General features: G+C 45.9%; 96 protein-coding genes (1 of these 96 only partly in view). 77 read left to right on the top strand and 19 right to left on the bottom strand.

Translation table 11 applies throughout. The features are described from left to right. Positions 1-692, bottom strand: partial view of an AfsR/SARP family transcriptional regulator gene (locus tag BN1938_RS02890; RefSeq protein WP_050639152.1) — the 5' portion only. Its footprint begins 496 nt before the window's first position; only the first 692 of its 1188 coding nucleotides appear in the window; it begins with the start codon at positions 690-692; its stop codon lies off the left edge, out of view. A 434-nt stretch (positions 693-1126) separates the two neighbouring features. Here BN1938_RS02890 and BN1938_RS02885 point away from each other — a divergent pair, with 434 nt between their 5' ends. From BN1938_RS02885 to BN1938_RS02845, 9 genes are all read left to right on the top strand, one after another. Next, positions 1127-2038 carry an Rpn family recombination-promoting nuclease/putative transposase gene (locus BN1938_RS02885; RefSeq protein ID WP_050639151.1) on the top strand — a complete coding sequence of 304 codons (912 nt, stop codon included), beginning with the start codon at positions 1127-1129 and terminating at the stop codon, positions 2036-2038. A 705-nt stretch (positions 2039-2743) separates the two neighbouring features. Further along, entirely contained in the window at positions 2744-5899 is a 3156-nt protein-coding gene (gene ileS / locus BN1938_RS02880) for an isoleucine--tRNA ligase (protein WP_050639150.1), read from the top strand. Between the two features lie 5 nt (positions 5900-5904). Further along, on the top strand, positions 5905-8379 hold the full coding sequence (locus tag BN1938_RS02875; protein ID WP_050639149.1) for a glycogen/starch/alpha-glucan phosphorylase: 2475 nt from the start codon (positions 5905-5907) through the stop codon (positions 8377-8379). A gap of 9 nt (positions 8380-8388) precedes the next feature. After that, positions 8389-9456, top strand: coding sequence for an RNA-binding protein (locus tag BN1938_RS02870; protein WP_187376283.1), 1068 nt, complete (start codon positions 8389-8391; stop codon positions 9454-9456). Positions 9457-9513: 57 nt separating this feature from the next. Continuing rightward, the gene (locus tag BN1938_RS02865; RefSeq protein WP_050639148.1) at positions 9514-10602 is read left to right on the top strand and encodes a SpoIID/LytB domain-containing protein; all 1089 of its coding nucleotides are present in this window, start codon (positions 9514-9516) and stop codon (positions 10600-10602) included. A 42-nt stretch (positions 10603-10644) separates the two neighbouring features. Further along, complete coding sequence (locus BN1938_RS02860; protein WP_050639147.1) at positions 10645-11385, top strand: M23 family metallopeptidase; 741 nt, start codon at positions 10645-10647, stop codon at positions 11383-11385. 544 nt (positions 11386-11929) lie between these two features. Next, positions 11930-12220 (top strand): GIY-YIG nuclease family protein, encoded by a 291-nt coding sequence (locus BN1938_RS02855; protein ID WP_050639240.1) that lies wholly within the window; start codon positions 11930-11932, stop codon positions 12218-12220. Between the two features lie 108 nt (positions 12221-12328). After that, positions 12329-13654: a GntP family permease gene (locus BN1938_RS02850; RefSeq protein ID WP_050639146.1), complete on the top strand. Its 1326-nt coding sequence runs from the start codon at positions 12329-12331 to the stop codon at positions 13652-13654. Positions 13655-13882: 228 nt separating this feature from the next. Continuing rightward, a complete protein-coding gene (locus BN1938_RS02845) occupies positions 13883-15022 on the top strand; it encodes a CdaR family transcriptional regulator (protein ID WP_050639145.1) in 1140 nt (379 codons plus the stop codon). Positions 15023-15133: 111 nt separating this feature from the next. On the opposite strand, the gene BN1938_RS02840 is transcribed toward BN1938_RS02845, so the two are convergent. From BN1938_RS02840 to BN1938_RS02825, 4 genes are all read right to left on the bottom strand, one after another. Continuing rightward, positions 15134-16336, bottom strand: coding sequence for a uroporphyrinogen decarboxylase family protein (locus tag BN1938_RS02840; protein ID WP_050639144.1), 1203 nt, complete (start codon positions 16334-16336; stop codon positions 15134-15136). A gap of 257 nt (positions 16337-16593) precedes the next feature. Next, entirely contained in the window at positions 16594-17130 is a 537-nt protein-coding gene (rbr, locus tag BN1938_RS02835; protein ID WP_050639143.1) for a rubrerythrin, read from the bottom strand. Positions 17131-17369: 239 nt separating this feature from the next. Next, entirely contained in the window at positions 17370-17912 is a 543-nt protein-coding gene (locus BN1938_RS02830; protein ID WP_025653785.1) for an NADH peroxidase, read from the bottom strand. Positions 17913-18064: 152 nt separating this feature from the next. Beyond that, entirely contained in the window at positions 18065-18460 is a 396-nt protein-coding gene (locus BN1938_RS02825) for a Fur family transcriptional regulator (RefSeq protein WP_050639142.1), read from the bottom strand. 402 nt (positions 18461-18862) lie between these two features. On the opposite strand from BN1938_RS02825, the gene BN1938_RS02820 reads away from it, so the two are divergent. Together BN1938_RS02820 and BN1938_RS02815 are read left to right on the top strand one after the other, a co-directional pair. After that, positions 18863-19948: a C40 family peptidase gene (locus BN1938_RS02820; RefSeq protein ID WP_050639141.1), complete on the top strand. Its 1086-nt coding sequence runs from the start codon at positions 18863-18865 to the stop codon at positions 19946-19948. A gap of 538 nt (positions 19949-20486) precedes the next feature. Further along, a complete protein-coding gene (locus BN1938_RS02815) occupies positions 20487-20693 on the top strand; it encodes a DUF1858 domain-containing protein (RefSeq protein ID WP_025653782.1) in 207 nt (68 codons plus the stop codon). 155 nt (positions 20694-20848) lie between these two features. On the opposite strand, the gene BN1938_RS02810 is transcribed toward BN1938_RS02815, so the two are convergent. Continuing rightward, a complete protein-coding gene (locus tag BN1938_RS02810) occupies positions 20849-21571 on the bottom strand; it encodes an adaptor protein MecA (RefSeq protein WP_050639140.1) in 723 nt (240 codons plus the stop codon). 585 nt (positions 21572-22156) lie between these two features. Between BN1938_RS02810 and BN1938_RS02800 the strand changes: the two genes are divergently transcribed. The 18 genes from BN1938_RS02800 (at position 22157) to BN1938_RS02715 (ending at position 37599) form a co-directional block, all read left to right on the top strand. Then, a complete protein-coding gene (locus tag BN1938_RS02800) occupies positions 22157-22384 on the top strand; it encodes a hypothetical protein (protein WP_025653779.1) in 228 nt (75 codons plus the stop codon). A gap of 139 nt (positions 22385-22523) precedes the next feature. Beyond that, the gene (locus BN1938_RS02795) at positions 22524-24464 is read left to right on the top strand and encodes a glycosyl hydrolase family 18 protein (protein WP_050639138.1); all 1941 of its coding nucleotides are present in this window, start codon (positions 22524-22526) and stop codon (positions 24462-24464) included. Between the two features lie 116 nt (positions 24465-24580). Continuing rightward, positions 24581-25279 (top strand): N-acetylmuramoyl-L-alanine amidase family protein, encoded by a 699-nt coding sequence (locus BN1938_RS02790; protein ID WP_050639239.1) that lies wholly within the window; start codon positions 24581-24583, stop codon positions 25277-25279. Between the two features lie 63 nt (positions 25280-25342). Beyond that, positions 25343-26869: an L-threonylcarbamoyladenylate synthase gene (locus BN1938_RS02785; protein WP_050639238.1), complete on the top strand. Its 1527-nt coding sequence runs from the start codon at positions 25343-25345 to the stop codon at positions 26867-26869. Beyond that, on the top strand, positions 26869-27498 hold the full coding sequence (gene upp, locus BN1938_RS02780; RefSeq protein WP_050639137.1) for a uracil phosphoribosyltransferase: 630 nt from the start codon (positions 26869-26871) through the stop codon (positions 27496-27498). Before BN1938_RS02785 ends, upp begins: the two co-directional genes overlap by 1 nt. A 30-nt stretch (positions 27499-27528) precedes the next feature. Beyond that, the gene (locus BN1938_RS02775) at positions 27529-28017 is read left to right on the top strand and encodes a deoxycytidylate deaminase (RefSeq protein WP_050639136.1); all 489 of its coding nucleotides are present in this window, start codon (positions 27529-27531) and stop codon (positions 28015-28017) included. 140 nt (positions 28018-28157) lie between these two features. Further along, positions 28158-28370 (top strand): pro-sigmaK processing inhibitor BofA family protein, encoded by a 213-nt coding sequence (locus BN1938_RS02770; RefSeq protein ID WP_009004566.1) that lies wholly within the window; start codon positions 28158-28160, stop codon positions 28368-28370. A 238-nt stretch (positions 28371-28608) separates the two neighbouring features. Further along, entirely contained in the window at positions 28609-29538 is a 930-nt protein-coding gene (locus BN1938_RS02765) for a P-loop NTPase family protein (protein ID WP_050639135.1), read from the top strand. Positions 29539-29582: 44 nt separating this feature from the next. After that, the gene (locus BN1938_RS02760; protein ID WP_330581535.1) at positions 29583-30746 is read left to right on the top strand and encodes a TadA family conjugal transfer-associated ATPase; all 1164 of its coding nucleotides are present in this window, start codon (positions 29583-29585) and stop codon (positions 30744-30746) included. A 43-nt stretch (positions 30747-30789) separates the two neighbouring features. After that, entirely contained in the window at positions 30790-31452 is a 663-nt protein-coding gene (locus BN1938_RS02755) for a type II secretion system F family protein (protein ID WP_242843792.1), read from the top strand. A 3-nt stretch (positions 31453-31455) separates the two neighbouring features. Continuing rightward, a complete protein-coding gene (locus tag BN1938_RS02750) occupies positions 31456-32688 on the top strand; it encodes an immunoglobulin-like domain-containing protein (protein WP_050639134.1) in 1233 nt (410 codons plus the stop codon). 13 nt (positions 32689-32701) lie between these two features. Continuing rightward, positions 32702-32902, top strand: a complete 201-nt coding sequence (locus tag BN1938_RS02745; protein ID WP_050639133.1) for a Flp1 family type IVb pilin — start codon at positions 32702-32704, stop codon at positions 32900-32902. Next, a complete protein-coding gene (locus BN1938_RS02740) occupies positions 32902-34272 on the top strand; it encodes a DUF5702 domain-containing protein (RefSeq protein ID WP_050639132.1) in 1371 nt (456 codons plus the stop codon). The genes BN1938_RS02745 and BN1938_RS02740 overlap by 1 nt, the downstream gene beginning before the upstream one ends. Before the next feature lie 108 nt (positions 34273-34380). Beyond that, complete coding sequence (locus BN1938_RS02735) at positions 34381-35178, top strand: hypothetical protein (RefSeq protein WP_050639131.1); 798 nt, start codon at positions 34381-34383, stop codon at positions 35176-35178. Continuing rightward, a complete protein-coding gene (locus BN1938_RS02730; RefSeq protein ID WP_050639130.1) occupies positions 35166-35594 on the top strand; it encodes a prepilin peptidase in 429 nt (142 codons plus the stop codon). Before BN1938_RS02735 ends, BN1938_RS02730 begins: the two co-directional genes overlap by 13 nt. A gap of 8 nt (positions 35595-35602) precedes the next feature. Next, positions 35603-36031, top strand: coding sequence for a TadE/TadG family type IV pilus assembly protein (locus tag BN1938_RS02725; protein ID WP_050639129.1), 429 nt, complete (start codon positions 35603-35605; stop codon positions 36029-36031). 6 nt (positions 36032-36037) lie between these two features. After that, positions 36038-36820 (top strand): DUF6382 domain-containing protein, encoded by a 783-nt coding sequence (locus BN1938_RS02720; protein ID WP_050639128.1) that lies wholly within the window; start codon positions 36038-36040, stop codon positions 36818-36820. Positions 36821-36987: 167 nt separating this feature from the next. Further along, positions 36988-37599 (top strand): rhomboid family intramembrane serine protease, encoded by a 612-nt coding sequence (locus tag BN1938_RS02715; protein WP_050639127.1) that lies wholly within the window; start codon positions 36988-36990, stop codon positions 37597-37599. A 15-nt stretch (positions 37600-37614) separates the two neighbouring features. On the opposite strand, the gene BN1938_RS02710 is transcribed toward BN1938_RS02715, so the two are convergent. Beyond that, complete coding sequence (locus BN1938_RS02710) at positions 37615-38346, bottom strand: sensor histidine kinase (RefSeq protein WP_050639126.1); 732 nt, start codon at positions 38344-38346, stop codon at positions 37615-37617. A gap of 178 nt (positions 38347-38524) precedes the next feature. On the opposite strand from BN1938_RS02710, the gene BN1938_RS02705 reads away from it, so the two are divergent. Next, positions 38525-38932: an HIT family protein gene (locus tag BN1938_RS02705; RefSeq protein WP_050639125.1), complete on the top strand. Its 408-nt coding sequence runs from the start codon at positions 38525-38527 to the stop codon at positions 38930-38932. A 15-nt stretch (positions 38933-38947) separates the two neighbouring features. Then, positions 38948-39493, top strand: coding sequence for an RNA polymerase sigma factor (locus tag BN1938_RS02700; RefSeq protein WP_050639124.1), 546 nt, complete (start codon positions 38948-38950; stop codon positions 39491-39493). A 54-nt stretch (positions 39494-39547) separates the two neighbouring features. Here BN1938_RS02700 and BN1938_RS02695 read toward each other — a convergent pair whose 3' ends face one another. Next, a complete protein-coding gene (locus tag BN1938_RS02695) occupies positions 39548-40615 on the bottom strand; it encodes an undecaprenyldiphospho-muramoylpentapeptide beta-N-acetylglucosaminyltransferase (RefSeq protein ID WP_050639123.1) in 1068 nt (355 codons plus the stop codon). A 152-nt stretch (positions 40616-40767) separates the two neighbouring features. Between BN1938_RS02695 and BN1938_RS02690 the strand changes: the two genes are divergently transcribed. Both BN1938_RS02690 and BN1938_RS02685 read left to right on the top strand, forming a co-directional pair. Next, positions 40768-41772: a DUF4367 domain-containing protein gene (locus tag BN1938_RS02690; protein ID WP_050639122.1), complete on the top strand. Its 1005-nt coding sequence runs from the start codon at positions 40768-40770 to the stop codon at positions 41770-41772. Between the two features lie 61 nt (positions 41773-41833). After that, a complete protein-coding gene (locus BN1938_RS02685; protein WP_050639121.1) occupies positions 41834-42337 on the top strand; it encodes a hypothetical protein in 504 nt (167 codons plus the stop codon). A 228-nt stretch (positions 42338-42565) separates the two neighbouring features. Here BN1938_RS02685 and BN1938_RS02680 read toward each other — a convergent pair whose 3' ends face one another. After that, the gene (locus BN1938_RS02680; RefSeq protein ID WP_025653757.1) at positions 42566-42808 is read right to left on the bottom strand and encodes a TIGR03905 family TSCPD domain-containing protein; all 243 of its coding nucleotides are present in this window, start codon (positions 42806-42808) and stop codon (positions 42566-42568) included. Positions 42809-43225: 417 nt separating this feature from the next. Between BN1938_RS02680 and BN1938_RS02675 the strand changes: the two genes are divergently transcribed. The 4 genes from BN1938_RS02675 (at position 43226) to BN1938_RS02660 (ending at position 47253) form a co-directional block, all read left to right on the top strand. After that, on the top strand, positions 43226-43996 hold the full coding sequence (locus BN1938_RS02675; protein ID WP_050639120.1) for a hypothetical protein: 771 nt from the start codon (positions 43226-43228) through the stop codon (positions 43994-43996). A 64-nt stretch (positions 43997-44060) separates the two neighbouring features. Beyond that, positions 44061-45410, top strand: coding sequence for a glucose-6-phosphate isomerase (locus BN1938_RS02670; protein ID WP_050639119.1), 1350 nt, complete (start codon positions 44061-44063; stop codon positions 45408-45410). A gap of 306 nt (positions 45411-45716) precedes the next feature. Continuing rightward, complete coding sequence (locus BN1938_RS02665; RefSeq protein ID WP_050639118.1) at positions 45717-46526, top strand: C-type lectin domain-containing protein; 810 nt, start codon at positions 45717-45719, stop codon at positions 46524-46526. 160 nt (positions 46527-46686) lie between these two features. Then, a complete protein-coding gene (locus BN1938_RS02660) occupies positions 46687-47253 on the top strand; it encodes an FHA domain-containing protein (RefSeq protein WP_050639117.1) in 567 nt (188 codons plus the stop codon). A 98-nt stretch (positions 47254-47351) separates the two neighbouring features. Here the strand turns inward: BN1938_RS02660 and BN1938_RS02655 are convergent, their stop codons facing one another. From BN1938_RS02655 to BN1938_RS02645, 3 genes are all read right to left on the bottom strand, one after another. Continuing rightward, positions 47352-47678 (bottom strand): type II toxin-antitoxin system RelE/ParE family toxin, encoded by a 327-nt coding sequence (locus BN1938_RS02655; RefSeq protein WP_050639116.1) that lies wholly within the window; start codon positions 47676-47678, stop codon positions 47352-47354. After that, positions 47675-47980 carry a type II toxin-antitoxin system RelB/DinJ family antitoxin gene (locus BN1938_RS02650; RefSeq protein WP_050639115.1) on the bottom strand — a complete coding sequence of 102 codons (306 nt, stop codon included), beginning with the start codon at positions 47978-47980 and terminating at the stop codon, positions 47675-47677. Before BN1938_RS02650 ends, BN1938_RS02655 begins: the two co-directional genes overlap by 4 nt. A 230-nt stretch (positions 47981-48210) precedes the next feature. Next, a complete protein-coding gene (locus BN1938_RS02645) occupies positions 48211-48822 on the bottom strand; it encodes an RpiB/LacA/LacB family sugar-phosphate isomerase (RefSeq protein WP_242843791.1) in 612 nt (203 codons plus the stop codon). A 315-nt stretch (positions 48823-49137) separates the two neighbouring features. Between BN1938_RS02645 and BN1938_RS02640 the strand changes: the two genes are divergently transcribed. The 23 genes from BN1938_RS02640 to BN1938_RS23820 all read left to right on the top strand — a co-directional run bounded on the left by BN1938_RS02640 (position 49138) and on the right by BN1938_RS23820 (position 75574). Then, complete coding sequence (locus BN1938_RS02640) at positions 49138-50205, top strand: hypothetical protein (protein ID WP_050639114.1); 1068 nt, start codon at positions 49138-49140, stop codon at positions 50203-50205. A gap of 25 nt (positions 50206-50230) precedes the next feature. Continuing rightward, entirely contained in the window at positions 50231-51637 is a 1407-nt protein-coding gene (rhaB, locus tag BN1938_RS02635; RefSeq protein WP_050639113.1) for a rhamnulokinase, read from the top strand. A 14-nt stretch (positions 51638-51651) separates the two neighbouring features. Further along, on the top strand, positions 51652-53034 hold the full coding sequence (locus tag BN1938_RS02630; protein WP_050639112.1) for an MFS transporter: 1383 nt from the start codon (positions 51652-51654) through the stop codon (positions 53032-53034). Positions 53035-53067: 33 nt separating this feature from the next. Continuing rightward, the gene (locus BN1938_RS02625) at positions 53068-54744 is read left to right on the top strand and encodes a DUF5060 domain-containing protein (RefSeq protein ID WP_050639111.1); all 1677 of its coding nucleotides are present in this window, start codon (positions 53068-53070) and stop codon (positions 54742-54744) included. 19 nt (positions 54745-54763) lie between these two features. Beyond that, positions 54764-55489: a class II aldolase/adducin family protein gene (locus BN1938_RS02620; protein ID WP_050639110.1), complete on the top strand. Its 726-nt coding sequence runs from the start codon at positions 54764-54766 to the stop codon at positions 55487-55489. A gap of 139 nt (positions 55490-55628) precedes the next feature. After that, positions 55629-55835, top strand: coding sequence for a hypothetical protein (locus tag BN1938_RS02615; RefSeq protein ID WP_050639109.1), 207 nt, complete (start codon positions 55629-55631; stop codon positions 55833-55835). 24 nt (positions 55836-55859) lie between these two features. Further along, complete coding sequence (locus BN1938_RS02610) at positions 55860-56930, top strand: substrate-binding domain-containing protein (protein WP_050639108.1); 1071 nt, start codon at positions 55860-55862, stop codon at positions 56928-56930. 155 nt (positions 56931-57085) lie between these two features. Then, positions 57086-57751 (top strand): response regulator transcription factor, encoded by a 666-nt coding sequence (locus BN1938_RS02605; protein WP_050639107.1) that lies wholly within the window; start codon positions 57086-57088, stop codon positions 57749-57751. Next, positions 57748-58779, top strand: a complete 1032-nt coding sequence (locus BN1938_RS02600; RefSeq protein WP_050639106.1) for a sensor histidine kinase — start codon at positions 57748-57750, stop codon at positions 58777-58779. Before BN1938_RS02605 ends, BN1938_RS02600 begins: the two co-directional genes overlap by 4 nt. Positions 58780-58859: 80 nt before the next feature. Continuing rightward, positions 58860-59627, top strand: a complete 768-nt coding sequence (locus tag BN1938_RS02595; RefSeq protein WP_050639105.1) for an ABC transporter ATP-binding protein — start codon at positions 58860-58862, stop codon at positions 59625-59627. After that, positions 59617-61653: an ABC transporter permease gene (locus BN1938_RS02590; protein WP_050639104.1), complete on the top strand. Its 2037-nt coding sequence runs from the start codon at positions 59617-59619 to the stop codon at positions 61651-61653. The genes BN1938_RS02595 and BN1938_RS02590 overlap by 11 nt, the downstream gene beginning before the upstream one ends. A 147-nt stretch (positions 61654-61800) precedes the next feature. Then, positions 61801-64068, top strand: a complete 2268-nt coding sequence (locus BN1938_RS02585; RefSeq protein ID WP_050639103.1) for a hydratase — start codon at positions 61801-61803, stop codon at positions 64066-64068. Positions 64069-64803: 735 nt separating this feature from the next. Then, on the top strand, positions 64804-65316 hold the full coding sequence (locus tag BN1938_RS02575) for an RNA polymerase sigma factor (protein ID WP_050639101.1): 513 nt from the start codon (positions 64804-64806) through the stop codon (positions 65314-65316). A gap of 14 nt (positions 65317-65330) precedes the next feature. Beyond that, positions 65331-67454: a beta-propeller domain-containing protein gene (locus BN1938_RS02570; RefSeq protein ID WP_082202715.1), complete on the top strand. Its 2124-nt coding sequence runs from the start codon at positions 65331-65333 to the stop codon at positions 67452-67454. Between the two features lie 78 nt (positions 67455-67532). Further along, positions 67533-68297, top strand: a complete 765-nt coding sequence (locus BN1938_RS02565; protein ID WP_050639100.1) for a TatD family hydrolase — start codon at positions 67533-67535, stop codon at positions 68295-68297. Positions 68298-68469: 172 nt separating this feature from the next. Next, on the top strand, positions 68470-69279 hold the full coding sequence (locus BN1938_RS02560) for an alpha/beta fold hydrolase (RefSeq protein ID WP_050639099.1): 810 nt from the start codon (positions 68470-68472) through the stop codon (positions 69277-69279). 150 nt (positions 69280-69429) lie between these two features. Further along, entirely contained in the window at positions 69430-70299 is an 870-nt protein-coding gene (rsmA, locus tag BN1938_RS02555) for a 16S rRNA (adenine(1518)-N(6)/adenine(1519)-N(6))-dimethyltransferase RsmA (protein WP_050639098.1), read from the top strand. Between the two features lie 228 nt (positions 70300-70527). Further along, complete coding sequence (locus BN1938_RS02550) at positions 70528-71907, top strand: citrate/2-methylcitrate synthase (protein ID WP_330581533.1); 1380 nt, start codon at positions 70528-70530, stop codon at positions 71905-71907. An 8-nt stretch (positions 71908-71915) separates the two neighbouring features. Beyond that, a complete protein-coding gene (locus BN1938_RS02545; RefSeq protein ID WP_050639097.1) occupies positions 71916-72842 on the top strand; it encodes an alpha/beta fold hydrolase in 927 nt (308 codons plus the stop codon). Between the two features lie 135 nt (positions 72843-72977). Then, a complete protein-coding gene (locus tag BN1938_RS23610) occupies positions 72978-73124 on the top strand; it encodes a hypothetical protein (protein WP_187376282.1) in 147 nt (48 codons plus the stop codon). A 751-nt stretch (positions 73125-73875) separates the two neighbouring features. After that, the gene (locus tag BN1938_RS02540) at positions 73876-74424 is read left to right on the top strand and encodes a hypothetical protein (protein WP_050639096.1); all 549 of its coding nucleotides are present in this window, start codon (positions 73876-73878) and stop codon (positions 74422-74424) included. Positions 74425-74581: 157 nt separating this feature from the next. Continuing rightward, positions 74582-74674 carry a putative holin-like toxin gene (locus tag BN1938_RS23825; protein WP_242843790.1) on the top strand — a complete coding sequence of 31 codons (93 nt, stop codon included), beginning with the start codon at positions 74582-74584 and terminating at the stop codon, positions 74672-74674. Between the two features lie 714 nt (positions 74675-75388). Next, entirely contained in the window at positions 75389-75574 is a 186-nt protein-coding gene (locus BN1938_RS23820; protein ID WP_050639095.1) for a helix-turn-helix transcriptional regulator, read from the top strand. A 353-nt stretch (positions 75575-75927) separates the two neighbouring features. Here the strand turns inward: BN1938_RS23820 and BN1938_RS02530 are convergent, their stop codons facing one another. Continuing rightward, on the bottom strand, positions 75928-77460 hold the full coding sequence (locus tag BN1938_RS02530; RefSeq protein ID WP_050639094.1) for a response regulator: 1533 nt from the start codon (positions 77458-77460) through the stop codon (positions 75928-75930). Beyond that, positions 77447-79261 carry a sensor histidine kinase gene (locus BN1938_RS02525; RefSeq protein ID WP_050639093.1) on the bottom strand — a complete coding sequence of 605 codons (1815 nt, stop codon included), beginning with the start codon at positions 79259-79261 and terminating at the stop codon, positions 77447-77449. Before BN1938_RS02525 ends, BN1938_RS02530 begins: the two co-directional genes overlap by 14 nt. Before the next feature lie 212 nt (positions 79262-79473). On the opposite strand from BN1938_RS02525, the gene BN1938_RS02520 reads away from it, so the two are divergent. The 7 genes from BN1938_RS02520 to BN1938_RS23815 all read left to right on the top strand — a co-directional run bounded on the left by BN1938_RS02520 (position 79474) and on the right by BN1938_RS23815 (position 94666). Further along, a complete protein-coding gene (locus tag BN1938_RS02520) occupies positions 79474-80787 on the top strand; it encodes an ABC transporter substrate-binding protein (protein WP_187376281.1) in 1314 nt (437 codons plus the stop codon). A 114-nt stretch (positions 80788-80901) separates the two neighbouring features. Continuing rightward, positions 80902-81768 (top strand): carbohydrate ABC transporter permease, encoded by an 867-nt coding sequence (locus BN1938_RS02515; protein WP_050639091.1) that lies wholly within the window; start codon positions 80902-80904, stop codon positions 81766-81768. A gap of 1 nt (position 81769) precedes the next feature. Next, the gene (locus tag BN1938_RS02510; protein WP_050639090.1) at positions 81770-82594 is read left to right on the top strand and encodes a carbohydrate ABC transporter permease; all 825 of its coding nucleotides are present in this window, start codon (positions 81770-81772) and stop codon (positions 82592-82594) included. Between the two features lie 69 nt (positions 82595-82663). Further along, on the top strand, positions 82664-83902 hold the full coding sequence (locus tag BN1938_RS02505; RefSeq protein ID WP_050639089.1) for a Gfo/Idh/MocA family protein: 1239 nt from the start codon (positions 82664-82666) through the stop codon (positions 83900-83902). Between the two features lie 51 nt (positions 83903-83953). After that, positions 83954-87991 carry a LamG-like jellyroll fold domain-containing protein gene (locus BN1938_RS02500; RefSeq protein WP_050639088.1) on the top strand — a complete coding sequence of 1346 codons (4038 nt, stop codon included), beginning with the start codon at positions 83954-83956 and terminating at the stop codon, positions 87989-87991. Between the two features lie 125 nt (positions 87992-88116). After that, complete coding sequence (locus BN1938_RS02495; RefSeq protein WP_050639087.1) at positions 88117-93675, top strand: alpha-L-fucosidase; 5559 nt, start codon at positions 88117-88119, stop codon at positions 93673-93675. A 403-nt stretch (positions 93676-94078) separates the two neighbouring features. Further along, positions 94079-94666 carry an ATP-binding protein gene (locus BN1938_RS23815; RefSeq protein WP_050639085.1) on the top strand — a complete coding sequence of 196 codons (588 nt, stop codon included), beginning with the start codon at positions 94079-94081 and terminating at the stop codon, positions 94664-94666. A gap of 61 nt (positions 94667-94727) precedes the next feature. Here the strand turns inward: BN1938_RS23815 and BN1938_RS02480 are convergent, their stop codons facing one another. Both BN1938_RS02480 and BN1938_RS02475 read right to left on the bottom strand, forming a co-directional pair. Next, on the bottom strand, positions 94728-96251 hold the full coding sequence (locus BN1938_RS02480) for a response regulator transcription factor (protein ID WP_050639084.1): 1524 nt from the start codon (positions 96249-96251) through the stop codon (positions 94728-94730). Further along, entirely contained in the window at positions 96241-98004 is a 1764-nt protein-coding gene (locus tag BN1938_RS02475; RefSeq protein ID WP_050639083.1) for a cache domain-containing sensor histidine kinase, read from the bottom strand. The genes BN1938_RS02480 and BN1938_RS02475 overlap by 11 nt, the downstream gene beginning before the upstream one ends. 307 nt (positions 98005-98311) lie before the next feature. On the opposite strand from BN1938_RS02475, the gene BN1938_RS02470 reads away from it, so the two are divergent. The 5 genes from BN1938_RS02470 to BN1938_RS02450 all read left to right on the top strand — a co-directional run bounded on the left by BN1938_RS02470 (position 98312) and on the right by BN1938_RS02450 (position 104332). Continuing rightward, entirely contained in the window at positions 98312-99658 is a 1347-nt protein-coding gene (locus tag BN1938_RS02470) for an ABC transporter substrate-binding protein (protein ID WP_050639082.1), read from the top strand. A 126-nt stretch (positions 99659-99784) separates the two neighbouring features. Further along, positions 99785-100675: a carbohydrate ABC transporter permease gene (locus BN1938_RS23605; protein ID WP_050639232.1), complete on the top strand. Its 891-nt coding sequence runs from the start codon at positions 99785-99787 to the stop codon at positions 100673-100675. A gap of 15 nt (positions 100676-100690) precedes the next feature. Beyond that, positions 100691-101509: a carbohydrate ABC transporter permease gene (locus BN1938_RS23600; protein WP_025653733.1), complete on the top strand. Its 819-nt coding sequence runs from the start codon at positions 100691-100693 to the stop codon at positions 101507-101509. Between the two features lie 39 nt (positions 101510-101548). Continuing rightward, entirely contained in the window at positions 101549-103618 is a 2070-nt protein-coding gene (locus BN1938_RS02455; RefSeq protein ID WP_050639081.1) for an alpha-amylase family protein, read from the top strand. A 75-nt stretch (positions 103619-103693) separates the two neighbouring features. Next, entirely contained in the window at positions 103694-104332 is a 639-nt protein-coding gene (locus BN1938_RS02450; protein ID WP_050639080.1) for an SGNH/GDSL hydrolase family protein, read from the top strand. Between the two features lie 274 nt (positions 104333-104606). Here BN1938_RS02450 and BN1938_RS02445 read toward each other — a convergent pair whose 3' ends face one another. Both BN1938_RS02445 and BN1938_RS02440 read right to left on the bottom strand, forming a co-directional pair. Beyond that, positions 104607-105575 (bottom strand): LysM peptidoglycan-binding domain-containing protein, encoded by a 969-nt coding sequence (locus tag BN1938_RS02445; protein ID WP_050639079.1) that lies wholly within the window; start codon positions 105573-105575, stop codon positions 104607-104609. Between the two features lie 153 nt (positions 105576-105728). Further along, complete coding sequence (locus BN1938_RS02440) at positions 105729-106148, bottom strand: helix-turn-helix domain-containing protein (protein WP_050639078.1); 420 nt, start codon at positions 106146-106148, stop codon at positions 105729-105731. Between the two features lie 292 nt (positions 106149-106440). Here BN1938_RS02440 and BN1938_RS02435 point away from each other — a divergent pair, with 292 nt between their 5' ends. The 5 genes from BN1938_RS02435 to BN1938_RS02415 all read left to right on the top strand — a co-directional run bounded on the left by BN1938_RS02435 (position 106441) and on the right by BN1938_RS02415 (position 114723). Continuing rightward, a complete protein-coding gene (locus tag BN1938_RS02435) occupies positions 106441-107307 on the top strand; it encodes a sigma-70 family RNA polymerase sigma factor (RefSeq protein WP_050639077.1) in 867 nt (288 codons plus the stop codon). Between the two features lie 228 nt (positions 107308-107535). Continuing rightward, positions 107536-108231, top strand: coding sequence for a response regulator transcription factor (locus BN1938_RS02430; protein ID WP_025653712.1), 696 nt, complete (start codon positions 107536-107538; stop codon positions 108229-108231). A gap of 11 nt (positions 108232-108242) precedes the next feature. Next, on the top strand, positions 108243-110831 hold the full coding sequence (locus BN1938_RS02425) for a sensor histidine kinase (RefSeq protein ID WP_050639076.1): 2589 nt from the start codon (positions 108243-108245) through the stop codon (positions 110829-110831). 217 nt (positions 110832-111048) lie between these two features. Beyond that, positions 111049-112200, top strand: a complete 1152-nt coding sequence (locus BN1938_RS02420; protein ID WP_050639075.1) for a class I SAM-dependent methyltransferase — start codon at positions 111049-111051, stop codon at positions 112198-112200. A gap of 87 nt (positions 112201-112287) precedes the next feature. After that, positions 112288-114723, top strand: a complete 2436-nt coding sequence (locus tag BN1938_RS02415; protein ID WP_050639074.1) for a C39 family peptidase — start codon at positions 112288-112290, stop codon at positions 114721-114723. A 97-nt stretch (positions 114724-114820) separates the two neighbouring features. Here BN1938_RS02415 and BN1938_RS02410 read toward each other — a convergent pair whose 3' ends face one another. Further along, a complete protein-coding gene (locus BN1938_RS02410; protein ID WP_050639073.1) occupies positions 114821-115318 on the bottom strand; it encodes a QueT transporter family protein in 498 nt (165 codons plus the stop codon). Between the last annotated feature and the right edge of the window lie 25 nt (positions 115319-115343).

Raw genomic sequence — 115343 nt, 5'->3', positions numbered from 1 at the left:
TCCAGGGTAGTGTGGTAGTATTCCAGCGCTGTCTTAATGGTATTCATACCCAGATAAGCAAGCAGTTTATAACGGTAAAAACGGTCTTCGTCGGGATAGAAAATAATAGATTGGTCACATAGAGCAATCAATTCGTCATAACGGTGCCTGGTATAGAGATATTCACACATATTCATGGTACAGTTAATATACATATTTTTATAATAGGTTATGCGGTACTGAACCCATTCGATGGAGGTGTGGTTGGAAAGGAATTCACCTGTATACAGGCGGTGCATCCGGTAGTAATAACGGAACTGCCTTTCCGGATCAGGTTCCTGCCGGGCCAGGTTGTTGTAATTCTCAAAGTCATGGATGTCGATCTTACAGTAAAGATCGGGATTCCAGTAGTAGGCATCCTGGGTAAACTTGATGTAATCCACATCCTTATCGGGATAAAGATGTTCAAGTTCTTTTCGTGCTCTGTATACCAGATTGCGCAGGGCGCCGACCGGACACTTATCCTTTTCATCGGGCCACAGCATGGCCATCAGTACATCTTTTGGCACTTTGGTATCCTGATTGGCTACCAGGTAGGATATCAGCAATGTCAGCTGTGTACTGTTGTGTGAGCTCGGAGCGTACTCATAATAGGGGCTGGATACTGCAAAATCGTTAAAAAATCGAATGTGAAGGTCAGGCTTTCTTCTCATATAACCAATCTCCTTTGTAGTTTTGAATAGGGTATTTAAATAAGTAAAATGCCGGTCAGCAGGAGCAGTGTCGTTATGCTCCTCGGATAAATGCCTGATCCTATTATACATGATTCGTAACAGGAAGTTCAACAAATATCTTGGCAGGATAAACTTATATACGGTTATCCTGTTATAGATGCACAGATACATTGACAATCCTTGGTTTTATATGTTAATGTGAATGAGTCCAATCCATGAATCTGGATTCATTTCAAACATTCTTTATACTCATTATTTTTGAAATATCTAATTTCAATCCTAAGGGCAGTTTCGTCCGGTGATTCAATGTTTGAAGAATTTAATAATTGCAAGGAGGAATGCCTATGATTGTTTTTTCGTGTGCCATTCACTATTAACAGAAGAAAATATGTGGTAAAATAGAGGAGAACTATATGGACACAAAGCGAAAAATTATACCGTTAAAAGAGTTAAACCTTACAAACCGCTTTTTGTTTGATGAAGTAATGGAAGACCCAAGGGCGCATCAGGACGTATTAAGTATTATCTTTGGGCGGAATGTACCGCTGCTGGATAAAAATGAGACGGAAAAGGAACTTCGGGTATCGCCGCTTTTGCGCGCAATTCGGATGGACGTATTTTCTATGGATGAAGACGCTATCATTTACAATACGGAAATGCAGCAGAAAAAGAGAGGAGACCTGGCAAAAAGAAGCAGGTACTACCAGGCTATAATAGACACCTCTCTTTTGGAACCGGGGGTTCCCGATTATAACCATCTGAATATGGCATACATCATCATGATTATGACATTTGATTTATTTGGCTATGATAAATATATGTATACGTTCAGATCCAGATGCGAGGAAGTACCGGAGTGCTGCCTGGAAGACGGAGCAGTAAGGGTTTTTTTAAATACACACGGCACGAACAAAGAGGAAGTTTCCGAGGAATTGGCACAATTTCTTTATTATCTGGAACATACAAACGATGAGACGGCGGCAAATATGGACAGCGAGCGGATTCAGCGCATACATCAGCGGGTACGTAAGGTGAAAACGAGTGAGGAAGCGGGGGTGAGATATGTGCAGGCTTGGGAAGAAAGATATTATGAACGGGAAGAAGCCAGAAACGAGGGAATAGCGCAGGGCTTAGAACAAGGGCTAGAACAAGGGCTAGAACAAGGATTATCACAAGGGGTAGAGAAAGGCATTAGAGCGATGGTACTGGATTATATAGAGGAAGGCTTTGATGAGAATAAGATTTTAATAAAATTGCAAAAAAGATTTACTTTGTCTGAGCAGAAGGCGAAAGAATATTATAAAAAGTTTGGGAAAAGTGAATAAGGGGATAGTGAAATAGATGCAATTCTGCAGTAATAGTTCAAACGTTTCTTTAAATTTCTACAATGTGATGAATTTTGGTGAAATATATGTGCAATCCCTTGACTATTCCCCGGTTTCTTTTTATAATATCCCTGTGCAGACAAAAAAGACTATGACGAAGACAGTAAGTTTTCACTGAAATTTGCAGCGAGCCGGAGGTGGTGCGAGCCCGGTATGAGTAAGTGGTTTCTGAACATCACTTCTGAGTCGCAGTTCTCGAAACGGAAGCAGTAGAGACTGACGGAGTTCCCCCGTTACGGGAACGCATATACAAGGCAGGATTAAAAAGGCCGGAGTATGTTGTAACAGGTGGTAAACGACAGTGAAAGCTTTCGTCCTATTACAGGGCGGAAGCTTTTTTATGATATTGGAAATTCCATAGGAATTACCAATATCATAAAAACCCTCCGGGGGATGCGCACTGCGGCGTAAGAGGTAGATGCCGCGCAGCGGCCGCCGCAGGCGCGAGTTTCGCGAGCGAAACTCTATTGCATGATATTGGAAATTCCACTGGAATTACTAATATCATAAAAACCCTCCGGGGGATGCGCACTGCGGCGTAAGAGGTAGATGCCGCGCAGCGGCCGCCGCAGGCGCAAAGGAAGCAGGGAGCGGGGGTGTCCGTTTCGTGTTAAATGAAATAATTATAGGAAGGTGAGATGAGTTATGTATAAGAAAGTTTCTACGGATATGAATTTTGTTGAGCGTGAAAAAGAAGTTGAAAAGTTCTGGGCTGATCATAATATTTTTCGGAAAAGTATGGAGGAGCGGGAAGGCTGCCCTGAGTATACATTCTATGACGGGCCTCCGACCGCGAATGGGAAGCCTCATATCGGACATGTGCTGACGCGCGTTATCAAGGATATGATTCCGAGATACCGCACGATGAAGGGGTATATGGTTCCGCGTAAAGCCGGATGGGATACTCACGGGCTTCCGGTCGAGCTGGAGGTGGAAAAGCTTCTGGGACTCGACGGGAAAGATCAGATTGAGGAATATGGCCTGGAGCCTTTTATCGATAAGTGTAAAGAAAGTGTATGGAAATATAAGGGGATGTGGGAAGATTTCTCCAGTACGGTTGGATTTTGGGCTGATATGGAACATCCCTATGTGACCTATGATAATAATTTTATCGAATCCGAGTGGTGGGGGCTGAAACAGATCTGGGATAAGGGCTTTCTTTATAAGGGATTTAAGATTGTACCTTACTGCCCGCGGTGCGGGACTCCTCTGTCTGCGCAGGAAGTGGCCCAGGGATATAAGGATGTCAAGGAACGTTCTGCGATTGTCAGATTTAAGGTGAAGGATGAGGATGCTTATATTCTGGCATGGACAACCACGCCCTGGACACTGCCTTCTAACCTGGCGCTCTGCGTGAATCCGGCGGAGGATTATGTGAAGGTAAAGGCAGCAGACGGCTATGTGTATTATATGGCGCAGGCGCTGCTGGATACGGTGCTTGGCAAGCTGGCAGAGGAAGATAAGCCGGCATATGAGATTCTGGAGACATATAAAGGAAAGGATCTGGAATACATGGAATATGAGCCTCTGTTTGCCTGTGCGGCGGAGGGGGCTGCGAAGCAGAATAAGAAGGCGTTCTATGTGACCTGTGATTCCTACGTTACACTGACGGATGGTACCGGTATTGTACACATTGCCCCTGCTTTTGGTGAAGACGATGCGAATGTTGGGAGAAGCTATGGACTGCCGTTCGTACAGCTTGTAGATGAAAAGGGAAATATGGCGGAATCCACGCCATTTGCCGGAGTCTTCGTAAAGAAGGCGGATCCGATGGTCCTGAAAGATCTGGAGGAGAGAGGGCTTCTCTTTGATGCTCCGAAGTTCGAGCACAGCTATCCGCACTGCTGGAGATGCGATACGCCGCTGATCTACTACGCGCGCGAATCCTGGTTCATCAACATGACCGCCGTGAAGGACGATCTGATTGCCAATAACAATACGATCAACTGGATCCCTGAGAGTATCGGGAAGGGACGTTTCGGCGACTGGCTGGAAAATGTGCAGGATTGGGGCATCAGCCGCAACCGTTACTGGGGTACGCCTTTGAATATCTGGGAGTGTGAGTGCGGACATCAGCATTCTATCGGAAGCATTGAGGAACTGAAATCCATGTCCGATAACTGTCCGGATGATATCGAGCTTCACCGCCCATATATTGATGATGTTACGATAAAATGCCCGGTCTGCGGTAAAGAGATGCACCGCGTGCCAGAGGTGATTGACTGCTGGTTTGACAGCGGCTCTATGCCGTTTGCACAGCATCACTATCCGTTTGAGAATAAAGACCTGTTTGAACAGCAGTTCCCGGCAGACTTTATATCAGAGGCTGTGGATCAGACGAGAGGATGGTTCTATTCTCTGCTGGCGATCTCTACTCTGCTCTTTAATAAGTCGCCTTACAAGAATGTCATCGTGCTTGGCCATGTGCAGGATGAGAATGGCCAGAAGATGAGCAAGTCCAAGGGAAATGCAGTGGATCCGTTTGATGCGCTGAATCAGTATGGCGCGGATGCAATCCGCTGGTACTTCTATGTGAACAGCGCGCCGTGGCTGCCGAACCGTTTCCATGGAAAAGCAGTGACAGAGGGACAGCGTAAGTTTATGGGAACGCTGTGGAATACCTATGCATTTTTTGTACTGTATGCAAATATAGATGAATTTGATGCAACCAAATACAGCTTGGATTACGAAAAACTGAGTGTTATGGATAAATGGCTGCTGTCCAAACTGAATACACTGATAAAGACCGTGGATGAGAACCTTGAAAATTACAGGATTCCGGAGAGCGCAAGGGCGCTGCAGGACTTTGTGGATGACATGAGCAACTGGTATGTCAGAAGAAGCCGGGAGCGTTTCTGGGCAAAGGGCATGGAGCAGGATAAGATCAATGCGTATATGACGCTGTACACTGCGCTTGTGACCGTTGCGAAGGTAGCGGCGCCGATGATTCCGTTTATGACAGAGGAGATCTATCAGAATCTGGTATGCAGCATTGACAGTGGGGCACCGGAGAGTATCCATCTCTGTGATTTTCCGGTTGTCAACGAGACTTATATCGATGGAGAGCTGGAGTCCAATATGGCGAATGTCCTGAAGCTGGTTGTTATGGGACGCGCGTGCCGCAATACGGCTAACATCAAGAACCGCCAGCCAATCGGCCAGATGTTTGTGAAGGCGGGTTTTGATCTGCCGGAATTTTATCAGGAAATCGTTGAAGATGAGCTGAACGTCAAGAATATGAAGTTCACAGAGGATGTAAGAGACTTTACTTCATATAGTTTTAAACCACAGTTAAAGACAGTCGGGCCAAAGTATGGTAAGATGTTAGGTGGAATCAAGTCTGCCCTGGACAGTCTCGACGGCAATGCTGCTATGGACGAGATTAATGAAACTGGAGCATTGAAGCTGGACATCAGCGGACAGGAGATTACTCTGTTTAAGGAAGATCTGCTGATTGACACGGCGCAGATGGAGGGATATGTATCTGAAAATGATAACGGTATAACCGTTGTTCTGGATACGAATCTGTCAGAAGAACTGTTAGAGGAAGGTTTTGTAAGAGAGATTATCAGCAAGATCCAGACGATGCGTAAGGAAGCAGGTTTTGAGGTCATGGATAAGATCAAAGTGACTTACGCTGGAAGCGCAAAAGCAGAAGATGTTTTTTCAAAGCACGGGAAAGAGATCGGAAGCGAAGTACTCGCAAACGAAGTTGTGAAGGCAGAACCGGCAGGCTATGTGAAGGAATGGAAGATAAACGGCGAGGCTGTTACAATGGGCGTAATGAAAGAAGGGATGTAAGATATATGTATAGTAAGCGATTTGAAAAAGAAGTTTTCAAAGAAATCGTCCGGGACAATGTGAAAACACTGTACCGGAAGAAGATAGAGGAGGCGACGCCCCAGCAGATATTCCAGGCGGTTTCCTATGCCGTGAAGGACATCATCATTGATGACTGGCTGGCAACGCAGGCGGAGTACAGGAAGCAGGATGCCAAGACGGTCTATTACATGTCCATGGAATTTCTGATGGGCCGTGCCTTGGGCAATAACCTGATTAATATGACTGCCTACGGGGACGTGAGGGAAGCGCTGGAGGAGATGAATATCGATCTGAACGTGATCGAGGACCAGGAGCCGGATGCGGCGCTTGGAAACGGAGGTCTGGGGCGTCTGGCCGCATGTTTCCTGGATTCACTGGCAACACTGAATTACCCTGCATATGGATGCGGTATTCGCTACCGCTATGGGATGTTTAAGCAGAAGATTGAGAATGGCTACCAGATCGAGACACCGGATGACTGGCTCAAGGAAGGCAATCCCTTCGAGCTGCGCAGACAGGAATACGCAAAAGAGGTGCGCTTCGGCGGTACGATTCGTTTTGAAAAAGATCCGGAGACCGGCAGAGATAAGTTTATTCAGGAAAATTATGAATCCGTGCGCGCGATTCCGTATGATATGCCGATCGTGGGCTATGGGAACCATGTGGTGAATACACTGCGGATCTGGGATGCGGAGCCGATCACGAACTTTTCCCTGGAATCATTTGACAGAGGGGACTACCACAAGGCGGTTGAGCAGGAGAACCTTGCCAAGATGATCGTGGATGTGCTCTATCCCAACGATAATCACTATGCCGGCAAGGAGCTGAGGCTGAAACAGCAGTATTTCTTTATCTCAGCCAGCCTGCAGGCCCTGATTGCGAAGTATAAAAAGGACCACGACGACATCAAAAAGCTTTATGAGAAGGTGGCAATCCAGATGAACGATACGCATCCGACGGTTGCCGTACCGGAGCTGATGAGGCTGCTCATTGATGTGGAAGGCCTGACCTGGGAGGAGGCATGGGAAGTGACCACAAAGACCTGTGCCTATACCAACCATACGATTATGGCAGAGGCACTGGAAAAATGGCCGATCGATCTGTTCTCTAAGCTGCTTCCGCGTATTTACCAGATCGTCCAGGAGATCGACCGCCGTTTCCTGCAGGAGGTCCGCGCCAAATATCCGGGCAATGAAGAGAAGGTCAGAAAAGTGGCAATCCTCAGGGACAATCAGGTGCGCATGGCGCATATGGCGATTATAGCCGGTTTCTCCGTCAACGGTGTGGCAAGGCTGCACACGGAGATCCTGAAAAATCAGGAACTGAAAGATTTCTATGACATGATGCCGGAGAAGTTTAATAATAAAACAAACGGGATCACACAGAGACGTTTTCTTCTCCATGGCAACCCGCTTCTTGCGGATTGGATCACGGAAAGGATTGGGGACGGCTGGATCACGGATTTATCCTTGATCGGCAACCTGAAGCCGCTGGTGAATGATGAGCGCGCAAGAAAAGAATTTATGCAGATCAAGTATCAGAACAAGGTACGCCTTGCAAAATATATCAAAGAAAATAATGGAATTGATGTGGATCCTACTTCCATCTTTGATGTGCAGGTCAAGAGACTTCACGAATATAAGCGTCAGCTGCTGAATATTCTGCACATTATGTATCTGTACAATCAGATTAAGGAGCATCCGGAGATGTCATTTTATCCAAGGACATTTATCTTTGGAGCAAAGGCCGCGGCAGGCTATCTCAGAGCCAAAGAGACGATCAAGCTGATCAACTCCGTAGCGGATGTGGTGAACAATGACAGAAGCATCAACGGCAAGCTGAAGGTTGTATTTATCGAAGATTACCGCGTATCTAATGCGGAGCTTCTGTTTGCGGCAGCGGATGTGAGCGAGCAGATCTCGACCGCGTCCAAGGAGGCATCCGGCACCGGAAATATGAAGTTCATGCTCAACGGCGCACCGACTCTGGGAACAATGGACGGCGCCAATGTGGAGATCGTGGAGGAAGTCGGAGCGGAGAATGCATTTATCTTCGGGTTAACTTCCGAGGAGGTTATTAACTACGAGAATAACGGCGGCTATAATCCGATTGACATTTACTTTAATGACTGGGAGCTCAAACGCGTGGTAGACCAGCTGATGGACGGCACCTATGCGGGCGGCAACCACGAGATGTACAAGAACCTGTATAACTCCCTTTTAAATACACATTGCACAAACAGGCCCGATACCTACTTTATTCTGAAGGATTTCCGCGCGTACGCAGAGGCGCAGAAAAAAGTGGAGGCTGCCTACCGCGACGTACAGAGATGGTCGAAAATGGCGATGATGAACACTGCATGCAGCGGGAAGTTCACCTCAGACCGGACAATCGAGGAGTATGTAAAGGATATCTGGAAACTCGAAAAAGTGGATGTCCCGTCAGGACAGCCGGAATAGGAGGCATTTATGAATTTTTATGACAGCTATACTTATACTTATAACTCACCGGTGGATTCAATGCTTACGGGGATTCTGGCCATTTATCTGATCGTGCTCGCAGTGTGGTTCATTTTCTACGTAATCAGTTATGTATTCAAAGGAATCGGTATGTATACGATTGCAAAGAGACAGGGCATGGATTACCCTTGGCTCGCGTTCATTCCGTTTGCAAGGACATATCTCCACGGAGAGCTGGGCGGAAGCATAACCCTCAAATCCAAAACCATCAAAAATCCGGGGATCTGGCTCCTTGCAATGCCGTTTATCTTTGGTGTGGTAAACTTTATTTTTTATATGATCGTCTGGGTAGTTGGACTGGGGGCGTTTTCCAGCCTCTATTCCAGTGCTTTATACAGCCACGGGGGCGGTACATCCTCCCATTTCAGCAGTGGTATGATCATGGGAATCATCATTATAGCAATTATCTGGGTGATTGCGGCTATCGTGTACAGTGCCTTCTATAAAGTACTGAGTGTTCTCGTAAATCACCAGATTCTTGAGAAATTTACTTCCAAAAACATGTCCATTGCGCACGCAGTACTGTGCATGGTAGTTCCTCTTTACGAGTCCATCTGCCTCTTCGCAATGCGCAACAGGAACTTTAATCCGGGAATGGAGCCGGATCTGGGAAGACCGTTTATCCAGCCGGGTTACCCAACTATGCCGCCGGCCGGATCCATGCCGGGGCCATATACCGCAGTACCTGCGCCCCAGGCGCCAGCACCGGAAACCCCAGCAGCACCGGAGACCCCAGTGCCTCCCACAACACCGGATATGAGTACGCCGCCTGTACCTCCCGTTCCTCCAGTACCTCCAGTGACGCCTGAAGCACCGGTATCAGCACCAAAGGCTCCTGGTTCAGAGGAGGAGCCGGAACGCGCGCCGGAGCCGTCAGTGATTATTCTGCCGGATACGGAAGCCAAAACAGAAGAGAAGGTATCCGGGCCAGAGACTGATGTAGAAACGCAGGAGCAGCCACAGGGTACCCAGACCTATGAGGAGTACACAGAAAAGAAAGAAAACAGTGACTTATAAAAAAGGGGTCTGACCCCTTTGAGCCCTTCATATAATATATATATGGAGGGCTTTTTTATGGGACAACGTTATATGCGGCAAAAAGTCAAAACCGTCTGTTCATTTTTACTTATTTTAATTCTGCTTCCCTATGTGGTCGCGGTTTTTGTAAACGGCGCGGATATGGAAGTAAACGGGAAAAATGGCGGTGCTTATGTGCAGGTAAAGAAAACATCGGAGGATGGAAGTGATCAGGTGATCAAGGTGCCCTGGGATGAATATTTTCTGGGCATGCTTGCAAAAGAAATGCCCGGAAATTATGAAGAAGAAGCGCTGAAAGCACAGGCAGTTCTGATCCGTACCAACCTCTACCAAACGTTGGACAGCAGTGAGGATAAGCTGCTGGAGGACAATTACCTGGATACAAAATCTCTGGAAAAAAAGTGGAGTGCCAAGGAATTTGAAACTTATTACAAAAAATTAAAAAAGGCAATGGATGAGACCGAAAATCAGGTGTTATACTATAATGACACGTATGCATTGGTGCCGTTCCACCAGGCCAGCAATGGTAAAACGAGAAGCGGCCAGGAAGTTCTGGGAAATGAAGACTGCCCCTATCTGGCGGTAAAAGAATGTCCAAAGGATAAAGAAGCCGAGGACGAGATGCATGTTTACAACATGGAATACAAGGAAATACAGGCCAAGTGCCAGCCGTTTCTAGTGGCCGTGGATAAAGAAAATGCAGAAAAAACCTACAGTTTCTCTGACTTTGAGATACAAGCCTATGATTCTGCGGGATATGTATCACAGATGAGGATTGGTGATACGGTCTGCAGCGGCGAACAGTTCCGGGAGGCCCTGTCACTGGCGTCCAGTGCGTTTTCTCTGCAGGAAGCGGACGGGGGCCTTCGGATTACGACTATGGGAAAAGGGCACGGCCTGGGGATGAGCCAGTGGATGTCACTGGCGTCCAGTGCGTTTTCTCTGCAGGAAGAGGACGGGGGCCTTCGGATTACGACTATGGGAAAAGGGCACGGCTTGTTGATCAAGCAGTGGACGGCAAACGAGATGGCAAAAGAGGGAAAAAGCTGCGAAGAAATTCTGCAAAATTTTTTTGAAGGAACAAATCTGACAGATGGCGGAGAAATATTTACAAAAATAGAATAAGGCGTCATTTTTCTGGCAAAAATATAGCCAGAGGTGATGAATATGAATAAGAATGAAAAGCCATCTTTATTAAAAGGAAAGGGCGCAGCAGTCGGAATCGTGATCTGCTTTGTTGCTGTCATTGTAATGGTTGGAGCATATACATTCAACAATTATAATAAAAAATTAAACCAGCAGCTGGCTAAAGCCGAGGAACAGACTGAACAGCTAACAAAAGAAAAGAGCGAGGCAACGACAACTAATGATATTGTCCTGCCGGAAGCAGAAGGTAATACATCAACAGAAAATGACACCGAAGAGAATGAAAGCGCACAGGACAATTCCGCAGGAAATGCGGAGACAGCAGGAAATACCGCGCAAGTATATTTCAGCGAGGAGAGCCTGCTCACATGGCCGGCAAGCGGCGCAGTACTGATTAACTACAGTATGGACAAAACGGTATACTTTTCAACATTGGAACAGTATAAGTACAATCCGGCACTGATTATTGGCGGCCAGGTTGGAGAAATGATCGGTGCATCCGCACCGGGCGTTGTTACTAATGTAGAACAGTCCGCCCAGACAGGTACTACAGTTACCCTGGATATGGGAAATGGATACAGCGCAGTATACGGGCAGCTCAAAGAAGTGCCGGTAGAGGTCGGAGATTATGTAGATGCTGGCCAGACAGTCGGATATCTGAGCGAACCAACAAAATATTATAGCGTGGAAGGGCCGAACCTTTATTTCGAGGTGCTCAAAGATGGGGCTCCTGTGAATCCTATGGACTTTATGGAGTCTTAAAGGGACGCCTGCCCGGCGCATGGAGCAGCATATTGCGGCAATGAATTTTTAGACACGCTCTAGCGCTGGCGCTTTGTGAAAGAAACACTAACAACAAAACAGGAGAATCTTATGGCTACAGGCGGATTCACTGAGAAAGCTTGATGCTTTCTCAGTTCAGCCGCCTCAAATTTTGATTTTGAAAATCAAGATTTGGCCATAAGATTCTCCTGTTTTGCTGTAAGTGTTTCTAATCACACGCTGGATGCGCAGGAAAACACCAGATGTCTTCCCGGCGGGTGGCTGTTCCATGCGCCGGGCAGGCTGGGTGCATCCGGACGGAAGGCGGAAGAGGCGGATGGGAGACGCGGACAATAAAGATTAAAGATTTTATAGGGGGGCTGTGGGAATTTGGTTATCTGGTTATAAATAAACTTTTTTAGTTATCCACAAAATTTCTTGTTGGGGTGGAAAATTGCTGGAGTTATCCACAGTGGGGGAGTTTTTTTTGATCAGAATGTGGATATGTGGTATAGTGATAGGTATGGAAAGGTGTGTTTGCTGGATGAATTATACATATATTTTGAGGTGCAGGGACGGGAGTTTGTATACGGGGTGGACGAATGACCTGGAGAAACGGGTGAGTGACCATAATGCGGGGAAGGGAGCTAAGTATACACGGGCACGCAGGCCTGTGGAGCTGGCTTATTTTGAGGCTTTTGAAACGAAGGAGGAGGCTATGCGGCGGGAGTATGCTATTAAGCTGCTGCCGCGCAGGAAGAAGCTGGAGCTGCTTGGCGGCAGAGGACTGGCCTGTGGAAATGGGGCGGCTAGATCCTTAAAGGCTTATAAGTGATTTTTAGTATTTGAATCTAAAAAAGAAACAATTGTTTGTATTCCGGGTACAAGAACGTCTGCTGCTCTCCTTGATATAATAGGTGTAACAAATATCAGGAGGAAAATCATGGAGATAGCAATTATTTTTTTAGGGTTGATTCTACTTATTTTTTTGGTGTTCAAGGGGGTTTCCATTTATATTGCAACGCCCATATGTGCCATACTCGTTGCAATTTTGAGTGGAGTTGATTTTTTTCAGGCGTACATGACAACCTATATGGAAGGTATGGTTGGGTTTGCAAAAACGTATCTGCCGATGTTTATGCTGGGGGCAATCTTCGGCAAAGTAATGGAGGATTCAGGGGCATCAAAGTCTATTGCACTTTTCATTGTCGGGAAGCTTGGAAAAGGGAAAGCATTGCTTTCTATCGTGCTTGCCGGGGCAGTTCTGACTTATGGCGGAGTTTCTATGTTTGTTGCTTCTTTTGCCTTGTATCCGCTGGCACTGGCTATTTTTCGGGAGGCAAATATCTCCAGGCGTCTAATACCGGCAACAATACAGGCCGGGACGTTTACATTTACGATGGTGGCGCTTCCCGGATCACCCGCAATCCAGAATATTATTCCGACCAACTATTTTGGCACAACTGCGATGGCGGCGCCTGTACTGGGAATTATTGCAGCAGTCATGATGTTCGCATTATCTATGCTGTGGCTGGGACATGCCAAAAAACGATATGAGAAGAAGGGATTATTCTTTGATGAACAGCCGGGGAAAGAGCTGCCTTCTGAAAATGCAGAGGATTTACCCCATCCTCTTATTTCTCTGATACCGCTTATAACAGTACTTGTCAGTTATAATGTATTACCTGCAATTTTACCGGTGGGTGACTTTGTAAAGGCAAATATGATTATTCCGGCGTTGCTGCTCGGTAATATTGTTGGAATTTTATTAAATCTAAAGTATCTCCATCCGCTGAAAACACTGAACGATGGTGCAACAAACTCGATTATACCTACATTGAATACAAGTGCAATCGTTGGTTTTGGTGCGGTAATCAAAGCTGTCCCAGCCTTTGCAGCGCTTACAGATGCTATCTTTTCTGTGAATATAAGCAATCCACTGATTGCGGAGGCAATTGCTATCTATGTGATAACAGCGGCCACAGGGTCATCCTCCGGTGGATTAACCATAGCAATGGATGCCATGAGCAGTAAGTTTATCGATTTGTCCCAGTCAACGGGAATATCGCTTCAGACTTTCCATCGTGTTGCGGCAGTATCATCGGCTGCATTTGACAGCCTTCCCCATAATGGCGGTGTGCTGGTACTGTTGGATCTGTCCGGATATGGATACAAACAGATTTATTTTGATATGTTTATGGTTACCGTTATCATACCGCTGCTTACCTCTTTTGCCATGGTATTTCTTGGCGGACTTGGTGTTGTGTAACGGCAGTTTTGTTAGCAATAAAAAGTATGTAACTGTCCAGAACCATGAACAGATACAAAAGTATACATAATAAGTGCGTTTCTGCAGGGGATAATGATAAAGTCCTGCAGGAGCGTGCTTTTGTTCATAACAGAGAGTATAAGAAACTGTCTGTTCATGGTTCGGATATCTGTTAAATAAGTAAATACACCTAAAAGATAATTGTTTTTTAAGTAAGGGAGAGAGGATATGTTAGATAAGATACTTGCTGAGCGGTTCATCGACAAGATTTCCGAATTTACGGAATATAATGTAAACATTATGAACGAAAAGGGGATTATTATTGCCAGCAAGGACAAAGAAAGGATTGGAGGATTCCACGAAATTGCTTATAAGATCATAAATGGTGAGGATGATGAGATTATAACAGAGCATGAAGAGCATAATTATCTGGGGGTAAAATATGGTATCAATATGGCCATTTTTTATCATCATAAGAAGATTGGCGTAATTGGAATGACAGGAAATCCTGATGAGGTTGCTCCCATACTGAAGATTATGAGAATGTCTGTGGAAACCATGCTGGAATATGAGTTATATAAAGAAGATATACAGCACCGGAAGAATCTGAAGGAGCAGTTTCTGAATTTAATTCTCTATGGTGAAGATACAGATCTGTATTCTTTAAAATATTATGCCTCCCAGCTTGGGTACTCGGAAACAGCCGTCAGAATCCCCATACTGATTACAACAGAAGGAAATGTGGATACCTCGGAACTCCTTCGGAAAATCAAAGAGGGCAGTCTGCATACTTATGAAGATATTTCTGCGGTGACAAGGGAAAAGCAAATTATTATATTTAAATGTTTTGACAAAGGCAAGATTCTTCAGGGGACATATAAGTATGTAATAGGGGAATATTTGGGTAACTTTCTTGGCTTCTTGCTGGACCGTGATATTGAGTGCCATTTTTATATCGGAACATTCCAGAATGAGCTGGAAGAGTATAGAAAAGCATATCAACAATGCTGTTGGCTCCGGGATCATGTAAAGGCAAAAAGCAGAGGCGTATATTTCTATGATTATGCCGGCGAATACATACATTCCCTTGTCCCGTTTATGGAACTGCATCAGATATATCATGTGTTTGAGGAGCTGCTTGATGAGAAAAATCAGGATGATATAGTAGAGCTTGTTGACGCCCTTGAGCGTAATAATTATAATCTGGTAGACAGCAGCAAGGAATTATTTATTCACAAGAATACCCTTGTATTCCGGTTAAATAAGCTAAAAGTAATCTTCTCCATAAATCCTTTACAAAAATCGAATGAAAAAGAATTTTTAAAGTATATGTGTGCGTATTTTAAGAGAAAAAGAAACGGTTTCTAGGAAAAAACAGCGAAAGTCCCATAAAGGACCTACGCTGTTTTTTAATAATAGGAAAGTGCTTTCTCCTGATGTACTAGTACCTCGAAAAATAGTTAACTTGCTGCCGACGTACTAGGGGGTGACGGGACCGAATTCTTCAAATTTCTTTTTAAGATATAGAAGACGCCCAAAGTCTGCTGCAGGGGGAAGTGTATCCGCTACGGACATAATCATATGATCGCCCTTTCCAATTGCACGCAGTGTTTCATCCACAATAGCATAGAATTCCTGGTCAGTTGTGTTGGCTGTTAAAAGGGCAGTGGAAGGAACGCCGCCCCAAATTGTAATCTTGTCCTGAAATACATCGCGGGTTTCCTGTAAGGAGATATTGGTCAAAGGTTTCGGGCAGATTGAATCGGCTATATCGAACCCGGCACGGACATACTTGTCGAGAAGCATTGTATTTTCCCCATCAGTATGTGTTGCAACAAACTTGTCCAGGATGTGTGCTTTGTCGCTCTGCTTTTTTAAGGATGGAACCACGTAGTCTTCTATGAGATCCGGTGTTGTAAAATTAAAATCATAGTTAGCCCCGGACAGAACAACCTCGGCAGGGCTGTTGACTGCCGCATCAAATAATTTGTCACAGAATGGAGTCATGCGGGATACAAGATGGTCCATTGCCTCTTTATCATCGAATCTGGCCAGATAGAAATCTTCAAATCCCATAAGCTCTTTGATTAAATAATGTCCGGCAGAAGCCCACATTGCAGCGAGTGCCACTGCTACACCGCGTTCGCCCACATATTCTCTCTGATATTGTGAAAAAGCTTCATAATTGGGGATTACTTCTGCATTTTCAAAAATATAAGCCAGTGCGTCATAATCTTCGATTTCTTTCAATGCGTGTTCTTTATGAGCATATAGAGTAATTCCTTCCCGGAGCATCTCCTTGGTATAAACAACTTTAGTCCGGATAATGCCCTTGGGGGTATCGTAAGTAACAGTTAATTCACCGTTATCTTTCCGTTCATGGGTAATTCCTACGTTGTGGAATCTGACAATCCAGGGAGAAAGCTCCAGATCATAAATCCCCAGGCCTACGTGGAGGTCTTTAACCCCGCCTTTGCGCCAGCCTTTGAAGTTGGGGACAATAGAATGAAATCCAACGCCCAGGTCATCGGCAAATTCCCGGAGATTGGCATGCTTATACTTATCAGGTAATGTGTTTGTTTCTTCGTGAGCGTAGAACCAGTTATCCAGACGCGGGACAAAGGGCAGGGCATCTGTAGGCTCACCGCGCAGAGTGGCTAGAATTCTTTCTTTTACAGTCATTTTGTTTTCCTCCTAAAATAGATCTTTATGAACAAATTAAGTATAGCAGGGGGAAGGTAAAATCACATTGTGGCAGAAAGACAAAAAAGAGGGGGAAAATAGTGCTGCAAAACTGAATTTATCGCGGCCGTCACCTTCTCCGGGGGGCACAGGCTCTCATCACATATAGCCGCAAAGCGGCATAATACAAAGTGTGCAGATCCCTCAGTAATGAGGGGCCTGCACACTTGATTTAAAACTAAATAATACCTTATATTTTAGTAATTCTCAGCTTTTCTTTCGAAGTATGCACGTGGATGTGCACATACCGGGCATACTTCCGGAGCCTCGTCGCCCTGGTAGATATAACCGCAGTTTCCGCATTTCCAGCCAAGTGGTGCTTCGTCTTTAAAGGTCTGCCCTGCACGGAAATGGTCGAGAAGTCTCTGATAACGTTTCTCATGTGCAGCCTCTACTTCGGCAACGCCTCTGAATTTGGCTGCCAGTTCTGTGAATCCTTCTTCCTCAGCTTCCTTTGCCATGCGGGCATACATATCTGTCCATTCGAAGTTCTCGCCTGCTGCAGCATCTTCCAGATTGGCTTCTACATCCCCGATTCCGTGGAATTCTTTAAACCACATTTTTGCGTGCTCTTTTTCCTGGTCTGCTGTCTCTAAGAAAATATTGGACATCTGTACATAGCCGGCTTTTCTTGCTGCAGATGCATAGTATGTATATTTGTTGCGTGCCTGTGACTCACCTGAAAATGCTTCCATAAGATTCTTCTCTGTTTTTGTTCCTGCGTACTTTGACATAGTAAATCCTCCTTGTTTTTTCTAATATTTATATTATAACATGCTGTGTTTCTGATTCAATGAAATAAAAATAAAAAATGGATAAATATCCCATTCCGGTAAGAGTAAATTACCTGCATAAGGAGAGGTAGTTCCTATGCAGGCATTTACGTTTTACCGCGGGGCTTGCGGCCCCCGTGTGTATAAATTGGGTGCTTATATGAATGTTGGAGTAAAATGTATATCTAACGGGTATGTGATTAACCGAAGTATCTCTTTAACAGGCCTTCGAAAGCTTTTCCGTGACGAGCCTCGTCTCTTGCCATCTCATGAACTGTGTCGTGGATTGCATCCAGGTTCGCAGCTTTTGCACGTTTAGCAAGGTCAAACTTACCAGCTGTAGCGCCGTTCTCTGCGTCAACTCTCATCTCCAGGTTCTTCTTTGTGCTGTCGGTAACAACTTCGCCTAATAACTCAGCAAACTTAGAAGCGTGCTCTGCTTCTTCGTAAGCAGCTTTTTCCCAGTACAGTCCGATCTCTGGATAACCTTCTCTGTGGGCAACTCTTGCCATTGCAAGGTACATACCTACTTCTGAGCATTCTCCCTCGAAGTTTGCTCTTAAATCAGCGATGATGTCTTCGCTGACACCCTGCGCTACGCCTACAACGTGCTCTGCAGCCCATTCTCTTTCACCTGTCTGCTCTTTGAATTTATCAGCCGGTGCTTTACAGATCGGACATTCTGCCGGTGCTGCGTCTCCCTCGTGAACATAACCACATACTGTACATACAAATTTTTTCATAATAAAAATCTCCTTTTCTTTTTAATATTTTATAAGTATAGTTGCTTCCGGAGGTTTTATGCCTGCCGGTAATTTATTTTTAATATAGGAAGCAGATTACACTTCCTATATTAATCACTTGTGTATATTCAGTGAACTTTCTGTGTTCCTGATTACGGCTTGTGTATGCAGTCTCCACATTTACCGTAGAAAATTGTGGTGCTGGATTCTATCATGCCGTCAAAGTTCTCGGCAGCTGCCTTGTTGACCTCTTCGATATTCTTCATATCCAGGTCGAGATCCAGAACCCTTCTGCAGCTTGTGCAGAAAAAATGATTGTGCGGCATGACATTACCATCAAATCTGTCACCGCCGTCTGGTGTGGGAATCTTGATCGCTTCGCCAATATCAGTCAGCAAATTCAGATTCCGGTATACGGTACCCAGGCTGATGTTGGGGAATTCTTCCTTTACATGCAGGTAGACCGTATCGGCAGTGGGGTGATCCTTCGTCATCATCAGATACCGCTTGATGGATTCACGTTGCCGACTATACTTCAGAGCTGCCAATATAGACCTCCTTTCAATCTGTATATTAATAATAGTAATTGTTACTGTGATTAAAATATAATACATTTTCCTAAAAATGTCAACAGTATTTTGTAAATTAATAAAAAAAGTTTTTCAGCAGCGTATAGAAATGATTTCCTGTATCCTAAAAATTCTGTTAAACATTATAATAGAAGGAATAGAGCCGATAAAATGTTACAAAATAGTTAACGGATATAAAAAAATAATATTGCAAAATAACAGAATTTTAGGACTTATGTCGAAGTGTGTAAATTGAAAATAGGGTAAAAACGGTTGACACAATGCTAAGGGGTTGCTATAATAGCATCGTAACAAATTTAACAATTGTGTAACATTTAGAACTTCCTACAAAAGATAAAGACACTTACAAGGAGGTTTTATATGAAAGCAATACGTATGAAGCAGAAATTGATTCTTTCTGCTTTAGCAGGAGCGATTTTGGTTCCGGGGAGTGCAATCACGGTCCGAGCGGCAGACAATTCTACTGAGAATACGCCGGTCATACCAGTTGCAGGAATCGAATCGGCAGTAAAAGAATGTTACCAGTCAGAGGTCAAAGAAAACATCGACCTGTATCTGGTACCTAATAACGAGGGTGAGTATTTGAATATGGCATTTTCTAATGTGAGTGATTATGCTTACATTAGAAATGCCCCAGATGAAGCAAGTGACTGGGTCGGCAAGCTGTACAGCGATTCGTCGGCAGAAGTACTTGAATATAATGGAGACTGGACAAGGATACGGTCCGGTTCCGTAGAAGGTTATGTACCCGCAGAGTGCCTGTATACAGGCAAAGCAGCCCAGGAAAATGCAGGAAATTACGAACAGCAGCATGCAACGGTAACAGCAGACGTGCTGAACGTAAGAGACGGACAGAGTACGGAGGCCAATATTCTGACGAGGATTCTGGCCGGCCAGCAGTACGAGGTGACCGGCGAAGCAGTAAACGGCTGGTATCCGGTCTATGTCAACGGTACGTCAGGCTGGGTATGCGGTGACTATGTAAGCGTAGAGAAGCAGTACAGCTATGCGGAGTCAAAAGATGAAGAAAACGAACGCATAGCCGCTGAAGAGGCGGCAAAGCAGCAGGAAGTCCAGGAGGCGGCTGCAATGCAGGTTCAGGCGTCAAGTGGACAGGCCGTTATTGATTATGCCTGCCAGTTCATCGGCAACCCCTATGTATGGGGCGGCACGAGCCTGACAGAAGGCGCTGACTGTTCCGGGTTTGTACAATCCGTATATGCACATTTTGGAGTCAGCCTTCCGCGTACGACGTGGGATATGGAGTCCGTCGGAACACCGGTCAGCTTAGAAGAAGCGATCCCGGGAGATATCGTATTATATGACGGGCACGTGGGATTATATATGGGTGACGGCAATATCGTCAATGCAATGAATGAAGCCGACGGCATTGGAATCTGCAGTGCTACCTACACACCGATCATTACAATACGAAGGGTAATATAAAAAGTATTAAATTTAAAGATTTGACAAAAAAAACTACACTTCAAAAAAAACTGCATTTGAAGTGTAGTTTTTTGTTAGACATCTTGACACAGGATATCTAAAAAACGCGAATAATGTGATAAATGTGAAAAGGATGGCATATACAAAATGCACAAAAATGTAAAAACATGTCGAAACTTTGGGAAAGGTAGTTTTCAACTTATCCACACTCAAAACTCAAAAAAACGTGGAAAAATCTAGTTTTTATAAAAGTTATACACATTATCCACATAAAAACATGTGTTTTTGGTGGATTACTTTTATAAAAAAAAGAACGAACGTTTTGTTAAGTTATGATGAATTTAATTTTTTGTCGAAAAAAATCAGCAAAATGATTGACTTTTGAGTAGTCAAAAATTGAAAATAATTGTTCGAACAATTCAGAAAATAGACCGGAAGTGTGTCGGTGTTTTATAAGGATTTTACATTTTAGGCGGTTGATTATTATAAAAATTGGGATTATAATAAAAAGCACTGAATAATAAAGGAGGAAATAGAAATGGGACAGATTTCTAAAAGTACCACAATAGGTGAATTATTAAATATTTACCCGGATGCAGCCCCTATTTTAATGGAGATAGGAATGCACTGCCTTGGATGCCCGTCAGCACAGATGGAATCTCTGGAAGAGGCTGCAATGGTACATGGCATTGATTCTGATCTGCTTGTGGAAAAGATTAACGCTTCCATGAAAGCAAACGGTTAATAAAAAAGGGCCATGTGCGGAAGATTCTGCATAAAAAACCCCTGCAGGGATCAATAGAAACCTGCAGGGGCTTTTTTATATAATAGCAAAGTGACAGGCACTTCCTATTATATAAAACCCTCTGGGGGATGTACACGTTGCCCCAGGGCATATAATCAGATTACGGCCAGATTCTGTACTGCATCTGCAGATACCATAATATCGCAGTGCTCTTCCAGAAATGCAAGCGCAGCGCCGGATGCCTTTTCGATCGTACCATATTCGGAAAGCATATTGCATATCTTGTTGAATTCATTATTTGAATGGTCTGATTGAGTCAGCGCAAGTATATAAGATGAATTCTCCGTGTCATGGTACAGCGTATTAGAACCATGGTATACAGGTTCAAGAAGATGGGCAACCTGGATTACCCGGTCCATACTGTCGAAAGAAAACAGGCGAACATTGAAAAGTGCTGGCGCGTCCGGTACGGTCGCCGCATTGCCTGTTTCGGACGCGGCTTCTTTTACCTTATTCAGCAGATTTAGAAATTCTTCCGCCCCTTCCAATTTTTCCAAGGCTTCAGCGGTGCTGGTCATACCAGCCTCGCCAAACGGAGTGAACTTGGAAAATCTTGTGTCTAATTCCTCCGGGTCCTCTACTTTTGTAATGATCAATACGATAGAGTCCGCAGAAGCAGGTATAGCTTCTATCATCAAAGGGATGTCTTCTGCCTCAAAGCCAAAGTCGAAAGACGCCTGCTGCATCATGTCTCTGAATAAAGACTTTGCTTTTTCCGTGCCGTAGGCCAGCTCGCTCAGCTTGAGATGCCTGGCTGCCAGGTCGGCGTGTGTCAGGGTACAGCGAATCTGATTGTCATTCAGTTTTTCGATCTTCATATTATCACATCCTTACGATTGGGATTTTAAAAAAAATATATCTTCTCACTATTAGTATAAACAAAATTAAAAAATATGTAAAGAAAAACTGTAAAGAGTTTATAGAGAGTTTATACTACTTTGGTACCATGCCCGCCGCAGGAACATTCGGACGGCATATTTTCCAGTTATCAACAAATGTGGAAGGCTTATAAACAATAAACACATTGAAATAGCCGGACACGCTCTCTATAATGGCAGTTACAGAAGATAGTATTCCAGGATAAATATATGTCTATACGAAAGGAGGTACAGAATTTCATTCGGATTTTTGAATTCATAAAGGAAATCCTATCTAAATATATTTCCGGACATCTTTACTCATGCATCTTTTCATGATCACAGGAAGGCCGTGGAATATATTTCAGGAAAATCACATGTCCCATTCAGGGACGCAATCATCAGATATTCTTAAAGAGGAGGGAACTGCGGGTTCATACTATCTTCCATGCTGCACCAGTCCGGCGGTACGTCACGAGGCCTTCGGTATGAAAGAAGCAGGCAGCGGCTGTTATTTATCCGAATCCGCAGGGAAAGGAGTGAGCCATGGAAATTGGTGACACAGCTCATTTATACAGAGATTTATACACAGAGCTGGAGAATTATGAAAAGCACGGTGTGAATATGCTCATGGACGGCTGTCAGGCCAGCCCGCTGCAGATTGTGACAGCGCATATGATCCGTGAGGAAGGGTGCTATATGCGGGATTACGTTCTGGATCCCAAAGGATACATAGAATCACTCGCTTTTGTAAATATTAATGGAAGCAATTAGGCAGAGAATCCCCTCATTCTGCCGGACAGCCGGCAATACAGGCTGCCGCGGGCATACGTCTAAAAACTTTGTAAAAAGACAAAATACTAATGACGTATGAAAAAAATATGGTATAATAAGGTCTGATAGGAGGTGCGGCATGGACGAAAGAGAAAGAAGAGCTGAGTATGCCCGAAGGCGCAGCCAGCAGAATGCACAGAGAAGACGCCCAGCCAGCAGTGACCAGAGACCGGGGAGTTCAAGACCAGTGAGTACGGGGCCGAATGGCCAGGGACCAAGGAGAAAGAGCAGCCGGGCAAGGAGAAGAAGACGCAATCTCATCATAAGGATGATTCTTTTAGTTGTTCTGGTTATTATAGCATTAGGCGGATTCGTATTCTGGAAAAAATACGGCTCATCAAAAGAGAAGGCTGATTTGAAACAATATTATGGGATACAGAATAACGATGATCTTGCGGTGGTAGTGGATGACCAGATCATGGGCGCCCGGGATGCAGGAACGCAGGAGAGCAGTTCTGCAGGCGGAAAGTTTTACGATGGCATACCCTATGTGGAGTATTCCGTGGTCCGTAATTATATCAATGAAAGATTTTACTGGGATTCTAATGAGAATATCCTGCTCTATACCCTTCCGAACGGCAGCGTATCTGTAAGCGTCGGCAGCAAAGAGTACACCGATATTAAGGAAAAGAAAAGTGAAGACTATGTAATTCTGAAGACAGAAGGTAAGACTGCATATATTGCACTTGCATTTATACAGCAGTATACCAATATGGAATATAAAGTATATGAGAACCCTGACAGGGCGGTTATCGACTGCAATTGGGGAGAACAAAGCGTATCCGAGCTGAAAAGGGACACTCAGGTCAGATACCAGGGCGGTGTAAAGAGCCCGATTCTGACAGAGGTGAAAAAGTCAGAACAGCTCAGGATACTGGAAGATGAGAATGACTGGATGAAGGTCCGTACCAGCGATGGGTTCATTGGTTATGTCAAGACAAGTTCGCTGAAGAAGATCACAAAAGAGACCCGGTCCAGGGAGTTCCAGGAGCCGGATTATACGAATATTTCTACCGGTTATACAATTAATATGGCCTGGCACAATGTGGAGAATGACACGGCGAACAGCTATGTGCTGGAGACAATTGCCAATACCAAGGGTTTGACAACGATTGCACCGACCTGGTTCAACATAAGCGACACGGACGGGAATATCTCGTCTCTGGCTAATTCTGAGTACGTGAACTATGCGCATCAGTCAAATCTCGATGTGTGGGCTGTGCTGAGAGATTTTCATGGAGGTATAAGCTCTTACGATGAGACCTATGCAGTCTTAAGCTATACCTCAAAGAGAGAGAACCTGATCAACCAGGTAATCGGAGCTGCGCTGCAGTCAGGCATTGACGGCATCAATCTGGACTTTGAGCTTATATCCGCTGAATGCGGAGAGCATTACATTCAGTTTGTACGCGAGATGTCCGTTAAATGCAGGCAGAACGGCCTTGTATTTTCCGTGGATAATTATGTCCCCATGCCGTATAACGAGCACTATAACCTGAAGGAACAGGCGGTTATGGCGGATTATATTATTATTATGGGTTATGACGAGCACACGGAGGGATCCTATGAAGCAGGCCCTGTGGCATCTTACAATTATGTGAAGGACGGAATAGAAAACGCACTCAAAGTTGTTCCGAATACAAAACTAGTCAATGCAATTCCATTTTACACAAGGCTGTGGCTGGAGACTCCTAAGACAACGGCAGAACTGGAGGAGGAAGCAGGCACAGAGGCGGCGCAGTATCCGAACAAAGTGACGAGTACGGCCATGGGCATGGACGAGGCAAATCAGACATTACAGTCGGCAGGCGTTCAGGCCGAATGGGATGATAAGACGAAGCAGAATTATGCACAGTGGGATACCGATGGCGGAACTTATAAGATTTGGCTTGAGGACAACCAGTCCATTGAGGAGAAGCTGAAGCTGATCAAGAGCAATAATCTGGCCGGAGTGGCTGAGTGGCGGCTCGGCTGGGAGAATTCAGGTATTTGGGATCTGATCCTGCAATATGTAAACTAGTACATCTTACGACGTACCGGAGTGTGCGTGATGATACGACGCACTCCAGAAATATGAAAGAAACATCCTTTTTCTGCATATACTTAGGAATAGTATATGAGAAAGGGGATGTTTTTTTGCGCCGTAAAATAGGAATACTGGGACTGATCGTGCTGCTTTTGTGTGCAGTAATAGGGAGTCAGAAGGCAGGAGAATTCCTGTACAAGAATTATATGGGAAGCGAGGGCAAAGCGACTGCGGCAGCGGCTAAAAAGGGTGATAAGCCGTTGATTGTCATAGATGCCGGACACGGCGGTTCTGACCCGGGCAAAGTAGGCGTCAATAAAGCACTGGAAAAGGATATTAACCTGGCGATTGCAGGCAAGGTAAAGACACTTTTGGAGAAACAGGGAGTGAAGGTGATCATGACACGTGAGGACGAAAACGGAATTGCTGATTCAAAAGCAGAAGACATGAAGGAACGGGTGGCGATTATCAACCGGGAAAAGCCGGCTCTTGCGGTCAGTATACATCAAAACAGCTATGAAGGAGAAAGTATACATGGCGCCCAGGTATTCTACTACACGCATTCTAAGGGCGGAGAGAAGGCGGCCGGCATCATGCAGGAGGCCCTCCTAGCTGTTGATCCGGACAATAAAAGACAGGCAAAGGCAAATGATACATATTATATGCTGAAAAAGACGGAGGTGCCTGTCATTATTGTAGAATGCGGCTTTCTGAGTAATTATGAGGAGGCGGAAAAACTGGTGGACGGAGCATACCAGGATGCTCTGGCAGAGGCCGTCTGCGCGGGGATTTTTCAATGCCTGAAATAGGACTGCATCTTATTTTGTGAAAGAGAGTTTTTTTTTAGGTTGATTAATGGTATAATGAAGCCTATGAAAACTATAATAAAAAAAGTGGATAAGAATCAGATAGACGAAGACGTGATACAGGAAGCTGGAGAAATACTGAAAAGAGGCGGACTTGTTGCATTTCCCACGGAGACAGTCTATGGACTGGGAGCAAATGCACTGGATGAGGAGGCAGCAAAAAAAACTTATGCAGCAAAAGGGCGTCCGTCAGACAATCCGCTGATCGTGCATATTGCAGATGTGCAGGCACTTGATGAGATCGCGGTGAACATTCCCCCTGTAACAGAGGAACTGGCATTCCATTTCTGGCCGGGGCCTCTGACTATGATTTTTGAAAAAAGCAATATTGTACCAATGGGAACGACCGGCGGCCTTGAGACGGTTGCTGTGCGTATGCCGAGCGACCTGATCGCAAGAGAGCTGATACTTGCAGCAGGAGGGTACGTGTCTGCGCCCAGCGCAAATACGTCCGGCCGTCCGAGTCCCACAACGGCACAGCATGTGGCAGAGGATCTGGACGGTAAGATCGATATGATTTTGGACGGCGGAAGCGTGGATATCGGGCTGGAATCCACCATTCTGGATATGACAGTGACGCCGCCAATGATTCTGCGCCCCGGCGCCATTACGGCAGATATGCTGGAGGAAGTCATCGGTGCGGTCAGCGTAGATGAGACCATACTTGGAAGCGAGAGCACACAGGCGCCCAAAGCTCCGGGAATGAAGTACCGCCATTATGCGCCCAGAGCCAGGCTGATGATCATGGAGGGCACTCTGAGAGAGGAAGTGCTTGCGATCCGGCAGTTGGCCTATGAGGCACACCGCAAAGGGCAAAAGGCCGGGATTATTGCGACCAACGAGACGATGCCCTTTTATACCTATGGACTGGTAAAGAATCTGGGATCACGGGAAAATGAGAAGGCCATTGCAAGGAATCTCTATGCGATTCTCCGGGAATTTGATGAGGAGGATGTCAGCGTAATCTTCAGTGAGTCCTTTGCCGCGCAGGGGATCGGCAAGGCGATCATGAACCGGCTGGAAAAAGCGGCCGGGCATGTGATGCTGCCTGCCGCCGCGATCGTGAAGCAGCAGAAATACAGACGCATCGTATTCTTAAGCAATACCGATACAAGCAGAGGCCCCATGGCAGCGGAACTTCTGCGCTGCCAGGATCTGGAACAGGAGTACGCCATAGATTCCAGGGGGCTCATCGTACTGTTTCCTGAGCCAGCCAATCAGAAAGCCGAGGCAATTATGAAGAGCGGCCAGATGAGTCTGGAAGGCCATTCATCCATTGCTTTCTCTGAGGAGGACCTGCAGGAGGATACGCTGGTTCTGACGATGGAAGAGAACCAGAAGTGGAAGGTTGTTTCCGAGTATGAGAACATAAAAAATGTGTATACTCTAAATGAGTTTGCGGAGGATGACACAGAAATACCAAATCCGTATGGACAACCATTGACGGCGTACGGAGAATGTTATGAAATAATATCGATGTTAATAAAAAAATTAACAAATAAACTTAATGCACTTACTAAAGGAGGAGAATGATGTCAGAAGTACACATTATGGATCATCCATTGATTCAGCACAAAATCAGCTATATCCGCAGGGAAGAGGTGGGAACCAAGGAGTTTCGGGAGGTAGTCGGGGAGATTGCCGGCCTGATGTGCTATGAGGCTACACGGGACCTGAAGCTCCGGGACGTGAAGATTAAGACACCTATCTGTGAGACGATCGGTAAGGAACTGACCGGTAAGAAACTTGCCGTGGTGCCGATTCTGCGCGCAGGCCTTGGGATGGTGGACGGGATGCTCTCTCTGATACCCGCTGCAAAAGTAGGTCATATCGGGCTTTACCGCGATCCGGAGACTTTTGATCCGGTGGAGTATTACTGTAAGCTTCCGGCGGATTGCGATGAAAGGCAGGTCTTTGTCGTTGATCCGATGCTGGCAACGGGCGGCTCCAGTACAGCAGCGATTCAGATGCTGAAGGACAAAGGAGTGAAAAGAATCCGTTTCATGTGTATTATAGCAGCGCCTGAAGGTGTGGAGAGGATGCAGAAGGAACATCCGGATGTGGATCTGTATATCGGCGCGCTGGATGACCATCTGAATGAGCATAAATATATTGTCCCCGGACTGGGGGACGCGGGAGACCGTATTTTCGGAACGAAGTAATAAATGCAAAAACGAAAGGAGAGGACAGATATGTCTGACAAAAGAAAGGATTATCTTTCCTGGGATGAATACTTTATGGGGGTGGCAATGCTTTCGGGCATGCGTTCCAAAGATCCGAATACGCAGGTAGGATGCTGTATTGTCAGTCAGGATAATAAGATATTGTCCATGGGATACAATGGGTTTCCGATCGGATGTTCAGACGACGAATTTCCTTGGGCAAGAGAAGGGGATGATCCCCTGGAGACAAAGTACGTATATTCTACGCACAGCGAGTTAAATGCCATCCTGAATTACAATGGCGGCAGCCTGGCGGGGGCCAAGCTGTATGTCTCCCTTTTTCCGTGCAATGAATGTGCAAAAGCGATCATTCAGTCCGGGATAAAGGAAGTCATCTATGACTGCGACAAATACGCCGATACTCCCGGTGTGCTGGCTTCCAAGCGGATGATGGACGCGGCGGGGGTGCGGTACCACCAATACCATAGGACCAGCCGCGAGGTGAAGATTAAGCTGTAGACAGGCTCCGGAGAATTGTCCCCATGTTACCCCCCGGGTCGTGCAGAACGTATTATTTTACGGACTGCGCGGCGCGGGGGAATATTTTGTCACGGATTTGAATAGGATATCATATATGCTGATCCGGAGGATGTGTGAGTATGGAAGGAAATAAATGGGGGAATATGGTTGTGAACTTTGTGATCCGTGCTATTTTGGGCATGGGGCTGATTTATTTTATTAATCAATATCTGCTCCCTGGGGATAATGCTTTGAATGTGGGGCTGAATGCAGTGTCCTTTTTGACAACCGGAAGCCTTGGTATTCCTGGCGTGTGTCTGCTTTATGGAATTTTGTTCTATCAAAATTTGTGAGGTTTTCACAAAAAGTAATTTATTTGAAAAGAAGTATGGACATTTTAAAAATCTGTGTTTATAATACGATTCACACAGCAGTTGTTCGAGCTGCTGTCATCATTCAGGCGCCGGATCGTGGTGCCGGATGTATCTAGGGTTGGGACGATGAACTAACCATCATGTAAGAATCATGCTGCATATTCGCAGCGGTATTTTCAAACGTTGTTGTATTAAAAATGAAAAAAGGAGGGACAAGTTGCATCCAAAGAATTTTGTAATCTGGGATGCGGAGCAGGAGTACGCAAAGAATCTTATGCAGGCCGTAAGCTCTCACAGGGAGCTGGGGTTTCAGATGCATCTTTTTCAAGACACAGAGCATCTGGAGGCATTTTCACAGCAGAAACAAGTCCACATCCTGCTGCTGGGGGAAGACTGCCCGCCCGAACAGAGGCAGCAGATGAACGCTGACAGGCGTTATGTATTGATTAAGGGGGAAGACAGCGGGCTTCTTCCGGATGAAAGAGGGATCTTTAAGTATCAATCTGCAGATAGGATCCTCAGCCTTATCCTGGAGGAGGCTTTGGACGGTGAGGTAATGCAGGGGAGATACAAAGGCAGAGGAGAGGGTCAGCTGATTGGTGTTTATTCTCCGGTGCACCGGATTGGAAAGACTAAGTATGCGCTGGAGCTTGGCAGGGAACTCTCCAAAGAAGGGCCGGTTCTGTACCTGAATCTGGAGGAGTATTCCGGGACAAGCTATTACTTTCCGGAGGAAACGGAACATAACCTGACGGATCTTTTGTATTATCTGAGGCAGGATAAGGCGAATATAGGACTGAGAATAAGCGCCATGGCCGGCAGGTCGGGAGCGCTGGATTATATTTCCCCAATGCCGGTTATACAGGATCTGAGGGCGGTTGAAGAGGCAGAGTGGCTCAGACTGTTTGAAGCCCTTTTTGATCAGTCCATTTATAAATCCGTGATCCTGGATCTGGGGGACGGTGTAAATGGTCTGTACCGCATACTGAGGGAATGCCGCACAGTTTATACGTTGTATACGGATGAGCCGGTCTCTTTGGCAAAGCTGAAGCAGTATTTTGAGAACCTGAGGCGGACGGGCTATGAGGATGTGCTGGAACATACCATACAGAAACGGGTCGGGAGAAAGGCTGGTGAGGAGGCATAGAGCAGTTAGAACAGTTATACGACAGAGTGCTGCAAGAGATGGATATGGGCAGGGAGATGGAGGACGATGAACTGCTGGATCTCATACACTCCGTACTTAACCAGGCGGGAGGAGAAACTTACATACCACTGCAGGAAAAAATTAAGCTGAGCAGAGAACTGTTTCATGCATTCAGAAAGCTGGATATTCTTCAGGATTTGATCGAGGACGATGATATTACGGAGATTATGATCAACGGCACAGATCATATTTTTCTGGAGAAAGGAGGACAGATATTCGAATCGGACAGGCACTTCCTTTCTCCGGAAAAGCTGGAGGATGTCATACAGCAGATTGTATCCGGAACGAACCGGTATGTGAATGAAGCTTCTCCCATCGTTGACGCAAGGCTGGCGGACGGGTCCCGTGTAAATGTGGTATTAAAACCCGTAGCGCTGAACGGTCCCATCATGACGATCCGGAAGTTTCCGAAGGAAAAGGTGACGATGGAGCAGCTCATTGCGTGGGGCAGCATAAGCAGTGAGGCGGTGGAGTTTTTAAAGCTCCTGGTGCGTTCCAAATACAACATATTCGTCAGCGGGGGTACCGGGGCTGGAAAGACCACATTTCTGAACGCCCTGTCCGATTATATACCAAAAGATGAGCGTCTGATCACCATTGAGGACAATGCGGAGCTGCAGATTAAAGGCGTGCCCAATCTGGTCAGGCTGGAAGCAAGGAATGCCAATCTGGAGGGATCCGGGGCGGTGACCATCCGGGATCTGATCAAGTCGGCACTGCGGATGCGTCCGGACAGAATCCTGGTCGGAGAGGTCCGGGGGGAGGAAACCGTGGATATGATTTCCTCGGCCATGCTGAATGGGCACAGCGGTTCTATGTCCACCGGCCACGCGAATAATTGTGTGGATATGCTGCACCGGCTGGAGACGATGATGATGATGGGGATTGATATGCCTTTTACCGCAATTCAGCGCCAGGTGGCTTCGGCCCTTGATATTATTATTCACCTGGGACGGCTGAGGGATCGAAGCAGAAAAGTATTGGAGATAGCAGAAGTATTGGGCTATGAAGATGGTGAGGTAAAGATACAGACACTTTTTGCGTATCAGGAGGAGGGATCAGAAGATGGCAAAGTTAAAGGACGGCTTGTGAAAGTGGAAGAGCTTGTCAATCGGGAAAAGCTGCTGGCAGCAGGATATACGCTGTAAGGAATATATACAGGCATTGATAAAGGGGATTTTACTCCTGTGCATGACTGCATATCTTTTCTACGATACGTGGATTGCGGCGCTGGCGCTTCTGCCCGCCTTATATGTCTATCTTCTCTGCTGGAAGTCCAGACAATGCCGGAAAAAAGAGCAGGAATTCAGGGAACAGTTCCGGGTTAGTATCCAAACCATGGCCTCGGCCCTTAACGTAGGGTATTCCGTGGAGAATGCGGTGCGCGAGACTGCCCGGGATCTGAAGCCGTTGTTTCGGAAGGATAGCAGAATACGGAAAGAATTTGAGCGGATGATCCATCAGCTGGATATGAACCAGCCGGTTGAACAGGTCATGAATGATCTGGCGGCCAGGGTCAGCCAGGAGGATGTAGAGAACTTCGTAACGGTATTTGCTGCGGCGAAGCGGACCGGAGGGGACAGCATAGCGATACTCAAAAGCGCGGTCAGAGATATCAGTGATAAGATCGAAGCGGAAAAGGAGATACAGACGCTTCTGGCTTCTAAAAAGCTGGAATTTCAGGTGATGTGTATCATACCATTTGGGATTCTGTTTTATATGAGATTGGCTTTTCCGGATTTTATGAAGGTGCTTTACGGAAATCTGGCGGGAGCCGCCCTAATGACGGGTTGTCTGCTAATATATGCGGCCGCTTACCGGATGGGGGAAAAGCTGGTGGATATAGAGGTGTAGATTATGAAGAAGCGAAATACAGTGTATGGAAGAATGGGAATTATCTTTTTGGCTGCAAGCGCAATATCACTCCTGATGCTGGCTGCAGACAGCCGCAGGAGGCCGGAGAAAAATGCAGAAGGAAAAAGCGTACTTGCCCGTGGCGGCCACGGTGAGGGACGTAAAAAGGTGGAACTGGAGGCCCGGGTAGACGGAGATAAGGCGCCGTTGATTGTACAGGTCGAAGAGCAGCAGTATCAGAAAGAGGAACTTCCGGAGATATTCGAGAAGGCCGGAGAACGTCTGGAAAAGGCTGTGCTGGGGGAAAATGAGAACCTGGATGAAGTCAGGCATGATCTGACACTGGTGGATCAGGTGCCGGATATGGGAATCAATGTGTCGTGGGAATCCGGAAATTATGAAATCGTTAATCTGCTGGGGGAGCTGCAGCAGGAACATCTGCAGGAAGAAGGTACGTTGGTTGAGCTGCGTGCGGTTCTTACGTATGGCGGGGAGGAGGCTGTACATACCTTTTACGTAAATGTCTTTCCCCCCAGGTTAAACGAAAAAGAACAAAAGATGCAAAAAGTGCAGAAGGCACTGCGGGAGGCAGAGTTGGCCGCCCCGGAAGAAAAATATCTGATTCTGCCGGGCAGCGTGGATGGGAGTAAAATAACATGGAAATATCCGGGAGAGTCCCGGGCAGCCGGACTATTCGTTCTGGGAATCGTAGCGGCAGCGGCAGTCTTTTTTCTGGACAGGCAGAAACAGAAACAGATAGTGGAGGAGCGGAAGAAACAGTTGTCCACAGACTACCCACAGCTGATCAGCCAGTTTACCCTTTTCCTGGGAGCGGGCATGAGCGCTCGCAAAGCATGGTTCAAGATGGTAGAAGAGTATGAAAAAAGAAGGGAGAGAAAAGGTTCCCGGATTGCCTATGAGGAAATGTCCTATACAATGCACGAGATTCAGGGCGGCGTCACAGAAGGTGAATGCTATGAAAGGTTTGGCAGCAGGTGCGGTCTGCCGGCGTATCGAAGGTTCGGCGCACTCCTGTCACAAAACCTGCGGAAAGGGGGCAGGGGGATGAATGAACTGCTCAAAAGGGAAGCGGCGGATGCGCTGGAAGACAGAAAAAAACAGGCCAGGAGGCTGGGGGAAGAAGCAGGAACAAAGATGCTGGGGCCGATGTTCCTGATGCTGGCGGTCGTACTGATTATCATTGTGGTTCCGGCATTTTTTACTATACAGATCTGAGAGGAGGAAGCAGATGAAGGGATTTGTACGGAGATTAAAACAGAGGCTGAGCAGGGGAAAGGCAGTTTTATGTGATTCTACGGGGCTTTCTGTAGTAGAGCTGATTTTAATATTGGTGGTAATTATAGCTTTAGTTTTGATATTTAAAACACAGCTGATCAGCCTGGTGAACTCAATTTTTGAGAAAATAACAAGTGAAAGCTCGGGTATTTAATGGGGAAGCGGGGTGAGATAACGGCATTTTTGAGCCTTATTTTTGTTCTTCTTATCTCATTTATCACAGCGATTCTGGAGAGTACGTCTATTCAGGTGGCCAAAAATCTGAAACGTCTGGATACCGACCGCGCTGTGTTCTCTGTATTTGGCGAGTATAGCAGAGAACTTCTGGAAGAATATGAGATTCTGGCAATTGATGGAAGCTATGGCACGGATTCTTATGAAGAGAAATATCTGACAGACCGTATGCACTACTATGGCACAAGCGGTATGGAACATGATATCCAGGGGATTCAGTACCTGACTGACAGAAACGGAAGCGCATTCAAAGAGCAGGCGCTTGCCTACATGGAAGAGACATACGGAATAGCCGCCATACGTGAATTGGCTGGGCGGACTGGCATATGGGAGGAACAAAAAATGCAGGGAGAAGAAGCAGACAGGCAGGATTCGGAGATCAATACGGAACTGGAAGAGATCTTGGCAGACAGCGGCAATGCGCTGTCCGGTGAGGAGAATCCCCTGCCGCATGTAGCCGAATTGAAAAAATCAGGAATTCTCCGGCTTGTACTGCCGCAGGATTACCAAATCTCAGACAGGCAGATTGCTCCGGAGGAACAGCCAAGTGGAAGGAATCTGATATATGGCAGGGGCAGCTTCTATACAAGGCAGGGGATGGAAGGCGCAGAAGAGCGGCTGCTGTTTCATGAATATTTGATCAAAAAGTTTGGCAACGCGGTAAATGAAGTGAGTGCAAAACGCAGTCTGGGATATGAATTGGAATACATACTTTCAGGCTGTGCCTCGGACAGGGAGAACCTGGAAGCAGTCGTGAAGAAACTTCTTGGAATCCGGTTTGGGATTAATTATCTTTATCTGCAGACAGATACTGCAAAGCAGGCAGAGGCAGAGGCGCTGGCGCTGAGTCTTTCGACGCTTGCAGCGCTTCCGGCTGTATCAGGAATTGTGAAACAGGCGCTCCTTGCAGCCTGGGCATTTGGAGAGAGCCTGATGGATCTGCGTTCTTTAATGGCGGGGAAAAAAGCTGCCCTGGTGAAAAACAACACGAACTGGCAGCTGTCGCTCTCTTCGCTTATGACGCTGGGAACGGGGGAGGATATGCAGGAGGGCGCGGATGCCGAGGGAGGGATCTCCTATACCGATTACCTCAGAATCCTTCTTTTTTTAAAAGAGGAGGACGTTTTGGTTATGAAGGCGCTGGACCGTGTTGAACAAAACATGAGAACTGAAAAGGGAGATTTGTCTTTCTGTGCAGACGCCTGTATCGTCCGGCTGAGAGTCCAGAATAAAGCAGTCATTCGTGAGGGGCTGACCTACCAGTTTCCGCTATATTTTGGATACAGATAAAATTTTGAACCCAATGCAGATGCCCTTTCTTCAAACCCTGCCGGCGCATCCCTTCCGGCAGGTAAATATATCCCAATTGAAAAAAATATAAAGAAAGGAAAAACTGCGATGACACAATCAAATGAAAACCCACCCAACTCGAACAAAGAAAGGGCATCTGCATTGGGTTCAAAAGCAAGCGTAACTATAGAAGCGGCACTGGCGGTTCCCGTATTTTTATTCGCGGTATTGAGCCTGGTCTATTTGCTGGAAATACAATCTGTAAGGACATGTATCCGAAGCGCTGTGCAGAGCGCAGCTAAGACAGCCGCAGAGGATACGGTTATGCTGCCTGTGGTGAATCTGGTCAAATTCCGGCAGGATATCGTAGAAGCCGCAGGAGCTGACCGCCTGGACCGGAGCATTCTGGCAGGAGGCAGTTCCGGGCTGAACTTAAGCAGGACATATATGTCTGTACTTACGGGGGAGATTCATGTCTCTGTGGAATATGCCGTAAGGCTTCCCCTCCCGCAATTTACGAATTTGAAAGCAAAGTTCAGAGAAGAAATGAGGGTAAAGGCCTGGACCGGTTATTCTAAAAGGGATGGAAATTCCGACGGAGAGGAGATTGTATATATCACGGATACGGCTTTGGTTTTTCACGAGGACTATCAATGTACATATCTGCAGCTGTCTGTCCGGTTTGTGCCGTACTCAGGACTTTCCGGAATCCGCAACGAGGACGGCGGCAGGTATTACAGATGTGAAAAATGCGTACATGGTGATGCTTTTGCCGGAGTTTATATTACGAATACAGGAGGAAAGTATCACAATTCATTAAGCTGCAGTGGACTCAAAAGAACCATACATGCAGTAAAAAAGTCAGAAGTTGGCCTGAAAGGAGGATGCAGCAGATGCTCGAAGTAAGCAGAATAGGATGCGGTGTATACTTATGCATCTTGTCAATTATAGATATTTGGACCAGAAGGATTCCTCTGTGGTTTCTTGCGGCGGGAGGGGCTGCGGCTGCCGCTGCCCGTATCTGCCAGACGGGGCCTCTTGATTTTTCCGCACTGGCAGGCGCTGTTACAGGGGCAGTATTTATAGTGGTGAGCAGGGTAACAAGGGAAGGTTTTGGATATGGGGACAGCCTGCTGATACTTATTCTGGGGGTATATTTAGGCTTCTGGAATCTGCTGGGTGTCTTGTCCGGTGCTTTCCTCTTCTCGGCGCTGTTTGCAGCCGCCCTTTTGTTATATAAAGGATTTGACAGAAAGGCGGGATATCCGTTTATTCCGTTTTTGCTGGTGTCCTATTTTCTATGGATGTGTGGCGTACAATGAGACTTAAAATGGAAGACGTAATAAAGAAGAAAAGAGAGATGAATGGAAGTGTGACAGTGGAAATGGCATATATTCTTCCGATTGTAATTTTTGTGATTATTTTTACAATATATATCGTATTCTACTGGCATGACAAAAACATATTGCTGGGGGCGGCAGCGGAAACGGCGGTGCTGGCGGCCCAGTCGGACAGGCAGCAGGGAGGCAAAGAACCAGATCTGCAGAGTTTTTACCAGGAGCGCACTGCGGGAAAGCTGATCTGGCTGAGGCTGACAGACGTTGAAGTTGAGCTGGATAAAACCCGGGCCAGAGTTACGGCCCGTGCAGGTAGGGGCAGGATGCGTGTACAGGCAGTGCAGATCACCAGGATACCGGAACCGGAGAAAAAGATAAGAAAGAAAAGACACTTAGAGTCTTTGGCAGACCAGGAGGAATAGACAATTATGAAGACAGGTTATGAAAAAGAACTGAACAGGGTAAGCCTGCACATAGATATCCCACGTTTGTATGAGGAGGATTATCAGATACATATGCTTCGGGAAAATAAAATACCCGGCCTGCTCGAAATAACAGGGTGTGGAATGGATGGGAAGAGCAGATACAGTTACACGGTGACGGGGTTATTGTCGATGAAATCGTTATTTGAAGCATCTGTAATTAAAAAGGAAGATATGCTGGGATTTGTGAACCGGCTGATGGAAGTGGTTAAGGCCCTCCGGCGTTTTATGCTGAATCCGGACGGACTCTTACTCTACCCGGAATTTATATTTTATGGTGAAAATACATGGTATTTCTGTTATCTGCCGGGCCGAAAAAAGTCCCTCTGTGAGGCTTTCCATGTAATAACCGAATATTTTGTCCGGAAGCTTGATTATGAGGATACGGAAGGCATTATGCTGGCTTATGAGCTTCATAAAGCAACGCTGCAGGAGAATTATGATCTTGAGAAAATAATGGATGAATACAGGATTCACGAAGAAAAAAGGCGCGGGCCAGAACCTGAAAATGCGGATACCCAAAAGGACGGGGAGCAGCTGTCCCCGGAAAACCTGTTTTCTCTTGAGGAAGAAGAATATGAACCGGTTGCCGATGTGGAGACAATCCGGGAGATGGGAGGGCATTGGAGCCCATGGAAGAAAACTGCAGACCGTTTAAAAAAGACAAAATGGGGCAGCTGGAAGGACCTGATTCTGGAAACAGACGGGAAGGAAGAAGAGGATATGTGAGGTTATAAAATCTAAAACAATAAATAAAGGATACATGGTAATATACAAAAGCATCTCATTCGGAGTAAAAAATTGACAATTTCGTATCAGGTGCTTGATTCTTTCATAGACAGAAGCGCAGAGAGCTATTATAATATAGAAGAGCAGTTAAGAAAAGGAGAACCATCTTGGAGAGAAATCAAAAAGCAGTGTGCACCACCGCATTGATCGTAATTAATATTGGAGTATTTCTGGTGCTTTCTGTTCTGGGAGCTACGGAAGATACGCTGTTTATGCTGGAGCATGGGGCTATGTACGGGCCTTATGTTGTGGAAGGGCATCAGTATTACCGGATCTTTACCTGTTTGTTCCTGCATTTTGGTATCGAACATCTGCTGAACAATATGGTACTGCTGGGAGCACTCGGCTGGAACCTGGAGCTGGAGACCGGCCGGATCAAGTTTCTGATTATTTATTTTATATCAGGGCTTGGGGGGAATCTGCTTTCATTGTGGATGAATATGAGTACAGATAAGGTGGTGGTATCGGCAGGGGCCTCAGGAGCCATATTCGGTCTCATGGGAGCGCTGCTGTGCGTAGTCTTGAAAAATCATGGAAGAGTGGGAAGGCTGACAAACCGTGGACTTTTGGTTATGGTAGTCCTGAGCCTGTATTTTGGCTTTACAAGCTCAGGAGTAGATAATGCGGCCCATGTTGGCGGTCTTGTCTGCGGGTTTGTGATGGCGGCGGTTCTGTACCGCAGGCAGCGTGGCGCGGCTGGTACAGTATTCTATGATTAATTCAGCAATACTGTACTATATGGGAAGAATGATTGTAAACGTGGTACCTTCGTCCACTTTGGAGTCTACCGATATGGAACCACCATGGGATTCGATGATTCGTTTGGACAGTGACAGCCCAAGGCCTGTCCCACCCTCTTTGTAGGTTTTAAACGGTTCAAAGATGTAGTCTATGATTTCTTCCGCAATACCGCATCCGGTATCCTTGCATTGAATTGTCAGAGCGTCATTATGACGGCTGGCCGAAAAATGAATACGGCCTTCACCTGTTATGGATTCTTTTGCATTTCGAAGAAGGTTTAAGAAAACCTCTTCCAGCTTGACCTTGTCACCAGTGTAATCGCCCAGACCGGTAGGAATAGAGGATGTGAATTCGATATCGGAATCTTCGCTGTCAATAGAAATCGCAAATGAGACGGCAATGTTCTTTAGGAGACGTTCGATAGAAAAGACAGAATAGTGCAGAGTATCGCCATTATTAAAAGTAGAAAGCTCGTTTAACAACTGACACATAAATTCTACATCATCGATCGTCTGACGCCAGTGTGGAAAATCACGTACTTCAGGATGCTGGATTTCCATAACCTGTAAGGACGAGGAAACAAGTGTCAGAGGATTTCGTATTTCATGAGCAATTGCGGACACCGTTTCATGATGATTTTCTAACAGCTGACTAATGATCTGTTTTGCATCATGGTTTTCCTCCATGAGAGTGTTCATTTTATTGATGTCAACATTATGTAACATATTTTATGCCCTCCTTATAGTACGTTATATTTGTAGTCTAGCACGATGGTGGGCAGTGTTCAACAAAATCAGATTGACAAGTTTCGACAGAATAATGCTGATAAAAGAGCTTCTCATTTAGCTGAAAATGGGATATACTAAAGTTAAAACATTCTAAAAGAAGAAATGAGGAAAAGCTATGAAAGACGAAAATTGCATTTTTTGTAAGCTGGCATCGGGTGAAATTCCATCAGCAACGCTGTATGAAGACGATGACTTTCGTGTGATTTTAGACCTGAATCCTGCGTCCAGGGGACATGCTCTGATTATACCGAAGGAACATTATCGGAATCTGTATGACCTGGATGATAAGCTTGCAGCTAAGGTATTGGTTCTGGCTAAAAAGATGGTACTTAAGCTCAAAGACGTGTTAGGGTGTGACGGCTATAACATTGTTCAGAACAATGAGGAGCCCGCAGGCCAGACAGTATTTCATTTTCATATGCATATGATTCCTAGATATGAAGGCGATAAAGTAGGATTGGGCTGGAAGATGGGCGAACTTTCAGATGAGGACAAAGAAGAAATACTAAGTAAAGTGATTTAATAACCGGGGATAAAAATGTTGACTGATAATCGTGAGTTTGATGAGATCTATGAAGATTATAAGAATCTCGTTTTAAAAGCAGCATATACATATTCGGGCAATTACGATGTGGCAGAAGATATTACTCTGAATACGTTTCTCCAACTATATATTTATTACAACCACATGAATCACAGTAATATTAAATCGTGGTTGTATACGACTGCTAAGAACTACGCACTAAATTATAACAAGAAGGCCAGTCGGGAGATACTTGGAGAAGATTTTACAGAGGAAGACTTTGTTCGGGAAACTGTAGAGAGTGCTGAAGAAACGTTTATGGAAGAGTTGAAAGATTTAGATCGTTCCGAACTTCACGAGCGTATCTTTGAAGCACTGCTTGAGAAAAATCCCAGATGGTACGAGGCGATTACGCTGGTATATTATCTGGAAATACCACAGGCAAAAGTTGCTGAACAAATGGGAGTCCGTGTTGAAGTGCTGCATAGTGTATTGCACAGAGCCAAAAGCTGGATAAAGAAAGAGTTTGGTGTAGAATATGACGAATTGAACCGAGTATAAGAAAACAGGTGTCTTTACGCCACCTGTTTTCCTGGTTGTGTTGCAATCCGACAATTACTTTAAACTTATCTCTTCTACAAGTCCTATAATTGTATCAATGGAATCCTGTTGTCTGGAATCCCGCATAGCGTCCATATAAGAATTGCGGTTATCGTAAAGCCTCCGGACAGCTTCGAGGAGAGACTCTTTTGTAAGCTCCTCTTCTTCAAGGACCATACTAAAGCCCTGCCGTTCAAATGAGCGGGCATTTAGAATCTGGTCGCCGCGGCTGGCATTGGCCGAGAGCGGGATCAAAAGATTCGGCTTTCTAAGTGCTAACAGCTCGCAGATTGCATTTGCACCGGCCCTTGAAATAACGATATCTGCCAGGGCGAATATATCCCGAAGTTCATTTTTGATATATTCAAACTGTGCGTAGCCTCTCAGGCCATTAAGGGAATGATCTACTTTGCCTTTGCCGCAGAGGTGAACGATCTGGAAATGTTCCAGAAGCTCAGGGAGAGCAAGACGTACTGCATTGTTGACGGCTACTGAGCCAAGGCTTCCTCCGATTACAAGGATGACGGGTTTATCCGCCGCGAAGCCGCATAGATCCAGTGCAGCAATTTTGTTGCCTGACAGCAGCTCCTGCCGGATCGGGGAACCGGTAAGGATAGACTTTTCCGACGGAAGAGACTCCAGAGTCTCTGGAAAATTACAGCAGACTTTGGTTGCCGACGGGATGGCTAGCTTGTTGGCAAGTCCCGGTGTCATATCGGACTCGTGGATAATGGTCGGTACCTTGCATCGCTTGCCGGCCAGTACAACGGGAACAGATACGAACCCACCTTTGGAAAAGATTACATCAGGTTCCAATTCCTTTATAATGGAATGAGCCTCCCCAAAGCCTTTTATTACTCGAAAAGGATCTGTGAAGTTTTGAACGCTGAAATAGCGCCGCAGCTTTCCGGAAGAAATACCATGATAAGGGATACCAAAAGGCTCTATGAGTTCCTTTTCAATCCCTTTGTAAGATCCTATGTATTGAATATCGTAACCCAGTTCCCTCAGTCGGGGAATCAGTGCAATATTGGGGGTGACATGCCCGGCAGTTCCACCACCGGTGAGTATGATTCTTTTCATAATGAAAAACCTCCAGATTTGAAATGTTCATATTATGCTTAAAAATGTAAAAGTTATACTTGCATATAACCGATAAAACACATATAATTTCATATTAAACTTATTTAGTAAAAAGTCAAGAAAAAGTATTAGCCAAAATAAGGGGAATAAGCATGAAACAAAACAAAAAATTATCACTGCAAGAAGAAGTGGAGAATGCAGCTGGGAGGGTGGAAAGGGAAATAGCGGAAAATCCTGATCTTAAAGATATCCAGGTATCTGACAGGATGGAAGCAGCACTTCTGGCTGAAATTCAGGCATACGAGAAGAGACGTGGACAAGAGCACAGCACTGGAGAAGATACAGCAGAATTTGGGGAGGAACTTGCACCAAATTTTACCGAACGTACAAAAGATAATCCGGAAATTTTTCTTTCAGAAGAAGACAGAGAAGCATTACGCCTTGGCAGAGAACTTCTGAAAAAGAAAGAGGACGAGCCAAAGCTGTTTGAAGTCAATACAGAATACCACAAACACCTTAACAGTGATGAGAAGGAGGCGAAGAAAAACAAAGGCAGGAAAACCAGCGTATTTCGTATGCCGCGTGGAAGGCGGTTTATTATTGCTTTTGCGGCGGTACTTGTTTTGGTGGTTGGAACGAGTGTGACTAGCGTGGGGAGTAAGTCATATTTGAAAATATTTTGGGAGAAGATTCATGGTGGACAGGCAATGGAAGTTATGAATGTTGAAGACATGGATACACAGGATTCTGAAGATGGTGAGGAAGTTACCGCATATAGAGAAATTAGGGAGAGACTGGGAGTTGTGGCAGTAAGACTGGGCAGTAAGCCTAAAGATATGTACTTATCAGAATATACTATAGATGAAGAGCAGAAAAGAGCACAACTATTTTATTCCTATAATGATGAGATTATACGTTATTCTATATATTTAAATAACCAAGATTCATCACTGAGTCAAAAAGAGGAAGATACGCTAATAGATAACTTTGTAATTGAAAACCATCAACAAAACATTGATATAAAAAAATATAAAAAATCAAATAAGTATAGATTTGTAGCTAAATTTGATTATCAAGGGGTTTACTATCAAGTTAAAGGAGTTATGGAAGAAGACGAATTTCTAGGATTAATAGAAAATTTAATATTTTTTGATTAAAAGCGTAAGTTTTAATACATTCAATTGTTTATTTAATAGAACACATAAGAGGATGATAAGGATGAGAAAAAGAATATATGCTACATTATCTACATTGTTATTAGTTATAAGTATTTGTATAATATCTGCAACGAATGTTAGAGCTTCAGAAGATAAGGTTATAAAAGTTGACGGTTCATATCTAACTACGCTAGATACTTCAACAGGCACTACTAATGGAAGTATTGTGACAAGAGGCGAACATTTGATGGATGGGGAGTGTTCCATAACAAAGTCTGGCGTTGGTAGAATATACGTCTATGCGGCTACAACAGCAGATCATGTAGTTGATTATATTTCAACAGTTATTTATGTTGATCAGTATAATCAAGAAACGGGTAAGTGGGATCAAATAGACTGCTGGCAGGTAGAGGACCGAAATACATATTATGTAAGTACTAACAAAATGATGATGGTGGATCGCGGATACTATTATAGAGTCCATGCAGATCATGTGGCAGGAATGACAGCGGAAAAGCCATATGACGAAGCAACCTCACTTACTGACGGTATTTACGTAAATTAATACTAACTTTACCGCACCTCACCCCCTCTCTTTGAGCAATTGAAGCAGCTGTCAAGTGTACCGCATACAGGAGAAACTATTAACCATTAATTGATTATAGAAAAGACCTGTACCGAGAAAACACCACAAATTTTTTTATGCGCGCCGCATGACAGCTGCTTCAATTGCTCAAGGAGGGGGATCTTTTATTATATGGTCCATGTACTAAACATAGAAAAAGCAATCGGATTATCTTCCGGTTGCTTTTTTTAATGCAAGTGCGAGTTGATCGGGACAGGATGTACTTTTGAAACCACAGCGGATACCTTCTATTCTGGAGATAGCCTCATCCACATCCATGCCTTCTATCAGGCGGGCTATGCCCTGCAGATTGCCGGCGCACCCCCCAACAAAGGCTACGTTCCTTACCTTATTGTCTTCGATATCGAAGTTAATCATTTGCGAACAGACTCCGCTTGTTTTATACTGCATGTTTTTATCCTCCTGCAAATAATGATTTTTACCTGGTATCGGGGGTGCTCTGGCGGCACTATAACCCGTATTTTACCAGTGTTGAACAGCTATGATGATTATAACAAAATGATTGGGAAATTGCCAGTACATTTTCGTGTGCCAATTTTCGAGTTTTTCCCCGATTAAATGACAGGAGTTTTCTTAAGGCAGAGAATGCACTGTGAAGATAAATGATGTGTTAAATTGAAGGATTGAGGCCGTTCTTAAATTCTATGTTTCTTAACCCTGAGATATTCCTGTTTTTCCTTAAAACTACTCTGAAATGGCGAATTATGTAGAACGGTTTTTGCGGCAAGTACGGGAAAGTTGGGCTATAATAGGCTCACACCAAAAAATGGTAGTTGTGGCACAACCATAAAAACAGGAGGTCTTATTATGTTTAAAAATGTAGCAGCCGACACGAACGTAATCTTCTATCTGATGATTGCGGTGGGTGTCATCGGGGTACTGGCCAAGCTCGTGAACCAGGTTACCCTCCGCCGTCTGGTAAAGGCGTCAGGCAATATGTCAAAGAGCACACACAAACTGATGAAGCTCGTGCGGGCAAAATATGAGCACGCGTGTATGATACACGATAAGGTAGACAATGTGGGAGCCTTTGTGGAGAAGTACATATATGAATACCGGGGATTTCTTTTTAAAGTACATACGTGGAGACAATTGGAAATACAGAGTATTTGGTTTTCCGGAATCCTGGCGGCGCTGGGAGCGGCAGGGCACTATCTGGCACATGGGCTGTGTGAGGCGATGTACCAGTACATTGCATTAGGGGCGGCGGAAATGGTTGCGTTGTTCGTAATCAGTCAGCTGTCCGATGAATCTTATAAAGTAAAAGCAGCAAAGAATTATATGGTTGAATACCTTGAAAATGTCTGCGCTCACCGTTATAAGAAGGTGAAACAGACTGAGAAGGAGAATATAGATGTTATCAGCCCCGAAACTGCGGGGGCATCCAGGGCGGCGGCACAGAGGGAGGAACCTGCACTGTCGATCAATATTGAAGGAGAACCGCGCAGGGTAGAAAAAGGGGAAGCGGCGAGACAGGTGATCCGCCGAACAGTAAAAGAAAAAATGGAGGAAGATGATGAGCAGCCTGCACTAAAAGAAGAGGCAATTCGCCAAATTTTAGAGGAGTTTTTAGCTTGATTAAGGTGGGCATATTTGGTAGAATTAGCTTGTAAAAGACGATATTAGAGAGGAAGGGTAAACAATGGCTAACAAAGTTACATTTGATTATTCAAAAGCAAGTAGTTTTATTCAGGAACATGAGATGGAATATATGAGCGAACTGGCAGCCCAGGCAAAGGACAAGCTTGTTGCAAAGACAGGCGCGGGAAATGATTTCCTTGGATGGATTGACCTTCCGGTTGATTACGATAAAGAAGAATTTGCACGGATCAAGAAAGCGGCAGAGCAGATCCGCAGTGATTCTGAGGTGTTGTTGGTAATCGGAATCGGCGGTTCTTATTTGGGAGCAAGAGCTGCAATTGACTTCCTTGGACATTCATTTGCCAATGTGGTATCCAAAGAACTCAGAAAGTCTCCGGAGATCTACTATGTAGGAAACAGTATCAGCAGTACTTATCTCAAGGATCTGCTTGACGTAGTCGGCGACAGGGATTTCTCCATCAACATGATCTCAAAATCAGGAACTACTACAGAGCCAGCCATTGCCTTCCGTGTATTTAAAGAGATTTTGGAAAATAAATATGGAAAAGAGGGCGCAGCAAAGAGAATATATGCTACGACCGACAAAGCCAGAGGAGCTTTGAAGAATCTTGCTACAGAAGAGGGATATGAGAGCTTTGTAGTGCCGGACGATGTCGGGGGACGTTTCTCCGTACTGACGGCTGTAGGCCTTCTGCCGATCGCAGTGAGCGGCGCAGACATCGATAAACTGATGGAAGGCGCACAGGCAGGAAGAAAAGAAGCTTTGGAAAATGATTTTAAAGATAATGGAGCCCTGCAGTATGCGGCAGTCCGCAATATCCTGCTGAGAAAGGGCAAAGCAATAGAGGTTCTGGCTAATTATGAGCCAAGCCTGCATTATGTATCCGAATGGTGGAAACAGTTATATGGAGAGAGCGAAGGTAAAGACCAGCGGGGCATCTTCCCGGCATCAGTAGATTTGACGACCGATCTGCACTCCATGGGGCAGTTTATCCAGGACGGAAACAGAATATTATTTGAGACAGTTCTGAATGTGGAGACGTCCAGAGAAGAGCTGATCATTAATGAAGAACCGGTTGACCTGGACGGACTGAATTATCTGGCAGGCAAGACCGTAGACTTTATCAATAAAAGTGCTATGAACGGAACGATTCTTGCACACACGGACGGCAACGTGCCGAACCTGATGGTGACAGTTCCGCAGCAGAACGAGTTCTATCTCGGACAGCTGTTCTATTTCTTTGAGTTTGCATGCGGCGTTAGTGGATATTTACTCGGCGTGAATCCATTTAACCAGCCAGGCGTGGAAAGCTATAAAAAGAATATGTTCGCACTTCTGGGCAAACCGGGTTATGAAGAAGAAAGAGAAGAATTATTGAAGAGATTATAAAATAGTATCGCTGCGGGAGCTGCTGAGGCAAAGGACGCGCATACGCAGGATACGGATAGATTGTAGGAAGTTCTAGCAGGACAGAAGCCTTAGAATCAGAGGCTTCTGTCTTTTCTATACATTATTTTGCAGCTTGCTGCAAATTCGCCCCGCAGGGGCATGAAATACGGGGTGCCCTTTGGGTATACATTATTTTGCAGCTTGCTGCAAATCCGCCCTGCAGGGGCATGAAATACGGGATGCCCCTTGGGTATAAGTAACTATTGGGAAAATATTTCAGCATGAAGAAAAAGGAGGAGACATAAGATGAAAAAGCCAAGACACAACGGAAAGATACTGGCGATTGTCATTATCGGGGTTATTGTGGTATTTGCAGCGGGAATAGGGCTGGGGATTGTGACCGGAAAAAAGGTGCAGGACAGCCAGAAGGTAACTTCAAATGATGCCGCAGGGAAGGCGGAACAGGATAAGAATTCAGCGGCACAAAAGGGGGACGCTGTCAACACCGATAAGGATAATGGCACAAAGGATCCCGAAAATAATAATACGGGGGATAATGCAGGGGATCATGCCGGCGAAGGAACTGACAGCTCCAAGGAAAATTCTCAGGATGGAAATGCTGCAGATCAAAATGGAAGCACCTATGATGCTTCTGCTCCTGCCGATGATACGGCAATCCACAGATACGAGTATATAAAAAGCGACTGCACCTGGACAGAGGCGTTCCAGGACTGCTTAAACCGCGGCGGTTATCTAGCCAGAATTAACAGTTCAGAAGAATATGAGTACATACGTAAAGAAATCAGCAAGGCAGGGATGACCAATATCTTTTTCCGGATTGGGGGTAGAAGAGACGGCAATTCCAAAGATTATTATTGGGTGAATGAGAATAATAAGCTGTTTGGGGAGAAGCTGAATTCTGCGGACAGCTGGTGTTCTGACGAATGGAAAAACGGGGAGCCGAGCTTTCAGGACGGCAGCCTGGAAGAACAGTATATGGATTTATTTTTCTATGACGGCGAAAAGCGGTTTGTATGGAATGATGTGCCGGACGATATGCTGGCGGCAGAATCAGCATATTCCGGTTTCCTGGGGTATATCTGCGAATATGAATAGAAACCGGGACGGTAAGAACGGGGAAGTCATTACGTTTCTGTGAATATCCAAAGATAATTTGTTAAACTAATTTCAGGCTCAGGTGATAAAAAATGGCGGATTGGGTTGCCTGGAAGGGAAAAATATAGTACTATAAACTCTTGAAGGAGTGGATATACATATGATGTACTGGATTATTCTGATAGTTTTAGCTGCTTTGATAGCTGTCACTATAATTGTTACCATAGTGACCATAGTAAAAGAGAGAAAAGAATATAGGCATTATGAGCTTGATGAGGCTTATGGCGGTGAAAGTGATGATTATGACGATGATGATTACGATGACAGGCCTCCGGTGAGAAAGAAAAAACAGGCTGCCGGCCAGACGCCTAAGATGCCTCCAGCGGGTGCGGGCAAAAAAAGGCGCTGGAAGATTATTCTGGAGGATCCGGATACGGGAGAGCGTTACAGTTTCGTTTTCTATGACAGTATCGGGATTGGAAGAACGACGAAGGATGTTGCTTTTGAGGAATTTCTTTCCCTGCCCGGTGACAGGAAGATTTCCAAGGTCCACTGTGCGATTGTGAGGAGCAAAGATAAGCTGTTTCTCAGGGATGAAGGTTCTAAGAACCATACGTTCCTGAATGGCAAGAAGGTTCAGAAACCGATCGTGATTCAGAAAGAAGATATTATATCAATGGGAGAAACTGATCTTGAAGTCGTGAAGATTCTCCGGGAAACGAATTAGGTTCAGACATGCTGTGTCCTTAGCATGAGTTTCAGGATTTTTAAACTAAAAACCTTGGGAGCCCTTATATTTAAAGGTCTTCCAAGGTTTTTCTTGTCTTATGTAATTGTTTCGCTTAACTGTCTGCTGACAGCTCTGCCACCATACATAATTCGGACAATGTTTACCGTATTTTGAGGTCCTTCAGGCAAATAGAATACCAGATATTTGTCCACAGGAAAAAATCGGATTCCCTGACAATGCCACGGTTCTTCTTCGTAAAGCTGATGCCGCATGGGCATTTCCTCAAGTGAACGAACCGCCTGCATGATCCGCTGTATCTGTCCGGTTGCTGTTTCCGGCACCAGTAGTTCATAGGCTATATATTCAAAGATGTTACGCAGGTCTTTACGTGCCTGCGCTGTATATACGATATTCCAGCTCATACGTCGAAGTCTCTTTTCATCTCTGCTTCGATGGCATCTGCTGAACAAACTCTGCCCTCTTTTATATCAGCCATGCCTTTTTCCAATTCAGCATCAAACTGCTCTTTGGTGAGAGAACCGTAACTTAGCGGCGCTGTCTGCGGCAGCTTCATTTCAAATGGAATTCCTCTCTGCAAAACCACCTGTCTTAAAAACATACCAACAGCATTGGACATCGGAATCCCTAAACGATCAAGCACCTGTTCCGCCTGCTCTTTGATTTCAGGTTCCACTCGTGCAAATACATTTGCTGTTCTTGCCATATCAATCGCCTCCTTTGCTATAAGTATACCTAATTTGCTTGCGAATCGCAAGCGTTTTGCAAAATATTTACAAGCCGTTTTCAAACACATTATCAAATGAGAAGAAAGCCACGGTCATCATATACAGAACCGCCAGTATTTCCACCGCTTCGAATGGCCCCGTCAATGGCACGTATGTTTCACAGGCAGGGCAGAAGCATCTTCCGGTCCGTTTAAAAAATACAGTATACTTACGCTTTAAAAGCCGGATTTTCAGTGTTCATTACGTCCGGCAGCTCCACCTCATATAAATGTTCCAGCCTGAATTTATTTGCTTTATATTTTTCATAGTCGAATGCTTCCAGTTCTTCTACGGCAAGTTTATGAAATTCATAGAAGTTTGGCCACCATTCATATCCAGTGCCAAGATCATTGGACAGGAAAGCCTCGGCAATCTCTACTCCCAGTTGAGGAGCAATGTAAAAGCCTCCCATTGCCAGCACATTGCAGTTATTTCCAGTAATACAGCGAATAGCGGCAGGGAGGGATTCCACGACAGCTGCATGTACATGAGGACATTTGGATGCAGCAATATGGATACCCATACCAGTTCCGCAGAAGATCAGCGCCCGCTCGTATTCGCCTTCCGAAATCTTTGAACCAACACGAAACCCGATACGCTGGAACATATTGTCAGGCGTGTTGTCATTCTCATTTTTAACACCCAGATCTTCTATCTCCCATCCTTTTGCACGTAAATGTTTACAAATCGTATCCTTAAGAGGATAACCGGCAAAATCTGCACCTACAACCAGCTTTTTATCTTTTATTGTTTTCATATTTGGGTTTTTAACAATTTTCATTGTGAATGTCTCCTTCTATTATGTGTAATGAAATTCTAAATACAAATAGCGTTAACGACAACACATCTTTTTTTAAGTATTGCATTTGTATCAGGAAAAGTCAACTAAAAATGCATGGAAATTAAAAGTTATTTATTTTTTGTGCAAAAATGCCAAAAATACCTGGGCTTTAATAGCATAAAAAGTAGTTGATATAGATAATTATATCCAAAGATTATATAGGATATTGACTTTTTTTGTATGTGATTATAGAATTAAGTCAACAAAAGCGTTAACGACAACGCACATACACTACAGTAAATGAAAGGAGGAAAAATGAACAATCACATTACATATAAACAGGCAGCGGCAATGCTTAACTCTCAGAAACAGGACTATCATGTATTGAATCTGGGGGGCGGCTGGCGGTCGATTATCACCCGTTATGGCGGGCGGCTGTTAGGCCCTTTTAAAGAAGAGGACGGGGAAAGTATCCTGTGGATCACCCCGGCAATGAAGGACGAATTATCTTTCAAAAAATTTATTGAAAGCCGGCAGGCACAACTGGGAGGAGAAAGATTCTGGGTCAATCCGGAACTGCATTTTTACTGCGAGTCGCCGGAAACATTCGACGATACCTACACTGTACAACCCGAAATAGACCCCGGACATTACATTCTTGAAAAGCAGGGAGATAATGTTATCCTCAGTCAGCAGACATGTTTACGGGATTTGAATGACGGGACGGAAAAACATTTTTTTATTAAAAGAAGATATTCCAGTGCCCGGAATCCTCTGGAATATATCAAAGCGATAAAATCGCTTGAAGTGGATTTCTGCGGTTTCGTGCAGGATATTGAGCTAAGGAATGAAACTCCTGACGGGAAAACATATCTGGAACCTTGGGTGCTCACTCAGGTCAACCCGGAAGGCAGGTTTGTGACACCATTTTTTGGTGATTTCGAATTTGTTGACTACTATACTCCGGTGGAGGAAATGCAGAGAGTCTGCAAAGGATATGCAGAGCTGGATGTCACAGGAAACAGAAAGTATAAAGTTGCCTATCGGTCAGCACAGACGTTCGGCAGAATGGCTTTTGTAAAACGATGGGGAAACGGCTGGCATCTGATGGTACGCAATTATTATAATGATCCGTCAACCCCATACTGTTCCGAACCTTGGGGAGACCTGGGGAACCGGGGATGTTCTGTCTATTATTACAACGACGATCTTTCCAATGGAGGATTTGCTGAGTTTGAAAGCGGGGGGCTGACATTGGGTGGTGACGCAAACCGGCAGATTTCCCACAATACAACTTCCCTTTGGTTTTTCTTTGGAGGAAAAGAAGAGATAGAAAAGATTATGAGATATCTGCTTGGCATCAACTATAATTTTACCGGTTAAATACACGGAAAGGAGGAAAGAAGTATTGACGTCATATTATCTGGCGATTGACATAGGCGCCTCAAGCGGACGCCATATATTAGGTCACATAGACCAAAACCAGAAAATGGTATTGGAAGAAATCTATCGTTTCCCAAATAGAATGGTTCAGAAAAACGGCCGGAAAATCTGGGAAACAGACCGGCTGTTCAGGGAAATAAAAGACGGCATGAAGAAATGCAGGCAGCTGCAGAAGGTTCCGGTATCTGTAGGAATTGATACGTGGGGTGTGGACTGTGTTTTTCTGGGAACAGACGGTAACAGGCTGGGAGAAGCCGTAGGATACCGGGATTCCCGAACAAAAGGGATGGACATCGCTGTCAGGAAGGTGGTTTCAGACGAATTCCTTTTTCAGAAAACAGGAATTCAGAAGCAGATATTTAATACGCTCTATCAACTTATGGCAGTAAGGGAAAAAGAACCTGATACTTTTAAAAAGATGGAAAATATTCTGATGATACCTGATTTTTTTCATTATCTTCTCACTGGTGAAAAGGCAGCGGAATATACAAATGCCACGACAACACAACTGATTGAACCCTATAAGAGGAAATGGAACCATGAACTGATGGAAGCCCTCGGGCTTTCAACTTCCGTATTCCCTGAGCTGATCTATCCGGGTACGCTTCTGGGGAGACTGAAAAAGGACGTGCAGGAAGAAGTGGGGTTCGACTGTTATGTAACTGTACCTGCAACACACGATACTGCTTCCGCGGTGGCGGCGGTGCCGTCATGTCCGGGAGAAGATGCAATCTATATCAGTTCCGGGACATGGTCACTGATAGGGACAGAGGAAAAACGTCCAATCTGTACGGAAGAAGCGAGACTTAACAATTTTACAAATGAAGGAGGGTGTGACGCCAGATACCGATTTTTGAAAAACATAATGGGTATGTGGATGATTCAATGCATTCAAAAGGAACTGGCGCCGGAACAAAGTTTTGAGAAAATCTGCAGTGATGCGTCAAAAGAGAGTATCCGTTCCATTGTGGACTGCAGCGATGAACGATTTCTGGCTCCTGCCAGTATGGCGGAAGAGATCTGGAAAGCGTGCAAAGAATCCGGTCAAGAGATCCCGGCCGGGATCAGTGGGACAGCCTGCGTTATATATAACAGTCTGGCTCAATGTTATGCAGAAACAGTAAAAAGACTGGAAAATATTACCCATAAAATTTATAAGAAGATCTATATCGTGGGTGGCGGGTCAAAAGCCGATTATTTGAATCAACTGACCGCAACGATGACCGGAAAAACAGTTTGTGCCGGCCCCGCAGAAGCCACAGCGATTGGGAATCTGGCTGTACAGATGGTCTCGCACGGAGAATTTGCTGATCTTCAGGAAGCAAAGAACTGCATCAGAAATTCTTATGAAGTCGTAACATATCATAGCTGAACGGAGGAAAAGAAATGGATATAATAAAAAGAAATACCTGTTCTTCAACCATGGAAAAGATTATCTATGGTCTTGGGGATGTAGGCGCAAACTTATGCTGGTCATTTATGGCATCATTCGTAACACTTTACTATACTGACAGTGCGGGAATTGCTGCCGCGGCGGCAGGATCATTTATGCTGATTGCCCGTGTTCTGGATGGACTCACAGATGTGGTATGTGCTTTCCTGATGCAGAAGGTTAATACGAAATACGGAAAGATACGCCCCTGGTTTTGGATCGCTGCTCCTCTGCTTGGCATCGGAGTATACATCAGCTTTAATATTCCGTCGGGACTGGCAGATTCTCAAAAGCTGATCTACGCGTTCCTGACATATACATTTACAGGTGCGATATCTTTTACGATCTATAATCTTGCATTTACGGCAATCCTACCCCTTATGTCTCTGGATCCGGATGACAGAAATAAAACGAGTTCCGTACAGCGTATCATATGCGGCGCAGGAATACTAACGATTATGAATGTTACTCCGATTCTGCTTGGCTTATTTGGAGGAGAAAAGTCATCAGATGCCTGGCATACCCTTTCTCTGATTTACGCAATACTTTGTACAATTCTGGTATTCCTGATGGGCGTGATCATCAAAGAGAAGCAGGTGACTGACAATGAAAATGTTACAGAAGGAATAGCAAAAAAAGAGGAAAAAACACAGCAGATCCCTCAGGAAAAAATCAGTGTTTTTGTAACTTTGAAGAAAGCCGTTTTTAACAAATATATGCCTCTTTTGCTCTTATTTTTCATTGCGTATTACATATCTACCACACTGTATTCGGGAGCCCTGAGCTATTACTGCCGGGATATTCTTGGAAATATGAATTATGTAGGTCCGCTTTCCATGGCAAAAACAATACCGACAATGCTTGCAATTCCTTTCTGTCCCGTTCTGTTTAAAAAGTTCGGAAAAAGAAAAGTGGTAATTATAACACTAGCGATCGCATCCGTAAGCGCACTGTTAAAAATGTTAAATCCATCCAGTTTTATCTGGGTATTTGCAATGAACGTTGTGGGAGGTTTGGGCAGCGGACCTGTCTCAGCTTCCATGTTTACTTTTGTCGCGGACCTTGCGGATTACGTAAGAACCACCAAAGGTGTGCACGCAGAGTCATTTATCGCTATGACATCCAGCGTCGGAACAAAGCTTGGATCCGGACTTGGTTCCGCCATCATAGGCTGGGGACTGGCGATCGGAGGATATGACGCAGCTCTTTCACAGCAGAGAGCCGGTGCACTGCTCTCTATGAATATCATGGAAAATGCCGCACCGGCAATCTGCGGGGGTATCGTAATTATCTGCCTGCTGCTCTGGGATATGGATAAAAAGAAAGCAAAACAGTAACTATTGAAAACAAAATGTTAAAGGAGAATGGATATGTTAAAAGGATATGTTTGGAAGCCCTTTGAAATCTGTTTTAAAGCCGGAAAAGAGTATCAGGATGCATTCAATGAAGTGGATATGGATGTGGTTATCTCTGATGAAAAAGGAAAACTCTGGAACATTCCTGCGTTCTGGGCAGGCGGGGACTTATGGAAAGCGAGATTTTCTGCACCCCAACCCGGTCTTTACACCTATACAACAAGGTGTTCCTGCACGGAAGACCAGGGATTAAACGGTCAGGAAGGAGAATTTACGATCAAAAAGTATACAGGAGGAAATCCTCTGTATGTGCATGGTCCCATTCAGGTAATGGATAACGGCCGATATTTTGAACATCAGGATAAAACCCCTTTTGCATGGCTGGGTGACACCTGGTGGAATATGGAGAGTTCTCGGATGAGCGAAAATGGAGAGATTGAATATCTTGCCGAAGACCGGGTCAGGAAAGGCTTTACGGTTATAGCCGTTGTCAACGGATTCTGGTGCGACTTAAACGTATATGACGAGAGAATGAAAAATGCAGCCGGATTTGCCTGGAACGGACGGTTTGACACCATTAATCCGGATTATTACAATATCGTAGACAAGAAGATTGAGCAGATTACAGATGCAGGCCTGGTGATTTCCATGGCTGCAACATGGGGGTTCTATCTTGCCTATATGGGGGTAGAGAAAATGAAGAAGCATGTCCGTTATATGATTGCCCGTTATGCAGCTTATCCCATAGTCTGGCTGACGGCAGGGGAATCGCTGATGCCGTTTTACGACGAAATGCTTACAGAAGACGGAGTCTATAACTATTATTTTGAAAACAAAGGGCGTTTGAAAATGCTCGTCGATAACGCAAAAACGGAATGGACAGAAATCATAGAATATATGAAAGAGACTGACCCATATAACCGGCTTCTTACGATCCACACCCGGGTCAACGAGATTTCTACAGATGTCGTCACAAAGCCGGAACTACTGGATTTCATCGTATTCCAGGCAGGGAGGCATTCGGATGACCTGGCAGCTCTCGTGCCTCAGACGGCAGACTGTACGAGCCGCGCTCTGAAACAAGAACCAAACCGACCAGTGGTAAATTCGGAGTGTTGTTATGAAGGAATGATGTATCAGTGCGGTTCTCCTATCCAGAGATGGATATTCTGGCATTCCGTCCTTACTGGATGTGCGGGATGGACATATGGAGCAAACGGAATGTTTACTGCCAACCATGAGCATGAAGAATTCGGGCTTCCTCATTACAAACGCTGCTGGGGCGAGCAGACCTGGCAGGAAGCGGTGCATTTTGAAGGAGCCCGGCATGTAGGGAACTGCCGCAAATATCTCAACAGATATGAGTGGTGGAGATTAAAACCTCTGGATGATATAGTCGAGGAACCGGAAGGGATCTCGGATTATGAGAAAACAGTTTCTGCTGAGATTGAAGGGGAACTGATTATGGCCTATATGCAGCGGGATGTTGTGAAAGCCTCTTACTCGAAATGGCCCTGGATAATCCGCTTTAAGAATCTCAAACCGGGGACCCGCTACAGGATAAAAGCATATAATCCGATCAGAAATTATGAGGTGATACTGGGAGAGAATACGGTTGATGGAGCAGGGAAAATCGATACCGGGGTATTCCCGATGCAACAGGACTGGCTGGTTATTCTGGAGCAGGACTAGTTTTGAGAGAGGCAGAAAAATGAATGAATTTCAAAAAAAATATCAAAATGAAATACTGGAGTTGACGGAAGCATGCCACCGCTGCGCAGAGCTGAACTACGTAACCTCTTCCGGAGGCAATCTGTCGCTGCGCGCTGCTGAAAATGTGGTTCTCATCACACCGACGAAAACGCTAAAGCGGAAAATGCGGTTTGAAGACATTTGTGCGGTGGACTTAGAGGGGAAGATCATTTATGCCCCGGAGAATAAAAAGCCGACAGGGGAATGGAAGTTTCATACCAGAATCATGAGAAAGAGACCGGATATCAAAGCCATCGTCCATGCACATCCGCCGATTCTGACGGGTTTTGCCATCGCCAATGAGGGAACAATGGAAAAACCATTTCTTCCCGAACCAATCATAGAAGTGGGGCCGGTTCTGATGGTCCCCTACGAGACGCCTCTGTCCGAGGCACTTTCGGAGCGTTTCGATCATGTGATTGAGAAATCCAACGGATTCCTAATGGAAAATCACGGCGCGGTATTCTGTTCTCCTGTCGGAATCGAGGATGCAGTAGAACTTCTGAATATGACGGAATGCATGGCGCTGTCGATCCTGACCGCCAGAATCCTTGGCAACCCGAAAACGATGGAGGCAGTCTATGTAAAGGACATGGATCAGGTATCCATAGCACGTGGTCTGAAGATTCCGGGAGAACCTGGAAGATATCAGTCCGTAAGCGAAATTTATCATGTGGCAGAGTAAATCCGTACATAAAAATACCGCCTACTGTGCACACCCGGCGGGTGCGCACAGCAACTAAATGCGGGTTACTGTTCACACCCTGCGGGTGTGCACAGTAACGGCATCAGCCCATTTAAAGTCACCTATGGCGAGGGGTGCTATGCGCCAGTGGCGCATGTTTAGCACGGACCGAAGCGGAGCAAAGACCAGATGCCCCGAGACCATCACTTCATCGGCTCCGATGCCGTGCAGCGAGGTGCACGGCACGGTCTGGACAGTAACAAATGCGGTACAGAAGCAGAAAAAACGCCGTGCCTGCTTTACAAACAGGGAGAAAAACGATACTATAAGTAAAGGAAAAAATTAGTATATCATGTATAGCGGAGGCACTATGCAGCAAAAAATTACATTGAAAGAAATTGCGCAGATGGCAGGTACTTCCATTGGAACGGTAGACAGAGCCCTGCATGACAGGGGCAGGATTAACCCGGAGACAAAAGAAAAAATCCTTAAGATCGTGGACCAGCTTGGATATAAACCGAACGTAATGGCCAGTTCTCTGAGCAAAAAGACGAAATTACATATTGGAATTATCATGTCGGGAAAACCGGAAGAATTCTGCAACCATCTGATTCACGGACTGAAAGATGCTATTGATGAAATTAGTGTGTACGGCGTTACAACAGAATTTATCTTAACTGATACACTCTCTCCCCAGGATCAAATGGCAGCTATTCATAAACTGGACGAAGATAAATTTGATGCATTTCTGGTGAACGCAGGATCCAGAGTAGTTGGAGAGTGGATTGATACAGTAATGGGAAGGGGTAAAATTGTTGTTACTTTTAACTCGGACGTGGAAACCTGCAGCAGACTCTGTTATGTGGGAGAGGATCCTTACAGAGCAGGTCTGCTTATGGGTAACCAGATCACCGAGGTTGTGCCGGAGTTGAAAAGAATCGCACTGTTCCTGGGGTTTCGGGACAATTATTCCCACGTAGAAAGATGCCGCGGCGTGAAAGAAGCTGTGCGTTCGGTGTATCCGAAAATAGAATTCGTTGAATTTGAGTATCAGGATGAGGCTGGGACTGCGAGAGAAAAAGCCGGACAGCTTCTGGAAAGTAAACAGGATGTGCAGGCATTTTTTGCGGCAAGCGGCACAGGCGTTTGGGGGATTGGACAGGCAGTCAGCGAACTTCGGAAAGACATGCGTCCAAAAGTATTTGGCTACGATGTTAGCAGCCAGCTTGCAGAATTAATGGATTTGAATCTTTGCCAGGCAACAGCTTTTCAGGACCCTTATTGGCAGGGCTTCTACAGTATGAAGCTCCTGAGCGAGCATCTGCTTTTAAAGCAAAAAATTACCAGGGATAAATACATTATCCGAACAAAACTCGTCCTAAAAAACAATGTCAGAGATTATCTGATGGACCGGCACCAATATGACGGTTTCCTTCTGTAAGAATCTCATTAAAATAATAAAAAGTACAATAGTAAGAAGCCCTGTCAGCAAATGTCTGATAGGGTTTCTTTTATACACATGGTTTATTTAATAAAAACATTGTATAATATTACGTAGATCATATGATATTTGCTAAACAGCCGGAGGGTGCTAATATGGAAAGAATTTATATAGTTGAAGACGAACCGCGTCTGCGGAAGGAGCTATGCGGAGTATTGGAAAGAAACGGATACGAATGTATTACAGATGAGGATTTTGAACATGTGACGGAGAACATTCTGAAGATGGCGCCGGATCTTGTGCTGCTGGATTTAAGTCTGCCGGTCCATGACGGATTTTACATCTGCAGGAGTCTCAGGGCGGTTTCGGATGTCCCCATCATCATTGTGACCAGCTCTGACAGTGATATGGACGAGTTGATGAGCCTGAATCTGGGGGCGGATGACTTTATAACAAAGCCATATAACATCCATATTCTTCTGGCACATATTTCCGCAGTGCTCGTCCGGACCAATGGACGCAGGGGCAGTCTGACGCTGAGCCACAAGGGGCTGGCGCTGGATATTGGGAAAAGCAGGGCATCTTTTCAGGGAAGGGATGTTGAACTTACAAAGAATGAGCTTGGAATTTTGAAAACTCTGATGGAACATAAAGGCACAATTGTATCAAGGGAAGAGCTGATCCGGGAATTGTGGGAGATGGAAGAATTTGTGGAGGACAGTACACTGAATGTAAACATTAATCGTCTTAGGAAAAAGCTTTCGGATATAGGGGTTTCTGAGTATCTGATGACAAAAAGGGGACAGGGGTATATGATATGAAATTTTTGGGCTACTGTAAAGACAAATGGATATCCTTCTTCATATTTGCAGTGGTGTTTGCCGCCGGTTTCGGGCTTCTTTTGCTTATAGGCACGCCGTTGGCTGCAGCCTGTGTTGTGGAGGGGGCCTATACGGCCGGCTTTTTTTTAATATTGCTGCAGGATTTTCTGGCAAGAAAAGGATTTTATGAGCAGGTGATGGAGGGGGCAGAGAATCTGGAAGAGATTTGTTACCTTTCGGAATTTCTGACAGAGCCATATTTTCAGGAAGGGCGGATATTGTATGAAATCCTCCGGCGTGATGAAAAGTATATGAACGACAGGATTGCCGGCCAGCAGCAGGAGCTGCAGGAGTATAAGGCTTATGTGGAAACCTGGGTGCATGAGATTAAGACACCGGTCGCGGTTTCCAGAATGATTATGGAAAATAACCGGAGCGATGTAACCAGAAGCCTGTCACAGGAGATGGACAAGGTAGAGGGATATATTGATCAGATGCTTTATTACAGTAAGAGCAGCAGCCTGCAGGAAGATTATATAATACGGGAAGTTTCGCTGAAGGAGATGGTGATGTCCGCCGTCAAAGCGCATTCAAAAGCAATGATTACGGCGAAGGTGACGCCAGGCTTTGAGAACCTGGATCATATGGTATTGACAGACCCCAAATGGATGGGATTTATTCTGGGTCAAATTATAACAAACGGGGTAAAATATCATTCTAAAGGGCAGAAGCCTGAATTGAGATTTACTGCCGTCCGGGAGGGAAGCTTTATTCTGCTGTCTGTTTCGGATAATGGGATCGGTATGCCTGCGGAAGATGTGGTAAAAGTTTTTCGGAAAGGATTTACGGGCAGCAACGGCAGAAAGTTTGCAAGGTCTACCGGTATGGGACTTTATCTGTGCGATACTTTGTGCCGAAAGCTGGGAACGGAGATCTCCCTGACATCGAAGCAGGGGGAAGGCACGAAAGTCACTCTGCGCCTGGCAGCGGCAGAAAAAGTGAAGGAGCCGAATATTACAGAACTGTAATTTTACTGTTAGCTAATGACATAGCAGCAGTTTTTTCCGCATGATATACTGAGTCCATCATATGAAGGAGGAATAAAGGAATGAATCCGGTTTTAAAAGTGGAAAATCTGCAAAAATTTTATAAAACAAAAGGCTCTGTTACCAAAGCGGTAGATCATATAAGCTTTGAGGTAGAACGTGGTGAATATATCGGAATAATGGGGGCTTCCGGAAGCGGTAAGACTACGCTGCTGAACTGTATTTCTACGATTGACCATCCCACTGCGGGAAAGATCTATATAAACAATAAAAATATAACCGGCTTAAAAGAAGCGCAGCTTGCACGCTTCAGGAGAGAAGCGCTGGGGTTTATATTTCAAAATTTTAACCTTCTGGATACCTTGAGCGGGAGGGACAATATTGCGCTGGCGCTGGCAATTAACGGTGTGAAACCTTCCAGGATTCCACGTATTACAGAACAGGTGGCTGCGGATCTGGATATTGGAGCGATACTTGACAAGTACCCTTATGAAATGTCAGGCGGCCAGCAGCAGCGTATTGCGTGTGCAAGGGCGATTGTTACGGAACCATCTCTTATTCTCGCGGATGAACCCACCGGGGCCCTGGACTCCAAGTCAGCGGGCATGCTTCTGGAGAGCCTGAATATCATGAACGAAAAGAAAGCGGCAACGATTCTGATGGTGACCCATGACGCATTTACCGCAAGCCACTGCAAGCGGATTCTATTTATCAAAGACGGCCGTATTTTTAATGAGTTGATGCGGGGGACAAAGAGCCGTAAGGCGTTTTTTGATGAAATCATGCAGGTAGTATCGTTCCTGGGAGGTGACAAGAGCCATGCTTTTTAAAAATAGAAAAAGCGCGGTTTCGGCTAGCCTCTTCAACGAACTGGCGAAGAAAAATGTGAAGAAGAGCGCAAAAGACTATTTTATTTATTTCTTTACACTGATGTTATCTGTCTGTCTGTTTTACAGCTTCAATTCTGTCAGCACGCAGTTTGCCTCCCTGGGACTGGAGGACACCTTGAACTATCTGGCGTTTTCTTCCGCTGTGCTGAACGCATTTTCAGTGCTTGTCTGCCTTATTATGGGGATGCTGGTAGTCTATGCGAACCGGTTTTTACTGCGAAGAAGAAAGGTGGAGATGGGTATTTATGCGACTCTGGGAATGGACCGCAGGGATCTGAACCGGCTTCTGATGAAGGAGACGATCAGAATAGGATTCTTTTCCTTGATTGCTGGAATTATCCTGGGGCTGTTTGCCGCGCAGATCCTGTCACTGCTTACGGCGAAGCTGGCAGGGCTCAGTGCAGCGTCGTATCACTTTATGGTTTCTTTCAAAGCGATTGTACTGACAGTTCTGTTTTTTGGGATTTTATTTTTCTTCACGCACCTGTTTAATATCAGAGAGCTGAAAAAAATGAGTCTCCTGGAGATGCTTTATTCTGACAGAAAAAATGAAACTGTTTCAGAAGACAAAAAGGGCCTGACATGGCTGCTGGCCATCCTTTCAGCAGTACTCATTCTGGGAGGATACGCGGTGCTTGCACTGACTGTAAACGGAGGGGTATTCAAGGCGCTGGCAATTGGCGGTATGATGTTGATTGCGGGAACGTTATTTTTCTTTATGGCAGTACTGCGGATTGCCGCATTTGCGATGAAAAAGAATAAGCGGTTTTATTTTAAAAGACTGAATATGTATACGGTAAGCCAGTTTTCATCCAGAATAAGATCAGAGGGGCTTTCGCTTGCAATGATTTCAATCCTGCTGTTTTTATCACTGTCGCTGACCATACTGGGACCGGGAATTGGTAAAAATGTCATTAACGGCGTGGAATATGCGACTCCTTATGACTGTACGATATATTATGGCTTGTCTGGTGCCGATACAGTGAATGACCCCTTGGAAGCGTTGGAAAATGGCGGCTTTCATATCAGTAATTTCTCCGATGCTTATGCAGCGTTCCGGGTGTATGAATCACCTTCTGTTACAACCGCGTTTTTTAAGGAGAGCCAGGAGGAGGAGTCAGCTCCAGAGATGGAAGGAAATACGAAAAGCAGCGGTGGACTTGTAAATATCATTGGAATCGAAGATTATAACCGTCTTCTGGAACTCCAGGGCGGGCAGCCTATTGTGCTGAGCGGGGGCGAGTATGCGGTAACCTATGCATTTCCTGCCATGGAAAAGACATTAAAAGCATTTGCGCAAAACCCGGGTACGCTTAAGATCGGGGATGAGGAACTCTCCCTGACAGATCAGGGAATCCGCCGTAATGCATGGAAGAACCAAAACGCCTTAATTGAGTCAGGAACCGTGGTTATTCCGCAGCACCTGGCAGAGTCGCTGAAACCTAATACATGGTATGTGAATTTTAACTTCCGGAAAGGCCCGGAAGATATGAATAAGGCACTTTATGAGAACTGGTATATGGCAGACAATACAGGATTTCAGATGTGGGCAAAACAGGATGCACTGCTCTCGGTTACAGCAGACAATCTGACAATGACATATCTGGGGCTTTACCTTGGGATTACATTCCTGATTACAGCCGGCGCGGTGCTGGCTATCCAGCAGCTGTCACATTCTACGGATCATGCCAAACGCTATAAGCTTTTAAGGAAACTGGGGGCCTCGGAAAGAGACATTAGAAGTTCCCTCATGAAGCAGCTTAGAGTTTGTTTTGGAATTCCGATGCTGGCGGCCCTTATGAATGCTGCTGCCGTAATTATATCTGTATTCCGTTATTTTGAAGGGCTGGATTATACTGACATGCTGCCGGTCATTGGTTCAGGAATCCTGTTGGTTCTTCTCGTATATGCAGTCTATTTTATTACGACCTATGTGGGAAGCAGGAGGATCCTGCAGATCCGATAAATCTGTTTCACACAGCGAGTACAGCAGCCTCCCCGGGGAGGCTGTTCTTGCCGTATTTTGCCGCTTCCGTTATTTACATCCATTCTTTAACATGCTAAAATGATTAACAGTAACGATTAAAATCAAGTATGTTTAGGAGGAGCGAACATGATAAAGCTATACGATAATGGTGTCTATCTGATGGACGGCACTGAAATAGTTGAAGATACAGGCAGTGTTTCTGTCCCGGTTTCAAAAGACGAAGCAGCTCAGAATACGATGGCTTACGGCATTTTGAAAGAGCATAACACATCTTCTGACATGGAACATCTTCAGATTAAGTTTGATAAACTGACTTCCCATGATATCACATTTGTGGGTATTATCCAGACTGCGAGGGCTTCAGGACTTGAGAAGTTCCCGATCCCTTACGTGCTGACAAACTGCCACAACAGCCTGTGTGCTGTTGGCGGAACGATCAACGAGGATGACCACATGTTTGGACTGACCTGTGCAAAGAAATACGGCGGAGTCTATGTACCGCCTCATCAGGCAGTCATTCATCAGTATGCACGGGAGATGCTGGCCGGCGGCGGAAAGATGATCCTTGGATCAGACAGCCATACCCGCTACGGCGCCCTGGGAACGATGGCTATGGGAGAGGGCGGTCCGGAGCTTGTAAAACAGCTTCTGAACAAGACCTATGATATAAAGATGCCGGGAGTCATTGCGATTTACCTGGATGGTGAGCCGATGAAGGGTGTTGGCCCTCAGGATGTGGCTCTGGCAATTATAGGCGCAACATTTGGAAATGGCTATGTTAACAATAAAGTGATGGAATTCGTCGGACCGGGAGTCAGCAAGCTGAGCGCAGACTTCAGAATCGGTATTGACGTTATGACAACGGAGACAACCTGTCTGTCCTCCATCTGGAAAACAGACGATAAGATCCGTGAATTCTATGAGATCCACGGCAGAGCCGGGGATTACAAAGAGCTGAACCCTGGCGCAGCGGCATATTATGACGGCATGGTTTACGTGAACCTGAGCGAGATCAAGCCGATGATCGCCATGCCGTTCCATCCAAGCAATGTGTACACAATTGATGAACTGAACGCTAACCTGAAGGATATTCTGCACGATGTTGAGCAGAAGGCGCTTGTTAGTCTGGACGGTGCAGTAGACTATACGCTTCAGGATAAGGTGGTTGACGGCAAATTATATGTAGAGCAGGGAATTATCGCAGGATGTGCGGGCGGCGGCTTCGAAAATATCTGTGCGGCTGCAGACATTATCAAAGGCAGAAATATCGGACATGATGAATTTACATTCAGCGTCTATCCCGCAAGCACTCCGATCTACATGGAACTTGTTAAAAACGGGGCGGTTGCAGACTTAATGGCAGCAGGAACCATTGTAAAGACAGCCTTCTGCGGCCCATGCTTCGGGGCGGGAGATACGCCGGCCAATAATGCATTCTCCATCCGCCACTCTACCAGAAACTTCCCGAACCGGGAGGGCTCCAAGCTCCAGAGCGGTCAGATTGCCTCCGTGGCGCTTATGGACGCGCGTTCCATAGCTGCAACAGCCGCCAATAAGGGATTCCTGACGCCGGCCACAGCGCTGGATGTAGAATATACAGGACAGAAATATCATTTTGACAAGAGCATATATGAGAACCGGGTATTTGACAGCAAAGGTGAGGCAGACCCGGATGTGGAGATCAAGTTCGGCCCGAACATCAAAGACTGGCCGGCCATGTCAGCCTTACCGCAGAACCTGGTCGTAAAGATCGTTTCCGAGATCCATGACCCGGTAACCACGACAGACGAGCTGATCCCATCGGGCGAGACATCTTCCTACCGCTCCAATCCGCTGGGCCTTGCTGAGTTTACACTGTCCAGAAAAGACCCTGCATACGTAGCCCGCGCCAAAGAAGTACAGGCAGCCCAGAAGGCAATCGAGGCAGGCACATGCCCGCTGGACGTTCTCGAGGAGCTGAAACCGGTGATGGCAAAGATCCAGGAATCCTACCCCTCAGCAGGCGAAGGAAACCTGGGTGTAGGAAGCGCCATATTTGCAGTAAAACCAGGAGACGGCTCTGCCCGCGAGCAGGCAGCATCCTGCCAGAAAGTATTGGGAGGCTGGGCTAATATTGCGAATGAATATGCCACAAAGCGTTACCGTTCCAACCTGATCAACTGGGGAATGCTCCCGCTTCTGACCAAAGAAAATCACGAGTCCCTGCCATTTGGGAACGGAGATTACATCTTCATCCCTGATGTCAGAAAAGCCGTAGAAGAAAAACAAGACACCATAAAAGCATACGTAGTAGGCGACAGCCTCAAAGAAACAGAATTCCGCCTGGGAGAACTCACAGACGCAGAACGCGAAATCATCCTAAAAGGCTGCCTCATCAACTACTATAAAGGATAAAGAGAGGTGCTGCTGGCGGAAGGGGGACGCTGTCTGGAATCGTGGCAGGGGTCTTTTGGATACGGGTTTCGAGGATAACTGCCGCTAATCAAAATGGAAGCCAACATGATGAACACCGACGACAAACACGAGAATGCAGGATGCATTCTCGCTGAGTCGTCTTTCCAACAGGACTGGAAGTCCTGTTGGAAGTTCATATGTTGGCTTCCATTTTGATGAAGCGGCAGTAATCCCCGAAAGACGCATCCAAAAGACCCCTGCCACGATTCCAGACAGCTGTTGCATCCGGCCGGCTGTAAAAACTCCGCTCCTCCTGGAGGCGGTCCTTAAACGGGAGCTGCGGATTTGTAACGGCGGCACGTAAAAATCCTGTCTGTTGATGGCTTAAATACTTGCTTCTTCCAGGCTATTACGCATAGTCAACTCAATCCGCCGCCACCGTTATAACCCCCTCAATGGAAATACAATCCCTGCCGTCCGGATGAACCCAGCCTGTGGCAAGCGGACCGCTTTGAAAAAGTGCACAGCAGTTTCCCCCACGCCCCCGGAACTCCCGCTCTCCACAGGCGTCCCCCTAGTTCATCCCCGCCCGCAGCAAAAAAAAACATTTCCAATGCAACAAACCATGGTTTATGATACTCTTATATGTATGAACGAAATATAATATCATTTCGTTCTCATTCATGAATGTATATAACTGCTCCTGCGATGCGGAGCAGGAGAGGAGGGGTGCAGATGTATGATTATGAGAGCTGTTCGGAACTGATCTTGATCAGGAAGGCCCGCAGAGGTGATGTGAAAGCTTTCTCTGAACTGTACGCGAGAATTTATGTGGATCTGTATAAATTTTCACTTTATATGCTGAAACATCCGCAGGATGCGGAGGATGCGGTCAGCGAGGCTGTGATATCTGCCTATGAGAATATTGGGAGCCTGAGGAAAGAGGAGTCTTTCCGGAGCTGGATTTTTAAGATTTTGAGTAACCGGTGCAGGAAAAAGTTAAGGGATACGGGGCGCACAGAAGAGCTGGAGGCAGAGTTGCCGGCGGCAGAGAGGGATTATGCAGGCGCTCATGATGTGCGTGAAGCATTCCGGATCTTGAATGAAGATGAGAGGATGATTGTGGCATTTTCCGTGTTTGGCGGGTATCAGAGCGACGAGATCGGCGGCATGATGGAGATGAACCCGGCCACAGTCCGCTCGAAGAAGACGCGGGCGCTGGATAAGATGCGCCGTGTGCTGCAGTAGAAAGGGGTGTAGATATGAGTTTGGATGGGAAAGATTTAAACGGGAAGAATGGGAGAGAGAATCCGGAGGGAAACAAAACAGAAGAACAAAAGACCGATGAGCACAAAATAGAAGAACAGGTGGAAAAACAGGCTGTGGAGGAGCAGATCCGGGAGATGGCAGATGATGTGGAGATCCCCGAATCTCTGAAACCGGAGAATATAGAAAAAATGCTGACTGAAAAAGGCGGGAAGAAACCTTTCCGGTGGAAAGCAGCGTATAGTGCGGTGGCTGCAGCTGCCTGTTGTGTGATTGTAGTGGGGATTGCCGCTTTCGGCGGCGGCCTTGGGGGACATAAAGATATGTCTAACACCGAGAGTACTTCTGCCGCTGATGCGGGAGGAACGAATGAAGCGAAGGCGGATGCGGAGTCCTCGGGCACATCCGATACGGTTATAGCTTCCGCCGGGGACTATGATGAAATTTATAAATATATTGAGGCGGAGAAGAAGAGTCAAGAGGAGCTCCAGAAGCAGTATAGCGTGGACAGTGCCGCCGACGGCAGTGCATCGAATTTCGCACGCACGGAATCTGCCGAGAGCAAAGCCGATACATCTGCGGCGGGGGCTGCCGACAGTGGTGCGTCCTATTCGGATACAAATATCAGGGAAGAGGGCGTTGAGGAAGGGGATATCGTTAAGACGGACGGTAAGAACCTTTATATTCTGAATGGGCAGAAGGTACAGATTGTCAATATTGAGAATAAAGAGATGAAGGAGATGGCTTCCATCAGGCTGGAGGACGACCAGTACATCTCTGAGATCTATATAAAAGGCGATAACCTGCTTATTGTGTACACGAAGACCGAGTACAATGACGGCAACGAGGGATATGACGGTACTTACAAGCAGTACACTGTAGCGGAGACTTATGATGTGAGCAACCCGGAGAAGCCCAAATCTGTGGGAAAGATTACACAGAGCGGCAGCTTTTATACGGTACGTGTGACGGGAGACTATGTATACCTGTTCAGCAATTTTAACGCCGAGTTGTCGGCTGCAAGGAATGATATTGATTTATACATTCCCCAGGTGCAGGGAAAGGCCATTGACAGCGGAAGCATTCTGCTGCCACAGTATGTGCGGGGAAACCAGTATACCGTGATCTCTGCTTTCTCTCTGAAAGATCCCGGCAGGAAGCTGGACAGCAAAGCAGTATTCGGAAGTTCCGGGCTTGTGTATGTTAGCGGAAGCAGCATCTATGTTTGTGAGTCCTATTACAATTCCGAGGAGTCCGATGTAACACAAACCTGTATCCGTAAGGTGGCTTATAAGGACGGTACTCTGGAGGCAGTGGGACAGACGCGGATCGACGGTACATTAAACGATTCGTTCAGTATTGATGAGTATGAGGGAAATCTGCGGCTGGTAACTACGGTCAGCCCTACAGGCGGTGCAAGTCCGTTTCCGATCGTAACGTTTGGAGAGTCCCCGTTTTCTTCCAAATCCACAAAGAAGGACAGCAATTCACTCTATGTCCTGGATGAAAAATTGAATGAACTGGGAAAAATTGAAGGGCTCGCAGAAGATGAGCAGGTATATTCGGCAAGGTTTATGGGCAGCACGGGATACTTTGTGACATTTAAGCAGGTTGATCCGCTGTTTTCTGTAGATTTGTCCAATCCGGAGAAGCCGGAGGTGATCGGGGCCCTTAAGATACCGGGATTCTCGGATTATCTCCATCCATATGGTGACGGCCTGCTGCTTGGGATCGGGATGGATGTGGATGAGACAGGAACCACTACGGAGGGCGTGAAGCTGTCCATGTTTGATATCTCAGATCCCTCTGATGTGAAGGAGATCGAGAAGTATGTGATGGAGGATTGTTACTCAACAAACGTTTCTTACAACTACAAAGCGGCTCTGATCAATACGGACAGGAATCTGATCGGATTTGCTGCATACGGACAGAGTCAGAAGTATTACTTGTTCTCCTACGACAAGGAAAAAGGGTTCCAGTGTATTTTTGAACGGGAACTGAGTGGATATTCGGAAGGACGGGGATTGTTCAGCGAAGATACTTTCTATCTTGTGGCTGGCAATACAGTAGAATCTTTCCGGATGGATACATTTGAAAAGGTGGATGATATTGTGCTATAATCGTGGAAGCGATTGGGGCCGGACCCTCTTATGCAGGGTCCGGTTTTTATATGCTACAATGTACCAGGGAGGTCACTTATGATTTTTGATACACATGCACATTATGATGATGAACAGTTTGATGAGGACAGGGATGCGCTTTTATGCTCCATGCGGGAGGGCGGCGTTGGGACGATTGTTAATGCAGGTTCCGATGTGGCGTCCTGGGAGGAGATCAGGGCACTGACTGCAAGATATCCTTTCATATACGGGGCGGCAGGAGTGCACCCCGATGATGTGGGGGAACTGAATGAAGAAAATTTTATGCGGCTCCGGGCGATTCTACGGGAAGAAAAGATGGTTGCGGTAGGAGAGATCGGGCTGGACTATTACTGGGATAATGAGAGCCATGAGGTTCAGAAGACATGGTTCATCCGCCAGCTGGAGCTGGCCCGGGAGCTGGAAATGCCGGTTATTATCCATAGCCGGGAAGCGGCTGCGGATACGCTTCAGATTATGAAGGAACATGCTAGGGGACTTAAGGGTGTGATCCACTGTTTTTCTTATTCGGCTGAGATGGCAAGGGAATACGTAAAGATGGGGTTCTTCATTGGCGTGGGGGGCGTTGTCACATTTAAGAATTCCAGAAAACTAAAGGAAGTGGTGGAGGAGACTCCGCTGGAATACCTGCTGCTTGAGACGGATTGCCCGTATCTTGCGCCGGTTCCGAACAGGGGCAAACGAAATTCTTCTTTAAACCTGGTCTATGTAGCGGAGCAGATCGCAGAACTGAAGCAGTTATCTTATGATGAGGTGGTAGAACAGACAGAAAAAAATGCCAGAAGGCTTTACAACTTACTGTAGATGGTATGGTCATACAGGGGACTCCGGAAGATGCCTGAGAAGACATAGAATTATATTTGCCGCCGGCTTGGCAGCCGTTAGAACCGTCAGATTTTATCGGGTGTGAGGCCGGTAGCAGTTTTTTGTTTTTATGCATATAGTGTATAGAAATAAACTGGAGATGTGTGATTTTATGTTTTATGTTAATTCTACGGATGGAGTAAAGATCGCGGTATATGACTATAACTGTGGTGGGACAGAGACTGTGCTTTTGATTCATGGCTGGCCTCTGTCCCATAAAATTTATGAGTATCAGATTCCGATTCTGGTCCGCATGGGATACCGAGTTGTGGCTTTGGATCTGAGAGGGTTTGGGATGTCTGATGTTCCGGGGTGCGGCTATAGTTATGACCAGATGGCAACAGATATTTACCAGGTAGTGAAAAGGCTGCGGCTGTGGTCATTTACCTTAGTGGGATTTTCCATGGGAGGGGCGATCAGCCTGAGATACATGCGTCTGTTCCGCGGATATGGGGTAAAGAAGCTGATTCTGCTGGCCGCCGCGGCTCCGTGTTGGACACAGCGTCCGGGATTTCCTTATGGGCTGACAAGAGAAGCGGTTGATGAGATTATCTGTCAGATCGAGACGGACCGGGCACAGTATGCGGAGGAGTTCAGCCAACAGTTGTTTGCCAGCCCGCACAGCGCATGTATTATCGACTGGTTCCGGCAGATCGCGATGTCGGCTTCAGCTATCGGCACAATTGAATGTGCGCTGTCTCTGCGGGATGAGGACGGCAGGGATGATCTCTGTTACGTGCATGTGCCTACGGTGATCATTCATGGAGAAAAAGATGTGGTAGTGTCCAATGACCTTGCAGAAATTCAGCATGAGTGCATCAACGGCAGCAGACTGTATACACTGCAAGAAAGCGGCCACGGTATCATGTACGATGAACTGGAGAAGTTCAATGATATTTTCCTGCATGCAGTTGAATGCTGAGAGGATGAACAGTAACGGTTCAGGCAGGCCGGGACGATTACGCCGCTTACCCCGCAGGAAAAGAAAGTTTTTGATAATCGTTGCCGGGCATGGGAAAGTATATTATACTGTTTAGAGGAAAAGTTCAACAACATGAACGAGGAGGAGCTTATGAAGGAGCCGACACTAGGCAGCCCGCAGAATACAATTGCTGTTTTACAAAAATACAACTTTGCTTTTCAGAAAAAGTTCGGACAGAATTTTTTGATAGATACTCATGTGCTGGATAAGATTATCCGCTCTGCGGAGATCACGCCGGAGGATATGGTGCTGGAGATCGGGCCGGGCATCGGAACCATGACGCAGTATCTTGCGTGTGCCGCAGGAAAGGTGACTGCGGTGGAGATTGATAGGGCCCTGATCCCTATCCTGGAGGACACCCTCGATGGCTTTGACAATGTCACCGTGCTCAATGAGGATATACTGAAGGTGGATATTGCAGAGCTGGCAGAGCGTGAGAACGGGGGACGCCCGATTAAGGTGGTTGCAAATCTGCCGTACTACATTACAACACCAATTATTATGGGGTTATTTGAGAAGCATGTGCCCGTAAAGAGCATTACAGTTATGGTGCAGAAGGAAGTGGCTGAGCGTATGCAGGTTGGGCCGGGAACGAAGGACTACGGCGCCCTGTCGCTGGCAGTGCAGTATTATGCAAAGCCTTATATAGTGGCAAATGTACCGCCGAACTGTTTTATGCCAAGACCAAAAGTAGGCTCCGCCGTGATCCGGCTGGATCGGTACGGGGAGCCGCCGGTACAGGTGGATGATGAAAAGCTGATGTTTCGGATTATCCGTGCATCGTTTAACCAGAGGAGAAAAACGCTTGCAAACGGCATGAAAAATTCTCCTGAGCTGGATTATGCAAAGGAACAGATTGAAGCGGCGATAATAAGCCTCGGCAAAGGAGCCGGAGTGCGGGGGGAAGCATTGAGCCTGGAAGAATTCGCGGCGCTTACGAATTATCTGATAAGGGTTTGAATGCTGCGGAACAGGGATACAAATGACGGTGAGACCGGCATCTGGCAGGGAAGTGCCTGCTGATGCCGGTCTCACCTTTTCATTGGATGTTTTATCTGATTGATACGAAAGACACTCTTTTTAGGCAGTTCATAAATATTTAATAGACATTTCATTGTATAAAACCCACTTTTTTAGTATAATAGAGGGATCAGACAAGTGAATATATAAGAGGAAGGGAGAGGTTTTATGGCAAGAATACCTAAAGACATTGATAACATCTTTTTTGAAAACACCCCGAAGATTGAAGAGTTAGCCCGGATTTGCGAGGACAACAATGCAATTGAGAAAGAACTTTACACACAGTACGAGGTGAAAAGAGGCCTCCGTGATGTAAATGGTAAAGGGGTACTGGCAGGCTTAACGAATATCTCCGATGTTTGCGCTACTAAGATCGTGGACGGAAAGGAAGTCCCTTGTGCAGGCAACCTCTATTACCGTGGTTACAACATCAAAGATCTTGTTAGAGGCTTTTTGGAAGCAAAGCATTCTGGATTTGAAGAGACTGCCTATCTGCTGTTATTTGGAAGTCTGCCCACTGAGGCACAGCTGGATGATTTTCAGGCAATGATCGCAGAGAGAAGAATGCTTCCTCCGAATTTTGTAAGGGACGTTATTATGAAGGCGCCGAGCAAGGATATGATGAACATGATATCCCGGTGCATACTGAATTTGTATACGTATGATAAGAAAGCGGATGATACATCCATACCGAATGTACTCCGCCAGTGCCTGAATCTGATCAGCCAGTTCCCGATGTTAATGGTTTACGGTTACCATGCATATAATTACAGAAGAGGCGAAGACCTTTATATCTATGCACCGTATCCGGAACTTTCAACAGCGGAGAACATTCTGATGATGCTGCGTGAGGACAGAAAGTACACCGAACTGGAGGCAAAGATTCTCGATATGGCCCTCGTGCTTCATATGGATCACGGCGGTGGTAATAACTCGACATTTACAACACATGTTGTTACATCTTCCGGAACGGATACTTACTCCACGATTGCTGCGGCGATGGCTTCTCTCAAAGGTCCGAAGCACGGGGGTGCGAATGTTAAGGTTACGCAGATGTTTGATGATATGAAACAGAATCTGACAGACTGGAATGACGATGACCAGATCCGCCAGTACCTGACTGACCTTCTGGACAAGAAAGCATTTGATAAAAAGGGTCTGATTTATGGGATGGGTCATGCGATTTACTCTGTTTCCGACCCAAGAGCAGATATTTTCAAGAAGTTTGTTAAGCAGCTGGCTACTGAAAAGGGTTATGATGCAGAGTACGCTCTTTATGAGAAGGTAGAACATATGGCGCCTGAGATTATAAGTGAGAAGCGTAAGATGTATAAGGGCGTTAACGCTAATGTTGACTTTTACAGCGGACTTGTTTACAGTATGCTGGATCTCCCGGCTGCACTGTATACTCCGATCTTTGCGGCAGCGCGTATCGTCGGCTGGAGTGCGCACAGACTGGAAGAGCTTAAGAACGTGGATAAGATTATCCGACCGGCGTATAAACCACTCGCGCCTCACCGTGATTACATAAAATTAGAGGACAGGTAGAGGATAAGATGAAAGATGAATTTTACTTCCCATCAAAAGATGGTAATACAGAGATCCATACAATTGAATGGAAGCCGGAAGGCGAAGTAAAAGCAGTTCTGCAGCTCAGCCATGGGATGGTTGAGTATATTAACCGTTATGATGAGTTTGCGGACTTCCTGTGCAGTAAGGGATATTACGTGGTAGGCAATGATCATCTTGGCCACGGAAAGTCCATACAGGGAAAAACAGAATATGGCTATTTTAACGAGAAGTACGGCAATGCTTGTGTGCTGGGGGACATGCATACGCTGCGTCAGAAGACTGCAGCGAAGTACCCCGGGGTTCCGTATTTCCTGCTGGGGCACAGTATGGGATCAGCCCTTGTGCGCCAGTACATTCAGATGTATGGCAACGGTCTGAAGGGTGTGATTATCATTGGTGTGGTCGCGGATAAGAAACGGGTCACTTTGAAGACGGCCAAAAGGCTCTGCCGTATTATAGCTGCTTTCAAGGGATGGCATTACCGCAGTAAACTGATTGACAATCTGGCGATCGGAGGATACAATAAGGGCTATAAGCCGCCGAGAACCAGGGCAGACTGGGTAACAAGCGATACGAAGATGGCGGATGCATATGTGGAGGATCCTCTCTGCTCCTTTGTATTTACCGTAAATGCTTATTATCATATGTTCTGTGGTATGTTGAAGATGCAGAAGAAAGAGAGCATCTACATGATTCCTAAGACGCTTCCTATGATGATAGCCGCAGGATCAGAGGATCCGGTCGGAGATTTCGGCAAGGGCGTCAGAAAGATTTATGAGAAGTACAAGGCAGCAGGAATAAAAGATGTCACGCTGCGCTTATATGCCGGAGACAGGCATGAACTGCTTAATGAGACTGACAGGGATCAGGTGTATGAAGATCTGTATGAGTGGCTGGAAAGTAAAATATAATTTTCATTTTTAAATATAATTAAAGTATATTTCAGAAGAGTCGGAAATCTTACCGGCTCTTTTTTCTTTTACGGCAAATGCAATAAGTGTGTATACGACTGTGCCTAGTGAACATACTAACTGTGAGGTGACGATATGGATAAGAAAAAACAGGAAGAAATCAATGGGCAGAAGAACAGAAATGAGTTTAACAGCATTACTGAAAAGAAGAAGCCAGAGAATCAAAACCAGGATCACAATGCCCGTAAAGAGGCCTTCGACGTGAAGATGAGACAGGTATAGGCAGGGCCGGAGAAAAAGGAAAAGCAGAAGGCCCGGACAGTATCGGCTGTCCGGGCCTCTGGTTGTTTTTATAGTTATCTAAAGGAATGAGAGTAAAGTGCGACATCCTGGGTTGCCCCAAGATGTCTTTACTTTATGAGGGGGGAGATAGTTGTTTATCAACTATCTGACTCTAGTATAAAAGAAAAATGTGTCCAAAGTATGTTATAAATATTAAAGAAATCGAAAAAATATTATGAAATTCTTAAATGAATCGGGATATAGTGACGAGTTTTAGGCTTGGTGCGGATGGGGGGAAGACGCCAATCGGCAGGAAAGAACTCGTTGCTAAGTTGGGAGCCCGTAACGGGGGCGGCGGATAGGATTGACTATGCGCATTGCGTACCTTGCTTAAAGGGATAGGAGTATAAAACTAATAAATTAAGAACAGCGAAAACCCCTGCAGTATCGGCTGCAGGGATTTCGTTGTTTGTATAGTTATCTAAAGGAATGAGGTAGTGTCTGAATAGTTTATATGTTGTCACACCTTGTTAAAAAGCCCGTGTTTTCGGGATTCTTTTAATTTGTGAAGATTACAGAGTGCTATTAATTGTTATGCAAAACTGTCCACAGATAAAAAATAGCAATATCGTTAATAGGGAAGAGAAATTGTTTAATAGTAAAGTGAATGATATAATGTAAGACATAAAAAGGAAGAAACAGATTTAATTGTTTTATAAAAAAGAAAATGTACGGGGGAGATAAGTAAAGCATGATAAAAACACTAGAAACAATAGCAAATAGTTTAGAGAAAGGATTTATTGATTATTTAGGTATCTTTACACCGATAATTCTTTCTTGCATTGCAATTATAATTTCCATGTGGAATAGCTTTTGGAGTCAAAAAATCAAACGTCTTGAGGCGAATATGGTTTGGGACGATTTAATTTGTTCCTTTTTTCTACTTGTTCAGAATACAGGCAAGCAGACATTAGTGATTAAAAAGGTTATATTATATGTTGAAGATACAAAAAATGGAGAAGTATTTGAATTAGGTGCAAGAGACAATGTATGGGCAGGGAAACAACAAAAAGAGTTTATTAAGGAAAATGAAGTTATAATAATCAAACCAGTATATGGCTCTATTTATGATGTTTTTGGATACCGAGGACATTTTTTTGGGGTTGATGACAATAATAAAGATTATATCGTGAAAATGAAAGTGCTTGATATTGATGATAAACAATGGGAGTTTACAACGCCTTTTACATTAGGGGAAGTAGATGAAAAACTGAGGTACGCGGTTACGGTAAGTGAATAATCGTTAAGTAAAATTAAGGGATTTATTTAGTTTTTAATGGTATTGAGTGGTAAGTTCTTCCATGATATAATTTATCCGTGGGAAACCAAAGCGAGGCGGCTTGCTCTTCTTTTCGGGGGGATGATTCCTTCCAGACGAAAGAAAGGAGGGTGCCTATGTGGTTACATATTCTGATCTGATTCAGTTTAGTATACTCATAGTTGCCCTTGTAGGTCTGTGTTATCAGATATTCAGGGACAAAAAGAAATAGCCGCCACTACTACCAATAGTGACGGCTGCTTTAAATAGTAACTTCACATAATAAAGGGGTAAGCCGCTTTCGGTTTCCCTTTTGTATTTTCACTATACTATATTTACATAGTAATTTCAAGTACTATGCCTTCATTTTGGGATAATATAAACCAATTACAAAAGTAAACTGTAACAGTTCAGGCAAGCATGAACTGTTACAGTAAAAGTACTCTGCATTTTGTTTCCTGATTGTCACTGTATTCATAGACTGTCTATTACAGGCCTGGAATAAAGTTCGTTCTAAAAGTATCTAACAACACAAAATGGTACATTAAGAACAGCGAAAACCCCTGCAGTATCGGCTGCAGGGGTTTCGTTGTTTTTATAGTTATCTAAAGGAATGAGAGTAAAGTGTGACGTCTTGGGTTTCCCCGGACATCAATACTTTATGAGGGGGGAGATAGTTGTTTATCAACTATCTAAGTACAAGTATAAGGGGTAAATGTGCATAAAGTATGTCATTTTCATAAAAGAAGTGGAAAAAGTATTATAGAATTCTAAAAACTATATTACATAAAAAACAAGAGGTCTGATCTTTCATATGCTACAGAAAGAGGGCATAGGACAAATGGATGGAGTCCTTGTTGTTACCAGAATGGAAACACGGAGAATCCAAAATGTTACTTTTCACATTGATTGTGATGTACTATAGTTAAGAAAAGGAGGTTACGCTATGGCATTGAATGATAATATAAGAAAGCTGCGGGAGGAAAACAATCTTACCCAGCAACAATTAGCTGACAGGCTATATGTTTCCAGACAAACTGTCTGCCGGTGGTGCACTATTGCAGGACTTTGTATCGCTGGTGCCGCATTTGTAATAAATTATATCATATCTAAGAAATTGGATCATCTGTAAATTCAGATCCAAAGCGGGATGTCTTAGTTTTAGAGCAGCGAAAACCCCTGCAGTGTCGGCAGCAGGGGTTTCGTTGTTTTTATAGTTATCTAAAGGAATGAGAGTAAAGTGTGACGTCTTGGGTTTCCCCGGACGTCTATACTTTATGAGGGGGGAGATAGTTGTTTATCAACTATCTAAGTACAAGTATAAGAGATAAATGTGCATAAAGTATGTCAATTCTATAAAAGAAGTGGAAAAAATATTATAGAATTCTAAAAACTATATTACCAAAAAATTCCAGAGTCTCCCGGCGTCAATACTTCGGCGTCTGGCACATCTCAAAGTAAAGAATTACACTCCCCCTTCATCATTTATTCAGCCTGACTTTCCAGCCATGCGGAAGGTGTCATTCCTGTTTCGTTTTTGAAGATCCGGCTGAAATAACGCGAGTCTTCGTATCCTACGGATTGGGCAACGGATTTGATATTGATATCCGGGTTTTTCAGCAGGATTTCTTTTGCGCGGGATATTCTTAAAACGGTCTGATACTGAATTGGAGAAGTCCCAAACTCCTTTTTAAAAAGCCTGTTAATATAGGATGCTGTATATCCGAAGCGCCCAGACAGGTCGGTCATGGATATCTGCTGGTTGTAGTTCTTTTCCATATACTCGGCAATCCGTGCGCAAAGTGTACTTCCAGTGTAATGAGAGGAGGCATTTTTCCAAAGTGATTTGAGAGATTCTGTGAGGCTGAAAATACATTCCTCTGGTGTCTTCATAGAGGGTATTCGGCTGCAAAATTCTGCTTCTGCGATGATACATTCCTGCGTACTGATTTGAAAACTATCGTGCATTGCCTGATAGACCAGATGGATACTTGGATGAAATACAGCGGAAGGGGACTGTAGGATGTCCGGAAGCATACGGCTGATACACTGCAGAAAGGCGGCTTCGTTGTTGAGTGTAAACAATATCTGCATATCCCTTAGAACGGCTTCGGACTGCCCGCTTTGCATATCTTCTGTACTGCCCGCTATTGTGGCCTGCTGAACAAAAGGCCGTGCCAGCCGCTGGGTAAGCGAGCGCAGATGGCGGGAGGTTTTCCAGAGATCCTGGTAGCGGATCAAATCCGGACTGGAGAGAACAAAAAACGGTAAATCATGAAAACAGGCGGTGAGATATTTCTTCAACAGTATACAAAAGTATTCTGCGGAAAAATGGACTGTGTCCATATGCAGGATGAGGAATTTCTGTATCGGCAGATGTTCATCGATTAACCAGAGATGCTCGATTTCCCTGGAGTTCTCAAAACACTTGGCAAAATCGGTTTCCTGCCAGAGTAAACCTGCATCTTCCGCACAGAACATAGGTGCTCCGTCTATGGACGGGGGCAGATTTCCCAGTGTTATGTGAAAAAGAAGAAATCCGCCTTCACTGAACATATAGGGGATGTCGGAATCTATGGAATTGTTCAGGGCAAGGGAAAGAATTTCCCGCCCGTCCATTTTCCGCTCATCTTCAATCCGTGAACAGAGCCCGCGCAGAAGGTTGCAAAGCGTCTCCTGCTCTACCGGCTTCAGAAGGTAATCTTCAACGCCGTAGCGAAGTGCCGTGCGCGCATATTCAAAATTGCTGTAGCCGCTTAAGATGATGATATGGACGCCGGGAAAGGAGTCTTTTACCTGACGGATTAGTTCGAGCCCGCTAAGTCCGGGCATTTCGATATCTGTTATCAGTATATCCACGTGGGTATGGCCCAGAATCTCCAGGGCCTCCATTCCGGAGGACGCCTTTCCTGCAATCCGGATGTCTGGGGAGGCGCCCTGTACTTTTTTGGCGATGTTATTTAAAATAATTGGCTCATCTTCTGCGACCAGTACAGAGAATGTATTATTTTGTTTCATCTAGAATTCCTCCTATGGTAATAGATACGCCTCCGTATATGGAATCGGAAGGCATCTTATTTTCCAGCTGAAAGGTGAACTTACTGCTGTAATAAAGTTTTAGGCGGAGATAAATGTTAACCAGCCCCATTCCATTGATGCTGAGGGCCGGATGCTGCTGCTCCGGATTCATATCAGCAATTCTGCCCCTGATAATCTTCAGAGCCTCCTCTGAAAATCCATTCCCATTATCCCGGATATTCGCATACCAGCAGCCATCTTCGCTCCAGATACGTATTGAAATCTTCAGAACCCGGTCCGGGCTGCGGGAATATTTTACACAGTTTTCTACAATAGGCTGCAGAATCAGCCGGGGTACCCGCACCATGTCAAGTGCGGTATCAATCTGATAATCGAATTCAACTCCCTTTCCGAATCTGGTAGTGATCAGGTCTGTATAATTTTGTGTATGCGTAACCTCCTGTGCCAGTGTGGTTCCGTGGGAAATATCCTCCGTTATGTAGCGCAGCATTTTTGTTAGTTTAATACACATGGCTGCCGCCTGTTCGTCATCGTTATCCTCGGCAATAATAGAAATGATGGTCAAAGTATTATAAAGAAAATGGGAATCCATCTGTGCCTGCAGCGCCAGCATCTGAGACTGGATGGTGAGGGTTCTGGAGCTGATGACATCGTCCAGTGACCTTTTCAGCCTGCGCTGCATGCGGGAATATGACTTATTAAGTATTTCCAGTTCATTAAAGGTATCGCCGGACATATTGTCATAGTCTTCCTCGGCGATCTGCTCCAGTTCCAGGCTGGAGATCCGGTTTTTAAGTTCCGTAATCGGCGCGGTGATCCGAAGTGCCAGCCTTCTGGTAATAAACACTAGCAGGACGAAGGTAAAAAGGAAGAATCCGAAGCATATCTTAAGGTAAAACAGTCGGTTCTGCAGAATATAGGATGCCGGAGTAATAAGCATGACTGTACACATTGTTTCGGAAGAGTAACGTGAGGTTATGATTTCTGTTTCAGAAAACAAGGAAGAACGGAACATGGTCTTATTTTCCGTATCCAGGGAGGTATAATAATCCAGTCTCTCCTGCGGTATGTCGGAGGGATAGATGGGATTATTATTATTGTCAAATATTAAGACCTGCTCACCGCCGTTTTCTAAGGCATACAGGTTGTCATTGATCAATTTTTCCAGGGATGCTTCTGTTACCTGGATCTCAATTATCCCCGTTTTTTTAGATAAGGGATATCGGCTGAATGCCCGGCAGACGCTGATGATAGGAACATCCTTGACAGGAGCGTACAGGCATCCTTTGTTGGGCGGGATGATAATTTTTGCACCGTCCAGTTCCAGAGTTGGCTCTATAATATTCTCCTGCACGTTCCTGGTGATCGTATAAGGTTTGTAGTAATATTCCTTGCCGAAAGTATGGATCGTTGATTCATTCAGGTTCACAATGTTCATTTGGTAGAACTCATAATTATAGCCTGTGATGGCATATAAGTTCTTACGGAATTCCCAGTCACTGACAACATTGTGCTGCTTTGCCTCTTCGAATATATATTTCATGATATCTTCGGATTCCAGGATCCGGATCTCCAGATTATTAAAATTGCTGCCCTGAGCATCGATCTGGCTGGAGATGGTCTTGGCGAGCTGCCTCGAAATCCTGGTGTGGTTCTGTAGGAAGTTATGGTAGGCCGTAAAATAATAGATGATAGAAAGTAAAATGATCAGGAAAAAGAAAACAATACTATAGGAGAATGTGATTTTTCCCATGAGTGAGTTTTGATGTAATTTCTTCATGCGGCGTCCTCCTTATGTTTCGACGGCTTCCTGTATATCTAATATAATCACAGAAAAACAGAAGTGTAAAGTAAAAAATTGAAAATAAAAACTGTTCACAGATGTCCACACAGAAGTTCAGAATTGTGCATTTTTGGAAAATGAATTAAAAGCTATAATGAGCCCAGAAAACAAAAAACGGTTTGAGAACCAGAGGAGAAATGGAGGAAGAAATGAAGAAAAGAAGAGTGGCAATTATTGCCTGCATGTTATGCGCAACGATGGCGGCCGGGCTTATGGCAGGCTGCGGAGGAAAGGAAAAAGAAGCGGAGGGCGGCTCAGGGGATGAAAAAGAAAAAGTAACCCTGACACTGGCGGCATCTCAGAACTGGATTGTAGACGTAGACAGGGAGCTGGCGGAAAAGTTTGAGGAAGAGACAGGGATCGCGATTGACTTTCAGCTAAGCCCGGACGACCAGTACCAGACCATTGTAAAATCAAAACTGAACACAGGTGAAGGCCCCGATATCTTCATGTCCTATTCGGGTACTAAGTTAAGAGATTATAATCCGGAAAAGAACATGGTTGACCTCTCCGAAGAGGAGTGGGCGGCAAACCTGGAACAGTGGGCCATCGACGGAAATTCAATCAACGGCAAACTGTACGCGCAGAACACAGCCGGCGTAGATGCAACGAATGCAATCCTTTACAAGCCGGCAGTATTTGAAAAACTGGGCATTAAAGTTCCTACAAATTATGCAGAATTCCAGGAGGCATGCAAGAAGCTTGAGGAAGGCGGTATTACCCCAATCTATGAATTCGTTAAGGATTTATGGCATACACACTACTGGATGGAAGGCGCCAGTGCACTGGCGGTTCAAAACGATCCGGATCTCTATGAGAAGCTTAACACGAATGAAATCGGATTTGCAGACGTGCCGGAATTTAAGGAGGCTATGAAACAGCTCCAGGAAATTGAGGCAGCAGGATATTTCGGTGAAAACCATATGTCTAATATTTATGACAATTCTTATGCGGCAATGAATAACGAAGAGTATGGCATGATTATCAACAGCGGCGCTTATCCGAATGAAATGAAGAACAATCTGGATGACGCTGAGCCGGATGAGTGGAGCGCATTCCCGAGCCCGCTGGTGGACAACCAGTTTGTAACCCTGACGGCAGGCGGAACCACCAAATGTATCAATGCAAACAGCAAACATGTGGAAGAAGCAAAAGAATACTTCAGCTTCCTTGCAGAGGAAGAGAATTTGCAGAAACTTTATGATGAAAAGATTCAGTATGTGTCTTCTTCCGTGCAGGGGATTGAAGCAAGCCCGACGAAAGCATTTGAAGACTTAAAGGCTGCTGAGGCCGGAGAAGCACAGGGAGCAGAGGCGAGTGTACTGTTCTATGACGGAAGTAAGATCAGTGAGCTCTGCCAGGAGATGTTTGTCGGGAACCTGACGCCTGAGCAGGTGCTGGAAGAGTTTGACACACACAGAAGAGCGCTTGCAAAAGATGCGGGCCAGGAAGGCTTTAAATAATAGGCAGAATGTAAAAAATAGTAACATTTCAGATAAGCCTGAACTGTTACAAAAAATGAGCATAGTTCCGGGTTTTTGGTACTATGCTCAAAAAATGAAAGGAAGGAGGCAGTCATGAATCATAAAAAGATTTATCCATCATATTTTCTTGTGATTCCGTTAGTTTTATATGTGGGATTATTCATTATCCCGAGTGCCATGGGGCTGGTACTTTCCTTTACGGACTGGAATGCAATGAATGACGAAATTCACTTTATCGGACTGTCACATTTTAAAGATATTTTTACGGACCAGAGATACATCAAAGTTATTATTAATACTTTGATTTTTGCGGCAGTAACGACAGTATTTAAAAATCTGATTGGATTTACCATGGCACTCGCATTAAACAAAGGGTTTAAGACACGCAACTTTTTGCGGACAATCTTCTTTTTCCCGGTCATGCTCTGTCCATTAATTATCGGGCTGGTATTCAAGTCTATTTATAATTCCCAGTATGGGGTCATTAATGAAGCGCTACGCGCAATTGGGCTGGACGCGCTTGCGAAAGACTGGCTGGGGAACACGGCGACGGCATTAATTGCGGTAATGGCTGTGGAAGTATGGCGCCTGGTGGGGCAGAATATGGTGATCTATATAGCAGGTCTGCAGGCGATTTCAGAGGATTATCTGGAGGCGGCAGACATCGACGGGGCCAGCAGATGGCAGAAACTGCGTTATGTGATTATTCCGGAAATGATTCCGTCAATTACCATCAATCTGGTGCTGAACCTGATCGCGGGCCTGAAGGTGTTTGATCTTGTGTTTGTGCTTACAAACGGAGGCCCGGCGAGGGCAACAGAAGTGCTGAATACACTGGTATATAAAGAATACAGTTCGGGCCGGTATGGATTCTCGACCGCACTGGGGCTGATTATGTTTGTATTTACCTGTATTGTGGCGTTCTCAGTATTAAAGGCTATGACAAGGGAGGAGGAATAAGATGGTCAGAAAAAAGAAAATACTGTCTTTTATCAAAGCATTGATATTATGGCTGCTCTCAATCCTGGTATTTATTCCTCTTCTTATTATCCTGTTGAACTCCCTGAAAACGCAGGGAGAATCCGTTGCAATGGAATTTTCCCTGCCGACCCAGTGGGTGCTGGGGAATTATCAGGAGGTTATGGAAACGGTAGATATCTTTCAGGCATTTTCCAACAGCATGCTGATATCGGTGTTCACGGTATTGATTGCGACGACAGGGGCTGCGCTGGCCTCCTATGTAATGGCAAGAAGAAAAACGAAGTTACATAACAAAATATACTTGTTTTTTCTGGTAGGCCTTGTGGCGCCGCTGAACATGGTTCCGGCCGTGTTGGTGCTGCAGAAAATCCACCTGACTAATTCCCTGGTGGGTCTGGTGCTGTTGTATTCAGCGCTGGTAACGCCGTTTACTGTGTTTTTATATTACGGATTTATCGGATCGATTCCAAGAGAAATTGACGAAGCTGCGATCATTGACGGGTGCGGGCCGCTGACCTTGTTTGGAAAGGTTATATTTCCGCTGTTGAAGCCGGTAACGGTAACGGTGATTATCTTAAATTTTATGAGTTCATGGAATGATTTTGTGACCCCGTTTTATGTGATCAATGAATCCAGGAAAATGCCGCTGACCACGATGGTATACAGTTTCTTTGGGCTATATCAGAGAAGCTGGAACCTGGTATGCGTAATCATGGTGATGATAATAGTTCCAAGCATTGTCGTGTATGCATTGGGGCAGAAATATATTATTGCCGGAATGACGGCCGGGGCTGTAAAAGGATAACGCACAAACAAAGGGGTCAGACCCCTATGCAAAAGGGTCAGACCCCTTTGTGAAGAAGGGAGAAACAAAATGAAACAGCTGAAATTAGGACTGATAGGAGCTGGGGAAAGGGGGGCAAACTGCTATGCTCCCTACGCCCTGAAATATCCGGCGGAAGTAAAATTTGTCTGTGTTGCGGAACCATTAAAGGCGCGCAGGGATGTGTTTGCGGATGCGCATGGAATTGGGGAAGCAGGAAGATTTTCCGACTGGCATGAGATGCTGGAACAAAGCGGGGAACTGGACGGAGTGATTGTTGCAACACAGGACAGGCAGCACTATGAACCTGCCATGGCGGCGATTGAAAAGGGATTAAATCTGCTGCTGGAGAAACCGATGGCAGAAACAGCGGAAAAGACAAAAGAGATTGTGGATGCAGCCGGGGAGAAAGGCGTTTTACTGATGGTGTGCCATGTTTTGCGGCATACGCCGTTCTTTCGGGCTGTAAAAAAGGTGATCGATGAGGGTAAGATTGGGAAAATCCAGTCCATCCATCATATCGAAAACATTGGATTCTGGCATTATGCCCACAGCTATGTGCGCGGAAATTGGCGCAGCAGCGATGAAACGACTCCTATGATCGTTGCAAAATGCAGCCATGATACGGACATTTTGAACTATCTCCTGGATGGGATAAGGTGTACGAAGATCTCTTCCTTTGGATCTTTGTCCTGGTTCAGACCGGAGAATGCCCCAGAAGGTGCGACAAAGCGCTGTGAGGACTGCATCCATAATAAGAGCTGCATGTATTCCGCATACAAATATCTGGAAGATCGGAAGCTCCGCCAAAATTTCCGGGATATTATCAAACGTACGGATGACAATGACGAGTTTTTGAAATATATGCTGACCACACCGTATGCACGTTGTGTTTACCATTGTGATAATAACGTGGCAGACCATCAGGTTGTGATGATGGAATACGAGGGCGGGGTTACGGCTTCATGGCAGGCCAGTGCATTTACTATGGATACGGCGCGCCAGACTAAGATTATGGGCACAGCAGGAGAGATAGAAGGAAGCATCGACGAGGACAGGTTTATTATCCGGGATTTTGCTTCAGGAAATGAAACGACAGTAGAAGTACATATACCAAAAACACTACATTCGGGCGGGGATGAGTGTATTATGGAAACATTCACAAATGCACTGCGAAATCCGGGAGAAAAAAATCTGATGTACAGTGCAAAACTTTCCCTCCAGGGACATGTGATGGCATATGCTGCGGAGGAATCCAGGATGAAAGGAGGGAAGGTAATAGAACTTTGAAAATCACGAAAATGATAGGATAAAAGAAGATGAGAAAGAGAGGAAGAGGAAGTGAAAAAGAGTTTAAAACAGTTTTCTAAAAAGGCAACGGGTTTATTGCTGGCTGTTGCCGTAACGGGAACTTCGTTCGGCCTGCCGGGGCTGACCCGGGAAGTACGGGCCGAAGACCTGGTGCAGCCGGTACTGCAGCTGGGGTTTGACGAGGAATCAGGAAATGCTGCGTTCGACAGTGCCAGCCAGACGTCTTTTGATATTGAAGGAACAGCGCAATTTATAAAGGGGGAGATCGGAAATGCCCTGCAGTTTGACGGCAGTACGCAGATCTATGTCCCCGAGTCCTCAGCGGCGTTTGATTTTAATGTACAGCCCAATTATACATTTTCGGGATGGATTCATCCGGATTCTGTGGGGACAGGCACGTCCATGACAATTCTGAGCCGCCAGACAGAGAATTCATATCGGAATTCCTGGATTCTGGGAGAACATAACGGTAAGCTGTATTTCCAGCATGGAACCAATGACGGCGCGGGCCGTGAGAATATGTACGGAGCCCTGCAGGGCGGAGAATGGCAGCACATTGCGGTGACGGCAGACGGAGATGCCTTAAAATTCTATATTAATGGTGAAGAAGTAGGGCAGGATACTGTGAATGGCCGTACCGGAAATCTCCAGACAGAGGGCAAGCCTCTGCTGATCGGAGATAAGGTGGCTTCACAGAGAAGACCCTTCAAGGGAGCCATGGATGAATTGAAAATATATAACGCAACTCTGAGCGCGGAGGAGATTAAGGCACAGTACGAGTACAATATGAATCCATTTACTCTGACTGCAGAGAACGGAAAACTGGTTCTTGACTTTGAGAAGGACTTCACAGAGACACCGGTCATAGAAGATTTTGCTGTAACCATGCACAACTCGGTGGTAGACCCTACTCAGACGAAGCCGGTGGAATTAATCAACTGCACGGTGGACGGGCTTTCGGTTACGCTGGAATTTGATCCGGTCACAGCCGTGGGCTCTGATCAAGTGATTGATATGGCTGTGACCTACAATCGAGTAACCAGAGACGGGCAGTATGTGGTATCCAAATATGATGACCCCAACCCGCCGTCAGTCTCAAATGTTACAGTTGAGGGAACTCCGGATGTGAAGGCAGGCCTGACAGTGAATTATGATTATGAGGATGCCGACGGAGAGGCGGAAAGCCGTTCAAAAATCGAATGGTGGATTTCCCCTGCAGGCGACAGGGATGGGGAATATACAAAGCTGGAAGGAATCCGGACAAAGGAGATCTACTTAATCAGCTATTATACGGACAGATATCTGAAGGCATCGGTTACACCGGTCAACGAAAAGTATGCGGAAGGTGAGCCTGTCATGTCAGAGCCTGTAGGGCCTGTTGAGAATAAAGGCAATCAGGAAGTAAAGTGGTTCAGAGACGGAGAGTACGGAATCATGCATCATTTCCTGCACGATTATATTACTCTGGCGGCAGCGAATGATGATGAAAAATTAAAACCAGAAGAGAACTGGGACGCTTATCTCGACAGCTTTGATGTAGATGCTTATGTAGAGGACATTCTGGAAACCGGCGCTTCATTTGTGATCTTTACAATCGGACAGCATGACGGATTTTTCAATGCGCATAATCCGGTTTATGACAAATATGCGCAGGTGGAAGAGGGGGAAAGAACGCCGTCCAGTACGGCCAGAGACCTCCCTATGGAGATTGCAAAGGCACTGGAGCCTCATGGGATTAAGATGATGTTTTATGCGGTAGGCTGCCCGCCGTTTCGAGCACACAGAAACTTTGGACCGAACTTTGATGCTGCAACCAATCCACACGACGGGGACTATGGAATCACGGATGCATTTGGACAGACAAGAAATACAGACACACCCCCTACTCAGGAAACACTCAAAAAATGGCAGGAAGTTCTTGGATACTGGTCAGAACACTACGGGGAATACCTGGCAGGATGGTGGATCGACGGAATGTGGACCTCAGAAAACTCTATGCGCGGTAACACCTATGAGGTGACACCGGATCTGACTCCGAATCCGAATGCAAACCCGAATGCGGCTTACGCACCAACAAAGGAGTACAACTGGCATACATGGGTTGACGCACTGAAAAAGGGGAATTCGAACCGTATTCTTTCCCTGAGCCTTGGCGGCAGCGATGAGATTAACGTACCTTATGAAGATTATGTAGGCGGTGAAGCGCATTCAGCTACGAACTTTAACTCTGTCTGCCCGAGGAATCCGGCGCGGTCACAGGTAGACGGATGGGCGAGCCAGGAGCTTGGCATTCAGTGGTTCTTCATGTCCAGCATGGGCGTTCCTGTTCCTTTCTATAGTTATTGGGGACAAAAGGGGGCGGCTGTAGACACAGAACAGGTGACAGGATGGTTTAAAAATAATGTAGAGAAAAAGGCAGTTCTTGTATCAGACTCAAAGGTAAACCGATTCGGACGAATCGACCCTGATCAGATGGAACAGTGGAAGCGAATTAAAGCGGTAGTAAAGGGCAGCGACCACCTGAAGCCAATGGAAACATACAATGACCACTGGTATTTTACAAAATTCTATGACCAGAACGACAACGATGCTGCCGACTGGACCTATGTAAATAATGACGGAAATTACTATCATTCAGATTACACCTATACAACCAATGACGGATCTTATTTTGAATTTGAATTCTGCGGTACAGGCGTGGAGTTCTATACAGCAAAAACAGCAGAAATGGGCGAAGTGGATATCTATATCGATGGTGAATTGCGCGATACAATTAACCTGCAGTCCGGCAATGCACAATTCCAGCAAAAAGTTTATGAAGTATCCGGGCTTAACGAAGGAATTCATACAATCAAGGGCGTGAAGAAAAACGGCAGCAAGCTTGCAGTTGATTTCTTCAAGGTGCTGGGCGAGGTTGAAAGGCCTGCAGAAACTGAAACATTTACAACGACATTTATAGTTGACGGAGTTGAGACAACGGTAGTTACAAACGCAGGAGAGCAGATTCAGATGCCGGCTGATCCGGTAAAAGACGGGTATACTTTTAAGGGTTGGTTTACGGCCGAGACTGGCGGCGAGAAGGTGACAGAATTTACCGCAGCCCAGACTGTATATGCACAGTGGGAAGAGACCGTGGTTACAGAGCCGGTTAGCAAGAAGACGCTGGAATATTTCCTGAATAAAGCAAAAGAACATGTGGCTAATGGAGATACGGCCGATCTGATCCAAACCATTCAGAATCTATTCGGGGAAGCAATTGCAGAAGGCGATGCTGTCATGACGAATGATGCGGCTACGAAAGAGGATGTCACAAAGGCAACTGTAAAATTGATGAAGGCTATCAATTCACTGGATTTCCTGGCCGGAGACAAGACCGATCTGGAGATGGCGCTGGAACTGACCCAGTTAATTGATCTGGCCAAATATGTAGAGGCCGGGCAGGCAGAATACCTTACTGCTAAGTCCGGGGCGGAAGCAGTCATGGGAAATGGCGATGTAATGCAGGAAGATGTAGATGCTGCCTGGAGTGCTCTGGTTGAAGCGATTGACAATCTCAGATTAAAGGCAAATAAAGCCGCATTGCAGGAATTGCTGGAAAGCCTGAAAGATCTGGACCTGAATATCTATACTGAGGCATCTGTGGAAGTCTACATGACAGCTTTGGCAAAGGCAAATGAAGTAATGGAGGATGAAACACTTTCTGTAGATGATCAGAAAACTGTGGATCATGCAGTAAAGGAGCTGAAGCAGGCTAAGGCTGACCTGAAGGAAAAAGAAGGAAATAATGGAAACTCTGGAAATAACGGAAACTCCGGTAATAATGGAAACTCAGGTAATAATGGAAATAACGGCAATACTGGTAATTCTGGCAGCAGTGGAAATAACGGAAGCAGCGGAAATACCGGGACATCTGGGAACGGCACCACAGGCAGCCAGGGAACCGGGAATGTAAAATCTGCAAAAACCGGCGATACGGCAATGGTTGGAATCTGGCTCGGCGTGCTGGGCGGCAGTGTACTTTTGGCTGCAGCGGCGGTATTTCTGATGAGGAGACGTAAAAAAAGGTAATGAGTATCAACAGAAAGTAAATTATTTCGGATTGTTTATATATTGAGAGCATCCGGAATGTATATCAATGAAAACCCCCGCGGGATTGGCTGCGGGGGGATTTTGGGATACAAAAGGAGAGCGTGATGAGAAAAAAGAGGAATCCATGGAATCACAGGGGGAAGGTATTTGTCTCCGCCTTGCTTACTGCGACATTGCTGATGCCGGCGATGGGGACGGCAGTGCAGGCAAATGATACGAAACATCAGGTCGAAGCGGTACAGGCAATCCGCCCGTATATCACTGGCATGGAAATGGTAGGAACGGAGCTTCAGGGCATTTACAATTATTATGACCCCAATGGACGCGGCGAATCGGGCAGCACCCTCCGCTGGCTGCGCAGCGACACCAAGCAGGGGGAATACACGGAAATCCCGGGGGCTGTCGGAAACAAATACACTCTTACTTCAGAGGATGCGGGGAAATACATACGGTTTGAGGTGACGCCCCGTACTTCAGGTGAGACAGGGAGCGCGGAGCAGAGCTGGATGATTGGGCCGGTACTTACGGCAGAGCAGTACGAACGGGTTAACAACCGGTTCGATAACGACAATGACTTTATGGCGAATGTGAATGCAATTCAGAGTGATATCGCCAATCGTCTGGCAGGCTCCGTATATTTCACGGTAGACAGTGAGAATCTGCATGGTTCTGAAGTTGTTTACAAAAACAATGTGAAGGAAGACTTTACATCTGCTACAAAGCCAACGGTAAAAAACGGGACGGTATACGCACCGGCAGAATTCTTTACATCACTGCTGGGCGCTGAGGCGCCTGATGTCGATAAAACAGCAATCGGCGGCGTAACCTATTATGATCTTAAGCAGGCTTCTGAGTCATTGGGAAAATATTATTGGAGCGGTGATGAACAGCAGAGTGAAATTGACAATTTCCAGATGGAACATCTCGGAGAGGGGCTGATTGTAATCAGTGATAAGGAGGCAGTCTTTGACCCGGTTACGGACCGTGACCTGATCAATGAAGCCTGCAACATGCTTTATACACTGCGCGCAACCGAGGAACAGATGCAGTGGTTCAGGGATGCAAAATATGGAATGTTCCTGCACTGGGATCCTTCGAGCCAGCTTGGGATTGAAATCAGCTGGGACCGCAATGCATTCCGCCCTGCAGATATAGGGAGCAACAATCAGAATACCATTGATCCTCAGTATGACACACTTGGCAAGACATTTAACCCTGAGGAGTACGATCCGGATGAATGGATGCAGCTTGCAAAAGAGGCGGGAATGAAATATATCGTTCTTACGGCAAAGCACCATGCCAGCTATTCAAACTTCTTTTCGGATTATGATAACCACACGATAAAAGAAACGCCTTACAACCAGGATATTGTAGAGAAATTCGTTGCGGCTGCTAAAAAGGCAGGCCTCAAGGTTGGGTTTTATTATTCCGCACGGGACTGGTACAATCCTAATTACCTGACGGCTGACCATCACCGTTACCTGGAATATTATTTTGGCCAGATCCAGGAGCTGATGGGGAACTATGGTGATATTGATGTTATGTGGTTTGACAGCATTGGATCCAGTTCACTCAACGATTGGGATCCGCGTACCCTTCTGCGCCGTATGAAGCAGATCAATCCGGATGTCATCATTAATAACCGTTATGTTTCCGTGCTGGGCAACTATGATAAGGCCCCCTATGATGTGAATGGCGACTGGTATACACCGGAAGGACGCCTTGGCGGTTTCGATTCCTCCCGTCCATGGGAGAGCTGTATGGTTGTAGCAGAGTCACCGAAAGGGGGCGGCGGCTGGTCCTATCTGCCGGACGGACGTATCCGTACACTTGAAGATTCCATTCGGTTCCTGATCAACAACGTGGTAAATGATGGGAATCTCCTCTATAATATCGGACCAATGTCCAACGGCAAACTGGATGAAAAGCATGCAGATGTGTTCCGCCAGGTTGGAAGCTGGCTTGAGCCGTATGGAGAAGCAGTGTACGAAACCCGCGGCGGCCCGTATAAGAACCCGCAATGGGGAGGCAGTACGTACAAAACTGATGAAAATGGCCTGCAGACTATTTACCTGCACGTATCACCGCTGTTGTCAAACTATACCCCGGCGGACAGAACACTGCAGATTGAAGACCCGGGGAACGGGCAGTATTACGGGGAGGCCAGCCTTGTTAAGGACGGCAGTGAAGTGCAGCTTACCTATAATGAAGAGGGAATTCTGCTGACGCTTCCAAAAGGTGAGAGCTGGGATGCCTATGATACGGTTATAAAGCTTAGCCCGAATGTCTCAGAGACACTGGAGACCAAGATCGGGGAAGCAAAGTCCTACGCGGAATCTATGACCGATGAACTGCTGGCAGCAGTCCGCCAGGCATTGACGGATCAGGCGGCAGAGGCAGAATCCGTCCTTGAAAGCGGCAAAACCAATGATTTTCCGGAGCAGCTTGGACTGCTCAATAACAGCATGGCACGCGCCCGTTCTGCCGTGGAACTTGTGCAGGCGCTGGCATCTGCCAAGGAAAAATCGGAATCTGTTGCAGTGGGCACAAATCCCTGGGAATGTTCACAATATCTCTATGACACCCTGCTGGGAAATATCAGCGCTGCCAAAGATACGCTGGGCGATGTGCAGACAACCCGGGAACAGTTTGAACGCACTGCTTCGGGCCTGAATACCATAGTCGGATCACTTGATGATTTGATGAAATCACTTACGGTTACATTTACCCCGGAGCAGGGCAGGGTAGATAATGGAACTACATTTTCTATGTCGCAGCCCTGGGAAGGCTTAACCATCCGCTATACACTTGACGGTTCCGAACCGACGGCGGATGCTGCTGCTTATCAGGGGGAACAGCTGGCGGTTCCGACCGGCGTTATGACGGTAAAAGCAGCTCTCTTTGATGGGAGCAATAAAAAAGTAGGCGCCACCTATAAGCAGACCTATATGAACACACAGGCCGTACAAAATCTTTCCCCGAAGGCATCGTCTGTCCAGGCAAGCGTGATGTACACGGACAGCTATTCCGGGGCAAAGGCATGTGACGGAAATATGAATACCCGATGGGCGACTCCCGACGGAACAATCACGGCAACACTGGAACTGAAGTTTGATACCCCGCAGACAGTCAATACCGCACAGATCCAGGAATATCTTGAGTCAGGGGAAACGACGAGAATATCTAAGTTTGCGATCGAATACTGGCAGGACGGCGCATGGAAGGAAGCCTATACAGGCGATAAAGTCGGCGCAAATAAGGTCTTCTCTTTTGAGGAGTTCACTTCCGATCGTGTTCGGCTCAATATCGAGTCCTGCATGAATGTAACGATCTGGGAATTTTCACTGTTTAAAATGGAGGATGCAGTCGGCGTTACGGCTGGAAAGACGAGCCTTCGTCCGAACGAAACGACGCAGCTTTCTATATCCGGACAGCTTGGGACAGGTCAGCCGATTACCCCGGAAATGATCGAGGCCGTAACTTACTATACAGACAGGGAAGACCTTGTTACCATTCATACAGACGGCAGCCTGAGAATGGAAGACTTTACGGAGGAAGCTTCCTTCCATGTATGGGCAGAGGTGACCGTCAATGGCAATACATTAACCACCGACAAACTTGCTTTCTCGGCCAGTGTTCTTGGAGAAAATCTTGCCTTGAACAAGAATGTTTCAGCAAGCAGCTTCCATCCCAATTATGAAGCATCCAAGGCAGTGGATGGGAATGACAGAACCCGCTGGGCAAGTAAACGGGACGAGCCGGAGTACTGGATTGAAATAGATCTGGGGGCAGAGACAGAGCTTAACAGGATGCAATTCCAGGTATATTCGGATCGGTCTGACCCGGCAAATTATGAAGTTTACAATCATTTTAAGATCCAGTACTGGAAAGACGGTGCATGGGAGGATGCCTGCAGTTCTTCCGATCAGGCACACCAGATTACCTATCCGGTTTACGACGGAACCGAAAACTTTGACAATGTATGGTATGACAGCAGCGGTAAGGTAAAATCGACCGATTATCTTGTTCCGTTCGAAACGGTAACCACAAGTAAGATACGTCTTTACAGCGACAGCTGCAAGAAGGATCCGTCAATTATCGAATTGGGTCTTTTTCATGTAGAAGAGCTCCCGGCTATTGATACTTCCGGTCTTCAGACAGCCATGCAGGAAGCGGAGGCATATGAGGGCAGAGAATCGGAGTATACGCCTAAGAGCTGGGAGGATTTCCGAAACGCCTTTGAGGCGGCAAAGTCCATGATGGAGAATACATCCGCATCCCAGGAACAGGTGAATGAGGCCCGTGACACTCTGACGTCTGCTATAGCAGGACTAAAGAAAAAGGCGCAAAAGGAGCTGCTGCTGGCAGCAATTACGCGGGGGGAGGCAGAAGATACCTCAAACTGTACTCCATCTGCGGCCAAAGATCTTGAAGAGGCGCTTATACATGGGCGCGGGGTTATGGATAACGAAAATGCGGAGCAGGAGGAGGTAGATGCTGCTGTTGAATCCATTTATAACGCCATTGATTCACTCGTTGACAGAGCCGATACAGACGACTTGTCAGGACTTCTTAAGGAAGTGTCAGAGCTGTCCGAGGAAGCGTATACGCCGTCCACATGGCAGGCTCTGGCAGTGGAAGCCGAGGCGGCGGCCGCTATCATGGAAGATGGGGATGCTGCACAGGAAACGGTGGATGAGGCATATCGGACTTTAAAAAATGCAATGTGTGCGCTAAAGCACAGGGCGGATAAAACTGCGCTGCAAATAGCGATTAACATGGCGGCGCCTATAGTAGAAAAAATAGAGTTGTATGTACCTTCTACGGTGGAAGGACTGGCAGACCTTCTTGTGAAGGCACAGGAGAGCTATGATGACCCTGAAATCAGTCAGGATGAAGTAAAGAGTATCGCACAGGAGCTTCTGTCTGCTGCCGGCCGGGCAACGCAAAAAGCCGACAAATCCAAGCTGGAAGCAGGAATCCAGAAAGCGGGGTCATATGAAGGTAAAGAGTCTGAATATACTTCCCAGAGTTGGGCAAAGTTTAAGGAGGCACTCGAAGCTGCAAAGACCGTGATGGATAATGATACGGCAAAGCAGAACGAGATCAATACAACATCTGAGAATCTGTATGCTGCGATGGCCGGGTTAACCTTAAGAGCGGAAACATCGGAATTGACGGATCTTCTTGAGGAAGCCGGGAAGCTAAACGAAGCGGAATATACACCATCCACATGGCAAATACTCGCTGAAGCTGTCAGTGCGGCAAAGACGGTGCTGGAAGGGGATCCCTCCCAGGAGCAGGCAGATGCGGCGTCCAGAAATCTGAGGGCGGCAATCGGCGGACTGGTTCTCAAAGAAGACCCGTCCGGATCGGACGATAAGCCTGGCGGAAATGATATATCTGGCGGGGATAACAAACCTGGCGGAGATAGCAAGCCTGGTGGGGATAGCAAACCTGCCGGGAACAACACCCCTGGAGGAAATAACGTGAATGGCGGAAGCAGCACAACCGGTAAGGGGAACGCATCAAATTCCGTGAAGACGCCTGTTACAGGTGATAACGGTGATTCCGGCCTGACAGTCTTTATTCTTCTTGTTCTATCAGGGACGGCAGCTGGGCTTGTCATTAAGAGACGTATTAGCGGACGGCGGCTATTTTAAGAGCATAGAATAAAAAAACTCCCGCGGGATTAGCCCCGGGCTAATAATAAGGTATTTTAGAGAAAATGGTGTACCCTCAGAAAGTGGGGAGGGAGACCATTTTCTTTTGTGCCTGTATAAATAAAAAATACTGGTTCATAACAGCAAATGAAATTTGCAAGTCCCGCTGTCCCACAAAATTATTTGATACTCTTTCTTCGTTCTCCAATCAAGATGAAGGCGGCATTCTCATTTTTGGTGTCGATGAATCAGATAACTATGCAATCAAAGGTTCTTATGTTCGTGTTGGTGAGTCTGACGAGCTGATGAGTGAATACGAGATATACAGTTATGAAGCTTTTCGTAAGAGAACTCGTGATGATATTCTTTGGAACTTATGGGAATTACCAATGGAGGTGTTCCTATGCTTGTTGGACTTATGACATTTTCAAAATATCCGCAGGGTTATTTTCCACAGCTATGTATTACCGCGGTATCTCTGCAGGGAACGGAGCGAGGAACGATTGGCGATGATGGAGAGCGCTTTATAGATAATAAGCGTATTACAGGTGCTATTCCAGATATGCTCGAAGAAGCAGTTGAATTTGTACGCAAAAACAGCCGTACCAAAACAATTATTGATGACAACGGCCGCAGAGCCGACAAACCGGAATATCCGATCAAGGCAGTTCGTGAAGCAATCCTCAACGCTTTGGTACATCGTGATTACAGTATTCATATAAGAAACGCTGCACTTGCTAATATGCTTGAGCTTCTGAACGTGACTGAGAATAGATATTCGGGCATCCCTACTATGCGTAGTGAATTTGCCAACGCCGGACTTTCTGCGCCGATTTTCTCGGCTGTTCACGGTGAATTTAAAGTGGTTATGAAGAACGGCTTATTTGCAGAAACAATGCCTGTTTCCGATTCGCTTGTGGAAAGCGGCAAGCTGAAAATGACAATACCGGAAAAACCGAAAAGTCCAAAGCAACAATTTGTAAAAGCGTAATTGTGATCCCATATATATCTTTTTCTCAAGCCACAGTTCGTCGGGCTTTTACTGTAGCGCTCTAATGCGAAAGGTGCATATATTCCTTCGGTGAATGCCCGCAGAATGCTTTAAACCGCTTACTAAAGTAGAAGACATCCGTATACCCGACCATTTCTGCAACCTCTGCGACTTTATACTGTCTGGTTTTCAGCAGGTTCTTTGCCTCTGTCATGCGCAGGGTCGTGAGAAACTGCAGGATCGAGGTATGATTTACCTTTTTAAACACGCTGCCCATATAAGAAACCGTCAGGTTAAACTGTTCTGCCAGATTTGCAACGCTTAATGACGGTTCCTGGTAGTGTTCCATCAGATAACCGATGATGCCCTGGCTGAGTCGGATGTCCGACGGAACCGCGTCGGCGCTTCGCATATAATTCAGTCCATAGCCGCTTAAGGTAGCCTGGATTTCTTCTAATTGGTATTCTTCTGCTATGACAGATTGTGCATAATCCCGCGGAAGAGGGCGGCAGTTTTTCCGGGAAGAGGACAAAATGGAGAAAACGCTGTATATTTCCATTACTGCCATATGGAGGTAATCTGCGGATTTTGCCATTCCAATCGAGCCAAACAAGGTTACCATATAATCATGGAACCCCGCCGTATCCCCGGCATTGAGTAAACGTGTCAGGGACTGCCGGATGGAATCGATGTCCACAATGCGGTCTGACGGGGAATCCGTCTCCTCAAAAACCTGGCTCACAGCGGAAGAAGAGAGCTCGCCTGCAGCAGAGAAAAAACGTTCGTCCAGCCGGTTTAATGCCTGTTTTCTGTAAGGCATCCAGTCTGTGTCTGCCGCAAAAAGTTCTCCAAAATAGTAAAAGTGAGATTCTGTAAATGCACGGAAAAACCGTTTACAATGATACCGGCAGAGCGGTTCCGGCACATCATCCTCCAGAAAAAGCTGGATATAAAAAATGTGGTCGCTCTCGATAAAATATTCGCACTCTATTTCCTCGGCGCGCAGGGCTGAAATCAGTTCTCCCGCGGCCGGGGCGCTGTCAGCGTCCACATAAAAAGCGTAGAATGCAGAGTAACGGATCCCGGCAAATTCACGGTACAGGGACTGCATGGAATGGAACGTATCTTTTCCACGCAGGACCGCGTTGAGCCGTATGTTTTTTTCATAGTGGGAAAGGCTGTCCAGGCGGTTTTGCTCCTGCCTGCGTTCCTCTATTCTGCGGATGCAGTTTTCAAGGGTAGTATTTAAAGTATCCGCTTCTACCGGTTTTAAAAGATAATCAAATACCTGATAGCGAAGCGTCGTCTGGGCATATTCAAAATCACTGAACCCGGAGAGGATGATGACCTTAGTTTCCGGGCGATTTTCGTGTATAAACCGTGCTACATCCAGGCCGGAGACCTTTGGCATACGGATGTCCAGAAGGACGATGTCGGCGTGATGCCCGGACAGATAATCCAATACCCCCTGGCCATTTTCGAAATCACCTGCCAGTTCCAGCCGGAGCCCACTGTAATCAATAATCTTAAGTAGTTTTTTGCGAATATAAAACTCATCGTCTGCAACAATAATCTTATAGCTCATGTTCTGCTCCTTCCTCTCCCGGTATTATGATAATCGTTCTAAGACCGCCCTGTTCCCGGTTCTGCATGGTAAGTCCATAGTGATCACCATAATACATCTGAATCCGTTTTTGTATGCTTTGGATACCAAAATGCCCTTTCCCGGAAATATTTTGAAGATTCAAAGCTTCTTCCGGTATACCGGGACCATTATCTTCAATCACGAATTTAATGTCGGAATGACACATTAGCACCCGCACCGTGATATGACCGAAGCCGTCCAGCTCTTTTACACCGTGATAAATGCTGTTTTCGATGATTGGCTGCAAAAGCAGCTTCAGGCAGCGGTGCGCCCGGATCTCCCCGGGGCAGTCCACAGAAAAAGAGAATTTGTCCACATAGCGGATCTGCATGATATTGACATATGCCTGCGTAAGCTCCAGCTCCTCTGCAATGGAGACGATCAGATTACCGCCGCTTAAGCTGTGCCGGTAGAATTCGGACAGATTTGAGACAAGCCGGATAAGAAGCGCCGTTTCATCCAGTTCCGCCAGTGATCCGATATTGTCCAGTGTGTTATACAGAAAATGGGGATTCACCTGCTGCTGCAGAAGATCCAGTGATAATTTGTCTTTGGTCTTCTGGGCGACAATCAGATCCTGGGTGAGCTTTTCCTGGGACAAAAGCATACTGTCAAACTCCTGAAATAAAAGATGAAAATCCACGTCTTTGGGAGCATTGTTCAGCGGACTCCAGTTTCCCTGCTTTACCTTTTGGATATGTGCAATCAGGAGATACAGCGGTTTTGTAATCGTTTCGCTGACTTTTCTGGATATCACCATGGAGAATGCCAGGAACAGCAGATAAATCAGTACTGTTATCATAAGAATGCGGTACAGCGGCTGGAAAAAGGCGGAGAGTTTCACTTCATTTACGATAAACCAGTCCAAATCATGGATGTATGATACAAAACAGATAGACCCATTTCCTGTATAAAACTGCTTGGGAATACTGCCGCCCTGATTGGCGATGGGGGCAAAGAGTTTATTTAACGGATAGGTGCCGTCTGTGCTTACAATGTTCCCCGGCCGGTCTGTGATCAGTAGTTTACTGGTCTCTGAGGTATTGGCGGCATATAGCGCCGCGATATCCTGTTCGGCAATGGAGATCTCAATATAACCCAGCTTTTTCCCGGTTGCAATCTCATAGAAAGGGCGCAGCAGTGACAAGGTCTGTATCTCGGTCTTCATGTTGAAATTGGAAAACTTTTGTGTAATGGCATAGACACTCTGGCTCTCTGCGCCGAGGGTCTCAAGAGGCGCGGGGTATAAAGCGGTTGCGGTTGAAGCAATACAGGTATAATCATCCGCATAAATGGTTGCGGAGTGAATATAGGGAATTGTTTGAAGAAACTTCCTCATCTCGGAGCGCAGAAGAGTCCGGTCCGCCTCCGTGTATAGTTCAAAGGGGTCAGACCCCTTTGCGGCCTCCGCGTAGTTCCTTCCGGAATCTTCATACTTGATGACATTTTTCTGGATCATGGTATCGCTGATCATCATTCTGGAATAATTGTCCAGAGAGTCCAGATAAAAATTCAGCTGCTTGTTCACTGCGTTCAGCTGGAGGGCGGAGGATTCCGCCTGTACGGAGAAAAAATGACCGTAAAAAATAAAGGACATGATGAGCAGAAGCAGGACGGTCACGGAGGTGGTCAGGCTGCTCATGGAGAGAAAAAATTTGGTTTTGAGGGGGGCTTCCCGTTTTTGTATCTGCATATATACCCCTGCTTTCTGTAGTGGTAAAATTACTATAATATGTATCTTTTTCGTATGTCAAGAATATCGGACAAGGTTTATTTTTTCACAGGGGAAAAGTACATGCGGCCTAGATTTTGTCCATTTTAATATGCCTGGTTTGCGGTTAGAATAGCAGCATAAAGGTAACAGTTACAGCCCAGTCTGAATTGTTACGCATAAAGTAACAGCTCAGGCTTGCCTGCACTGTTACAGCATAAAGCGGCCGGGGTTCATCCCGGCAGGTTAAGAGTTATAACAAAACATAAGTTAGAAAAGGAGAATTATGATGGCAAGAAGGAGACATGTAAAAAAGAAAGTCATATCCATGCTGCTGGCGGCAGCGCTTGGGGCAACAATGTTAGCAGGCTGCGGAAGCAGTAATAAGGATGCTGCGGATAAGGGGAAAGAAGCGGAGGATAAGGTGACAATCCGTATCTTAACAAGAATTGCGGGAACCTCCAAACAGACGCAGATCTACAATGAGATACTGGACGAGTTCAAGGAAGCCCATCCGGAGGTTGAGATTGTGGATAACTCTCAAAGTGAGGAAAGTGCATTCAATAACCTGATTGCTTCGGATATTGCCTCCGGCGATATGGCAAATATCTTCCGGATTCAGGGTGTTGCAAATCTGGCGGATTATATTGACAACGGCCTGATTAAGGACGTATCAAATTATCTGGAAAAAGACCAGGAATGGGGCGGCGGTTTCACAGAGGGCGCGCTCAATTACTTTAAAGTTCCGGGCCACGATGGGGTATATGCAATTCCAATGGAATCCGGTACGATTAGTTTTTACTATAATAAGGAGCTGCTGAGCAAGGCCGGGATCGATCACTTTCCGGAAACCTGGAACGAGCTGCTGGACGCGGTCGCAAAACTCAAAGAGACGGGTGTGATCCCAATTGCAATGGGCGCACAGTCCACTTATATGGCCGGACATCTGCATGATTCTATTTTTTACAAATGGCTTGGGACGGATGCTGCAAAAGAGCTTGGAAGCAGAGAAATGAACTGGACGGATCAGGGTGTGGTAGAGACGCTGCAGTTTGTGAAAGATCTGATCGATGCAGGTGCGTTCGACCCCAATGCGGCTGGTCTTACCGATGAGATGGCGCTCACCCAGTTCCGGGAGGGACAGGCAGCCATGGTTCTGACCGGGCTTTGGAACAGTGACAGCTTTTTGGATGAGACACTGACCCCGGTTTCTGATCAGATTGAGACTGCAAATTTCCCGTATTTTGAGGAAAAGCCAGAGTTTAAAAATGAAAATATGCAGACAATTGGTTCCTATATGATCAGCGGTCAGCTGGAAGGAAAAGAGCTGGATCTGACAATGGAGCTGATCCGGATGCTGACTGATAAAGATGCGGCCAAGAGATTTGCCGAGGAGGCAGGTGTTCTGATCCCGAGAAATGACATTGATCTGGATGAGACAAAGGTTCCAAGGCTTCTGGCGGACAATATCAAACTCTGTGAGAATAATACCGGTATCGGAGTAGATGTATTTGATTTCGACCCGATTCCTTCTATGATGGACCGGACAAGGAATTCGATTGTGAGTATGTTTATCAATGCATCGGCGGAAGATGCGGCAAAAGAAATTCAGGCGGAAGTGGATGCGGCACAGTAAATGAAAGCCATCTGTCCGGGAGATGCGGCTTGGACCCGCGTTCCCGGCGGATGGCTCGTTTTATACCTCTGGGCATACCATAAGGCAGGGCGCACGAGCGCCCACTGGATCAGGAAGGAGAGGGCAATGCTCAAAATTAAAAATAAGAAGGATATACTGACGGTTTTAGTTTTTCTGCTTCCGGCAGTGATGATATATACCGTGTTCCAGATTATTCCGCTGGTGCAGGCGGGGTATTTTTCGGTAACGAACTGGAACGGAATTGCCGGCTCTGCAATAGAGTTTGCCGGTTTGGATAACTTTAAAACGATATTTAAAAGCCCGGATTTTTTGCTTGCACTGAAGAACATGTTTAAGATGGTTATTTTCAGTGTCTTGTTTCACACTCCGGCGGCGCTGCTTCTGGCAGTGGCTCTGAACACGAGGTGCAGAGGGTTCCGCATATTTAAAGCCATGTATTTTGTACCTACGGTATTTCCCTTATCGGCCGTCGGCCTGATGTGGTATTTCATATTCATGCCTACGGGTGCAATCAACGCGTTTTTAGATGTGATCGGCCTCTCGGATATGATGACTCCATGGCTGGTTAATGAAAGTACGGCTATGAATTCGATCATCTTTGTGAATATCTGGGCTGGTATTGGCTATTATATGGTGATTCTGCTGGCCGGGCTGACATCGATCCCGGAGGATGTATATGAAGCGGCTGCAATTGACGGCGCCGGTCCTGTTAAAAAGTTTTTTTGCATCACAGTACCAATGCTGAAGGATGTGATTTTTGTCTGCATCTTAATTGATATTATGGGTTCGGTAAAGGTTTTTGATCTGGTGTATGCGATGACAGGCGGAGGGCCGAACGGGCTGACGAATCTGCCCACAACGCTTTTGTACAATGAGGCTTTCAAATATAAACACTATGGACAGGGCAGCGCCATCGGGATTGTGATCCTTTTGATCTGTCTTGCAGGAACCCTGGCAACGAATCTGATTCAGGCAAAGATGAAGAAAAACGATTAGGAGAAAGGGAGAACGATGAAGAAAAAACGGGTTGGAGTATATATTTTTCTGTCGGTTATGGCGGTGATGTTTGCGGCGCCAATGCTTTTTACGCTGATGTCTTCACTCAAGACAAAGGTGGAGATCTTCGCCGCTCCATTCGCGCTTCCCAAAACGCCAATGTGGTCAAATTATATAGATGCGTGGCAGGGGGCCCGGATGAGCCGGTATTTTTTGAACAGTATCATACAGTCGGGAATCACGGTGATTGTTCTGGGGATTCTCTCTTCTATGGCTGCATTTGTATTATCCAGGTTCCGGCTTCGCATCAGCAAAGGGGTCATGCTTTTTTTCCTGATCGGGATGATGGTTCCGATGCATACGGTGCTGGTACCCATATCCTATATGATAGGGAAGCTGAATCTATCCGACAATATACCGGCGCTGATCCTGGTATATGTTGCCTTTGGGCTGCCATTCAGTATTTTAGTCCTGACCAATTTTATGCGGGGGGTGAACCGTTCCCTGGAAGAGGCGGCGCTGGTGGATGGGGCAAATTATGTTCAGATCTACTGGAAGGTGATGCTGCCGATGACAAAGCCGGCGATTGCTACGGTATCTATCTTTAATTTTCTGAACGCGTGGAATAATGTGATCTTTCCGCTGATTTTTATTAAGGATAATGATCTGAAGCCGGTGGCTCTTGGAATTCTTAATTTTAATGGGGAGAGAGGCACCGAGTATGGACTGATGATGGCGGCAATCGTCATTACGGTAGCGCTGCCGATGTTCATTTATATGCTGTTCCAGGAAAAGGTAGAGGGCGGGCTTGCCGCAGGGGCGGTGAAAGAGTAGTTGAAGGCTGAAAATATACAGAGCAGAAGGAGACGTAAAATGGAAAATTTAAGATACAGACAGGTACATATGGATTTTCATACAAGCCAGTACATAACAGAGATTGGAAAAGATTTTGATGCGGAGAGGTTTGCAGAACGGCTGGAAAGAGCACACGTGGATTCTGTGACGTGTTTTGCCAGGTGCCATCATGGGTGGCTGTATTATCCGTCCGTGAATCATCCGGAGCTGATACATCCGAATCTGGAAAACAGGAATCTTTTGCTGGAACAGATCGAAGCATGTCACAAACGTGGGATCCGCGTGCCGGTCTATACAACCGTGAGATGGGACGAGCTGGTGATCCGGGAGCATCCGGAGTGGCTGTGCCGGGATGAGCATGGCAACCCGGTGGATAAAGGAAATGTGCCGGAACCGCATTTTTACTATGACATATGTTTGAACAGCGGCTACCGGGAGTTTTTTAAAGAGCATCTGAGGGACATCATTGAGGTGGTTGGAAGAGAGAATCTGGATGGTATCTTTATGGATATCATGTCCCAGACAGAATGCTGCTGTAAGGACTGCAGGCGGTTAATGCTGGAGGAGGGGCTGAATCCGGGGCTTCGGGCAGACCGGGTTTATTTTGCAGAGCTTACTCTGAATCGTTTCCGGAGCGAGATATCGGCTTTGATTCGGGAAAGTGCACCGGATGCCACGATCTTCTATAATGATCCGGGCGTGGATCTGGTCATGAAACGCTCCGTTGATACCTACAGCCACCTGGAACTGGAATCACTGCCGGGCGGGGACTGGGGGTATGATCATTTCCCAATTATGGCAAGGTATGCGGGGCATTTTGGAAAAGAAATGATTGGGATGACAGGGAAGTTCCACACTTCGTGGGGGGATTTCCATTCGCTGAAAAATAAAGCGGCGCTGGAATTCGAATGTTTCCATATGCTTGCCATGGGTGCGGGCTGTTCCGTGGGAGACCAGCTTCATCCGTGGGGGCGATTGTCGGAAGCGACCTATGATTTGATCGGCAGCGTCTATGAAAGTGTGGAACAGAAGGAGCAGTACTGCCGCGGTGCATGCCCGGAGGCGGAGATTGCGGTGCTTACACCGCATGTGTTTTTAAATCCGATTCTGGACGGGAGGGAGCTGCCCAAATCACTGATCGGCGCAGTGCATATGCTGCAGGAGCTGGCGTATCAATTCACGCTGATTGATCCTGAGGAATGCTTTGAAGCGTATCCGCTGCTGCTTTTGCCGGATGATATTCCCTATTCGGAGGAACTGGAGAGGAAGCTGATCGCGTATGTGGAGAAGGGGGGAGCTGTTTTTGGTTCTTTTAATGCGTGTATCAAGGGAGGCGAAAGTGAGCTGTATGGGATCCGTGATAGGAACAAATCAGAGTACAGCCGGGAATTTGTACTGCCGAACGAGACGATTGGGAAGGAGCTTCCGAAAGAGCCCTTTGTCATGTATGAGAGAGGAATGGATGCGGAGGCTGCTTCTGCGAATGTGATCATGGAGAAGATGCGTCCGTGGTTTGAGCGGGGCAGCAGGGGCACATGGTCGGGGAGGCCGGGAAATGTGTCCGGTGATGGTCTGGATGTACACGAAGGACTTCGTTATTGCAGCCACCAGCACGCGCCTACCCCGGATTATGAGAGAAAAGGAGAACTGTTCCAGAAAGGAAATGTGATTTATTGTGCACACCCTGTGTTTGGGATTTATAGGAAAAATGCGCCGAAATGGTGTAAAGTTATGGTGGGTGATGCGATCCAGAGACTATGTGGAAATAAAATGGTTTCCCATAACGGCCCGTCCAGCTTGCTGTGTATATTGAATCAAAAGACACCGGATCAGGCAGAAAAGAATTGTAAAATACTGCATCTGCTTCACTATATTCCGGAAAAAAGATCGGAGGAAATCTATACGATTGAAGATGTGATTCCTTTATACCATATGGAGTTCAGGGTACATTTGGGTGGGCGCCATGTGAAGGAAATGCGGCTTGTTCCGGAGAATAAATCGATTGTTTATGAGGAAACGGGTGGATATGTTGAATTCGAAATCGAAAAAATAGAAGGGCATCAGATGGTTGAGATCAGATTAGAGTAACAAACGGCACCGATGATAAAGGATTGAACCAATTGGATTTCTGAAAGATAGATAAGCGTGCAGGAGGTACAAAATATGCTGATGACAGAAAAATGGAAGAATAAAAGGGTATGCTGCATGGGAGACAGCCTGACGCAGGCAGGCGTATGGACGGAACGGTTAAGCCATAATCTGGGCTGCAGGGTGTACAGACATTGTAAAGGCGGCCTTAAAATGCGGGAGATTGTGGACGGCGGAGTCGGTGCAGAGGGCGTACTCCCCCCGTTGTCCGCCTCAGCTCTGGCGGGAATGGATCTGGCTATTTTTTTTGCGGGATATAATGACAGGGGAGATACGGACACAGCATCTGCCTTGCAATATTGCATTGATACCATTTACGACCGCCTGGAGGAGGCCGGCAATCTGGCCTGCCGGATTCTGATTGTCACACCGCACTGCGTAGGCAAATATTCATATATTGATGCGGACGGGTATGAGGAGTATCCGCCCGGGTCAGGAAGATCCCTGAAAAAAATGGCCGAGATTATGGAAGCAGTAGCCGCAGATAACAGCATACCGGTGTGTAACCTGTGGAAAACAGCGGGGATTAACAGGAGAACATGGTGCGTTTATGGAGCGGTTCCGGGAGAAGATATGGTTCATTGCTCTGATAAAGGTTATGAACTGATCGGGGATGTAATCAGCGGGGCGGTCGTTAGAAGTTTTGGAGGATGATATGTCTTTTCGGCAGAAAAACCGCGCATAAAAAACACAATACACAGCGAAAACCCCTGCAGTATCGGCTACAGGGGTTTCGTTGTTTTTATAGTTATCTAAAGGAATGAGAGTAAAGTGGGCATTCTGTGCATTTCAGAATGCCTTTACTTTATGAGGGGGGAGATAGTTGTTTATCAACTATCTGAGTATCATTATAAGAGATAAATGTGCATAAAGTATGTCATTTCTATAAAAGAAGTGGAAAAATTATTACCAAATTCTAAAAACATTCTTATGAGATTCTAATCGTATTCCCGGCGTAGATCAGATTTGGGTTGCTGATGCCGTTGAGCCTCTGCAGTTCGCTGACCGTAGTGCCGAATTTCTGTGCGATTCCGCTCAGTGTATCCCCGGGCTGTATGGTGTAGTAGCGTGCGGTGGAGCTGCCGTCCTCCGGAATACGGATCGTCTGGCCGGCATAAATCAGGTTTGGATTGGTAATGCCGTTCAGTGCGGCGAGCGTCTGATAGGTAGTGCCGTAGCGTGCTGCTATGCCGCTTAATGTGTCGCCGGGCTGTACCACATACGTAATGTAGTCCTGAACGGGCGGCGGTGCAGGATTGCTTCCTCCGTCAAGATGATTCAGGCCGGCTTTGCGGATGACGGCGGGATAATCGATAAAGCCCGTATCCAGGTCTACATTGCCGCTGATCCCGGGAACACTGCCCTGATCCGTAAACTGCCATATTCCGCAGTTGGTGCCGTCGAACTGGCTGTTATAATAGGCATACCACAGTGCGTAGCGGTCAGACAAATCGGCCGGAAAATAGGTGTTCAAAAAATTACGGTTGCTGTAAAACATTGCATAATATCCACGTTCCTCTATTCTATCACAAAAGCTTCGTACAAACTGTGTTGCAAGGGCTGGCGTAAGTGTCACCCCGTTCTGGGCTGCGTAGTTGACCGTTGCCTGTTCTATATCGTAGCATATCGGATAGTCCAGACGATAGGAAGAGATTGCATTTATACAGCCGTCAGCCTCCTGGCGGGCCGTTTCAGGGCTGATGGCATAGCAGAACCAATATACGCCGATGGGGAGTCCAATTCGGTTACATTCTGCGGCGTTTCTCTGAAACTGCTGATCTAAAGTGCCGAAACCGTATCCGGCACGGAGCATGGCAAACTGATATCCGGCAGCTTTTACCTGCTCCCAGTCTACAGTACCTTGAAATTCACTGACATCTAGTCCTCGTGTGCTCATAAAAAAACTCCTTTGCCATATAAAAAGTGGCTATACTTATCATTTTATTATATGTCTCAGGAGCAAAATTGGTTACTATTGATGCATCAGAGACCGTGAAGCGGGGCGGTATATTGCGGCAATGAATTTTCAGATACGCTCTGGCACAGCGGCCTATTTTCTCTCTTTTTTATATTCCGGTATCTTCGTCAGCAGTTCGACCAGACGGATGGCTTCAGCCTGACCGCTCCCATTGAGTGACTCCATATATTGGAGCACCGTCTCCTGGCTTCGGGTGATTTGAGTTTCTAAAGAAACTGTTTTCTTTTCCCGTTCTGCCATCCTATCCTGCAGAACCTGGCTTCTGGCTTTTTGTACGTGTTCCTTTTGTTCCGGCGCAGTATAGCCCAGTAGGTCATAAAGTTCCACGTTCAGTATCCGGGCGATCTTCATAAGCTGTTCATTGCGCGGCTCCCGTTTGTTCGACTCGTACTGACGTATTGTGATCTCGGCTGCCCCGCATTTTTCCGCAAGCTCTTTCTGGGTCATTCCGGCGCTCTTTCTTGCATTTTTAATATGATCTCCAACTGACATTTTATCCCACCTTTTTCTATTCTCACACTTTTCTATTTCTCACACTTTCTATCTCAAAACTATAACATATTAAGTAGTGTTTGAATAGATTCAAAGTGAATAATAAAAACATGTTGACGATTCAAAATGAATATGATATGATTTTTGTAGATTCGAAGTGAATCTATAAAATGTGGAGACGCGGATAGGATATTATTTGTGAGGGTATCCCGGACTTTCAAATTTTATGATTGTCCGGGGTATTTGTAAAAATGCGGTGTAAGAGCAAAAATAACAGGAGGCGGATGGGATTATGTTAAATGAGCAGTTAGCAGCACGAATTCAAGCAGGAATAGACGAGGCGGATAATATGCTCCGGCTCTGGCAGCAGAACGAACCCTTTATCCGAATGATGGGCCGGCGCTTTGCGGGGCCGGGCAAGGCGGAATTAGAGGATTTGATGCAGGAGGGCTATCTTGCGCTGTGTGAAGCGGTCAGGCACTATGACATGGAACAGGAGGTGCCATTTATCAGTTACGCCGCCTTTTGGATTAAACAGGGAATGAAGCGCTACATAGAAAATTGCTGTGGAACCGTCCGGATTCCCACGCACGCAAGGGACTGGGTCCGCAGATACAGGAAGATGACAGCAGAGTACTGTAAATATTATGGCTCAGAGCCGGGGGATGATACTTTATGCGCGCTGCTTCAGATCAGCCGGGAAAAGCTGCAGGCGGTCAGAAAAAGTGCGGATATGGAGAAGATATGCAGTCTGAGTGAACCTCTGGGGCAGGTGGACGGCGGCCTGGATATGGAGGAGACCATCGCTTCGGGAGAGGATCTGGAGGAGGACGCTGTACGGCGGCTGGATTATCAGAATATGAAAAGTATGCTCTGGGAGGCCGTGGACGGTCTGGAGGAGAAGCAGGCGGAAGTGATTCGCTGCAGATTTCAGGATCAGAAAACGCTCAGGGAAACCGGAGAGGCAATCGGTATTACAAAGGATGCCGCTGCCCATCAGCAGAATAACGCCCTGCGTCTGCTCGGACAGCCCAGCAGATGCAGGAGGTACCGGGGATACTATGAAGAGTACCTGGCTGCATCCTGTTATCACCATGTGGGGCTTGAGGCTTTTAACAGAACCTGGACGAGCGAGGTGGAGAGGGAGGCTTTGAGATAAGGGATGGCGCGGCTGGAAGCGGAAGAAGATGAATCGCCCCATCGGCTCCCTGGGTAAGCATTTTACATCCAGAGGGCATTCCGTAATTCATGCCCTTGCGGGCGGATCAGCAGAAAACTGCGGAATAATGTATAAGGTTCTAATCAATTTAAGAAAAATATAAGATTTTCCCCAATGGGTCTTAAAAAATCACAGATATCATGTATACTGTAAGGGAGGTGATGAAAAATGTATAATATTTTAGTTTGTGATGATGATAAGGAAATCGTAGAAGCAATCGAGATATATTTATCCCAGGAAGGCTATCATGTACTGAAAGCCTATGACGGGGCAGAGGCATTGAAGATGCTTGAATCGCAGGAAGTGCATCTGCTTGTACTGGACGTCATGATGCCCAGGCTGGACGGAATCAGAGCCACCCTTAAAATTCGAGAGAACAACAGCATCCCGATTATTATCCTGTCCGCAAAATCTGAGGACGCGGATAAGATTCTGGGACTGAACGTCGGCGCTGACGATTATGTAACAAAACCATTTAATCCATTGGAACTGGTAGCGAGGGTCAAATCTCAACTGCGCAGATATACCCAGCTCGGAGGCAGTGTTAAGGAAAAGTCCGAGCGGGTGTATGAGGTTGGCGGCCTTGCTATTAATGATGATCTGAAAGAAGTTACCGTGGACGGAGAGGTTGTGAAGCTGACACCGATCGAGTATAACATTTTATTATTATTAATGAAAAATCAGGGGAGAGTTTTTTCTATAGACCAGATTTATGAATCGATCTGGAATGAAGATGCAATCGGAGCTGACAATACGGTTGCCGTGCATATCCGGCATATTCGGGAAAAGATTGAGATCAACCCGAAGGAGCCCAGATACCTGAAGGTCGTCTGGGGAGTCGGCTATAAGATAGAAAAACTCTAGGAAGGAGCGCTATGAAAAACTGGTATAAAAAGCCGGTGACGAAAGGGATTCTGCTGCTGCTTGCCCACCTTACGGTAGTTACAGCTGTTCTTGGCATGGTAATCATGCTGGCTTTTTCCGGAAGCAGAGGGAGCGATAGTTTCCTGAAGTCTGCGAGCAAGCCATATGAAGAATCCGCGAGTTTTAAGAATTTAGTATCCAGTGCCACATGGGATGTCATGGAAGGCATTGCTATGAAAAATAATTTTGAGACAGACGGCAAATATAATCCCGAAAAGTTGGTTGATATTATAAACTTTGCGAAGAACGGAGTGATTGACGGGGAGAATGAAAGCGGTCTGGCATACACTCTGGAGGACCTCGTGAACTGGAGCAGCGAGTACACGGAGGAAGGGGCCAGCTACGATGACAATGGTGTGGTTGTCTGCGAGAAGCCGGACGGAACTTATCATTATTATTATATAGGGGAGTTTAAGGCTCTGATTGAGGATAATAAACTGAGGCTGGAAGTCGAAGGAATCACATCTGAAGATTTTATGAAACAGCTGGAAAACGGATATTATACATCGGGTTATTATAATAGTATGGCAATTAAGAATACCGATGGTATCACAGTGTATACGGACTGCTGGACATTCAGCGAGGCACTGAGGGAGAAGTATACGCCGGCAGGGGCTGCGAATATTTTAGAGGTAGTAAATAAGTCGCCGGAGCTCAATGGGAAACTTTCCCGGGTATACGGCTATCTGCAGAACATTCTGAGTACGCTGTCATCCCAGGTTGACAGATACCTTTATTCAGGTGATACATGGGAAGAAGGGAACACGAATTTCATTTACATGTTTGTAGATGAAAGTGCGAAAAAAGTATATACAAATAACAGCCATCTCCGGGATTACGATTCTGTAAAAGAGAATCTGGAACAGATGAAGGCCGGCGGCAGCAATAAGTATTTGATTGTGAGGCCGAAACTGGCAGAGTTTGAAACAAATATGGATATTTCCGCCAACGAATGGCGTTCTATGGTGAAGTCCTACAATTACAGACAGAAGGCAGACTGCATTTTTGCGGCGGCTGTGGATACAAACTTTCCGATACAGGACGCATTTTATGCGGATGCACAGGATTATAATACCTATGCGCCTTATATGAGTTTGGCGGCGGTAGGAAGCACAATCTGCTTCATCTTATTCCTTGCAATCCTGATATGGATGACACTGATTGCGGGAAGGAGCGGACATGACGGAGAAGTCCACCTGAATCTGTTTGACAGGTGGAAGACGGAACTGGGTGCGGCGTTTGTTATCCTGTTATGGCTGATACCTGTCACCTTTTTAGGAAGCATGTGGGGCGGTGTCGGATCACTTTCTAATACATCGGTTTATCCGGATGGCAGCTATTCGTGGGAATTATTTACGGAGATGGCATACAGAGGGTATGGCAGCTATTTAAGTTTATCTGATCTAATATTAACGGGTATACTTACGGCATTCACTACGGCGTGTTTCCTGTTTGGTTACCTGAGCCTTGTGCGCAGAATTAAGGCAGGGACGGTCTGGAAGAACAGCCTGCTGAGGAGCGTTTGTCTGTTTTTAAAAGAGTTCTGGCTGAACCGTAATGTCACATTCAGGGCAGTATTCTCATTGGGGGTCTTTGTGGTAATACACTGGCTGGCAATTGGGGTAAGAGGTTTTTCCGGCTTCTTTATTCTTATGCTGCTGGCAGAGGCGGCCGCCGTATTTTTGGTAGTAAGAGGGGCTGTTTCCAAGAGCAGGATAAAAAGAGGAATCCGGGAGATTGCATCAGGCAACGTGGATTATCAGATCCCGCTGGACCGCCTTAACGGCGGGGACTTGAAGATGGCCGAGATGGTGAATAATATCGGCAACGGCTTGCAGCGGGCCGTGGAAGAGGGCATGAAGAGTGAGCGTCTGAAGACGGATCTGATCACAAATGTGTCCCATGATATTAAGACCCCGCTGACATCCATCATCAACTATGTGGATCTGTTAAAACGGGAGAATTTTAATGACCCGAAGATAAAGGGCTATCTGGATATACTGGAGGCAAAGGCGCAGCGTCTGAAAACACTAACGGAAGACGTTGTGGAAGCATCCAAAGTGAGCAGCGGGAATATTGTTCTGGAATTCATGGACGTCAATCTGGTGGAGATGATCAATCAGACTGCCGGGGAGTTTGCAGAAAAATTCGCGGCAAAGGACCTGGAAATGATTCAAAACCTGCCGGACGGGCCGGCAATGATTCACGTGGATGGAAGGCGGATGTGGCGTGTACTGGAGAATATCTATAACAATGCCGCCAAGTATGCAATGCCCGGAACGCGTGTATATGCGGATCTGTGGGTGACGGAGGAGAATGTAGGCTTCTCTCTGAAGAATATTTCCGAACAGCCTCTGAATATCTCTGCGGATGAACTAACCGAACGTTTTATCAGAGGTGATATCTCAAGAAGCACGGAAGGCAGCGGACTGGGCCTGTCAATTGCAAAGAGCCTGACAACAATGCAGGAAGGAGATTTCAGACTTTATCTGGACGGCGATTTGTTTAAAGTAACGATAGAGTTTCCTCGGGTGAAGTAAAGCGGGGAAGTGTTCAAAGGGGTCAGACCCTACTGCAAAGGGGTCTGACCCCTTTGCGTTCCTTTTTCAGAATATTCTCATTTTTTCTAATATGTTTTGGCTTTTTGAGGATACTGATATTATAAAGTGTACCCAATCAGGAAGTGTTTCTTGCACCATCCGGTGTTTTGCTTTACAATTAGGTAGGAACGAATGATGGTTGATTTAAGAGGTGCTTATGGAATCTATACAGGATTTACTGGTTGATATTTTAAATATAGATTTTATTCAGGGGATTCTTAGTAATCCCCGTACGAAGGATGGGGTGCTGAAGATTAAGGTGCGGCCGGTGGAAAAGAAGGGAAGCCTTTATTTTCAATTTGAATCTTTCACGGCGACGCAGGCATTTCATGAAAATCTGACGGCGGAGGATGCGGGCAGGCGGATTGTGGAGTATATGGGAGCGTTCCGGCAGCTGCAGATGACGACGAGGTCAATGAATTATACGGTTCTTGTGAGCAAGAAGGGGAAACTTACGATTCAGAGGAAGAGGCAGGCTGTGGAGGTGAAGGCACCGGAATTATCACATAACAGAAGTAAGAAGTATATTGTTCAGGAGGGGACGGCGGTTCCGTTTCTTCAGGATCTGGGGGTGATGACCGGTGATGGGAGTGTTGTCAGAGCCCGGTTTGATAAGTTTCGGCAGATTAACCGTTTTCTGGAGTTTATTGAGGATATTCTGCCTCAGCTTGACCGGGGGCGTGAGCTTACTATTCTGGATTTTGGCTGCGGAAAGTCTTATCTGACGTTTGCGATGTATCATTACCTGCACGAAATGCAGCAGTATGATATACGCATCATCGGCCTTGACCTGAAGCGGGATGTGATTGAGAACTGCAATCGGCTGGCGGAAAAGTACGGTTATGATAAACTGCAATTTCTGGAGGGGGATATTGCGGATTATGAAGGCGTACAGTCTGTGGATATGGTGGTAACGCTCCATGCCTGTGATACGGCGACGGATTATGCGCTGGCCAAAGCCATTGGCTGGAACGCAAAGGTGATTCTTTCAGTCCCCTGTTGTCAGCATGAATTGAATGGGCAGATGGAAAACAGGGAGCTGGCTCCGGTCATGGATTATGGACTTTTAAAGGAACGGTTTGCCGCTCTGGTGACAGACGGGCTGCGGGCAAAGTATCTGGAGGCTTTCGGATATGCCACACAGGTCTTGGAATTTATCGATATGGAGCACACGCCGAAGAATATACTGCTGCGTGCGGTTAAAACCGGTAAAAACAGTACTGCTGCAGAAGAAAAAATCAAGGAATGTGAGACATTGCTTCATGTGAATCCGATACTGGGAAGGCTGCTGCATCCGGATGTGGAATGAGAATGGGAGTTGGGATAATCTTGTTGCTGTGCACGCCCGCAGAGTGTGAACAGTAACATAATCTTTTTTAATAAAGGGGACTGACAAATGAAAAAAAAGAGGTGGATAAAAGCAGGCATTCTGGCGGGCGTGTTTCTTATCGCAATTGTCATAAGCAGTCTGCTGACAAACAGAGGGACGGCCGATTTGACGGTTGACTTGGGTGAGCCTTCTTTGCCGCGGATATCTTTTACGGTACAGGGCAAAAATGTAAATGCGCTGGCCGGTTATGTCAATGAAATGGATATTACCGCTATGCGGGATACGATAACTCCGCTGGAAGAAAACGGAACGCTTCAGATGGCAGTAGATACGGATGGCAATGTAATACAGGAAATTCATTATGAGGTATACTCACTGGACGGGGAAGAGATTTATAAAAAGGGTGAGATTAAGGATCTGTCAGACACTGCAATACAGCTGGATCTGAATGGTGCTCTGGCGGAAGAGATATCGGAAGCTGTTCTAAAGGTCACACTAAAGGTGGAAAAGCAAAACATTTATTTCTATACAAGAATTGAGCGTCCGGATGATCTTGCTGTCGGAGAATGCCTGAATTTTGCAGAAGATTTTCATACCAAGACATTTGACAAAAAAAATGCGTCCGATCTCAGCACATATCTTGAGCCCAACGAAGAAGGAGATAATACGACCTTTCAGACGGTAACAATTCACTCCAGCAGTTCGCAGCTGACATGGGGAAACCTGGCCCCCGAGATTTCCAGTGACGTAGAATGGAGCATCAAGGAGAGCAACAGTGTATATACCTCTCTTCTGGCGAAGTATCAGGTAACATGTGTGGGGGATGGGGAAGAGGTCGAAACATACAATATCAAGGAATTCTTTCGGGTGAGATACAGTGGAGATGAATTATATTTGCTGGATTACAACCGAAGTATGAACCAGGTATTTAATGGCAATAAAAAAGTTTTAAACGAAAATGGTATCCTGCTTGGTATAGCCTCATCTAATGTGCCGTACGAGACGAACAAAAATGGCACAATCGTTTCTTTTGTACAGGAAAGGGACCTTTGGACATACAACCAGGATGCGGATGAGCTCTCATTGGTGTTCAGCTTTGCAAATAAAGAAGGACATGACGTTCGCAGCAGGTATGATCAGCATGAAGTACGGATCATCAGTGTGGACGACAACGGCAGTACGGCATTTGCAGTTTATGGATATATGAACAGGGGAGAGCACGAGGGGGAAGTCGGTGTTGACGTGTATTATTTTGACATCGACAAAAATGCGGTGGAGGAAAAGGCATTTATTCCAAGCAACAAATCTTTTGCCATCGCAGAAGACGAGCTGGGGAAGATGGTGTACTACAGTCATGAGCGGCAGATGCTCTATGTACTTGCTGGCGGAAAGCTGTACCAGGTAGATCTGGATAATAATAAGCAGGAAGTCCTTGCAGAGGATCTGGCGGAGGGGCAGTACACTGCATCCGATGACGGACACATGCTGGCTTATCAGACGAATGGGTCATTGGAAGAAGCTACGGAGATCAGAGTGCTCAATCTGAAAAACGGAAAGGAAAATATTGTGGAGGCAAAAGACGGAGAAACGATCCGTCCGCTCGGATTTGTGTCCAGCGACTTTATATATGGATATCAGAGGCCGGCAGATAAAGGCAGAACGGTTGCCGGGGAGGATTTGCTTCCTATGTATGCGCTGGAGATCCGGGACAGTAAAAATAAAGTTGTAAAAACCTATTCTGTGGAAGAAACGTATATTTCCGATATCTTTGTTGAAGAAAACCTGGTGACGCTGAATCGGGTCACAAAATCAGGAGACACATATACGGGAACGAAACAGGACTATATCAGCAATAATGAAGTAAGAAAAGAGAGCAATATCACACTTGAATCTTATACCACAGATTTAAAAGAAAAGCAGATGAGGCTCACATATGCGGATGGAATTGAAGACCAGTCACCGAAGATTCTGAGGCCGAAGCAGGTCATGTTGGATGAAGCAGTGAGAATTGCCTTTGACGGGAAAGTAAAAGCAGATAAATATTATGTATATGGCATGGGAGAGCTGATTGAAATTTACGACAAGGCGGCGTATGCAATTCAAAAGGCGGAACAGGTATCGGGCGTAGTGATATCTTCGGATCAGTCATATATCTGGGAAAAGGGCAACCGGGATCTGGTATACTACACAGAAGCACAGGCATTTAAGCGGGCCGATGATCAATCCTCTTTTGATGCTTGCGAGGAACAGATGAAGCAGTATCATGCAAAAAGGGTGAATCTGACGGGGTGTTCTTTGGATCAGGTGCTCTACGTTATTAATAAAGGCCTTCCTGTAATTGCAATGACAGATTCCAGCCACGCCATTCTTCTGACTGGATACAGTACGACGGATGTCACGTATATTGATCCGGACAGCGGGGAGGAGAATACCGTCAGCGTAAATGATATGGAGGCAATGACGGCGGGAAGCGGCAATACATTTATAGGATATGTGAAGTAAACAAAAATGTAATATTAGAAGTAGAAAAAGGACCATTTTCCGGAAAATATATCTCCGAAGATGGTCCTTTGCAGATTTAAAAATAACACGCTTTATATTACGCTGTTCTGAAAATTGTGTGCCGATACTTGTTCAGTGCGGTATATACGATCATTCCAAGGACTCCGCAGGATATGACTTCCCCGATGCCTACGGTCAGCATCATAAAAGGAATCGGGAGCGGTACCTGGTATCCGTAGCGAAGGACAAACGGTACGATCAGTACATTAGCAAGAATGGGAGGCAGGGGGGCAAGAAATCTGCTTTTGCGGCGCAGCTGCCATGTAAAGACGGCGCCAATCAAAGTGGCAAGACTGCCAAAAATAATGTCCGGCAGAATACAGCCTCCAAAGATGTTGCTGATCAGGCATCCGATAAACAACCCGGGGATGGCAGCAGGGGTAAACACCGGAAGAATTGTCAGGGCTTCGGAAATACGAACCTGCACCTCTCCATAACTGAACGGCGCAAACACAATGGTCAGCACCACATAGATCGCAGCGATCATCGCTGCCTGTGCTGTGAACAGCACTTTTTTGCTCTGTGAATCTTTCATTATTAAATTCTCCTTTAGTTTTGTT

Source organism: Eubacterium sp. SB2 (assembly GCF_001244405.1).
Taxonomy (GTDB): domain Bacteria; phylum Bacillota; class Clostridia; order Lachnospirales; family Lachnospiraceae; genus Faecalicatena; species Faecalicatena contortus_B.
Note: the sequence above shows the minus strand (reverse complement) of the source record. Positions and strands in the feature narration are given on the sequence as shown.

What these genes read in the sequence shown, in the direction of transcription:
- BN1938_RS02885 (WP_050639151.1), top strand. Translation starts at nt 1,127, where the DNA reads ATGGACACAAAGCGAAAAATTATACCGTTAAAAGAGTTAAACCTTACA.
- ileS (WP_050639150.1), top strand. Translation starts at nt 2,744, where the DNA reads ATGTATAAGAAAGTTTCTACGGATATGAATTTTGTTGAGCGTGAAAAA.
- BN1938_RS02875 (WP_050639149.1), top strand. Translation starts at nt 5,905, where the DNA reads ATGTATAGTAAGCGATTTGAAAAAGAAGTTTTCAAAGAAATCGTCCGG.
- BN1938_RS02870 (WP_187376283.1), top strand. Translation starts at nt 8,389, where the DNA reads ATGAATTTTTATGACAGCTATACTTATACTTATAACTCACCGGTGGAT.
- BN1938_RS02865 (WP_050639148.1), top strand. Translation starts at nt 9,514, where the DNA reads ATGGGACAACGTTATATGCGGCAAAAAGTCAAAACCGTCTGTTCATTT.
- BN1938_RS02860 (WP_050639147.1), top strand. Translation starts at nt 10,645, where the DNA reads ATGAATAAGAATGAAAAGCCATCTTTATTAAAAGGAAAGGGCGCAGCA.
- BN1938_RS02855 (WP_050639240.1), top strand. Translation starts at nt 11,930, where the DNA reads ATGAATTATACATATATTTTGAGGTGCAGGGACGGGAGTTTGTATACG.
- BN1938_RS02850 (WP_050639146.1), top strand. Translation starts at nt 12,329, where the DNA reads ATGGAGATAGCAATTATTTTTTTAGGGTTGATTCTACTTATTTTTTTG.
- BN1938_RS02845 (WP_050639145.1), top strand. Translation starts at nt 13,883, where the DNA reads ATGTTAGATAAGATACTTGCTGAGCGGTTCATCGACAAGATTTCCGAA.
- BN1938_RS02840 (WP_050639144.1), bottom strand. Translation starts at nt 16,336, where the DNA reads ATGACTGTAAAAGAAAGAATTCTAGCCACTCTGCGCGGTGAGCCTACA.
- rbr (WP_050639143.1), bottom strand. Translation starts at nt 17,130, where the DNA reads ATGTCAAAGTACGCAGGAACAAAAACAGAGAAGAATCTTATGGAAGCA.
- BN1938_RS02830 (WP_025653785.1), bottom strand. Translation starts at nt 17,912, where the DNA reads ATGAAAAAATTTGTATGTACAGTATGTGGTTATGTTCACGAGGGAGAC.
- BN1938_RS02820 (WP_050639141.1), top strand. Translation starts at nt 18,863, where the DNA reads ATGAAAGCAATACGTATGAAGCAGAAATTGATTCTTTCTGCTTTAGCA.
- BN1938_RS02815 (WP_025653782.1), top strand. Translation starts at nt 20,487, where the DNA reads ATGGGACAGATTTCTAAAAGTACCACAATAGGTGAATTATTAAATATT.
- BN1938_RS02810 (WP_050639140.1), bottom strand. Translation starts at nt 21,571, where the DNA reads ATGAAGATCGAAAAACTGAATGACAATCAGATTCGCTGTACCCTGACA.
- BN1938_RS02800 (WP_025653779.1), top strand. Translation starts at nt 22,157, where the DNA reads ATGGAAATTGGTGACACAGCTCATTTATACAGAGATTTATACACAGAG.
- BN1938_RS02795 (WP_050639138.1), top strand. Translation starts at nt 22,524, where the DNA reads ATGGACGAAAGAGAAAGAAGAGCTGAGTATGCCCGAAGGCGCAGCCAG.
- BN1938_RS02785 (WP_050639238.1), top strand. Translation starts at nt 25,343, where the DNA reads ATGAAAACTATAATAAAAAAAGTGGATAAGAATCAGATAGACGAAGAC.
- upp (WP_050639137.1), top strand. Translation starts at nt 26,869, where the DNA reads ATGTCAGAAGTACACATTATGGATCATCCATTGATTCAGCACAAAATC.
- BN1938_RS02775 (WP_050639136.1), top strand. Translation starts at nt 27,529, where the DNA reads ATGTCTGACAAAAGAAAGGATTATCTTTCCTGGGATGAATACTTTATG.
- BN1938_RS02770 (WP_009004566.1), top strand. Translation starts at nt 28,158, where the DNA reads ATGGAAGGAAATAAATGGGGGAATATGGTTGTGAACTTTGTGATCCGT.
- BN1938_RS02760 (WP_330581535.1), top strand. Translation starts at nt 29,583, where the DNA reads ATGGGCAGGGAGATGGAGGACGATGAACTGCTGGATCTCATACACTCC.
- BN1938_RS02755 (WP_242843792.1), top strand. Translation starts at nt 30,790, where the DNA reads ATGACTGCATATCTTTTCTACGATACGTGGATTGCGGCGCTGGCGCTT.
- BN1938_RS02750 (WP_050639134.1), top strand. Translation starts at nt 31,456, where the DNA reads ATGAAGAAGCGAAATACAGTGTATGGAAGAATGGGAATTATCTTTTTG.
- BN1938_RS02745 (WP_050639133.1), top strand. Translation starts at nt 32,702, where the DNA reads ATGAAGGGATTTGTACGGAGATTAAAACAGAGGCTGAGCAGGGGAAAG.
- BN1938_RS02740 (WP_050639132.1), top strand. Translation starts at nt 32,902, where the DNA reads ATGGGGAAGCGGGGTGAGATAACGGCATTTTTGAGCCTTATTTTTGTT.
- BN1938_RS02735 (WP_050639131.1), top strand. Translation starts at nt 34,381, where the DNA reads ATGACACAATCAAATGAAAACCCACCCAACTCGAACAAAGAAAGGGCA.
- BN1938_RS02730 (WP_050639130.1), top strand. Translation starts at nt 35,166, where the DNA reads ATGCTCGAAGTAAGCAGAATAGGATGCGGTGTATACTTATGCATCTTG.
- BN1938_RS02725 (WP_050639129.1), top strand. Translation starts at nt 35,603, where the DNA reads ATGGAAGACGTAATAAAGAAGAAAAGAGAGATGAATGGAAGTGTGACA.
- BN1938_RS02720 (WP_050639128.1), top strand. Translation starts at nt 36,038, where the DNA reads ATGAAGACAGGTTATGAAAAAGAACTGAACAGGGTAAGCCTGCACATA.
- BN1938_RS02710 (WP_050639126.1), bottom strand. Translation starts at nt 38,346, where the DNA reads ATGTTACATAATGTTGACATCAATAAAATGAACACTCTCATGGAGGAA.
- BN1938_RS02705 (WP_050639125.1), top strand. Translation starts at nt 38,525, where the DNA reads ATGAAAGACGAAAATTGCATTTTTTGTAAGCTGGCATCGGGTGAAATT.
- BN1938_RS02700 (WP_050639124.1), top strand. Translation starts at nt 38,948, where the DNA reads ATGTTGACTGATAATCGTGAGTTTGATGAGATCTATGAAGATTATAAG.
- BN1938_RS02695 (WP_050639123.1), bottom strand. Translation starts at nt 40,615, where the DNA reads ATGAAAAGAATCATACTCACCGGTGGTGGAACTGCCGGGCATGTCACC.
- BN1938_RS02690 (WP_050639122.1), top strand. Translation starts at nt 40,768, where the DNA reads ATGAAACAAAACAAAAAATTATCACTGCAAGAAGAAGTGGAGAATGCA.
- BN1938_RS02685 (WP_050639121.1), top strand. Translation starts at nt 41,834, where the DNA reads ATGAGAAAAAGAATATATGCTACATTATCTACATTGTTATTAGTTATA.
- BN1938_RS02680 (WP_025653757.1), bottom strand. Translation starts at nt 42,808, where the DNA reads ATGCAGTATAAAACAAGCGGAGTCTGTTCGCAAATGATTAACTTCGAT.
- BN1938_RS02675 (WP_050639120.1), top strand. Translation starts at nt 43,226, where the DNA reads ATGTTTAAAAATGTAGCAGCCGACACGAACGTAATCTTCTATCTGATG.
- BN1938_RS02670 (WP_050639119.1), top strand. Translation starts at nt 44,061, where the DNA reads ATGGCTAACAAAGTTACATTTGATTATTCAAAAGCAAGTAGTTTTATT.
- BN1938_RS02665 (WP_050639118.1), top strand. Translation starts at nt 45,717, where the DNA reads ATGAAAAAGCCAAGACACAACGGAAAGATACTGGCGATTGTCATTATC.
- BN1938_RS02660 (WP_050639117.1), top strand. Translation starts at nt 46,687, where the DNA reads ATGATGTACTGGATTATTCTGATAGTTTTAGCTGCTTTGATAGCTGTC.
- BN1938_RS02655 (WP_050639116.1), bottom strand. Translation starts at nt 47,678, where the DNA reads ATGAGCTGGAATATCGTATATACAGCGCAGGCACGTAAAGACCTGCGT.
- BN1938_RS02650 (WP_050639115.1), bottom strand. Translation starts at nt 47,980, where the DNA reads ATGGCAAGAACAGCAAATGTATTTGCACGAGTGGAACCTGAAATCAAA.
- BN1938_RS02645 (WP_242843791.1), bottom strand. Translation starts at nt 48,822, where the DNA reads ATGAAAATTGTTAAAAACCCAAATATGAAAACAATAAAAGATAAAAAG.
- BN1938_RS02640 (WP_050639114.1), top strand. Translation starts at nt 49,138, where the DNA reads ATGAACAATCACATTACATATAAACAGGCAGCGGCAATGCTTAACTCT.
- BN1938_RS02630 (WP_050639112.1), top strand. Translation starts at nt 51,652, where the DNA reads ATGGATATAATAAAAAGAAATACCTGTTCTTCAACCATGGAAAAGATT.
- BN1938_RS02625 (WP_050639111.1), top strand. Translation starts at nt 53,068, where the DNA reads ATGTTAAAAGGATATGTTTGGAAGCCCTTTGAAATCTGTTTTAAAGCC.
- BN1938_RS02620 (WP_050639110.1), top strand. Translation starts at nt 54,764, where the DNA reads ATGAATGAATTTCAAAAAAAATATCAAAATGAAATACTGGAGTTGACG.
- BN1938_RS02615 (WP_050639109.1), top strand. Translation starts at nt 55,629, where the DNA reads ATGCGCCAGTGGCGCATGTTTAGCACGGACCGAAGCGGAGCAAAGACC.
- BN1938_RS02610 (WP_050639108.1), top strand. Translation starts at nt 55,860, where the DNA reads ATGCAGCAAAAAATTACATTGAAAGAAATTGCGCAGATGGCAGGTACT.
- BN1938_RS02605 (WP_050639107.1), top strand. Translation starts at nt 57,086, where the DNA reads ATGGAAAGAATTTATATAGTTGAAGACGAACCGCGTCTGCGGAAGGAG.
- BN1938_RS02600 (WP_050639106.1), top strand. Translation starts at nt 57,748, where the DNA reads ATGAAATTTTTGGGCTACTGTAAAGACAAATGGATATCCTTCTTCATA.
- BN1938_RS02595 (WP_050639105.1), top strand. Translation starts at nt 58,860, where the DNA reads ATGAATCCGGTTTTAAAAGTGGAAAATCTGCAAAAATTTTATAAAACA.
- BN1938_RS02590 (WP_050639104.1), top strand. Translation starts at nt 59,617, where the DNA reads ATGCTTTTTAAAAATAGAAAAAGCGCGGTTTCGGCTAGCCTCTTCAAC.
- BN1938_RS02585 (WP_050639103.1), top strand. Translation starts at nt 61,801, where the DNA reads ATGATAAAGCTATACGATAATGGTGTCTATCTGATGGACGGCACTGAA.
- BN1938_RS02575 (WP_050639101.1), top strand. Translation starts at nt 64,804, where the DNA reads ATGTATGATTATGAGAGCTGTTCGGAACTGATCTTGATCAGGAAGGCC.
- BN1938_RS02570 (WP_082202715.1), top strand. Translation starts at nt 65,331, where the DNA reads ATGAGTTTGGATGGGAAAGATTTAAACGGGAAGAATGGGAGAGAGAAT.
- BN1938_RS02565 (WP_050639100.1), top strand. Translation starts at nt 67,533, where the DNA reads ATGATTTTTGATACACATGCACATTATGATGATGAACAGTTTGATGAG.
- BN1938_RS02560 (WP_050639099.1), top strand. Translation starts at nt 68,470, where the DNA reads ATGTTTTATGTTAATTCTACGGATGGAGTAAAGATCGCGGTATATGAC.
- rsmA (WP_050639098.1), top strand. Translation starts at nt 69,430, where the DNA reads ATGAAGGAGCCGACACTAGGCAGCCCGCAGAATACAATTGCTGTTTTA.
- BN1938_RS02550 (WP_330581533.1), top strand. Translation starts at nt 70,528, where the DNA reads ATGGCAAGAATACCTAAAGACATTGATAACATCTTTTTTGAAAACACC.
- BN1938_RS02545 (WP_050639097.1), top strand. Translation starts at nt 71,916, where the DNA reads ATGAAAGATGAATTTTACTTCCCATCAAAAGATGGTAATACAGAGATC.
- BN1938_RS23610 (WP_187376282.1), top strand. Translation starts at nt 72,978, where the DNA reads ATGGATAAGAAAAAACAGGAAGAAATCAATGGGCAGAAGAACAGAAAT.
- BN1938_RS02540 (WP_050639096.1), top strand. Translation starts at nt 73,876, where the DNA reads ATGATAAAAACACTAGAAACAATAGCAAATAGTTTAGAGAAAGGATTT.
- BN1938_RS23820 (WP_050639095.1), top strand. Translation starts at nt 75,389, where the DNA reads ATGGCATTGAATGATAATATAAGAAAGCTGCGGGAGGAAAACAATCTT.
- BN1938_RS02530 (WP_050639094.1), bottom strand. Translation starts at nt 77,460, where the DNA reads ATGAAACAAAATAATACATTCTCTGTACTGGTCGCAGAAGATGAGCCA.
- BN1938_RS02525 (WP_050639093.1), bottom strand. Translation starts at nt 79,261, where the DNA reads ATGAAGAAATTACATCAAAACTCACTCATGGGAAAAATCACATTCTCC.
- BN1938_RS02520 (WP_187376281.1), top strand. Translation starts at nt 79,474, where the DNA reads ATGAAGAAAAGAAGAGTGGCAATTATTGCCTGCATGTTATGCGCAACG.
- BN1938_RS02515 (WP_050639091.1), top strand. Translation starts at nt 80,902, where the DNA reads ATGAATCATAAAAAGATTTATCCATCATATTTTCTTGTGATTCCGTTA.
- BN1938_RS02510 (WP_050639090.1), top strand. Translation starts at nt 81,770, where the DNA reads ATGGTCAGAAAAAAGAAAATACTGTCTTTTATCAAAGCATTGATATTA.
- BN1938_RS02505 (WP_050639089.1), top strand. Translation starts at nt 82,664, where the DNA reads ATGAAACAGCTGAAATTAGGACTGATAGGAGCTGGGGAAAGGGGGGCA.
- BN1938_RS02495 (WP_050639087.1), top strand. Translation starts at nt 88,117, where the DNA reads ATGAGAAAAAAGAGGAATCCATGGAATCACAGGGGGAAGGTATTTGTC.
- BN1938_RS23815 (WP_050639085.1), top strand. Translation starts at nt 94,079, where the DNA reads ATGCTTGTTGGACTTATGACATTTTCAAAATATCCGCAGGGTTATTTT.
- BN1938_RS02480 (WP_050639084.1), bottom strand. Translation starts at nt 96,251, where the DNA reads ATGAGCTATAAGATTATTGTTGCAGACGATGAGTTTTATATTCGCAAA.
- BN1938_RS02475 (WP_050639083.1), bottom strand. Translation starts at nt 98,004, where the DNA reads ATGCAGATACAAAAACGGGAAGCCCCCCTCAAAACCAAATTTTTTCTC.
- BN1938_RS02470 (WP_050639082.1), top strand. Translation starts at nt 98,312, where the DNA reads ATGGCAAGAAGGAGACATGTAAAAAAGAAAGTCATATCCATGCTGCTG.
- BN1938_RS23605 (WP_050639232.1), top strand. Translation starts at nt 99,785, where the DNA reads ATGCTCAAAATTAAAAATAAGAAGGATATACTGACGGTTTTAGTTTTT.
- BN1938_RS23600 (WP_025653733.1), top strand. Translation starts at nt 100,691, where the DNA reads ATGAAGAAAAAACGGGTTGGAGTATATATTTTTCTGTCGGTTATGGCG.
- BN1938_RS02455 (WP_050639081.1), top strand. Translation starts at nt 101,549, where the DNA reads ATGGAAAATTTAAGATACAGACAGGTACATATGGATTTTCATACAAGC.
- BN1938_RS02450 (WP_050639080.1), top strand. Translation starts at nt 103,694, where the DNA reads ATGCTGATGACAGAAAAATGGAAGAATAAAAGGGTATGCTGCATGGGA.
- BN1938_RS02445 (WP_050639079.1), bottom strand. Translation starts at nt 105,575, where the DNA reads ATGAGCACACGAGGACTAGATGTCAGTGAATTTCAAGGTACTGTAGAC.
- BN1938_RS02440 (WP_050639078.1), bottom strand. Translation starts at nt 106,148, where the DNA reads ATGTCAGTTGGAGATCATATTAAAAATGCAAGAAAGAGCGCCGGAATG.
- BN1938_RS02435 (WP_050639077.1), top strand. Translation starts at nt 106,441, where the DNA reads ATGTTAAATGAGCAGTTAGCAGCACGAATTCAAGCAGGAATAGACGAG.
- BN1938_RS02430 (WP_025653712.1), top strand. Translation starts at nt 107,536, where the DNA reads ATGTATAATATTTTAGTTTGTGATGATGATAAGGAAATCGTAGAAGCA.
- BN1938_RS02425 (WP_050639076.1), top strand. Translation starts at nt 108,243, where the DNA reads ATGAAAAACTGGTATAAAAAGCCGGTGACGAAAGGGATTCTGCTGCTG.
- BN1938_RS02420 (WP_050639075.1), top strand. Translation starts at nt 111,049, where the DNA reads ATGGAATCTATACAGGATTTACTGGTTGATATTTTAAATATAGATTTT.
- BN1938_RS02415 (WP_050639074.1), top strand. Translation starts at nt 112,288, where the DNA reads ATGAAAAAAAAGAGGTGGATAAAAGCAGGCATTCTGGCGGGCGTGTTT.
- BN1938_RS02410 (WP_050639073.1), bottom strand. Translation starts at nt 115,318, where the DNA reads ATGAAAGATTCACAGAGCAAAAAAGTGCTGTTCACAGCACAGGCAGCG.